Origin of the sequence: Xanthomonas sp. WHRI 10204, from assembly GCF_040202875.1 — a bacterium.
Taxonomy (GTDB): Bacteria; Pseudomonadota; Gammaproteobacteria; order Xanthomonadales; family Xanthomonadaceae; genus Xanthomonas.
This window is the reverse complement of record NZ_JBEGDW010000004.1, coordinates 1-115343: the sequence shown is the minus strand read 5'-3', so window position 1 is coordinate 115343 and position 115343 is coordinate 1. Positions and strand designations below refer to the sequence as shown.

96 protein-coding genes, 1 tRNA gene, 11 other RNA genes and 3 pseudogenes (1 of these 111 running past the window's edge) are annotated in these 115343 nt (G+C 63.7%); 44 read left to right on the top strand and 67 right to left on the bottom strand.

What is annotated here, in order from left to right; genetic code table 11:
- Positions 1–877 carry the 3' portion of a tryptophan--tRNA ligase gene (locus ABQZ00_RS20705; protein ID WP_323538931.1) on the top strand. The gene continues 413 nt to the left of window position 1, outside the view, so 877 of the gene's 1290 nt are visible here — the last part of the coding sequence; the start codon falls outside the window, past its left edge; it ends in the stop codon at positions 875–877.
- A gap of 192 nt (positions 878–1069) precedes the next feature.
- Here ABQZ00_RS20705 and ABQZ00_RS20700 read toward each other — a convergent pair.
- Positions 1070–1145: non-coding RNA, sX9 sRNA (locus tag ABQZ00_RS20700), on the bottom strand.
- A 62-nt stretch (positions 1146–1207) separates the two neighbouring features.
- On the opposite strand from ABQZ00_RS20700, the gene ABQZ00_RS20695 reads away from it, so the two are divergent.
- The 4 genes from ABQZ00_RS20695 to ABQZ00_RS20680 all read left to right on the top strand — a co-directional run bounded on the left by ABQZ00_RS20695 (position 1208) and on the right by ABQZ00_RS20680 (position 4389).
- Positions 1208–2152: an MBL fold metallo-hydrolase gene (locus ABQZ00_RS20695; protein WP_323538930.1), complete on the top strand. Its 945-nt coding sequence runs from the start codon at positions 1208–1210 to the stop codon at positions 2150–2152.
- A gap of 160 nt (positions 2153–2312) precedes the next feature.
- Positions 2313–2388: non-coding RNA, sX9 sRNA (locus ABQZ00_RS20690), on the top strand.
- 122 nt (positions 2389–2510) lie between these two features.
- Positions 2511–4163 (top strand): M28 family metallopeptidase, encoded by a 1653-nt coding sequence (locus ABQZ00_RS20685; protein ID WP_503064311.1) that lies wholly within the window; start codon positions 2511–2513, stop codon positions 4161–4163.
- A gap of 150 nt (positions 4164–4313) precedes the next feature.
- Positions 4314–4389: non-coding RNA, sX9 sRNA (locus tag ABQZ00_RS20680), on the top strand.
- Positions 4390–4419: 30 nt separating this feature from the next.
- Here the strand turns inward: ABQZ00_RS20680 and ABQZ00_RS20675 are convergent.
- A complete protein-coding gene (locus ABQZ00_RS20675) occupies positions 4420–4848 on the bottom strand; it encodes a Rap1a/Tai family immunity protein (protein ID WP_323539061.1) in 429 nt (142 codons plus the stop codon).
- Positions 4849–5180: 332 nt separating this feature from the next.
- On the opposite strand from ABQZ00_RS20675, the gene yedA reads away from it, so the two are divergent.
- On the top strand, positions 5181–6077 hold the full coding sequence (yedA, locus tag ABQZ00_RS20670; RefSeq protein ID WP_115514160.1) for a drug/metabolite exporter YedA: 897 nt from the start codon (positions 5181–5183) through the stop codon (positions 6075–6077).
- Positions 6074–6991 (top strand): EamA family transporter RarD, encoded by a 918-nt coding sequence (rarD, locus tag ABQZ00_RS20665; RefSeq protein WP_311239099.1) that lies wholly within the window; start codon positions 6074–6076, stop codon positions 6989–6991. Before yedA ends, rarD begins: the two co-directional genes overlap by 4 nt.
- Positions 6992–7037: 46 nt before the next feature.
- Here rarD and ABQZ00_RS20660 read toward each other — a convergent pair whose 3' ends face one another.
- The 5 genes from ABQZ00_RS20660 to ABQZ00_RS20640 form a co-directional block, all read right to left on the bottom strand.
- The gene (locus ABQZ00_RS20660) at positions 7038–8153 is read right to left on the bottom strand and encodes an alpha/beta fold hydrolase (protein ID WP_115559849.1); all 1116 of its coding nucleotides are present in this window, start codon (positions 8151–8153) and stop codon (positions 7038–7040) included.
- A gap of 285 nt (positions 8154–8438) precedes the next feature.
- Positions 8439–9764 (bottom strand): ABC transporter permease, encoded by a 1326-nt coding sequence (locus ABQZ00_RS20655; protein WP_323538929.1) that lies wholly within the window; start codon positions 9762–9764, stop codon positions 8439–8441.
- Between the two features lie 7 nt (positions 9765–9771).
- Entirely contained in the window at positions 9772–10932 is a 1161-nt protein-coding gene (locus ABQZ00_RS20650) for an ABC transporter permease (protein WP_323538928.1), read from the bottom strand.
- Positions 10933–10944: 12 nt separating this feature from the next.
- On the bottom strand, positions 10945–11634 hold the full coding sequence (locus ABQZ00_RS20645; RefSeq protein WP_055847251.1) for an ABC transporter ATP-binding protein: 690 nt from the start codon (positions 11632–11634) through the stop codon (positions 10945–10947).
- Positions 11635–12015: 381 nt separating this feature from the next.
- Positions 12016–13260 carry an efflux RND transporter periplasmic adaptor subunit gene (locus ABQZ00_RS20640; protein ID WP_323538927.1) on the bottom strand — a complete coding sequence of 415 codons (1245 nt, stop codon included), beginning with the start codon at positions 13258–13260 and terminating at the stop codon, positions 12016–12018.
- Between the two features lie 435 nt (positions 13261–13695).
- Here ABQZ00_RS20640 and ABQZ00_RS20635 point away from each other — a divergent pair, with 435 nt between their 5' ends.
- The 4 genes from ABQZ00_RS20635 (at position 13696) to ABQZ00_RS20620 (ending at position 16861) form a co-directional block, all read left to right on the top strand.
- Positions 13696–14883, top strand: a complete 1188-nt coding sequence (locus ABQZ00_RS20635) for a sensor histidine kinase (protein WP_323538926.1) — start codon at positions 13696–13698, stop codon at positions 14881–14883.
- A gap of 91 nt (positions 14884–14974) precedes the next feature.
- Positions 14975–15577 carry a response regulator transcription factor gene (locus ABQZ00_RS20630; RefSeq protein ID WP_323538925.1) on the top strand — a complete coding sequence of 201 codons (603 nt, stop codon included), beginning with the start codon at positions 14975–14977 and terminating at the stop codon, positions 15575–15577.
- A 61-nt stretch (positions 15578–15638) separates the two neighbouring features.
- Positions 15639–15714, top strand: a non-coding RNA gene (locus ABQZ00_RS20625) — sX9 sRNA.
- A gap of 358 nt (positions 15715–16072) precedes the next feature.
- Positions 16073–16861 carry a ThuA domain-containing protein gene (locus tag ABQZ00_RS20620; protein ID WP_104614822.1) on the top strand — a complete coding sequence of 263 codons (789 nt, stop codon included), beginning with the start codon at positions 16073–16075 and terminating at the stop codon, positions 16859–16861.
- A 231-nt stretch (positions 16862–17092) separates the two neighbouring features.
- Here ABQZ00_RS20620 and ABQZ00_RS20615 read toward each other — a convergent pair whose 3' ends face one another.
- From ABQZ00_RS20615 to ABQZ00_RS20575, 9 genes are all read right to left on the bottom strand, one after another.
- Positions 17093–17635 (bottom strand): cytochrome b, encoded by a 543-nt coding sequence (locus ABQZ00_RS20615; protein WP_115554825.1) that lies wholly within the window; start codon positions 17633–17635, stop codon positions 17093–17095.
- Positions 17632–18723 carry a catalase family peroxidase gene (locus ABQZ00_RS20610; RefSeq protein ID WP_323538924.1) on the bottom strand — a complete coding sequence of 364 codons (1092 nt, stop codon included), beginning with the start codon at positions 18721–18723 and terminating at the stop codon, positions 17632–17634. Before ABQZ00_RS20610 ends, ABQZ00_RS20615 begins: the two co-directional genes overlap by 4 nt.
- 399 nt (positions 18724–19122) lie before the next feature.
- On the bottom strand, positions 19123–20493 hold the full coding sequence (locus ABQZ00_RS20605) for a leucyl aminopeptidase family protein (protein WP_115554822.1): 1371 nt from the start codon (positions 20491–20493) through the stop codon (positions 19123–19125).
- 38 nt (positions 20494–20531) lie between these two features.
- A complete protein-coding gene (locus tag ABQZ00_RS20600) occupies positions 20532–21269 on the bottom strand; it encodes an HAD family hydrolase (protein ID WP_323538923.1) in 738 nt (245 codons plus the stop codon).
- Positions 21270–21369: 100 nt separating this feature from the next.
- Positions 21370–22476 (bottom strand): AI-2E family transporter, encoded by a 1107-nt coding sequence (locus tag ABQZ00_RS20595; RefSeq protein ID WP_055847280.1) that lies wholly within the window; start codon positions 22474–22476, stop codon positions 21370–21372.
- 169 nt (positions 22477–22645) lie between these two features.
- Positions 22646–23029, bottom strand: coding sequence for a hypothetical protein (locus ABQZ00_RS20590; protein WP_323538922.1), 384 nt, complete (start codon positions 23027–23029; stop codon positions 22646–22648).
- Entirely contained in the window at positions 23026–23511 is a 486-nt protein-coding gene (locus ABQZ00_RS20585; protein ID WP_311239107.1) for a phage holin family protein, read from the bottom strand. Before ABQZ00_RS20585 ends, ABQZ00_RS20590 begins: the two co-directional genes overlap by 4 nt.
- A gap of 3 nt (positions 23512–23514) precedes the next feature.
- Positions 23515–23877: a hypothetical protein gene (locus tag ABQZ00_RS20580; protein WP_055847289.1), complete on the bottom strand. Its 363-nt coding sequence runs from the start codon at positions 23875–23877 to the stop codon at positions 23515–23517.
- 116 nt (positions 23878–23993) lie between these two features.
- Positions 23994–25430, bottom strand: a complete 1437-nt coding sequence (locus ABQZ00_RS20575; RefSeq protein ID WP_055847292.1) for a Do family serine endopeptidase — start codon at positions 25428–25430, stop codon at positions 23994–23996.
- 242 nt (positions 25431–25672) lie between these two features.
- Here ABQZ00_RS20575 and ABQZ00_RS20570 point away from each other — a divergent pair, with 242 nt between their 5' ends.
- Positions 25673–26512: a histidine biosynthesis protein HisIE gene (locus ABQZ00_RS20570; protein ID WP_323538921.1), complete on the top strand. Its 840-nt coding sequence runs from the start codon at positions 25673–25675 to the stop codon at positions 26510–26512.
- A 979-nt stretch (positions 26513–27491) separates the two neighbouring features.
- Here ABQZ00_RS20570 and ABQZ00_RS20565 read toward each other — a convergent pair.
- The 8 genes from ABQZ00_RS20565 to ABQZ00_RS20530 form a co-directional block, all read right to left on the bottom strand.
- Complete coding sequence (locus ABQZ00_RS20565; RefSeq protein WP_323538920.1) at positions 27492–28154, bottom strand: DUF3313 domain-containing protein; 663 nt, start codon at positions 28152–28154, stop codon at positions 27492–27494.
- Between the two features lie 54 nt (positions 28155–28208).
- Positions 28209–28499: a hypothetical protein gene (locus tag ABQZ00_RS20560; protein WP_115563434.1), complete on the bottom strand. Its 291-nt coding sequence runs from the start codon at positions 28497–28499 to the stop codon at positions 28209–28211.
- A 306-nt stretch (positions 28500–28805) separates the two neighbouring features.
- A complete protein-coding gene (locus ABQZ00_RS20555; RefSeq protein ID WP_323538919.1) occupies positions 28806–29996 on the bottom strand; it encodes an ATP-binding protein in 1191 nt (396 codons plus the stop codon).
- Positions 29993–30658 carry a response regulator transcription factor gene (locus tag ABQZ00_RS20550; protein WP_055847304.1) on the bottom strand — a complete coding sequence of 222 codons (666 nt, stop codon included), beginning with the start codon at positions 30656–30658 and terminating at the stop codon, positions 29993–29995. Before ABQZ00_RS20550 ends, ABQZ00_RS20555 begins: the two co-directional genes overlap by 4 nt.
- A 147-nt stretch (positions 30659–30805) precedes the next feature.
- Complete coding sequence (locus tag ABQZ00_RS20545) at positions 30806–31693, bottom strand: TIGR01777 family oxidoreductase (protein ID WP_323538918.1); 888 nt, start codon at positions 31691–31693, stop codon at positions 30806–30808.
- 273 nt (positions 31694–31966) lie between these two features.
- The gene (locus tag ABQZ00_RS20540) at positions 31967–32560 is read right to left on the bottom strand and encodes a DUF4142 domain-containing protein (protein ID WP_323538917.1); all 594 of its coding nucleotides are present in this window, start codon (positions 32558–32560) and stop codon (positions 31967–31969) included.
- Positions 32561–32636: 76 nt separating this feature from the next.
- A complete protein-coding gene (locus tag ABQZ00_RS20535; RefSeq protein WP_055847314.1) occupies positions 32637–32903 on the bottom strand; it encodes a hypothetical protein in 267 nt (88 codons plus the stop codon).
- A gap of 44 nt (positions 32904–32947) precedes the next feature.
- On the bottom strand, positions 32948–33229 hold the full coding sequence (locus tag ABQZ00_RS20530) for a hypothetical protein (protein WP_003486531.1): 282 nt from the start codon (positions 33227–33229) through the stop codon (positions 32948–32950).
- A gap of 409 nt (positions 33230–33638) precedes the next feature.
- Between ABQZ00_RS20530 and ABQZ00_RS20525 the strand changes: the two genes are divergently transcribed.
- The 3 genes from ABQZ00_RS20525 (at position 33639) to ABQZ00_RS20515 (ending at position 35861) form a co-directional block, all read left to right on the top strand.
- The gene (locus ABQZ00_RS20525) at positions 33639–33803 is read left to right on the top strand and encodes a hypothetical protein (protein ID WP_323538916.1); all 165 of its coding nucleotides are present in this window, start codon (positions 33639–33641) and stop codon (positions 33801–33803) included.
- An 88-nt stretch (positions 33804–33891) separates the two neighbouring features.
- Positions 33892–34998: a DUF3182 family protein gene (locus tag ABQZ00_RS20520; protein WP_323538915.1), complete on the top strand. Its 1107-nt coding sequence runs from the start codon at positions 33892–33894 to the stop codon at positions 34996–34998.
- Positions 34998–35861, top strand: coding sequence for an alpha/beta hydrolase family protein (locus ABQZ00_RS20515; RefSeq protein ID WP_055847320.1), 864 nt, complete (start codon positions 34998–35000; stop codon positions 35859–35861). Before ABQZ00_RS20520 ends, ABQZ00_RS20515 begins: the two co-directional genes overlap by 1 nt.
- 235 nt (positions 35862–36096) lie before the next feature.
- Here the strand turns inward: ABQZ00_RS20515 and ABQZ00_RS20510 are convergent, their stop codons facing one another.
- The 4 genes from ABQZ00_RS20510 to ABQZ00_RS20495 all read right to left on the bottom strand — a co-directional run bounded on the left by ABQZ00_RS20510 (position 36097) and on the right by ABQZ00_RS20495 (position 39938).
- Positions 36097–36897, bottom strand: coding sequence for a hypothetical protein (locus ABQZ00_RS20510; protein ID WP_323538914.1), 801 nt, complete (start codon positions 36895–36897; stop codon positions 36097–36099).
- Between the two features lie 217 nt (positions 36898–37114).
- Positions 37115–38338, bottom strand: coding sequence for an RtcB family protein (locus ABQZ00_RS20505; RefSeq protein ID WP_055850204.1), 1224 nt, complete (start codon positions 38336–38338; stop codon positions 37115–37117).
- Between the two features lie 57 nt (positions 38339–38395).
- Positions 38396–39517 (bottom strand): slipin family protein, encoded by a 1122-nt coding sequence (locus tag ABQZ00_RS20500; protein WP_323538913.1) that lies wholly within the window; start codon positions 39515–39517, stop codon positions 38396–38398.
- 354 nt (positions 39518–39871) lie between these two features.
- Positions 39872–39938 (bottom strand) — tRNA-Arg (locus ABQZ00_RS20495).
- A gap of 399 nt (positions 39939–40337) precedes the next feature.
- On the opposite strand from ABQZ00_RS20495, the gene ABQZ00_RS20490 reads away from it, so the two are divergent.
- Positions 40338–40625: a hypothetical protein gene (locus ABQZ00_RS20490; protein ID WP_323538912.1), complete on the top strand. Its 288-nt coding sequence runs from the start codon at positions 40338–40340 to the stop codon at positions 40623–40625.
- A 435-nt stretch (positions 40626–41060) separates the two neighbouring features.
- Here the strand turns inward: ABQZ00_RS20490 and fabR are convergent, their stop codons facing one another.
- Complete coding sequence (gene fabR, locus ABQZ00_RS20485; RefSeq protein ID WP_055847328.1) at positions 41061–41708, bottom strand: HTH-type transcriptional repressor FabR; 648 nt, start codon at positions 41706–41708, stop codon at positions 41061–41063.
- 93 nt (positions 41709–41801) lie between these two features.
- On the opposite strand from fabR, the gene ABQZ00_RS20480 reads away from it, so the two are divergent.
- Entirely contained in the window at positions 41802–42878 is a 1077-nt protein-coding gene (locus tag ABQZ00_RS20480; protein ID WP_323538911.1) for a ferredoxin reductase, read from the top strand.
- Between the two features lie 9 nt (positions 42879–42887).
- Complete coding sequence (locus ABQZ00_RS20475) at positions 42888–44009, top strand: fatty acid desaturase family protein (protein ID WP_323538910.1); 1122 nt, start codon at positions 42888–42890, stop codon at positions 44007–44009.
- A 537-nt stretch (positions 44010–44546) separates the two neighbouring features.
- Here the strand turns inward: ABQZ00_RS20475 and ABQZ00_RS20470 are convergent.
- Complete coding sequence (locus ABQZ00_RS20470) at positions 44547–46139, bottom strand: EAL domain-containing protein (protein WP_323538909.1); 1593 nt, start codon at positions 46137–46139, stop codon at positions 44547–44549.
- Between the two features lie 384 nt (positions 46140–46523).
- On the opposite strand from ABQZ00_RS20470, the gene ABQZ00_RS20465 reads away from it, so the two are divergent.
- The gene (locus ABQZ00_RS20465) at positions 46524–46700 is read left to right on the top strand and encodes a hypothetical protein (RefSeq protein WP_005989247.1); all 177 of its coding nucleotides are present in this window, start codon (positions 46524–46526) and stop codon (positions 46698–46700) included.
- A gap of 197 nt (positions 46701–46897) precedes the next feature.
- Here ABQZ00_RS20465 and ABQZ00_RS20460 read toward each other — a convergent pair.
- Together ABQZ00_RS20460 and ABQZ00_RS20455 are read right to left on the bottom strand one after the other, a co-directional pair.
- Positions 46898–46974, bottom strand: a non-coding RNA gene (locus ABQZ00_RS20460) — sX9 sRNA.
- 296 nt (positions 46975–47270) lie between these two features.
- The gene (locus ABQZ00_RS20455) at positions 47271–47780 is read right to left on the bottom strand and encodes a lipocalin family protein (protein ID WP_323538908.1); all 510 of its coding nucleotides are present in this window, start codon (positions 47778–47780) and stop codon (positions 47271–47273) included.
- Between the two features lie 264 nt (positions 47781–48044).
- Here ABQZ00_RS20455 and ABQZ00_RS20450 point away from each other — a divergent pair.
- Positions 48045–48123: non-coding RNA, sX9 sRNA (locus ABQZ00_RS20450), on the top strand.
- An 8-nt stretch (positions 48124–48131) separates the two neighbouring features.
- Here the strand turns inward: ABQZ00_RS20450 and ABQZ00_RS20445 are convergent.
- Positions 48132–48815 (bottom strand): annotated as a pseudogene (locus tag ABQZ00_RS20445) (ATP-binding protein); the annotation flags it as partial.
- Between the two features lie 185 nt (positions 48816–49000).
- Here ABQZ00_RS20445 and ABQZ00_RS20440 point away from each other — a divergent pair.
- From ABQZ00_RS20440 to ABQZ00_RS20420, 5 genes are all read left to right on the top strand, one after another.
- A complete protein-coding gene (locus ABQZ00_RS20440; protein ID WP_323538907.1) occupies positions 49001–49603 on the top strand; it encodes a TnsA endonuclease N-terminal domain-containing protein in 603 nt (200 codons plus the stop codon).
- Complete coding sequence (locus ABQZ00_RS20435; protein ID WP_323538906.1) at positions 49600–51510, top strand: TnsB C-terminal domain-containing protein; 1911 nt, start codon at positions 49600–49602, stop codon at positions 51508–51510. The genes ABQZ00_RS20440 and ABQZ00_RS20435 overlap by 4 nt, the downstream gene beginning before the upstream one ends.
- The gene (locus ABQZ00_RS20430; protein ID WP_323538905.1) at positions 51507–52394 is read left to right on the top strand and encodes a TniB family NTP-binding protein; all 888 of its coding nucleotides are present in this window, start codon (positions 51507–51509) and stop codon (positions 52392–52394) included. Before ABQZ00_RS20435 ends, ABQZ00_RS20430 begins: the two co-directional genes overlap by 4 nt.
- Positions 52395–52399: 5 nt before the next feature.
- Positions 52400–53428 (top strand): TniQ family protein, encoded by a 1029-nt coding sequence (locus tag ABQZ00_RS20425; RefSeq protein ID WP_323538904.1) that lies wholly within the window; start codon positions 52400–52402, stop codon positions 53426–53428.
- Positions 53429–54003: 575 nt separating this feature from the next.
- A complete protein-coding gene (locus ABQZ00_RS20420) occupies positions 54004–54909 on the top strand; it encodes a hypothetical protein (protein ID WP_323538903.1) in 906 nt (301 codons plus the stop codon).
- A 269-nt stretch (positions 54910–55178) separates the two neighbouring features.
- Here the strand turns inward: ABQZ00_RS20420 and ABQZ00_RS20415 are convergent, their stop codons facing one another.
- The 5 genes from ABQZ00_RS20415 to dndB are packed head-to-tail and all read right to left on the bottom strand — an operon-like array spanning position 55179 to position 61301.
- Positions 55179–56279 (bottom strand): hypothetical protein, encoded by a 1101-nt coding sequence (locus ABQZ00_RS20415; protein ID WP_323539622.1) that lies wholly within the window; start codon positions 56277–56279, stop codon positions 55179–55181.
- 28 nt (positions 56280–56307) lie between these two features.
- Entirely contained in the window at positions 56308–56691 is a 384-nt protein-coding gene (dndE, locus tag ABQZ00_RS20410; protein ID WP_323538901.1) for a DNA sulfur modification protein DndE, read from the bottom strand.
- A complete protein-coding gene (gene dndD / locus ABQZ00_RS20405; protein ID WP_323538900.1) occupies positions 56688–58646 on the bottom strand; it encodes a DNA sulfur modification protein DndD in 1959 nt (652 codons plus the stop codon). The genes dndE and dndD overlap by 4 nt, the downstream gene beginning before the upstream one ends.
- Entirely contained in the window at positions 58643–60169 is a 1527-nt protein-coding gene (gene dndC, locus ABQZ00_RS20400) for a DNA phosphorothioation system sulfurtransferase DndC (RefSeq protein ID WP_323538899.1), read from the bottom strand. The genes dndD and dndC overlap by 4 nt, the downstream gene beginning before the upstream one ends.
- A complete protein-coding gene (gene dndB / locus ABQZ00_RS20395) occupies positions 60162–61301 on the bottom strand; it encodes a DNA sulfur modification protein DndB (RefSeq protein WP_323538898.1) in 1140 nt (379 codons plus the stop codon). Before dndB ends, dndC begins: the two co-directional genes overlap by 8 nt.
- Positions 61302–61362: 61 nt before the next feature.
- Here dndB and ABQZ00_RS20390 point away from each other — a divergent pair, with 61 nt between their 5' ends.
- A complete protein-coding gene (locus tag ABQZ00_RS20390; protein ID WP_323538897.1) occupies positions 61363–62508 on the top strand; it encodes an aminotransferase class V-fold PLP-dependent enzyme in 1146 nt (381 codons plus the stop codon).
- A gap of 41 nt (positions 62509–62549) precedes the next feature.
- Here the strand turns inward: ABQZ00_RS20390 and ABQZ00_RS20385 are convergent, their stop codons facing one another.
- The 8 genes and pseudogenes from ABQZ00_RS20385 to ubiK form a co-directional block, all read right to left on the bottom strand.
- Positions 62550–63782 (bottom strand): hypothetical protein, encoded by a 1233-nt coding sequence (locus ABQZ00_RS20385; RefSeq protein WP_323538896.1) that lies wholly within the window; start codon positions 63780–63782, stop codon positions 62550–62552.
- A gap of 6 nt (positions 63783–63788) precedes the next feature.
- A complete protein-coding gene (locus tag ABQZ00_RS20380; protein WP_323538895.1) occupies positions 63789–65732 on the bottom strand; it encodes a ParB N-terminal domain-containing protein in 1944 nt (647 codons plus the stop codon).
- A 233-nt stretch (positions 65733–65965) separates the two neighbouring features.
- Complete coding sequence (locus tag ABQZ00_RS20375; protein ID WP_323538894.1) at positions 65966–67357, bottom strand: DGQHR domain-containing protein; 1392 nt, start codon at positions 67355–67357, stop codon at positions 65966–65968.
- On the bottom strand, positions 67354–67860 hold the full coding sequence (locus tag ABQZ00_RS20370) for a hypothetical protein (protein WP_323538893.1): 507 nt from the start codon (positions 67858–67860) through the stop codon (positions 67354–67356). The genes ABQZ00_RS20375 and ABQZ00_RS20370 overlap by 4 nt, the downstream gene beginning before the upstream one ends.
- A 138-nt stretch (positions 67861–67998) precedes the next feature.
- The gene (locus ABQZ00_RS20365) at positions 67999–69894 is read right to left on the bottom strand and encodes a hypothetical protein (RefSeq protein WP_323538892.1); all 1896 of its coding nucleotides are present in this window, start codon (positions 69892–69894) and stop codon (positions 67999–68001) included.
- 333 nt (positions 69895–70227) lie between these two features.
- On the bottom strand, positions 70228–70473 hold the full coding sequence (locus ABQZ00_RS20360) for a hypothetical protein (protein WP_323538891.1): 246 nt from the start codon (positions 70471–70473) through the stop codon (positions 70228–70230).
- 706 nt (positions 70474–71179) lie between these two features.
- A pseudogene (locus ABQZ00_RS20355) lies at positions 71180–72043 on the bottom strand (YifB family Mg chelatase-like AAA ATPase); the annotation flags it as partial.
- Between the two features lie 13 nt (positions 72044–72056).
- The gene (gene ubiK, locus ABQZ00_RS20350) at positions 72057–72344 is read right to left on the bottom strand and encodes a ubiquinone biosynthesis accessory factor UbiK (protein WP_055847344.1); all 288 of its coding nucleotides are present in this window, start codon (positions 72342–72344) and stop codon (positions 72057–72059) included.
- Between the two features lie 182 nt (positions 72345–72526).
- Between ubiK and ABQZ00_RS20345 the strand changes: the two genes are divergently transcribed.
- From ABQZ00_RS20345 to ABQZ00_RS20330, 4 genes are all read left to right on the top strand, one after another.
- Positions 72527–72602: non-coding RNA, sX9 sRNA (locus ABQZ00_RS20345), on the top strand.
- Between the two features lie 37 nt (positions 72603–72639).
- Positions 72640–73014 (top strand): P-II family nitrogen regulator, encoded by a 375-nt coding sequence (locus ABQZ00_RS20340; RefSeq protein ID WP_202863455.1) that lies wholly within the window; start codon positions 72640–72642, stop codon positions 73012–73014.
- 764 nt (positions 73015–73778) lie between these two features.
- Entirely contained in the window at positions 73779–75749 is a 1971-nt protein-coding gene (locus tag ABQZ00_RS20335) for a glycoside hydrolase family 84 protein (protein ID WP_323538890.1), read from the top strand.
- Between the two features lie 80 nt (positions 75750–75829).
- Positions 75830–75905: non-coding RNA, sX9 sRNA (locus ABQZ00_RS20330), on the top strand.
- Positions 75906–75916: 11 nt separating this feature from the next.
- Here ABQZ00_RS20330 and ABQZ00_RS20325 read toward each other — a convergent pair.
- On the bottom strand, positions 75917–76573 hold the full coding sequence (locus tag ABQZ00_RS20325) for a phosphotransferase (protein WP_323526238.1): 657 nt from the start codon (positions 76571–76573) through the stop codon (positions 75917–75919).
- 613 nt (positions 76574–77186) lie between these two features.
- On the opposite strand from ABQZ00_RS20325, the gene ABQZ00_RS20320 reads away from it, so the two are divergent.
- Both ABQZ00_RS20320 and ABQZ00_RS20315 read left to right on the top strand, forming a co-directional pair.
- Positions 77187–77999 carry a hypothetical protein gene (locus tag ABQZ00_RS20320; protein ID WP_323539060.1) on the top strand — a complete coding sequence of 271 codons (813 nt, stop codon included), beginning with the start codon at positions 77187–77189 and terminating at the stop codon, positions 77997–77999.
- 190 nt (positions 78000–78189) lie between these two features.
- A complete protein-coding gene (locus ABQZ00_RS20315) occupies positions 78190–78795 on the top strand; it encodes a PH domain-containing protein (RefSeq protein ID WP_115529362.1) in 606 nt (201 codons plus the stop codon).
- Between the two features lie 384 nt (positions 78796–79179).
- Here ABQZ00_RS20315 and speE read toward each other — a convergent pair whose 3' ends face one another.
- The gene (gene speE, locus ABQZ00_RS20310; protein ID WP_115559232.1) at positions 79180–80037 is read right to left on the bottom strand and encodes a polyamine aminopropyltransferase; all 858 of its coding nucleotides are present in this window, start codon (positions 80035–80037) and stop codon (positions 79180–79182) included.
- A gap of 228 nt (positions 80038–80265) precedes the next feature.
- On the opposite strand from speE, the gene speA reads away from it, so the two are divergent.
- From speA to ABQZ00_RS20285, 5 genes are all read left to right on the top strand, one after another.
- A complete protein-coding gene (speA, locus tag ABQZ00_RS20305; RefSeq protein WP_055847359.1) occupies positions 80266–82152 on the top strand; it encodes an arginine decarboxylase in 1887 nt (628 codons plus the stop codon).
- 1102 nt (positions 82153–83254) lie between these two features.
- Complete coding sequence (locus tag ABQZ00_RS20300) at positions 83255–87235, top strand: non-ribosomal peptide synthetase (RefSeq protein WP_323538889.1); 3981 nt, start codon at positions 83255–83257, stop codon at positions 87233–87235.
- Positions 87228–88559: a glycosyltransferase gene (locus ABQZ00_RS20295; RefSeq protein ID WP_323538888.1), complete on the top strand. Its 1332-nt coding sequence runs from the start codon at positions 87228–87230 to the stop codon at positions 88557–88559. Before ABQZ00_RS20300 ends, ABQZ00_RS20295 begins: the two co-directional genes overlap by 8 nt.
- A 137-nt stretch (positions 88560–88696) precedes the next feature.
- A non-coding RNA gene (locus tag ABQZ00_RS20290) (sX9 sRNA) lies at positions 88697–88772 on the top strand.
- Between the two features lie 531 nt (positions 88773–89303).
- Positions 89304–90428, top strand: coding sequence for an acyltransferase family protein (locus tag ABQZ00_RS20285; RefSeq protein ID WP_323538887.1), 1125 nt, complete (start codon positions 89304–89306; stop codon positions 90426–90428).
- A gap of 209 nt (positions 90429–90637) precedes the next feature.
- Here ABQZ00_RS20285 and ABQZ00_RS20280 read toward each other — a convergent pair whose 3' ends face one another.
- From ABQZ00_RS20280 to radC, 6 genes are all read right to left on the bottom strand, one after another.
- Entirely contained in the window at positions 90638–91393 is a 756-nt protein-coding gene (locus ABQZ00_RS20280; RefSeq protein ID WP_323538886.1) for an SDR family NAD(P)-dependent oxidoreductase, read from the bottom strand.
- Between the two features lie 32 nt (positions 91394–91425).
- A non-coding RNA gene (locus ABQZ00_RS20275) (sX9 sRNA) lies at positions 91426–91499 on the bottom strand.
- Between the two features lie 61 nt (positions 91500–91560).
- Entirely contained in the window at positions 91561–92094 is a 534-nt protein-coding gene (locus ABQZ00_RS20270; protein WP_323538885.1) for a hypothetical protein, read from the bottom strand.
- 5 nt (positions 92095–92099) lie between these two features.
- Positions 92100–92978: an SPOR domain-containing protein gene (locus tag ABQZ00_RS20265; protein ID WP_323538884.1), complete on the bottom strand. Its 879-nt coding sequence runs from the start codon at positions 92976–92978 to the stop codon at positions 92100–92102.
- Positions 92979–93151: 173 nt separating this feature from the next.
- The gene (gene argS, locus ABQZ00_RS20260; RefSeq protein ID WP_115529354.1) at positions 93152–94840 is read right to left on the bottom strand and encodes an arginine--tRNA ligase; all 1689 of its coding nucleotides are present in this window, start codon (positions 94838–94840) and stop codon (positions 93152–93154) included.
- An 86-nt stretch (positions 94841–94926) separates the two neighbouring features.
- On the bottom strand, positions 94927–95604 hold the full coding sequence (gene radC, locus ABQZ00_RS20255) for a RadC family protein (protein WP_055847382.1): 678 nt from the start codon (positions 95602–95604) through the stop codon (positions 94927–94929).
- Positions 95605–95700: 96 nt separating this feature from the next.
- Between radC and coaBC the strand changes: the two genes are divergently transcribed.
- Genes coaBC through ABQZ00_RS20240 form a run of 3 tightly spaced genes read left to right on the top strand, consistent with a single transcriptional unit; the run spans position 95701 to position 99791 of the window.
- A complete protein-coding gene (gene coaBC, locus ABQZ00_RS20250) occupies positions 95701–96969 on the top strand; it encodes a bifunctional phosphopantothenoylcysteine decarboxylase/phosphopantothenate--cysteine ligase CoaBC (RefSeq protein WP_115514127.1) in 1269 nt (422 codons plus the stop codon).
- The gene (gene dut / locus ABQZ00_RS20245) at positions 96966–97433 is read left to right on the top strand and encodes a dUTP diphosphatase (protein ID WP_055847387.1); all 468 of its coding nucleotides are present in this window, start codon (positions 96966–96968) and stop codon (positions 97431–97433) included. The genes coaBC and dut overlap by 4 nt, the downstream gene beginning before the upstream one ends.
- A 12-nt stretch (positions 97434–97445) precedes the next feature.
- A complete protein-coding gene (locus tag ABQZ00_RS20240) occupies positions 97446–99791 on the top strand; it encodes a phosphomannomutase/phosphoglucomutase (protein WP_323538883.1) in 2346 nt (781 codons plus the stop codon).
- A gap of 131 nt (positions 99792–99922) precedes the next feature.
- Here ABQZ00_RS20240 and ABQZ00_RS20235 read toward each other — a convergent pair whose 3' ends face one another.
- The 10 genes and pseudogenes from ABQZ00_RS20235 to pyrE all read right to left on the bottom strand — a co-directional run bounded on the left by ABQZ00_RS20235 (position 99923) and on the right by pyrE (position 107352).
- On the bottom strand, positions 99923–100462 hold the full coding sequence (locus ABQZ00_RS20235; protein ID WP_323538882.1) for a hypothetical protein: 540 nt from the start codon (positions 100460–100462) through the stop codon (positions 99923–99925).
- A 233-nt stretch (positions 100463–100695) separates the two neighbouring features.
- Entirely contained in the window at positions 100696–101037 is a 342-nt protein-coding gene (locus tag ABQZ00_RS20230; protein ID WP_055847392.1) for a lipid-A-disaccharide synthase N-terminal domain-containing protein, read from the bottom strand.
- Entirely contained in the window at positions 101037–101759 is a 723-nt protein-coding gene (locus ABQZ00_RS20225) for a glycosyltransferase family 2 protein (protein ID WP_115563215.1), read from the bottom strand. Before ABQZ00_RS20225 ends, ABQZ00_RS20230 begins: the two co-directional genes overlap by 1 nt.
- Positions 101760–102021: 262 nt before the next feature.
- On the bottom strand, positions 102022–102987 hold the full coding sequence (locus tag ABQZ00_RS20220; RefSeq protein WP_323538881.1) for an SDR family NAD(P)-dependent oxidoreductase: 966 nt from the start codon (positions 102985–102987) through the stop codon (positions 102022–102024).
- Between the two features lie 44 nt (positions 102988–103031).
- Positions 103032–103760: a suppressor of fused domain protein gene (locus ABQZ00_RS20215; protein ID WP_323538880.1), complete on the bottom strand. Its 729-nt coding sequence runs from the start codon at positions 103758–103760 to the stop codon at positions 103032–103034.
- An 89-nt stretch (positions 103761–103849) separates the two neighbouring features.
- Positions 103850–104137 (bottom strand): annotated as a pseudogene (locus tag ABQZ00_RS20210) (helix-hairpin-helix domain-containing protein); the annotation flags it as partial.
- A 25-nt stretch (positions 104138–104162) separates the two neighbouring features.
- Entirely contained in the window at positions 104163–105092 is a 930-nt protein-coding gene (locus ABQZ00_RS20205; protein WP_323538879.1) for a ParB/RepB/Spo0J family partition protein, read from the bottom strand.
- Positions 105092–105889: a ParA family protein gene (locus ABQZ00_RS20200; RefSeq protein ID WP_055847409.1), complete on the bottom strand. Its 798-nt coding sequence runs from the start codon at positions 105887–105889 to the stop codon at positions 105092–105094. The genes ABQZ00_RS20205 and ABQZ00_RS20200 overlap by 1 nt, the downstream gene beginning before the upstream one ends.
- 115 nt (positions 105890–106004) lie before the next feature.
- Positions 106005–106670 carry a hypothetical protein gene (locus ABQZ00_RS20195; RefSeq protein ID WP_082473440.1) on the bottom strand — a complete coding sequence of 222 codons (666 nt, stop codon included), beginning with the start codon at positions 106668–106670 and terminating at the stop codon, positions 106005–106007.
- Between the two features lie 22 nt (positions 106671–106692).
- Complete coding sequence (pyrE, locus tag ABQZ00_RS20190) at positions 106693–107352, bottom strand: orotate phosphoribosyltransferase (RefSeq protein WP_055847413.1); 660 nt, start codon at positions 107350–107352, stop codon at positions 106693–106695.
- Between the two features lie 122 nt (positions 107353–107474).
- Between pyrE and ABQZ00_RS20185 the strand changes: the two genes are divergently transcribed.
- From ABQZ00_RS20185 to ABQZ00_RS20175, 3 genes are all read left to right on the top strand, one after another.
- Complete coding sequence (locus ABQZ00_RS20185; protein WP_055847415.1) at positions 107475–108275, top strand: exodeoxyribonuclease III; 801 nt, start codon at positions 107475–107477, stop codon at positions 108273–108275.
- A gap of 256 nt (positions 108276–108531) precedes the next feature.
- Positions 108532–109827: an AmpG family muropeptide MFS transporter gene (locus ABQZ00_RS20180; protein WP_323538878.1), complete on the top strand. Its 1296-nt coding sequence runs from the start codon at positions 108532–108534 to the stop codon at positions 109825–109827.
- 58 nt (positions 109828–109885) lie between these two features.
- A complete protein-coding gene (locus tag ABQZ00_RS20175) occupies positions 109886–110113 on the top strand; it encodes a hypothetical protein (RefSeq protein WP_055847421.1) in 228 nt (75 codons plus the stop codon).
- Between the two features lie 418 nt (positions 110114–110531).
- Here the strand turns inward: ABQZ00_RS20175 and ABQZ00_RS20170 are convergent, their stop codons facing one another.
- From ABQZ00_RS20170 to ABQZ00_RS20160, 3 genes are all read right to left on the bottom strand, one after another.
- The gene (locus ABQZ00_RS20170) at positions 110532–111665 is read right to left on the bottom strand and encodes an anhydro-N-acetylmuramic acid kinase (protein ID WP_323538877.1); all 1134 of its coding nucleotides are present in this window, start codon (positions 111663–111665) and stop codon (positions 110532–110534) included.
- A 147-nt stretch (positions 111666–111812) separates the two neighbouring features.
- Positions 111813–111897: non-coding RNA, sX9 sRNA (locus ABQZ00_RS20165), on the bottom strand.
- Positions 111898–112149: 252 nt separating this feature from the next.
- Complete coding sequence (locus ABQZ00_RS20160) at positions 112150–113568, bottom strand: M23 family metallopeptidase (protein ID WP_115554782.1); 1419 nt, start codon at positions 113566–113568, stop codon at positions 112150–112152.
- A 170-nt stretch (positions 113569–113738) separates the two neighbouring features.
- Here ABQZ00_RS20160 and tyrS point away from each other — a divergent pair, with 170 nt between their 5' ends.
- Positions 113739–114950, top strand: a complete 1212-nt coding sequence (gene tyrS / locus ABQZ00_RS20155) for a tyrosine--tRNA ligase (RefSeq protein ID WP_323538876.1) — start codon at positions 113739–113741, stop codon at positions 114948–114950.
- The last annotated feature ends 393 nt before the right edge of the window (positions 114951–115343 follow it).

Sequence of the window (115343 nt, the reverse complement as noted above, 5' to 3'; positions counted from 1 at the left end):
GCTGATGGCGGCGGACATTTTGATCTTCAACGCACACAAGGTGCCGGTGGGGCGCGATCAGATCCAGCACATCGAAATGGCGCGCGATTTTGCGCAGCGCTTCAATCATGTGTATGGACGCGACTTTTTCACCTTGCCCGATGCGGTGATCGACGAGCAGGTGTCCACCTTGCCGGGCCTGGACGGCCGCAAGATGAGCAAGAGCTACGGCAATACGATTCCGTTGTTCGCCCCGCGCGCGGAACTGCGCAAGCTGGTGTTTTCGATCCTGACCGATTCGCGTGCGCCGGGCGAGGCCAAGGACACGCAGGGCTCGGCGTTGTTTCAGCTGTATCAGGCGTTTGCCACGCCGCAGGAAACGGCCGCTTTTGCGCAGGCATTTGCCGATGGCATCGGCTGGGGCGACGCCAAACAGCAGTTGTTCGAGCGGATCGATCAGGAGATCGCACCGCTGCGCACGCGTTACGAGACGCTGATGGCCGATCCGGCAAAGATCGAAGCGATTCTGCGCGCCGGCGGTGCACGCCTGCGTGCGCGCTATGCCACGCCGCTGCTGGCCGAGCTGCGCAGTGCGGTGGGTCTGCGCGATCTATCCGATCAGGCGGGTCCTGTGGCCGCGCAGGCGGGTGAAAAAATCGCCTTGCCGGTGTTCAAGCAGTACCGCGAGAACGATGGCCAGTTCTATTTCAAGCTAACCGATAGTGCCGGTGCACTGCTGCTGCAGAGCGACGGCTTTGCCTCGCCACGCGATGCGGGCCAGCTGATTGCACGGCTGAAACAGGCCGAGCAGGCCAGCGATCTGCAGCTGCCGGGCGTGCATGCACAGGTCCAAGCCGATGCGATCCTTGCGGCGATGCGGGCGCTGCGCGAGGCGTGATCGATGCGGGCGCGCAAGGCGCGGCAACCGCCTTGCGCGCGTGGGGGACTGCATCGCAGCTGCAATGCCGAGATTCAACATGACGCTTGCGTAGTGCTTGAAGCCATCGTGCCCATGCATCGTTGCCTGGAACCACCGGTACACCGCGCACGCACTGCTTGCGCCTACACTGCGGCTGTCTTCTTTTAAAGCGGCTAAAGACACGTAGCGAGCAGTTGTCAGGTGGGTGTGGACGCCGCGTAGTGATCGAAGCGTACGCGTGGTACATGCCGTAACGAACAACGGCCGCACAGTCGTCTTGTCAGGTGCTCTTATCGCCACGGAATAGGAATGACAGCATTGAACGATCCCAGCATCCACACCATCGATACCGGCTTTGGCGGCGTGCAGTTCGACGCGGCGTATCTGATTGTCGAGGGGCAACGCGGGGCGTTTGTCGATTGCGGGACTTCCCTGTCGGTGCCGCATCTGCTGGCGGCAGTGCAAGCCGCCGGGCTGACGCCGGCGCAGATGGAGTGGCTGATCCTGACCCATGTGCATCTGGATCACGCCGGCGGTGCCGGTGCCTTGCTGCAGCATCTGCCCAATGCGCGTGTGCTGGTGCATCCGCGCGGTGCGCCGCACCTGATCGATCCGGCACGGCTGATTGCCGGTGCTACCGCGGTGTATGGCGAGGCGGAAATGGCGCGCAGTTACGGCGAGATTGTGCCGGTGCCGGCCGAGCGCGTAGTGCAAGCGGTCGATGGCCAAGTTGTGCTGCTGGGCGAACGCGCGCTGCGCACGATCGATACGCCGGGACACGCGCGCCATCATCTATGCGTGTGGGATGCGCGCAGTCGCAGCTGGTTCACCGGCGACACCTTCGGGCTGTCGTATCGCCAGCTCGATAGCGCGCAGGGCGCTTTCATCCTGCCGACCTCTTCGCCGGTGCAATTCGAGCCGGAGGCGATGCTGCAGTCGATCGCGCGGCTGATGGAGACCACGCCGCAGGCGATGTATCTGACCCATTACGGGCGGGTCACATTGCCGGAGCCATTGGCGCAGGCGCTGATCGAGCAGATCCATGCGATGACCGCCATCGCACTGAGCTGCGCACAGCATACGGACCGCCATCGCTGCATGGTGGCGGGGTTGACCGAACTGTATCTGGAGCGCGCCCGCCTGCACGGCTGCCGCCTGGACGACGCGGCGGTGGCACAGCTGCTGGCCACCGATATCGAACTCAACGCGCAGGGCCTGGCGTGTTGGCTGGATCGCGCAACGCGGACCAGTTAGCGCGCCTGAAGCGGCTAACAAAATCTCTAGAACGCTGCATCAATTGCGGCGTGGATGCCGTCAACAATTCGATTAGCTCTCACGCTGACCTACGCCTTGAGAAAGTAAGTCGGAGGACTGTGCTCACCGTCAGGCGGGCGCGGCCGGTGCTCGGTGCGACATGTGCCACGCGTACACCCCGGTTCCTCCGCGCCGTCCACACCCACCTGACGACTGCTCGCGACGTGTTGTTAGCCGCCCTTAGCCAGGCATGCAGTCCATGCAATTGAATGCATTCTCGTGTCGTTGCGCTCCGGTGTTGGCCCACGCTTGTAAACTGTGTGTCATCTATCTGTTGCAAGGCCACGCCGTGAACCCGATGCGCATCCTGTTGTTGTCCGCCTGCCTGTTTGTGGGAGGTGTGGCGCAGGCCGCCAACGATTTGCCGGGTGGCGGCATCGATGCGGAGGCGTTGTCGCGGCACGTGCGCTTGCTGGCATCGGATGAATTCGAAGGCCGTGCGCCGGCGAGCGCGGGCGAGCAGCGCACCGTCGATTACTTGGTCGAGCAGTTCAAGGCCGCCGGCGTGCAGCCGGGTGGCGAGCAGGGCGGTTGGACACAGGCTGTGCCGCTGGTGCGCGCGCAGGTGGAGGGCCCGGTCAGCGCCACGCTGCGTGTGGGCGGCAAGACGCAGACCTTGGTCAACGGCACCGATGTGACCTTGCAGAGCCTGCGGCCGATCGACAAGGTGGCGTTGAAGAATGCGCCGCTGGTGTTCGTCGGTTACGGCATCAGCGCGCCGGAGCGGCAGTGGGACGATTACAAAGGCGTGGACCTGCGCGGCAAGATCGCAGTGGTGCTGATCAACGATGCCGACTTCGACACCGCACAGCCGGGCGCGTTCGACGGCAAGGCGGTCACCTACTACGGCCGCTGGACCTACAAGTACGAAGAAGCCGCGCGCCGCGGCGCCGCCGGTGTGTTGATCGTGCACGAGACCGCGCCGGCCGCGTATGGCTGGGCCACGGTGCAGAGCTCGGGCCTGTCGCCGCTGTTCGATATCGAACGCAGCGATGCCGATGCGCGTGCGCAACACGTGCCGGTGCGTGGCTGGATGCAGCGCAGCTTGGCAGCGTCGTTGTTCACGCAGGCCGGGCTGGATTTCGAACAGGCCAAGCAGCGCGCGCAGCAGCGCGACTTCGCACCTATGGCGCTGGGCGATGCCACGTTGTCGGTGGACTTCAAGCTCAAGCGCGAACGCGTGGTCACGCATAACGTGGTGGCCAAGCTCACCGGCACCCAGCATCCGGACGAGACGGTGATTTTCTCCGCGCACTGGGATGCGTTCGGGATCGGCAAGGCCGATGCCAGCGGCGATACGGTGCGACGCGGTGCGGTGGACAACGCCACCGGGGTGGCCAGCGTGCTGGAACTGGCGCGCGTGTTCGCCGCCGGCCCCAAGCCGCATCGTACGCTGTACTTCATTGCATTGACCGCCGAAGAAAAGGGCTTGCTCGGTGCCAACTACTACGCGGCGCATCCGCTGGCGCCGTTGGACAAGACCGTGGCGGTGCTCAACATGGAGATGTTCAGCCCCGACGGCCCGACACGCGATATCGCCTCGTGGGGCCGTGGCCGCGTGTCGCTGGAAGGCGATCTGGAACAGGCCGCCAAAGCGCGCGATCGCACGTATTCGCCGGACCCGAATCTGGAAGCGGGCTTCTTTTACCGCGCCGATCATTTCGCCTTCGCGCGCATGGGCGTGCCGGCGATCACCGCAGGCCCGGGACTGGACATGCTCAAAGGCGGCGTCAAGGCGGGCAAGGCATTGCGCGATACATACTTCGCCGACTGCTATCACCAGCCCTGCGACCGCTGGACTCCGCAATGGGATGCCACCGGACATGCGGCCGATACCACGCTGGTCTACGACGTAGGCGTGGCGCTGGCCAATGGCCGGCAGTGGCCGAGTTGGCAGGATGGCTCGGAATTCAAGGCCATCCGCGCCAAGAGCGATGCCGCGCGCAAGTAAGGCCTGACGGGTCAAACGCCCGCTGCGGTGTGACCGGGCCGGGCGTTGCATGGCTAGCGATGGCCGTGCGCAGCGCATCCAACCGCTAAGAGCAGCTAACAAAACTACTGTGCAGCCGCCAGGCGGGCGCGGCCGGTGCTCGGAATCGGCATGTACCAGCCGTACACTCCGGTTCCTCCGCGCCGTCCACACCCACCTGACGACTGCTCGCTACGGTTTGTTAGCCGCTCTAAAGCGCGGAGCGTCGGCTGCAGTTTTATTTTTTAGATTTGCCGCAGGGATAGCGCTTGCGCAGCGCTTCGATGATCAGGCCGGGAGCGGCTTCGTCCAGACGCGCATCGGGCAGCGCGGTGATATCGGCGATGATCGGCAGCAGATCCGGCGGGCCGGCCTTGCCCGCCGGCATGCACCATTGCGTGCGATAGCTGGTGCTGGCCACGCCGAGCACGTAGGCGCCGGCGCGGCTGGCCGAGACCATGACCTTGAGTTCGGGCTGGTTGGGTGCGTTGATCTCTGGCGCCAGCGAGCCATCCAGCCCCGCCTCGATCAATTTGCGTCCGCTGAGTTCCCACGGCTCGAGTGTGCGTGCCGCTGCGGTGGTGGAGAGAACGGTCAGGGCGGCCATGGCCAGCCAGGGAAGGCGACGTAGCATCTGCGCTCCGCAATGAGGGGTGAGTTGCACCATAGCGCGCAAGGCGGCGAAGGGCATGCATGTAACGCCTTGGAGCGCCCCGCGCCGCGACTGCGCGACCAGCAGACACGCGCAGCTGGTGCTCCGCATCGGCATGTGTCAGATAGGCGCCAGTTCCTGTGCGCCGTCCATACCCGCATGCAGCCGTCCTTAGGTTGCGGCCAGGCAGACGCAGCCGTGGCGCATCAGCAACATGCCACGCGTGCAGTGGTGTTGGTGTACGCCGTTCACGCGCCTGATGCGTGCCTGCCAGGTGCCGTCAGCCGTTTTTGGGCTTGGGCAGGTGCTCTAGAATGACCGCTTCCGCTGCACTTGGCCCTGGTCCGATGTCTTCCTCTCACGACGCTGCCGCGCCTGCGCGCAGCGGGTTGGTCGCTCTCGCGTTGCTGCTGGTCTATGTGGTCTGGGGCTCGACCTATCTGGCGATCCGGTTTGCGCTGGAAGGCGGCGCGCAGCCGCTGACGATGGTGTCCGGCGCGCGCTTCATCATTGCCGGCAGCGTGCTCTACAGCGTGCTGCGTTGGCGCGGCGTGGCGGCACCGACGCGTGCGCAATGGAAGAACGTGGCCTTGATGGGCGCGGCCTTGTTGCTGCTCGGCAACGGCATGGTGGTGCTGGCAGAGCGCAGCGTGTCTTCGGGCTTGGCGGCCACGTCGGTGGCGTCGGTGCCGCTGTGGATGGCGTTGTTCGGCGCGTTGCGCGGGCAGCATGCCAGCCGTGGCGAATGGCTGGGCATCGTGATCGGATTTCTGGGCGTGGTGTGGCTCAACGCCGGCAGCAGTCTCACCGCAACGCCGGGGGGATTGGTGTTGTTGCTGATCGCGCCGATCGGCTGGGCATTCGGCTCGGTGTGGTCGCGTGGACGCGATCTGCCATCGCCCTTCATGACCGCCGCCGGGCAGATGCTGTGCGGCGGTGTGCTACTGGTGAGCACCGGCCTGCTGATCGGCGAGCGCCCGCAGGCCTGGCCGACGTCGCAGGGACTATTGGCGGTGGCGTACCTGTGCGTGTTCGGCTCGATCGTGGCGTTCACTGCGTACGTGTGGCTGCTGCATCACGTCCGCCCGGCGCTGGCCGGCAGCTATGCCTACGTCAATCCGGTGATTGCGGTGGCGCTGGGGGCGTGGCTGGGGCATGAGCAATTCACCGCGCACGATATCGGCGCGATGGCGGTGATTCTGGGTGGCGTGCTGGTGGTCACCCTGGCCAGGGCACGGCGATGAGTACGCCCGTGCCGGTGCCGGCGGAGGACGCGCGGCGCGGTCTGTTGATTACCGCCTCTGCCTTCGTGATCTGGGGTCTGGTGCCGCTGTATTGGCATCTGCTCAAGGCGGTGCCATCGCTGCAGATCATTGCGCACCGTATCGTGTGGAGCACGGTGCTGGTGGTGGCGTGGCTGGTGGCGACCTCGGGCCTGCGTTGGTGGCGCACGATTGCCGCGCAGCCGCGCGCGTTGTGGATGCTGGCTGGCAGCAGCGTGGCGATCGCGTTCAACTGGGGCCTGTATATCTGGGCGATCAACGCCGGGCATGTGATCGAAGCCAGCCTGGGCTACTTCATCAATCCATTGCTGAGCGTGTTGCTGGGCGTGCTGGTGCTGAAAGAGCGCCTGCGCGGCATCCAGTGGCTGGCCGTGGTGTGCGCCGCAATCGGTGTGCTGTGGTTGACCATCGATGCCGGTGCGCCGCCGTGGATTGCGCTGGGGCTGGCGGTGTCGTTCGGTATGTATGGGCTGCTACGCAAGCTGGTGGCGGTGGATGCGGTCGCCGGCCTGGGCGTGGAAAGCGTGTATCTGTTCGTGCCGGCGCTGCTGCTGGCGGGTTGGGGCGAGCAGGGCCACGGCGGCGCGTTCCTGAGCGGCTGGGATCTGCGCACCGATCTACTGCTGATCTTCGGTGGCGTGGTCACGGCGGTGCCGCTGATCGGGTTTGCGTATGGCGTGCGGCGTATCCCGCTGTCGCTGGTGGGCATCCTGCAATACATCGGGCCGAGCCTGCAGCTGTTGCTGGGCGTGTGGTTCTTCCATGAGCCGTTCGATCAGGGGCGTGCGATTGGATTCGCTGCGATCTGGGCCGGTTTGCTGCTGTTTGTCGGCGACAGCGTGCTGCGCGCGCGGCAGCCGGTGGCGGTGCGCTGAGCGCGTGCCGGCTGCGTCCTGTGCGAAGGACGCAGCGATTGCTCGATCAGCTACTCGGCACCGGCACCGGCAACGCGACCGCCAGCGTGGAGGCCGGCAGTGCCTGCGGAGCGGGGCAGTGGCCGGGGCTCTGTTGAACCTGCGCCAGCCAGTGGTCGATCGGTGCGCCCAGCAGGTCCAGCCGCAGCGGCAGGCTCAGATGATTTTCGCCGCGCAACTCGACGTAATGCGCGCGCGTGCTGGCCAGCGCCAGTGCGCGGCCATGCGCCACCGGAATGTGCTGATCGGCATCGCCATGCAGCAACAACACACAGCTGCGCGTGTCGGCTAGCGCCTGCGCCACATCGACGTGGTCCAGATCCAGCTTGAGCTGGCTGTCGGCGGCGGCGATCACCGCATCGAGATTCTGGTCGGCATAGCGCCAGCGTGCGTACGCCGCCACCGCGTGCCCGCGCCAGCCACTGGGCTGGCTGGTCAGCAAGTGCGGCACCATGTCGCGGATGCCGCGCCCGGCGTTGGCGAAGGATTCCATCGCCACCACGCCGGCCACGCGTGGGCCGAGTTTGTCGGCGGTGAACAGCGCGGTGGCCGCACCATAGGAAATGCCGAACAGATACAGCGGCCCGTGGATTTCGCCGCGCGGCTGCAGTGCGTTGATGACATCGATCACGTCGTCGGACTCGCGCGTGCCGTAGCCCGACGGCCCACCGCCGGAATGGCCGTGGTTGCGCAGATCGATGGTGATCACCCGATAGCCGGCCTGTGCCAATTCCAGCGACCACGGCAGCAGCGAATCGCCATCCATCATCCAGCCGTGCAGCAACACCACGGTGCCGCGTGGCGTCGGTGGCGGCACGCGGGGCACGCTGAAGCTGAAGTCCACATCCAGCGCATGTGCCGGGTCGTTGCGCTGACCCAGGTAGCGGTAGTGCATGGCGTATTGGCCCGGATCGATCGCACGCCAGAAGATCGGCACCGCATCGCGCGTGACCACATGGCCGCTGCGGTTGGGTACCGTGGCGATGGTGGCGGCGATGCGTTCTTCGTCCAGCAACGGCGACACGCCACCGGGCGCGACCAGGCGCTCGCTGAGCGAGGTGGAGGACGAAGAACAGCCGGCCAGCCACAGGCAGGCGCAGGCCAGCAGAAACAGGCGCGTCATAGCGGCACATCGTTGGATCAAACGGCCGAGCAGGCTACGGCCTGCCCGGCTCGCGCATCTACCGCACTGCGGTGACAAAACGATGACAGCCTGCAATACATTCAGTTACTGCAGGCAGCGCTGCGGCGACGGAGGCGGCGACTTCAAATCCCGACGCCCAACCCCAGGCGGTTCAACAACCTCCTGAAACCGGAGAAGCCACGATGCCGCCGCCACCGGCATCGCGCCTTCGCCGTGACCAATCCCCACTCCCAAATCTCAAATCCCGGCACTCCAAAGGACTGCCTACACCTCGCGCAATGCGGTGGTGATCGGCAAGCGCGCCGCGCGCAATGCCGGGAACAGCCCGCCGACCAGGCCAATGCCCAGCGCCCACTTCAACCCGCTCCACAGCAGCTCCGGCGACACCTTGAACTGGAACACCACCTGGCTGAAGTTGTTGCCCAGTGTGGAGACGGTGTAGCCGTTGAACACCGCCCAGGCGATCAACCCGCCGAGCAGCCCGCCCAGCAGCGCCAGCAGCATGGTTTCCAGCATCAGCGCCATGATCACCGGCGTGCCGCGAAACCCGATCGCCCGCATCGTGGCGATCTCACGCGCACGCGTGGCCACCGCCGCATACATGGTGTTGAGCGCACCGAACACCGCGCCCACCGCCATGATCGCGCCGATCACCGTGCCCAGGATGCTGATCAGGCGGTTCAATCCGCCGCCTTGCTTGCCGTAATACGCACGCGTGGTTTCCACATCCAGCTTAAGCCGCGGGTCGGCCGCCATGGCCGTCTTGAACTGATCGAAGCCGGCCTTGCCAGCGGTGCGCACGGTGATCGACTGGTACGCGCGGCGGTTGTAGGTGGTGGCCAGCGTCTGCGCATCGGTCCACATCTCCGAATCGTGCGCATCGCCGGAGGCGAACACGCCCACCACCGTCCATTGCTGGCTGCCCAGGGTGAGCGTCTTGCCCAGCTCCAGGCCGCGGAACTGATTCAACGCACCTTTGCCGACCACCATTTCGCGCAGGCCGGTGGTGAAGCGGCGGCCCTGCACGATCTTGACCTTGTCATGTACGCCCCAGGCCAGCTCGCCCACGCCACGCAATTGCGCATTGACGTCGGTGCCATCGGAGCGCGAAGCGATATTGACCACTTGCGACAATTCCGGCGACACCATCGGGCGCCCGTTGGCATCGGTGGCGATCCCCGGCAGGCTGCCGATCAGCGGCACCAGGTCGCGGGTGATCACCGAGTTGGTCTCCGCCTGCGAGCCGCCACGCAAGACAATGGCGGTGGTGTCGTCGCCGGTGCTGTTGAGCGTGGCCTGGAAGCCCTGGCCCATCGCCAGCATCGCCACCAGCACGCCGACCACGCCGGCAATGCCGACCACGATCACCGAGGTGGAGCCCCAGCGTTGCGGCAAGCTTGCGATGCCGATGCGTGCGGCGGCCAGCGACAGGCGGCCACTGCGCGTGACCACCAACCACACCGCCAGCAGCACCGCGATCGGCAGCAACCACATCCACGGCAGCGCGATCCACAGCCCCAGGCCGACTGCCAGCAGCACGACGGACAACAAGGTGACGCCACGATCTTTCCATTTGCGTTGCATGTGCATGCTCCTGTCAGCGGCCGGCGAGGGCATCGACGATCTTCAAGCGCTGCGCGCGTAACGCCGGCAGCACACCCACCACGATGCCGATGCCGGCCATCAGGCCGAACGCCACCAGCCAGGTCTGCAGCGGCACGGTCTGGGTCGGCATCAGCCCGCCGCTGCGCGCGGATACCGCCGGGATGACCAACGCTGCCAGGCCCATGCCGATCAACCCGCCCAGGCCGATCAACAACACCGATTCGATCATCACCAGGCTCAGCACCGTGCGGTCCTGAAAGCCCAGCGTCTTGAGCGTGGCCAACTCCGGAATGCGCTCGCGTACCGCCTGCGCCATGGTGTTGCCGGTGAGCAGCAACAGGGTGAAAAACACCGCGGCCATGATCGAGGTGACGATCAGCCCGATATCGGCGAATTGCTTGACGAAGGCCTGCTGAAACGCCGATTCGGTTTGCGACTTGGTTTCGTGATCGGAGTTGGCCGACAGCGCATCGATGGCCTGCGCCACGCGCGAGGCCTGGTCGGGGTTGCTCAGGGTCACCGTCAACCAGCTCACCTGATTCTTGATGTAGTCGTTGGATTCGTCGAAGTATTTCCAGTTCATCATCAACTGGCGTTCCTGATTGGCCGCCACGGTGCGATCCTTCATCCGATAGATGCCGACCAGTTGCAACGGCCAATCGTTACTGCCGCCCCGCGGAAAGATAGTGGCTTGCAGCGGGATGGTGTCGCCGATCTTCCAGCCGAATTGCTTGGCCAGGGTTTCGCCGACCACCGCGCCGGTGCGCGTGGTCTGGAAGGCCTTGAGTTGGTCTTTGGGAAGCGCGTATTCGCTGTAGACGTCGAAAAAGTTCGGCGCCACCGAAAAGTTGGGAAAGAAATTCTTCGGGTCGCGATAGATGCCGCCGAACCACATGGCCGAGGTCACATCGCGCACGCCCGGCACGCTGCGCACCTGCGCTTCCAGGCGGATCGGCAGCGATTGGGTGATCGACAAGCGCGAGGCCACCACCAGACGATTCACCCCGCTGACGCTGCCGCCGGAGGAAAACGCCACACGCACCGAATCCAGCATGCCGAACAATAAGAACGCAGCCACCACCGACAACAGCGTCAGCAAGGTCCGTGTCTTGCTGCGAAACAATTGCGCCCACACCAGCGAGAAATACTTCATGGCAGCGCTCCTTTAGAGCGCGAGCGGCGCGTCGGCCAGCTCGCCCTTGTCCAGATGGATGGTGTGCGTGGCGTACTCGGCGGCCTTGGGGTCGTGGGTGACCATCACGATGGTCTTGCCGTGTTCGCGATTGAGTTCCTGCAGCAGGCGCAGGATTTCTTCGGCGTTGTGGCGGTCCAGATCGCCGGTGGGTTCGTCGCAGATCAGAAACGTGGGGTCGGACACGATGGCGCGCGCAATCGCCACGCGCTGCTGCTGGCCGCCAGACAATTCACTGGGCTTGTGGCTGCGTCGCTCCTGCAGGCCCACCAGGGTCAAGGCGATCTCCGCATTGCGTTTGCGCTGCGCGGCATTGAGCGAGGTCAGCAGCAGCGGTAATTCCACATTCTTCTGCGCGGTGAGCATCGGCATCAGGTTGTAGAACTGAAACACGAAGCCGACGTGGTGACTGCGCCAGGTAGCGAGCTGCCCACCGCTCATGCGATCGATGCGCTCGCCCTCGATTTCGATCTCGCCACCGCTGGGGCTGTCCAGCCCGCCGATCAGATTGAGCAAGGTGGTCTTACCCGAGCCGGACGGGCCCATCAACGCGACGAAATCGCCTGCGGCAATTTCCAGATCGATGCCGTGCAGCACCTGCACCTGCTCCGGGCCGCGTTGATAGGTCTTGGTGATGTTGCGCAAGCTGACGAGAGCGGTCATGGCGACTCCTGGCGATGCAATGGGATAAGGAAGCGATGCGGCACAACAACTGCGATTGTGTGAGCGGCGATGCGATGCACGACGACGGTGAAGCGATCAAGCGATCAAGCAACAGCGTGGTGCTGTGCGGTATGCGCGAGGCGAGCCAGCCGGATCGCCGTGTGCCGCACTCGCGCGACTCCCCATGTTTGATGCCGTTTGAGGCCCCCTCAAACAGCACATAACACCTGCTGTAAGCGGATGGGCTGGATCGCCTTCCGCTCTCTAACGACGATGTTTCATTGCAACAAGCCCATCCCGATGCAGCGTGATGCTGGCAACATCGATGCCGCGCGCCGCAAGCGATAACGCGGACCCGCGTTGTGCGTGCCAGGCCAGCCGTTACTGCGCAGCGTCGGCATCTGCTTCGGCCACGGTGTCGCCATCCTTCAAGGTCGCTGGCGGGTTCACCACTACGCTGTCGCCGGCACTCAACCCCGAGACCACCTGGCGATCCTCGCCCATCGTCATGCCGGTGGTGACGGCGCGCTCGCTGACCGCATTGCGCTCGCCGACCACGAAGGCCACGGTGCGCGTGTCGCGTTCCACCAACGCCGCTGCCGGCACGCGCACGCCTTGCGGCTTGGCCGCTTCCTGCGGCTTGGCCTGTTCCAGAAAACTCACCCGTACGCCCATTTCCGGCACGATGCGCGGGTCCTTGACCTTGAGCGCCACCCGCACCTTCACCGTCGCCTTGCCGCGGTCGGCGGTGGGGATGATGGCGATCACTTCGCCGGGAATCTTCCATTCCGGGTAGGCGTTGAGTACCGCTTCCACCGGCATCTGCGGCTGCACCCGGCCGATGTAGGACTCGCCGACTTCCACTTCGATTTCCAGCGATTCCATATCGACGATGGTGCCGATGCCGGTACGGGTGAAGCCACCACCGGCAGACAGTGGCGAGACGATTTCGCCCGGCTGCGCCGCCTTGGCAGTGACCACACCGGCAAACGGTGCGCGCACCACGTTGAAGTCCGAGCGGATGCCGGCAATGGCCAGTTGATCGGAGGCCACCTTCACGTTGCGCTGTGCGTTCTGCAACTGCGCGCGCAATGCGTCGCGTTGCGCGGTGGCTTGTTCGTACTGCGAGCGCGATACCAGTTGTGCACCCACCAGCGATTGCAGGCGCGTGGCATCGGTGTTTGCTACGGCCAGTTGCGCCTGTATGTTATCGACCTGGCTGCGCGCGGCCGACACCTGCGATGCAGACAGTGTGCGCTGCGCATCGGCATCCAACGGGTCCAGCGTGGCCATCACCTGGCCCTGTTCGACGCGCATGCCTTCTTCGATCATCACTTCGCGCACCTTGCCGGTGACCTGCGCCGACACCGTGGCCATGCGCCGCGCCACCACATAGCCCGAGGCGTCCAGCACCGAGGCGCTGCTACTGCCGGCACTGATCGCCACCACCGGCGCGGTCTGCACCTTGATCACCGGTGTGCGGGTGAACCACCACGCGGCCGCAGCCAGCACGATGACAATGACGATGGCGGCGATGATCCAGCCGGTGCGGCGCACGGGCGGCGGCGTGGCAGGACGCTGGCGGTCGATGCGGAGTTGCTTGAGCAGATCGGCGGATGTGTTCATCGATAACCAGGACAGAAGGCTGCGCAGAATGTGACTGCCTGCAGGGCGCGCCGCAAGCTGCCGGAAGTCACCAACTGCAGCGAGGCGACCAACGGTCAGCCGGTGCGGCGCAACTGCAAGGTGCTGCGCAGCATGCGACCAAGGCCGCCGTATCGACCAGTGACAGGTGTCACCTGCACGCCATGACAGGCGCGACTATGCGCATCGGCGGCAAGCGACCACGCTTGCGCCACTGCCTGATTGCCGAAATCCCCATGCGCTGTCTCCGCCAGTCCGACGTCGACGTCCCTGCTGCCGCACCATCACATCGCACACCATCCACCAGCGGCGGCGACCCCCATGCATGAGACCGTTCGTCCGCCGCGACCTGCCACGTGGCGCGTCCAGGCGAACCCGGCAGTGGCAGAATCCGCTCACTCCTACGGATCCATCCCGATGCACCTGAGTCTCCCGGCCTGGCTTCGTCCGGCCGCAAATTCGCAAGTGGCCGCGCGCCTGGCGCAGGGCCAATCGCCGTGGATGGATGCCGTGCACCTGCTGTGGTCGGCCTGGGTGTTTGTGGTGCCGGTGTTTTCTTCGCGCGGGTACGACAGCACCTGGTGGCTGTGCACGTTGCTGTCCTATCCGATCTTCCTGCTGCTGTACGCACGCATGTTGCTGGCACCGCGCGGCACCCTGTACCGCTATGCCTGGGCGATGGGCGTGCTCAGTGCCGCGCTGCTGCCGATATACGCCTCGGGTATCAGCTACTTCGTATTTGCCTGCCTGAGTCTGCGCCCGTCCACGCGGTACGCGTTGTGGCGGCACTTCGCCATGCTGTTGCTGATGAACGCGCTGTACCTGGGCTGGGCGCGTTGGCTCGGGCTGGGCTGGCAGTCGCTGGTGTGGTTGCCGGTGTCGGTGCTGGGCATGGCGGCGGTCGGCGCGGTGTACAGCATCAACGAACGCAAGGACGCGCTGCTGCGGTTATCGCAAGACGAAGTCCGCCGCCTGGCCGCCACCGCCGAACGCGAACGCATCGGCCGCGATCTGCACGACTTGCTGGGCCATACCCTGTCGCTGGTGGCGCTCAAATCCGATCTGGCCGCACGCCTGATCGAGCGCGACCCGCAGGCCGCACGGAGCGAGATCGATGCGGTGGCGCAGATCTCGCGCGACGCACTGGCGCAGGTGCGGCGCGCGGTCACCGGCATCCGCGCCGCCGGGCTGGTGGCCGAGCTGGCATCGGCCAAGGTGTTGCTGGACATGGACGGCATCGCGCTGGAGCACACGTTGGAGGCGCTGCCGCTGCCGCCCGAACACGAAACCGCGTTGGCGCTGGTGGTGCGCGAGGCGGCCACCAACGTGCAACGTCACGCGCAGGCACGGCGGGTGCGGGTGAGCCTGCGTGCACACGGGCAACAGGCGCTGCTGGAAATCACCGACGACGGCCGCGGCGGGGTGATCGTGCCGGGTAACGGCCTGGACGGCATGCGCGCACGCTTGCAGAGCCTGGGCGGTACGTTGGAGGTAGAGGCGTTGCCACGCGGCATGCGCTTGCGCGCCAGCATGCCGTTGCCGCAGCCCGTGCTGGAGCCGGCGAGTCCGCCATTGCCGGTGCCGCTGATGCCGCAATCGCGCTGAGCGCACCCCTGGTTGCCACAGCGCTGCCGTGGCACGCAGTGCGTCAGCACTGCTATGGTGCCCAGCCGTTGCACAGATGCGAGCGCGAGCGATGATCCGGGTGTTGTTGGCGGAAGACCAGGCACTGCTGCGCGGCGCCTTGGTGGCCCTGCTGGGACTGGAAGACGACATCGAGGTGGTCGGCAGCGCCGGCGATGGCGAGGGCGCCTGGCGCGAGCTGCAGCGGCTGCAGCCGGATGTGCTGGTCACCGATATCGAGATGCCCGGGTTGAGCGGCCTGGAACTGGCGCAACGCATCCAGCGCCAGGCGCTGCCGGTGCGGGTGATGATCGTCACCACGTTTGCGCGCCCGGGCTTTTTGCGGCGCGCGCTGGATGCCGGCGTGGCGGGGTATCTGCTCAAGGATGCGCCGGCCGAACAATTGGTCAACGCGCTGCGTCAGGTGCATCGCGGCGGCCGGGTGATCGACCCGCAACTGGCGATGGATGCCTGGGTGGAAGCCGATCCGTTGAGCGAGCGCGAACGCACTGTGCTGCGGCTGGCCGGCGAAGGCCGCTCGGCCAGCGAGATCGCGCAACAGTTGCAGCTCTCGCACGGCACCGTGCGCAATTACCTGTCCGAATGCATCGGCAAGTTGGGCGTGGCCAATCGCATCGAAGCGTATCGACTGGCGCGGCAGAAAGGCTGGTTGTAAGAGCAGCTAACAAAACTACTGTGCAGCCGCCAGGCGGGCGCGGCCGGTGCTCGGAATCGGCATGTACCACCCGTACACTCCGGTTCCTCCGCGCCGTCCACACCCACCTGACGACTGCTCGCTACGTTTTGTTAGCCGCTCTAAGTGCCTGCAGGCGGTGCGGTGTGTGATCGCTACTGACGCGTTTCAGCTTGCGCCAATCGAACGCCGCTGATCACAAAGCGGGCGCGGCCAGGGCGTTCAATCGTCAGAGCTCATGCGAACGGTTGGTGGTTTTACTGCAGCCATGCATGGCCTGCGCACACGTGCGGCATCTTGTAAGCAAGCGCACTGCGACATTGCACGTCGTGCGTGCTTTGCAATCGCTTCGATACGCAACTGCGTGCATCGGCCATGCACTGCGAAGAGATCAGCAGCTATTCCAACTGCGTGCGAAGGCATGCCGTTGCCGCGCAGGTACACTGCGCAGCGATCGTCATCATCGCGAGTAACTGCATGAAATCTGTGTGGCTGTTGGGCTTGCTGCTGATCTGCGCATTCAACGCGTCGGCCGAGCAATTCAAGATTCTGGTGGCGGCCATTCCCAACCAGTATCACCACGATTACATCCCGGTGGCCAAGCCGCAGTTCGAAGCGATGGCACGCAAGCAGTATGTCGAGCTGGTGTGGGCGTGGAATGCCAAGGCCTTCGATGGCGATCTCTCGCAATACGCCGCCATCGTGCTGCTCAATACCCCGGCCACCGATCTGGATCCGGCCCAGCGCGCCAACTTCCAAAAATACGTGCGCAATGGTGGTGGCGTGGTCGCGGTGCACAAGGCGTTTGCGATCAAGCGCGGCGAGTGGGAGTGGTACGACCATCTGATCGGCCGCTCGTTCCGCACCCACCCGTACATGCAAACCGCGATGGTCGATGTGGTGGACGCCAACTTCCCCGCCACCGCCGGCCTGCCCAAGCGCTGGGTGTGGAGCGATGAGTGGTACGAATACGACCCGCCCTACAGCGACGATCTGGTCACGCTACTCACGGTGGATGAAACCAGCTACGACCCCACGCTGATCTGGCCGGGCCAGGTCGCCAAGGGCATGGGCAAACAGCACCCGGTGGCGTGGTATCACCACTTCGAAGGCGGCCGCGTCTTCGCCACCGCCTTGGGCCATCTGGCCGAGGCCTACAACGACCCACGCTATCTGGAGCATCTATACGGCGGCATCTATTGGGCCGCGACCGGCAAGGGCATCCAAGCCTCAGAGCCAGCGGCCAAAACAAAACGCCAGCGTTAAGCACTCACTCCTCTTCCTGCGGGAGAGGAGTGAGAGTAGGGGCAAAATCACTGCAAATGGCGGGGACCAGAAGCTTCGTCCGTACCTTCATGCGCCCCTGCGGGGCAGCCTCTCTCGGCGGGAGAAGGGAGATCAAGCCCCTCTCCCGGCGGGGGAGGGATTGGGGTGAGGGTACGTCCGCGCAGTCAAATCACTCCGTGCAAGACGTCTGCCAACACCCAACCAAACCCATCAACGCGCAGAGCGCTCCCCGCGCGCCATGCTGGAAAACACGCCATCGCGGCGTACCCATGCATGGAACAGCGCTGCGCTCAGATGACCAACGACGGTGGCGAACAACAGATACGCCAACCAGCCATGCGCACTGCGTAGCCACGCGTACAGCGCTGGGTCGTGCGGGACGATCGCCGGCAAGTTCGCGCCGGGCCACAGCACGATCGGATACCCGCCGGCCGAGAGCATCGCCCAGCCGATCAGCGGCATGCCCAGCATCAACGCATACAACAGCCAATGCGAGGCGATCGCGGCGGCCTTCTGCCAGGTAGGCAAATCCGCGGGCAAGGCCGGGGGCCGATGGCGCAGGCGGTTGATCAAGCGCAGCACCGCCAGGATCAGGATCGCGATGCCCAGCGGGCGATGCAGGTCGATCAACCACGGCCGCTGCGTCACCGAGGCCACCATGCCCACGCCGACAAACAACATGGTCAGGATCATCGCGGCCATCAGCCAATGCAGCACGCGCGCGGGCAGGTTGAAGTGTGTGTGGCGGCTCATTGGTGGGCTCCCTGGCCGGTAGCGTCACTGCCCTTGCCGTTGGCGATCTCATGCTCGCGGCGGTTGAACGACTGCGAATACACCGACGAGCGTGCGGCCAGGATCGGGTCGTTGGAGGCGGCAAGGCCCTTGGGCAGAATCAACGGGTCGTAATTCAGGTCGCGGCAGGGGCCGGTGGCTTGCGGTTGCGCATGCTCCAGCGACAGCGTGCCGGCCACGATCTGTTTGCGACTGGCCGGCCAGGGCTGCGAGGGGTCATCCACCGGATCGCCCGGCTCGGCCACGGTCAGCACCAGATCCCAGCGCAGTGAGCCCTGCGCCAGGCGCGCGTCCAGGTCGGTGGCCAAAAAATCGCCATCGGCCTGTTTGCGCTGTTCGGCGCTCAATTCCTTGAACGGCGTATGCGGGCGCATCGACCAACGGATGTAGCGCTCGCGACCATCGCTGGCGATCGCGCGGAATGCGTTGACCCCGTTGTATTGGGTATTGGCCCAGCTGTCCGACCACGGCGCGGTCTTGGCCCACTGCTGAAACTTGGCGGCCTCCGGATACTGCTTGCCGAAGGCAGCCAGTTTTTCCGGGTCCGGTTTGCCGGTGGCCGGGTCCGGCTTGGAGGCCACATTCAAGGCCTGGAAGCCGGCAGGCGTGGCCACCACGAAGAACGGAAAGCTGTTCATGGCGGTGCGCCATTCCTGCCCGTCGTCGCTGCGCAACAACAGCGCCATGCTGCGCACGCGCGCCGCGCCATCGGCACCGTGCGGGTCGCCACCGCCGATCGACATGCGCCCCAGCACCGGCGTGCTGGCCTGGCTGAAGATGCGTGCCGACGACACCCAGGTCGCCTTGCCGCTGGACTGGAATTGTCCGCTCACGCACACGCCCTTGCTATGCGCGCGGCGAAAGCCAGGATGCGGCGGCCCGCTGGATTCGATGGTGTCGGTCATGCGCGCAGCGGTGAGCCGGTCGCCACCGATCCAGCCGGCGGTCCAGGCAAACGCGATGGCGATGCCACCGGCAATCGCGGCAATGCCCAGCAACGGCAGCACGGGGCTGCGCGTGCGCTGGGGCGAGGGAGGTGGCAACGTCATGGCTGGCTCCGATGTGATGCGATGGACGGCGTGTCGACGGTCGTATGGCCAAGCCTCATCGCTGCGGCCGAGCACGTCTGCACAACATCATCCGCAATGGGCTGCCTCCGGCGCGTGATATCTCGTTGCCGCACCGGCTGGCGGCAACCTTCTAATCGCCCATGCGCAGCGGCGGTGCTGGCACTGCATGGCGGTGTCGCTGCCAGCCAGCCGAACAACGGTTCTGCACCGCGCTTGGTGCTGGAGCGGTCCATGGCCGGCGCCGCGCAGTCGGGCGTGCAGCAACCGCAGGTAGCGCGCTACATCACTTGCGACTTGCGACTTGCGACTTCCGACTTCCGACTTCCGACTTCCGGTACGCCGCGCCTGGCGGTAAGCGCCAGGCTCTATCGACGGCTCCTAGCCGCCGTAACGCCCCTGCAGCATCGCAAACGCCGAGCGCAGCGCCAGGGCTTCGCCACCGGCGGGGCGGCCGGGGCGGTCGCTGTCGTTCCAGGCGTAGACGTCCAGGTGCGCCCACTGCTGCCCCGGGGCCACGAAGCGCTCCAGATACAGCGCGGCGGTGACCGCACCGGCCATGCGCGAGCCGGCGTTGGCCATGTCGGCCACGTGGCTGTTGAGATAGCGCAGGTACGGGCGCCACAGCGGCATGCGCCAGACCGGGTCGCGGGTCTGCTCGCCGGCGCTGATCCAGGCCTGCGCCAGCGCATCGTTGTTGGCGAACAAGGCCGGCAGATCCGGGCCCAGCGCGATGCGCGCGGCACCGGTGAGGGTGGCGAAATCCAGGATTAGGTCCGGACGTTGTTCGGTGGCATAACTGAGCGCATCGCACAGCACCAGGCGGCCTTCGGCATCGGTGTTGTCCACTTCCACCGTGACCCCGGCGCGCGTGGTGATGACCTCGCCCGGGCGGAACGCATCCGGGCCGACCGCGTTTTCCACCGCGGCGATCAGCAGCGTCAGCCGCACCGGCAACTGCTGCGCCATGACCAGCCCGGCCAGCGCCAGCGCATGCGCCGCGCCGCCCATGTCCTTTTTCATATTGCGCATGCCATCGGCAGGCTTGAGATCCAGCCCACCGGTGTCGAAGCACACGCCTTTGCCGACCAGCACCAGATGCGGGTGCGCGGCATCGCCCCATTGCAGCTGGATCAGCCGCGGCGCGCGATGCGAGGCGCGGCCGACCGCATGGATGGTGGGGAAGTTCTGTGCCAGCAACGCATCGCCCACGATCGCCTCGACCTGCGCGCCATGCGCCTGCGCCACTGCGCGCGTGGCATCTTCCAGCTGCTGCGGGCCCATGTCTTCGGTCGGCGTATTGACCCAGTCGCGTACCTGCAGGCATGCCGCGATCAGTGCGTGCGTGGCTGCCGAAGGCGTGGCCGCCAACTCGGCCGGCGCACGCGGCACCTTGCGATACCGCGTAAAGCGATAGGCGCCCAGCCCCCACCCCAGATGCAGCAGTGCCAGTTCGGCATCGCTCAGGCTGTTGGCCAGCGTCCAGCGGCTGGCCGGCGGCAGCGCCATCGGTGCGTGCGCGTAGGCATAGGCATCGGCGCGGTCGCCCACGCCCACGATCGCGCCGGCCAGCCCTTGCTCGCCGGGCAGCAACAACACGCTACCCGGGGCGGCATCGAACCGCTGCGCCTGTGCCCAGGACAACACTCGCGTGGGCTGCTCGGCGCACCAGCGCGCAAAGCCCTCGCGGTCGAGCACATACAGCGGCAACGCGGCGGCGGCGGGATCGGTAAAACCGGTGAGGTGCGACATGGACATCCTTCAATGGCGGTGTGCGCCGTCGGTTGAACTCAGGCGGGAATGCAGATGCCGTCGCGCGCGGCGCCCGGGTGCGGTTGCTGCGCGTCCAGCCAGTCGGCCAGCCCGGTCATGCTGTCGAACTCCAGGTCTGGCTGCTGGGTTGGATGCGACCACTCCGCGCCGTCGCGATTGATCCAGCAGGCACGCAGGCCGGCATCCAGCGCGCCCAGCACGTCCATGCGCACGTGGTCGCCTACATGCAGCACCTGTGCGGGCGGCACGTCCAGACGCGCGCATGCAGCCAGAAAGATGCTGGCCTCCGGCTTGGCGCTGCCGTGTTCACGCGAGCCCAGCTGAAACGCGAAGTGGTGCATCAGGCCGATGCGCTGCAGATCGGCATTGCCGTTGCTGAGCGCGGCCACCGGCACATGCACGGCGATGCGTGCCAGTGCGTCCAGCGCATCCGGATAGCATTCCACCTGGTTGCGCGCGGCATAGAACACTTCGTAGGCTGGTTCCACCAGCGTCAGATCGCCGCCGCTTTCGCGCAAGGCCATTTCCAGCGTCAACCTACGCAGCGCACTGAGGTCGTGATGCAGCTGCGGGTTGTCGGCAAAGCTGCGCTCACGCAGCTCGCGCATCGCCTCCACCGGAAACCGCTCGGCGGTGACCGGGCTGTGCTCGCGCATCCAGTCGTACAGCACTTGATCGATGCGCGCACCGATCGGTGCGAAGGGCCACAACGTGTCGTCGAGGTCGAGAGTGATGGCGCTGATATGGAAGCTCATCGCAAGATTTTACGGTCTTGCGTCGGGATTGGGGAATCGGGAATGGCAAGGGCAGGAGCTGCGCTCTACCCATTCCCCACTCCCGATTCCCGATTCCCGGCTACTCAAGCAGCCGTGCCCAGCGCTGCATTCCTTCCACCCGGCTCAGCACCATCTTGATGCAGACCAGCAGCGGCACCGCGAGCAGCAGGCCCACCATGCCCCACAGCCAGCCAAACAGCATCAGCGCCAGGATCAGCATCAGCGGCGAGATCGCCATGCGCCGGCCCAGCACGATCGGGGTGACCACCTGGCCTTCGATGGTATGCAGCGCCAGATACAGGATCGCCGGCAGCATCGCCGACAAGGGGGTGCGGAATTCCACAAAGCCCATCAACAGCATCAGCATGACGCCGATCAGCGGGCCGACGTAAGGCGCGAAATTCAGCAGCGCCACCACCGTGCCCCAGAGCAAGGCCTCGGGCAGCGGAATTTGCAGCACGTACAAAATGCCTGCAAAAACCAGCCCGACCAGCGTATTGATCACGCTGATGGTGAGCACATACCGCGAAACCTCACGCTCGATGTCCAGCATGATCTCGGTGGTGAAGCGCTGTTGCTGTCGATTGGGCAACAACGCAATCGCGTGCCGTTGCAGGCTTTCGCCATAGACCATAAAAAAGAACGTCAGCAGCACCACGGCCAGCACCGAGGCGGCCAGCTTGGGTGTGCGCACCAGCGCCTTGTACGGGTCGTCCATCTGCGTGCGCACGATCTGCACACCGCGCTGGCCTTCGCCACCGGCGGCGCGTGCAAAGTTTTCCGCAGCCTGGTTGGCCTGCATCACCGGCTTGGTGAAATCGCGCACATCGCGTGCGATCTGGCGCATCTGGCGCGGCGCCTGCTGCACCCATTCGGCGGCAGGCCCAGCCAATTGCGCCGCCAACGTGACGGTGCCGGCCAGGCCCAGGCAGAGCACCAGCAAGGCACCGAGAAAGCGTGGGATATACAGCTTGCGCAGTCCGCGCAGGATGGGGTTGCCGATCAGTGCGAAGAATGCCGCCAGCATGACTGGCAGGATGATCGTCTGCGCCGCCCATAAGGTGTAACCGACGGCAAGTGTTGCCAGCACTACCAACGAGGCCGGTGCGCGCGGACGCGGTGCCGGAGGCGGCGGAAGCGGATCTGCCGGAATGGCAGCATCCAAAGACTCAACGGAGATAGACATGCGCGCCCTGGCAGCAGACTGGCGTGCTGCCAGCGATGGGCCATTATCGGCACAACGCGTCAACGGCGCGCACAGGGCCTGTGCGTGCGGTGTCAGTGCCCTTGCAGGCGGCTGCCGGTCTCGACCATGCGCGGTGACGGCGCATGAGCGCCGCAGACAACCTCAAACATCAGGCGGCGCGCTCGGGGGGCACCTGTACCACGGTGACGGTCGGTTCGGCCGCCACTTCTTCGGCATTGTCGGCGGCACGTTCGGCCTGTTCGGAGGCTTCCTGGGCACGGTGGGCCGTGAACAAGGCAGAGATCGTGCTGACCATCTGCAGAATCTTGGGAATGCCGCCCAGCTTGCCGGCGATGCTGCCCAGCGCGGCCTGCGGCTCGTTGCGGCCGGTCACAAAGCCCAGCCCGAAGCCGATCATCATGATGCGTGCCGGCGACCAGCCCGCACGCCAGGTCTGGCGCAGTTCGCCCCAGTGCGTGCGCGTCTCCTGCGCGCGCCCTTCCACTAAAATTTCGGCGCGTTCCACGCGCTGACACAAGGTGCCGAACTTCATGACTTGCCTCCACTGGCAGGCGCTGCGGCCGTGTCGTCATCGCTGGAATCGTCGAAGATGCCTAGCTTGACCAACTGACGCCGCGTTGCATTCATGCCGGTGTGATCGAAGTAGAAGAACACCCGCCATGCCGCGATCCCGGTGACCAGAAGACTGGCCAATGCAGTAAAGAACATCGCCTGAAACCACGACAACCCGGCGCGCTGCAGCAAGGCGATGATGGCGCCTGCCAGCAACAGCCACGACGAAGCGCCGAAGACCACTGCCACGCATGCCCACGCCAGGCCACGCCCGAATGCACTGCGTGCCAGTTTTAGGTCGGCCGAGACCAGCCGGCGCAAGGCGCGGCTGGTCTCGTGGGCCGAGCCCAGCGTTGCGCGGCCGGCAGCGCCGACCGCGCGTACGCTTTCGTCCAGTCCCGGCGTCTCCGGACGCGCGTCTGGCGCGCCGGAACCGGCAGCTGTAGAAGCCTGATCGACCACGACTTAGTTATCGTTGCTACGCGCAAGCTTGGCGATGACCCAGCCAGCGGCAAACGCAACGCCGAATGCGGCCAGCGGACGCTCGCGGATCAGGTCGGTGGCGCTGTCGAGCAGGTCGTTGCCCTTGGCAACCAGCACGTCCATCTGCTCCTTGGCAGCGGCGCCGCCAAATTCCGCAGCCGCCATGCCGGACAGCGCGGTGTCGGACAACTCGGCCTTGACGTTGGCACGGCCGAGCTTGAGCTCGTCGCCCGCAGCGCTGGTGGCGCCCTTGACGGCTTCACCGGCGGCGCTGGCGGCCGACTTCAGGTGGGTGCCGGCGTCGCTCAGGTTTTCCTTCAGCTGATCGGTATTGGTGGGGCTCATGCGATATCTCCTTCGGTCATTGATGGCAGCCGCCACTCACGTGCGGTCGTGCAGTAGCAATAGCATCGGGGGGGTGTAGGAGGCGTTAGTGGGAGCCGCGTGCAGTGCACAGTGCGTCAACGCATGAGCGCGTCGTACTGCGCGTTGCCACGCAGGATGCGCACCACCAGTTGCTGCGGTTTGCGCTGGAAATTGGCACGCCAGCTGGCCAGGTCCGCAAATTCGCCCACACTGCTGGCCACGATCACATCGCCGGAAACCAGGCCGTTGGCCGCGGCGCGCCCGCCACGTTTGACCTCGCTGACCATGACTCCGGTAATGCCGGACTGACGCAGCGACTCGGGCAGGTCCACAAAGGTGGCGCCGCTCAACCGTGGGTCCAGCATGTCGCCGGTGACTGCGCGGTCCTGCTCCTTCAAGGTGGCCTTGAGCTTGAGCGGCTTGCCGTCGCGACGGATGTCCAACGTCACCGCACTGCCAACCGCCTGCAGACCTTCGTAGTTGTGCAGCGCCTCGGCGCTGTCCACGCGTTGATCGTTGGCAGCCACGACCACGTCGCCCGGCTGCACGCCGGCTGCGGCCGCCGCAGCGCCTGGCAACACGCGTGTCACCAGCGCACCGCGCAGCGAATCCACGCCCAGGCCCTGCAGCATCTGCTGGGTAAGGTTCTGGGTTTCCAGGCCGAGCGTGCCGCGCACCACCACGCCCTTGGTCACCAGTTGCTCGACCACGTTGCGCGCGAGGTTGGAGGGAATCGCCAGACCCAGGCCGATATTGCCGGCCATGCTGCCCTGCGGATTGAAGCTGGCGGTGTTGATGCCGACCAGCTGGCCTTGCAGATTGACCAGCGCACCGCCGGAATTACCAGGATTGATCGAGGCATCGGTCTGGATGAAGTTCTGATAGCCGAGCCCGCGAATACCGCTACGTCCCACCGCCGACACGATGCCGGAGGTGACGGTCTGGGTGAAGCCAAACGGGTTGCCGATCGCCACCACAAAATCGCCCACGCGCAGCTGATTGCTGTCGGCCAGTTTGATGTCGGTAAGGTTGTCGGCCTTGATGCGGATCAGCGCGATGTCGGTGTCTGCATCGGAGCCGATGAAGTCGGCCTTGACCGTGCGCCCGTCACCGAGCGTCACCTGCACGTCGTCGGCATTTTCGATGACGTGATGGTTGGTCAGCACATACCCTTTTTGCGCATCGATGATCACGCCGGAGCCGAGCGATTCGTTGATGCGGTCCTGCGGAACCTGCGGGAACAACCGGCGCAGGATCGGGTCGTTGAAGAAGGGGTTGCGCACGCGCACCACCTGCTTGGTGTTGACGCTGACCACCGCCGGCATCGCCTGCTGCAGCATCGGTGCCAGCGAAGGCACCGGTTGCCCGGCAACCGCGGCCGGTAGCGCAGCAGCGGCCGGCAGGGTGAAGTTGGTAGCGCCGGCCGGCGCGGCGTCGGCGCGATTGTCCAGCCACGCGTTGATACCGGTGGCGGCAAAACCACCGAAGGCGGCGGCCAGGGAAAGCGTCAGCAAGGTGGGAAGCGGTCGCATGGAACGGATTCCGGGTTACGCGGTGGAAAGGGAATAAGGTGTCTGGCTACGTAAATCAAGCTGAACGAGAGTGCCAGCCAGCAATTTAACTGCCGGTGAAAGCGCCGCGCATGCCTTGCCGCCATTGCGTTGACAGCCCGTCGAGCCGAGCGTAGCGTCCGCTTGTTCCGATGCCTGTTCAGCATACGCATGCCATCGCGCATCGCCCGCATTTATCGAACTGATGCCCTTAAGGAGGGTCTATGAGCAACGGCAATGGTGTAACCGCAACCCTGTCCGACGCCGTCGACAGCGTCAAGAGCACCGCAACTGAGCTGACCGACACCATCGCCAGCACCACCAGCGAGGCGGTGACCAACGTGCAGGAAGCGGCTGGGGTGGCAGTGGCGGAGGTCAAGACGCGCGTCGCCAAGGCCCGCAAGGCGGTGGTCAAGGCCGAAAAGAACGTGGTCGGCAAGGCTGGCGAGGCGGCCAGTGCGGTCAAGCGCAGCGTGGCCAAGACCAAGCGCTCGCTCACCGCGACCAAGGACGCTGCAAAAGACAAGCTGACGGCGACCAAGGATGCGGCCAAGCAGAAGCTGCTCTCCACCAAAGATGCGGCCAAGCAAAAGCTGACATCGACCAAAGATGCCGCCAAGCAGAAGTTGAGCAGCACCAGCGCCGCGGCCAAGAAAAAGATCTCCGATACCAAGGCCAACACCAAGCAGAAGCTGGAAACCGCCAAGGCCAACGCCAAGGCCGAAGCGGCGGCGCTGAGCGCCAAGACCGCCGCAAAGAGCGCGGCACGCAAGACCGCCGTGGCAACGGTGAGCGCGCGCACGGCCGCGAAGAAGGCCGCGGCCAAATCGGCGTCGCTGAAGAAGTCGGTCGCCAAAGGCATCGCCAAGAAAGCGCCGCTCGCCAAGCAGGCCGCAACGAAGCAAGCCGCAGTGAAAAAGGCCCCGTTGAAGAAGGCCGTGACCAAGACCGCATTGAAGAAGGCGGCCAAGGTCACCAAAACGCCTGCAACGCGCGCAGTGGCCAAGACCACCGCAGCCCGCAAGGCCGTCGGCAAGAAGGCCGTCAAGCGCGTCACGCGCTGACGGTTGAGGGCGTCATGCATGGCGCCGCTCGTGCTGGAAGCGCGGATGTGCGCTACACGTTGAGATATACGTAGACGTTGAGACGTATTGAGAGAGGCCGGCGCTGCCGTACAGCGTCGGCCTTTTTCATGCGTTTGCGTTGCTCCAGCTGCGTGGTGCTCCAACTGCACGATGCTGTGCACGTACCCTCATCCGCCCCTTCGGGGCACCTTCTCCCGGTGGGAGAAGGGACGTGCGCTTGAGCCCTCTCCTGCGGGAGAGGGGTTGGGGTGAGGGTACGCAGCGAAGTGGTCAAGGTGTTTCGACTGTAGCTTGCGTTGTTCCAGCTGCGTGTTGTTCCAACTGCACGAGGCTGCGCACGTACCCTCATCCGCCCCTGTGGGGCACCTTCTCTCGGTGGGAGAAGGGACGTGCGCTTGAGCCCCTCTCCTGCGGGAGAGGGGTTGGGGTGAGGGTGGGCAGCGAAGCACTCCAGATGCTTCGACTGCAGCTTGCGTTGCTCCGGCTGCGTGTTGTTCCAACTGCACGAGGCTGCGCACGTACCCTCATCCGCCCCTTCGGGGCACCTTCTCCCGGTGGGAGAAGGGAACTGCGCTTGAGCCCCTCTCCTGCGGGAGAGGGGTGAGGGTACGCAGCGAAGCGCTCCAGGTGTTTCGACTGCAGCTCGTGTTGTTCCAGCTGCGTGTTGCTCCAACTGCACGAGGCTGCGCACGCACCCTCATCCGCCCCTGCGGGGCACCTTCTCCCGGTGGGAGAAGGGACGTGCGCTTGAGCCCTCTCCTGCGGGAGAGGGGTTGGGGTGAGGGTACGCAGCGAAGTGGTCAAGGTGTTTCGACTGTAGCTTGCGTTGTTCCAGCTGCGTGTTGCTCTAACTGCGTGTTGCTTCCAACTGCACGAGGCTGCGCACGTACCCTCATCCGCCCCTGTGGGGCACCTTCTCCCGGTGGGAGAAGGGGACTGCGTAGGCTTCGTCTCGCACCTACTCGATCCCGTCAATCAACTGCTCGGCGCCCTTGCGAATGCCGGCCTTCGCCGCGTCATACGCGCCCAGGCTGGCCTTGATGTTCATTGCGCTGGGATATTGCTTCTCGACATACGCGGCGAGCAGGCGATCGCTTTGCACATCGAAAATTTCCACCGCATAGCTGACCGAGCCGGAGAACGCGCCCTCGTTGCCGCGTGCAGCCTGCACGGCGTTATACGAACCGCCGCCCAGATCCACCTTCATGATGGTACCCAGTACGCGCTTGCTGGGCTTGGCGCCGGTCAGAGTGATGCGGATGCGCAAGGTGTCGCGATCGGCCGTCGTCGTCGGGCGCCAGCGCCGCGCGATTGCGTTGCCGAATTCCTGCTGCATGACGTCGGCCAACATGCGCTTGTCCTGCTCTGGCACGTTGTCGAACTGCGCATCCGGTCCGCGGTAAACGGCGACCGGCTCAACGATGGCTGCGCGGTAGTGCGTCCACTCCACGTCGCTGTGATACGCATACGGCATACGGTCGCCGCGGCTGCCGTCGTGCGGGCGTAAGTAACTCGACGAAGGCAATTGGCTATATGGCATGGGACGGGTGCTGGCGCAGCCGACCAGGGTGATGCCGACAATGGCAAGCGTGCAGCAACGGGCGAAGGAATGAACGGACATGAAAACGGCCTATAAGGGATTTAAACGATGGGGCAACAGCACGTGCGCGCATGCTCAATGCAGCAGACAACGCAGCAGCGCCAGTGCAAAGGCCGCGCCCGCGGAAGTGAACAACACGCTGCGTGTGGCTCGACGTTGCAGACGGCGTATCTGGCGCGCGCTGCGGATATCCGGCAACGCGCACCAGATGTCGCGGTTGCGCGTGCCGGTGCGGCCGCAGCGAAATTCCGTCGCCGGGACCAACGCAGTGGTAGACGCGATCACGCTGTCATTGGCTGCGGTTTGCATGGCCAATTGCGACAGCACGGTTGGAGCGCGTGGGGTGGAGCGGGTCGAGCGAATCATCACCATGCATCCTGGATGCGTGCGGTGAGTGCAGGCTAGGCAGGCAGGTTTAGAAAGTTATTGGACGCGAACAGGACGCCGCTGCCATCGCGCCTGACCTTCTGGCGCGATCACCAAAACCAGTGCGCGCCCACCAGATGGGCGCGGTGATCTACAACCGGCGATGGCGTTGTGTGCTGCGTCCGCCAGTGCTGTTTTGCTGGCTCGATCCCGATCATCTCGCGCACGGAATCGGCAAGGACCAAGCGTCCATCCCGCTTTCGATACGCCGCCCACACTCGCGCGATGGCCGCCTGCCAGGTTGTTTCAGCTGCTCTTGGCCGTCGGCGCGCCATCGCCGGCAAACACCGTGCGGACACACAGGCCGCGTCCTTCGTTGCCTTCGCAGGTTTCGATCGTCGCGCCATGCAGGCGCGCAATGCCAGCCACCAACGACAGCCCGATCCCGCTGCCCTGTACTTCGCTGCCCGGCACACGATAAAAGCGCTCGAAAATGGACGCATGTGCGGACTCCGGCACACCCGGGCCGTCGTCGCTCACCTGCACGAACGGGTGCAGCACATCGGCACGCAGGCAGTAGCCGCAACTGACTTCCACCGTGCCGCAACTGCGCCCGTAGCGGATGGCGTTGTCGACCAGATTGCGGATCAGGATGCCCACCGCATCCACATCGCAACGCACCAGACACGGCGATGCCTCCACATGCAGATTGATCTGGCGCGCGTCGGCCTGCACGCTGAATTCGTCCAGTACATGCGAAATCAATTCGCCCATCTCCACTTGGTGATAGGCAGCCGAACTGATGCCGGCATCCAGTCGTGCCAGATCCAGCAACTGCTCGGCCAGGCGGTTGCTGCGGCGCGCGGTCTCCAGCAGCTGACGCAGCGCGGCGTCCTTGGCCTCCAGTGTGGGCGCACGCAGGGCGACTTCTGCATAGGCGTGCAGCGCCGACAGTGGCGTGCGCAACTCGTGTGCGGCATCGGCTACGAAGTCGCGCTCGGCCTGCACCGCTTTTTCGACACGTTCCAACAGGGTGTTGAAGGAAGCGATCAGTGGGCGGATTTCATCGGGTACCTGATCCAGCGGCACCGGTTCGGTTTCAAGCCCGGTGCGCTGTGCGATGGCGCACGAAATGCTGCGTAACGGTCGCAGCGAGGTACGCACCGCCCACCACACCAACAGGCCAAGAATGCCCAGCTGCAGGGTGTTGAGCACCATCGCAAGCAGGGTCTGCTTGAAGCTCATGCGCGAGGACGCATTGCCGAGCGGGGTGTCGATGTCCGCGTCGTTGGATGCCGTTGCGGGTGTATCGAAGTGGTGCTGCAGCGCATCGGGCAAGGTGCTGACCAAGCGGTCGCCGAGCAGATTGAGTTCCTGCTCGACCACGCTGTGATGGCCCTGGGTGACCAGCGCAATCAGAATCCATAGCGACGTCGACCAGCTCAGCAGAACGATGGCGGTCAGCGCCGCCAGCATGCGCGCCTGCAAGGATTTCATTCGGGCGCCTTGCCGACCATATAGCCCTGGCCGTAGACGGTGGAAATCAGCTGGTCGCCCAGTTTGCGCCGCAACTGATGCACATACACCGCAATCATGTTGCTGCCGCCTTCCGACGGGCCGCCATACACGCCTTCTTCCAGCTGATCCTTGGTGACCACGCGTCCGGCACGTTCCATCAATGCCAGCAGCAAGCGATATTCATGCGCGCTCAACGCTACCCAGGTACCGGCACGGGTGACCTTGCGGCTGCTCGGATCCACGCAGACATCGCCCTGGTTGAGCACCGGCACCACCCGGCCCTGGCTGCGGCGGGTGATCGCGCGCAGCCGCGCCATCAGCTCGTCGAACTGGAAGGGCTTGACCAGGTAATCGTCGGCGCCGGCATCCAGCCCGCGGATGCGGTCGGTGAGCTGGCCGCGCGCGGTCAAGGCAATCACCGGGGTGGCGTCGTAGTGGCTGCGCATGAAGCGGATCACCGTCAGCCCGGATTCGCCGGGCAGGCCGATATCCAGCAGCACCGCGGTGTAGCGGTGATCCACCAGTGCGGTCTTGGCCGCGTTGGCGCTGCCGACATGGTCGATGGTCCAGCTCTGCTGGCGTACGCCGTCGCAGATGGCATTGGCCAACATGGTGTCGTCTTCGACAAGGAGCAGGTGCATATAGGGTCCGCCGGGTATCGGGCAATCCGAGATCCGCAGCACTGTCGAAGATGCGCGTTAGGGAAATATTAGTGCATGCCCCATCCGGCGCGGTTGCGTACCCGATGAGCGGCCGGCACGCCTGGGGCGCTTGGGCTGGCGGTTAGCTCAGCGCTGCAGGATCGCGCGCAGCGCCGGCTCCAGTTGCGGGTACTGGAAGCGGAATCCGGCGTCGAGCGCGCGCTGCGGCAGCACGCGCTGGCTGATCAGAAGCAGGTCGGCCATTTCGCCGAAGCCCAGCCGCAGCAGCCCGGCCGGCAGCGCCAGCAGCGCCGGGCGGTGCAGCACCTTGGCCAGGGTGCGCGCGAACTCGGCATTGCTGACCGGGTTGGGCGCGGTGGCGTTGTAGGCGCCGGGCTGGCCGTGCTGCAGCAGCCAGGCCAGCAGCGCCACCATGTCGGCACGGTGGATCCAGCTCATCCAGTGCCGGCCATTGCCAAACGGCCCGCCGCCGCCCAGCTGAAACGCCGGCAGCATGCGTGCCAGCGCACCGCCATCGCGGTCCAGCACGATGCCGGTACGCACCCAGCTCACGCGAGGGCCGAGCGTGCCGATGCGGGCGGCTTCGGCTTCCCAGTCGCGGCACAGCACCGCCGAAAAGTCGTCGCCCGCGGCATCTGCTTCGGTCAACACCGTGTCGCCGCGCTCGCCGTAATAGCCCACCGCCGAACCGGAGATCAGCACTGACGGCCGCTGCTCGGGTGCCTGCTGTGCCATCCAGTCGTGCAGTTGACGGGTGATGCCCAGCCGCGACTCGCGAAAGCGTTGCTTGCGCGCATCGGTCCAGCGGCCGGCGGCCAGCGGTTCGCCGGCCAGGTTGATGACGGCCTCGGCCTGCACCCCGTCCAGCGTGTCGACAGCGGTCACGCCGGGCAGGGTGCGGCTGGCGCGACGGGTGTCGCGCGTCAGCACGCTGACCTGATGGCCGGCGTGCAGCAGCGCGGGGCACAAAGCCTGGCCGATGAAGCCGGTGCCGCCGGTGATGAGCAAGCGCATGGGAGGTTCCTGGGGCCGAGTCGATGCGGCACCATAGGCCAGGGCAGACCGAAGCGAAGTGAAGCTGGCACGCGGAGCGCTGGGAATCTTGCCGATGCTGTGGCCGATGTCTTGGTGCAGCTGGATCGGGACGGTGGCGTGGATGCGGGCGTCTGCAGTCGCGGCTGGCGTGTCGAGCAAGGCGACGCAGCAGCGCGCTCGATGCACTGCTGCGTCGCCAAACGCAAACGCGCCGGACAGGCCGGCGCGTTGCAGGGTGCAAGGGCGGTGCGCTTACCTCGACGACGATACCGCGTGGGCACGTTCGAAGTGCGCCGACACCACACGACGGGTCTCTTCCAGGTGCTGCTTGACCGGTGCGCTTTCTGCGGCGGGCAGTAGTTCGGAATCGATGATCTTGATGGTGTCGCCATGGTCGATGACCATGGTGCGCATGAAGGCGTTGCGATACGCATCCTTGCCGTCCGGCAGGGTCAACGTCTTGGACAATGCTTCTACGGCGGCTTTGCCCTTGGCGTGCAGCGCGTCCGCACGCGGGCTGTCCTTGGCGCCCAGCGCTTTGGTCTTCTCGAGGTTGGCTTCGTGGTCGTGCAACATCTGCTGGGCGAATTCGCCGGTGGCGCCGCCCAGGTCTTGCTCGATGGCCTGCTTGGCCAGCGCAATCTCGTTCTCATCGATCGCAGCCAGCACGCCCAGCGCGCCGCCATCGCCCTTGGCCAGTTCGGTGGCCCCGCTCCCGCTCACCGGCGCGGCGGTGGGTTCCGGCGACACTGCCGGTGCAGTGCGCGAGGTATCGCCGCCGGGGCGATCGCAGGCGGTAAGGGTCAGCATGGCCAGCAACGATGCAGCAACAGAAGTGGATTTCATGAATGTCTCGGGCTGAGTCGGCAGTGCCGACGATAAAATGTAAAGGAGCCGCTGCGCGGCTCCGGTAGTGCGTTGGTCAGGCCCACTGCGGCTGGGCGAGCGGTGTCATGCCCAGGGGTCTGATCGGTGTGCGGATTGCGTCCTGCGCGGTGCGGCATTGCCGCGCCATGCGCGTCGTGCGCTCGCGAATCATGGCGTGTTCGCTGATAGGCGCGCTGCCCAACAGGCTGGCCACATGGAAGCCAAGGATTTCCTCCGCGCGGTCGCCTTGGTCGCTGATGATGTGCGGTACCAACCGCTCCAATCGTTCCAGCTCCTGCTGCACTTGATACGGGGTTTTCATGACGATCTCCAATGAATAACGGGTCTTGCGTATTACGTGCGTGCTCAACTGTTGCGCGCGCCCAGGCGCTGCCAGCAGTCGGTTGCCAACTGTTCGTAGTTGGACTGCGTACTGGATGAAATGAAGTGATGCTCAAGACGGTCGCGAAACAAACGCAGACGTTCCTGATCGCTTGAACGCGGTGCCTGCAGATAAATATCGCAGGCCATTTTCACCACCGGTGACAATTCGCTGAACTTGCCTGCGCCCAGATTTCCTTGGGCGTGCCGCGCCTGCCAATGCGCGATTTCGGCTTGTACATCGATGACGGATGGGTCTCTGCTCATGACTTGGGGCGTTCCGGGATTAAACAAACTTGACGTGCAGAGTAACTGCGGGTATGTCAACGAATGATCATCGAACGCAACCATTGCCTGCGATTTCAACGAGCGACGCTTAATTGGTCAGCTTGTTTTCGCCTCTCTACACGCGTTGCATGCACAGGCATCGGTGCGATGTATGCCGCTTGCCAAGACGCCAGCGTTGCGCGCTGATCGGCCACACACAATTGGTTGGCGGCAGCGCAGCGATGCGCACTGTGTCAGTTGCTACCGTAATGGCGCGTTCAATGCGCCTGCTTTTGGTGCAAAAACAGGCGTGCGGTGCCGCATTTTACGGAAGATTCTGAACCGCTCCACACCTGTGTAACGTCTGATCCGTAAGGTAGGCGATGACGTAATGGAGAGAGCAGACAGGATGCAGGAGAGTGAAAGCAGTCGTGGGAAGTCGCGCCATGCCAGTGGTACACCAGAAGCGCGCGTGTGGTGGCATGCCTTATTGGAACTGCGCGGTGGGCGAATGGCCATCAGTTTGATCGTGGTGGTGCTGATCGTGGTAGGCCTCTACCTGGCCTTGAAATAAGCGCAGACGCGTACCTGCAACATCGCACTGCGCCCCTCGGCTGCAACGAGGCTGGCGCCGGGATGCGGCTTTGCCGCAAGGGGATGTGATGGTAGATCCGTCATATGAGTGGGTGCGTGGATACACCACGCGCATGGTGTCTGCCGATGGACACGAGCGCGCCACGCATGCCTGGGTGTGCAGCGAAATTGCACGCCTGCTGGGCGCACATGATGGCGGTCTGTCCGATGTTGCGATGATCGATGAGGGTATCGGGCACCGCACCTTGCACGTGCCCGACGATACCTTGACCACCGAACAGGCCCGCGCATTGGGAATTCACGATGCGGGCGGCTTGCTGGGCGGCATTGTGCCGCACGCGTTTATCGCTACCAAGGTCATCGGCCATCCATTGATCAGCGAGACGGCAGCGCGAATCGATGGCTGGAATCAGGCGCTGGCGACCGCGCTGGTGTCGGCCACCTTGCCTGGCTATACGGTGTTTTCTCGGGACGATGCGCTGCATGCGCTGGACCTGTTGCTGGCCGACGGCGGGGTGCGGCTGAAACTGCCCACCGGCGTGGGTGGGAGTGGGCAATGGCGCGTTGCCGACACCGCCGAATTGGTGCGGGCGCTGGACAGTCTGCCAGCGGATTACCTGCGCACCCATGGCGCTGTGCTCGAGCGCAATATCCTGCAGCCGCTGACGCATAGCGTAGGCGAATTGTGCGTGGCAGGAATCCAGATCGCGTATTACGGCACGCAATGCAGCGTGCGCAATGCACAAGGCGATGAGGTCTACGGTGGATCGTCGCTGCACGTGCATCGCGGCTCGCTGGAAGCGCTGCTGGCCACTGCATTGCCGCCGTTGCAGCGGCGCGTTGTGGAACAGGCATGCCGCTACGATCGCTACATCACGAATGCCATTGCCGGCCTGCACATTTCGCGGCGCAATTACGATGTGGTCAGTGGCGAAGATGCGCATGCCATGCCGGTCTGCGGCGTGCTGGAGCAATCCTGGCGGATTGGTGGTGCGACGCCGGCCGAGCTGGCGGCGATCGCCTGTTTCCAGCAGCAGGCCGGCCTGCACTGGGTGCACGCATCCACGCACGAACTCTACGAGGGCGAACCACCGGCCGATGCGCAGGTGTATTACCGTGCAACCCAGCCCGGCGCCGGTCCGCGCTATAAATATCGAAGGGTCTCAACCGACTGATGGAAGCCAAACTTTCCAGCATCGACATTGCGGTCGATCACGACGCGCTCAGCGGTACCTTGCTCACGCCCACCGGCATTCCTGCGGTGCTGTTCGTCCATGGCTGGGGCGGTAGCCAGCATCACAGCCTGGTGCGCGCGCGCGAGGCGGTGGGCCTGGGCTGCATCTGCCTGACCTTCGATCTACGCGGTCACGAAGGCCATGCCTCGATGCGGCAGACCGTGACCCGCGCGCAGAACCTGCAGGACATCATCGCCGCCTACGATCAGCTGGCGGGGCTTCCGTATGTGGATCAACAGTCGATCGCCGTGGTCGGCCTGAGTTATGGCGGCTACCTGTCGGCGCTGCTGACGCGCGAGCGCCCGGTGGAGTGGCTGGCGTTGCGCTCGCCCGCGCTGTACAAGGACGCGCATTGGGACCAGCCCAAGGTCAGCCTCAATGCCGATCCGGATCTGACCGCGTACCGCCAACGTGCCCTGACACCCGACGACAACATCGCGCTGGCGGCCTGCGCTGCGTATACCGGCGATGTATTGCTGGTCGAAGCCGAGAACGACGTCATCGTGCCGCATCCGGTGCTGCGCAACTATGCCGATGCCTTCGTCAATGCGCGTTCGCTGACCGCGCGCGTGATTGCCGGCGCCGACCATGCGTTGAGCGTCAAGGAGCATCAGCAGGAATACACCCGCGCGCTGATCGATTGGTTGACCGAAATGGTAGTGGGCCGCCGGATTGCCCTGGCCAAGGAAGTGGTGGCTGCACGCAAGCAACTGCTCAAGCAGCAGGGCGACGCAGCGTCAACGGGGCAGGACGCGCTAGCGTTTCGCGGCGATATCCGGGCGGTGGAAAACACGTCCGGTTGATCAGCCGCGCGTTTGCGTCGCCGTGCAGGCACACGTGGTGCAGCATGTTGCGCGGCCATCCCGACCATGCGGAACGCGCAAGGCGTCGTGATGCCGCAAGAGGCTACGAAGGCGCTGCAGGTTATGGCCCGCCGCAACCCACACAAACAAACGGGCCCTCGCGGGCCCGTCTGGTCAACTGCGGATCACCGGCGTTTAGCGCGGCCAATGCGCCACGGTCTAAACGAGCTACGGATTACACGCGTGGATCGGTCGGGTTGCGACGTGCCGCATCGCCATGCTGGTCCGAATCGAATGCCTCACGCACAGCGTGCTTGGCTTTTTCCCAGGTCAAACGCGAGTCGGCCTTGAAGCGGTCCCAGCCATCGCCCAGGTCGCGTTCCAGATGGTCGTCCCACTGGCGGCCGGCATGCTGTTGACGCGCCTGCATGCCATAGCGGTAAGCGGGACGATAGTCATCATACGAGTACTCGTTGTCGCGGTAGCTGGCGCTGTCGAAACGGCCGGCATAATGCGTGTCGCCATCGCGATACACGGTGTGGGTGCGATCGGCGCGATCCCACGCGTCGCGTGCGGCCAGACGTGCGTCATCCCATTCCAGGCGCGATTCGCCACGATGACGCGGCCACTCGCCCGCCAACGTGGCTTCGGTTTCTTCCCAGGTGCTGGTGGGGCGCGTCTCGCGTGCCTGCAGGCCGAAGCCATACACGGTGGCGTAGTCGCGGTCGTAGTCGGTGCCTTCTTTGTAGTACGGGCGGTTTTGGTGCTCCTGGCGCCAGTATTCGGTTTCTACGGTCGGGTCGAGGCGCTCGGCCACGCCCTTGCCGGCAGCTGCGCCTGCTACGACGCCGGCAGCCGCGCCGATTAACGTGCCCAGCGGACCAAACACCGTGCCTGCCAGTGCGCCTGCCGCCGCACCGCCAGCGATGCCGCCCACACCCACACCAACCGGATGCGAGCCCGGGGCACCGGAGATCGGGTCGCGGTTCAAATCCTGTGCGTCTGCTTTGCGTTCCTGCTTGTCGAGATTGCTCATGCCGCCTCCGGTTACCTGATGGATGCAGCCTGCGAAGACAGGCCGCGAACGTGGCGCAACCATGGCGGCGCAAGAGTGAAACGCTTGTGCTTTGATGTGAGTGCCATCGCGACATGACTGAACTGTGCATTCGCATTTGCGGATGAGGTCGCAGACAGCTTGCAACCGCGACATCGCTAAAAACATGACGCAAGAGGGCCACGACTGCGGCCCTCGGTTATCCCTTGATGCACACCACCTGGCGCAGCGTGTGCAGCACCTCGACAAGATCTTGCTGCGCTGCCATCACCGCCTCGATCGACTTGTATGCCGCTGGCGATTCGTCGATCACCGCCGCATCCTTGCGGCATTCCACATGCGCAGTCGCCTCGCGGTGCTGAGCCAGAGTGATCTGTGCACGCGCTGCGGTTCGGCTCATCACCCGTCCCGCACCGTGGCTGCAGCTATGGAAGCTCTCTGCGTTGCCCAACCCGCGCACGATGTAGCTGCGCGTGCCCATGCTGCCGGGAATGATGCCCAGCTCGCCGGTACGTGCGCTCACCGCGCCCTTACGGGTGATCAGCAATTCCTCGCCATGGTGCGTCTCCTTCTGGACATAGTTGTGGTGGCAGTTGACCGCTAGCTTCTCCAGCTGGAACTTCGGCAGGCGGTGACGCATCTCCGCCAACACCCGCGCCATCATCGCTTCACGATTCTCGCGTGCGTAATCCTGTGCCCACGACACCGCTTCCACGTACTCATCGAACAACGGCTCGCCCTGCATGAAGAAGGCCAGGTCCTTGTCGGGCAGATGAAAGCCCAACACGCGGTGTGCCAGTTGCTCACGCGCCCGCTCGATGAAGTAGGTGCCGATCAGGTTGCCGGTGCCACGCGAGCCGCTGTGCAACATCACCCACACCGCGTCGGTCTCGTCCAGACAGAGTTCGATGAAGTGGTTGCCGCCGCCCAGCGTGCCGATCTGGCACGCCAGCTTGTCGGTGCGGATGCGCTTGTGCTGCTGCTTGATCGCTTCCAGGCGCTGCACCAGCCCCGACTGCGCGATCCGCGTGTCGATGCTGTCGGGCAGGTTGCGATGCTCGCCGCCACGGCCGTTGCCGACCGGCACGCTACGCTCGATGCTGGAGCGCAGTTGCGCCAGGTTGTCCGGCAGGTCGCTGGCACGCAGGGTGGTGCGCACCGCCGCCATGCCGCAGCCGATATCCACGCCAACCGCGGCCGGGATGATGGCGCCGCGGGTCGGGATCACCGAGCCCACGGTTGCGCCCTTGCCCAGGTGCACGTCGGGCATCACCGCCACCCACGGCCCGACGAACGGGACGGCGGCGATATTGCGCAACTGCGCATGCGCCTGTTCTTCCAGCGGCACGCCGCGCACCCAGCCCTTGATCGGGGTGGTGCTGCCTTCGGCATGCAGCCATTCGAAATGTTGTGAAGTACTCATGCTGTTCATTCCTTTGCGCGGGTGTACGGCCAATCCTTTCGCCGCACACCCGCTTGATTATCTGAGCGTCACCAACTGCTTCAGCACGCCATCCAGGCCGCCGAACACGGTGAGCTTGTCGATCTTTTCGGTGACCTTTTCCAGCGCCTCCAGCTCCTTCAATCGCATCAGCACCGGGCTGTCTTCGATCAGCTTGGCGGTGTTGAGCAGCGAGCGGGTGGCATTGGCCTCCTCGCGCCTGCGGATCACATTGGCTTGCGCCTGCTTTTCCGCCTGCACGACCGCATTGAGGATCTCGCGCATCTCACCGGGCAGGATCACGTCCTTGACCCCAACGCCGAGCACGTCGATGCCGAAACCGCCCACGCTGCCACGCACGTAGCCGAAGATATCCGCGTCCAGCGATGCCTTGTCGCCCAGCAATTCGTCCAGCGTCTTGGCCGCAACCGCGCGGCGCAACCCGTACTGCAATTCCCGGTACAGATAGTCGCCCGCCTTGGCCACACGCGTCCGCATTGCCACCGCATCGGTGACGCGCATGCTCGCTGCCAGATTGACCCGCAACGACACCTTGTCGCGCGTCAGCAATTCCTGGCCGGAGACCTCCACCGATTGCACACGCAGGTCGATCACCTCGGTGGCCACGTTCTTTTGGAAATTCCAGAACGCGTACGCACCGGGGCCGAAGGGTGCCATCAGCCTGCCGTCGACGAACACCAGCCCTTGCGACTCGGCGGGCACGTCCATGCACACGGCCACGCGCGACACGGTGCCGAGCTGACGCAGGCGCCGCTGCACATCGCCCGGCACCTGCAGGCCGTCGCCCAACGGCAAGCTCTGCACCTCGACGGTGGCGCCGCCGCGCCAATACAGCGCGCGGGTGCCCGGTGCCAGGACCTGGTCGAGCTTGCCGTTGCGGATCAGCAGGCCCACTTGCGCGGTGCCGATGTCCGCCAGCACGAAGTGCTGCGGCAATGCGGCGCCCAGCGTGTCGATCAGCATGTCGGCATCGCGGCCGACCTCGTCGCCACTGTGAATGTGGTGCACGCTGACTTCGCTACGGCTCAGCGGGTCGAACAGGCGGTAGACACCGGGCACGAGCACGCGCTCGAACCGACGATTCCGATACACCAGGCCGCGCTCGCCGTCGCCGATCACGACCCTCTTGGTCCAGAACATGACACTTCTCCTTGGGTTGGCTCTGGTGGTCCGATCCGTAGGTATTGCCGTTTTGCCGCCCGGATCGGACTGATGGCCAAACGTGTGCCGATGCAACGCGGCGTTGGAAGGTGGAAACGCCGGTGACGGCGGCCGTGCGGGGCACGCTGCGCTGTTGGCGCCTGCCGATGCGTTGCCGCAGCTGCGCGATGGTTTGCGAAGGCAGGGCTGTGCGCAGGGTGACGTGTCCAGGGCAAGTGCCCGGCGACGTCGCCGCTGCTGTGTGCATTCACGCGATGCATTGCTTGAATGCACGCAGCATGGGCGTTTCCGTAAAGGGACTTGCGTCCCCGAGATGACCGGAAAGGTCATTGCTTGGAGCGGGAGTCGAACCCGCGACAGACAGATTAGAAATCTGTTGCTCTACCCTCTGAGCTATCCAGTGGTGGGTAATGCGGAATTGAACCGCGCCTGCCGATAGTGCCGCCGCTCGACCACGAGCCAATACCCAAAACGAGAAACACCAGAAAGATGATCGGTATACGCCACGGCACAGCCGCGCGCACCAGCTGGAATAAACTCCAGTCCGCTGACGATCTTTCGCACTGTTTCCGATGGCCGTTTTATTCAAACGGTCATTCAGTTGGTGCATGACCACACACCACCCGTGCCCGAAACCTGGGCACAGCGCTATCGCGCCTCGTGGCAATCCAACATCCCTGTTGTCGGGCAGTCCGTGCCCGGGTTTCAACTGCGGTCATCCACAGGTTCACGACGAACGCACAACGAAAAACGCCCCCGGATGCAGCATCCGAGGGCGTTCGCGTGCCTCGGAGATCGGGTGACCGATCTCCTTGAATCAGGACATCAGCCGATGATGGTGCGCACGTCCTGTTTGGCCGTGCACGCAAACGATGCCGCGCGAAGCGCGCCGGGCAGTCGATTGCGTTCGATGAAATGGCTGGTGTGCATGAGCGTAGGTCAGGTCCGGGTGCAGGCAGTGCTGCGTAGGGCGCGAACATTACCTGCAGGTTTTTGGATATGCAAGCACTTTATGAAAATAATTGATTATGTTTTTCTTCGGGCGTTAGGAATGTGGCGATTGAAAGGGCAGATCCGCGATGGATAATGCCGGGTCGATTGGATAATGATCGACACACGTTGCGCAGGGACTGTCGATGTGCGGTTGTGCAGACAAGGGGTATCCCATTACACGGATGCGGTCGGGCATGCAGTTGCACTCGTGGCCGATGGTGCGCGGTTAGTGGCGTCTGGGAATGTGCGGTCGCAACCATGATGTAAGGCAGTTGCCGCTGCCGACCTCGTGCCAGTCGCGCGCCTGCCGCGCACAACAGCGCGTCCGGTCATTCACTACGAAAGGCGCAACCTGGGCGCCGGCAGCAGGCTGCCGTACCAAGTGTGCGCGGCGAGTAAAACGACGGAGCTCAGCGCCAGATGAACGCGATTGGTGCGTCAAGCGGCGTGCGCCACGTATCCGCGGCGGTGATGAGTACGCCGTCGACACCTGATCTGACCACTGCGCGCGACGTGCAGTGAGCCGCGCTCAGCCGCCGTGCGTGCCCAGCGTGCGCGCGCCGGTCAGGATCATGCGCAGCATCTGCGAGATCTGTTCGATCAGTTCCGGGTCTTTTTCCGGTGGCGAGTCCATCGCCACCGCGCCCATCGCAAAGACCAGGCGGGTGATCGCTTTGGACACCAGCGCCGGCGCATGCAACTTGGCGTTATCGGCGGCGGCCAGGCGGATCAGGTCCACGCGCAATTCGTCTTCGAAGTAGGTCAGCTCGCGCTCCACCGCCTGCTTGAAGGCGTCCGAGCCCACCGCGCCTTCGCGCAGCAGCACGTGCAGCAGCTTGTCGTCGGCGCGCAATTGCTCCATGAACGCTTCCACGGACACGCGGATGACGCTGCGGTCGGTGGAGGTGGCGCGCTGGCGCGCCTGTCCGATGATGGTGCGCAGCGAGCGCCCGGCCAGATCGATCAAGGACACCGCGAGCTCATCCATATCGCGGAACTGGCGGTAGAAGCTGTTTGGCGCAATGCCGGCTTCGCGTGCCACTTCGCGCAGGCTCAGCGTGGACAGGCTGCGGTGCGGGCCAATCAGCGACAGCGCCGCGGCAATCAGGTCCTCGCGTGAAATCGCCGGCTTGCGTGACGGCGGCGCGTCGTGGGAAGGCAGGGCGATGGAGGTCATGAGGCAGCAGCCGGGCGTGGGGATGAATCATAGCCCCTCTGGTCGATATACAACTGTATACACGCGTGTGCATGCATGCGTATAGTGCTACCTATGAGCCTGGCACCCACTCCCAAGAGCAAGTCCCCGCTGCCTACACGGCTGGCGCGCCGGCTGGTGTCGCCACAGCTGTTCGATTTCTGGGCAACCCGGATCAATCCGCTGTGGACGCTGGATCGGCCCATGGCCCGTCTGGTCGAACGCAACCCCGCCAGCCGCGACACGGTGACCTTGGTGTTTCAGGCCAATGGCCACTGGCAGGGCCTGCAGGCCGGCCAGCACGTCAGCGTGGGTGTGGAGATCGACGGCCGCCGTCTGCTGCGCAGCTACAGCCCCACCGTGCTGGCCGACGGCCGCCTGGCGATCACCGTCAAGGCGATCGAAGGCGGGCAGGTGAGCCGTTATCTGGCGCACGATGCGGCGCTGGGCACGGTGGTGTCGCTGGACCCGGCCTTTGGCGACATGCTGCTGCCGGCCGCGCCCACTCCGCTGTTGCTGCTGGCCGCAGGCTCGGGCATCACCCCGATGCGCGCGCTGCTGCGTGCGGCCGCGCAGGCTGGCATGCCGGTGGATGTGGACCTGCTGTACTGGGTGCGTCAGCGCGATGAAGCCTGCTTTCTGGACGAATTCGAGGCGCTGGCCGCCGCGCATCCGCGTCTGCGCGTGCAGGTGCTTACCACCCGCGAGGGTGCGGCGCCGGCGGCGCGCGTGGACAGCTATCCGTTGGAGCAGATCGCCGATCTGTCCGCACGTCACGTCATGGCCTGCGGCCCGGGCGGATTTGTGCAGGCGGCGCGTGCACGGTTGGAAGGTCAGGTAGCGGCGTTTCAGGCCGAAGCCTTCAGCGTGCCGACGCTGGACGACGGCGAAACCGGCGACGTCCAGGTCCAGCTGTCACGCAGCGGCCGTACGCTCACCCTGCCGCGCGGCCAGTCGCTGCTGGAAGGGTTGGAAGCGCAAGGCCTGCGCCCGAAACACGGCTGCCGCATGGGCATCTGCAACAGCTGCGCCTGCGCGCGTCAGTCCGGCACCACGCGTCACCTGTTGACCGGTGAGCGCAGCAACGAACCCACCGCACAGGTGCGCCTGTGCATCAGTGCCCCGAGCACTGACCTGATCCTGGATCTGTAAGGAATCTTCATGAGCCGAGTTCATAACCGTGCCCTGTCCGCCGCCGAACTGCAGTCGTTTGGCGACGAACTCGATGCCATCCGCGTCCGCGTGCAGCGGCAGGTGGGCGCCGCCGATGCGCGCTACATCCGTCGCATCGTGGCCGCCGTGCGCTGGACCGGCGTGGCCGGCCGCGCGCTGCTGTTTTTGGGCGCGTTCGTGCACAGCGTGCTGATTCCGGCCTGGATCGCCGGCGTGGTGCTGCTGACGCTGTCCAAGATCCTGGAGAACATGGAGCTGGGCCACAACGTCATGCACGGCCAGTACGACTGGATGGGCGACCCGCAGCTCAACGGCAACACCTACGAGTGGGACATCGTTGCCACCGGCGACAACTGGCGTAAGACGCACAACTTCAAGCACCACACCTATACCAACGTGCGCGGCATGGATGACGACATCGGCTACGGCCTGCTGCGCATCTTCCCCGAGCAGCGCTGGCGCCCGTTCTACCTGGTGCAGCCGTTCATTGCGGTGGTGTTTGCGCTGCTGTTCGAATGGGGCGTGGCCATCCAGGACCTGCGCCTGGGCCGCTGGTTCGCGGGCAAGATGAAGGCCGCCGAATTGCGCGCGTCGTTCCTGCCGGTGGGCCGCAAGATCGGCCGCCAGATGCTCAAGGACTACATCGTGTTCCCGCTGCTGGCCGGCCCGTTCTTCCTGACCGTGCTGCTGGGCAATCTGGCGGCCAACATGCTGCGCAGCATCTGGACCTTCGTGATCATTTTCTGCGGCCACTTTACCGCCGATGCGGAAGTGTTCCCGAAGGAATCGATCCGTAACGAGTCGCGCGGCCATTGGTATCTGCGCCAGTTACGCGGCTCGTCGAATCTGACCGGCGGCAAGCTGATGAACGTGCTGTCGGGCAATCTGAGTCACCAGATCGAACACCATTTCTATCCGGACCTGCCGGCCAATCGTTATGCACAGATTGCGGTCGAGGTGAAGCAGATCTGCGCGCGCTATGGGCAGCACTACAACACCGGCTCGCTGCCACGTCAGTTTGGCCAGGTAATGTGGCGGATCGTGCGGCATGCCTTCCCGAGCCGGCCCAAGCCGGTGCGCCAACGCAGCGCTGCGCTGCAAAGCGCTTGAGTGATACGAGAAAGGCCGCCACTGGCGGCCTTTTTTTGATGTGGGTCAATCGCCGCGACGGCAAGTACTGCGGCAAGACGCGGTGGGTGAGCGCAGCGCTTACGCGTCTGCATGCGGCCCACGCGTGTGGTCGGCGTTGGCAAGCGATGCACCCGGATCCAGTGCACGGGTGAGGGTGGCTGAGCGACAGCACAGTGATTGCGATCGCCACTTCGACAGCAGGCCAGGTTATGCGTTAGCGCTGCGGGCACGTATCTGCGCACGCGCGTCATTGGCTATGCGAGCGATGGACATCGCTCCGGTGTACTGACGAGGTAGGCCCAGCGACAGCACCGAGGTTGCGAGCGTCACTTCGACACCAGGCCACATCGTGAGTGATTGCAGCGGTTGCAGGATTTCAGCCCGATGACGGTGATGAGCCTGAGCGTCCCAGTCGTGCCAGCCGAGGCCAAGAAGCACGATAGTGCAGCCTAGATCCTGCGTGTGGTCTTCAAGGCATCGAAGCGGCTTGCCGGGTGCCTTGAGGGCAGTGGTTGCCTATTTGAAACCGTGTGCCGCAACGCTGCGCGCCTGCGCGTGATACGCGATGAAGCCGGTGGCCGGCAGCGCGCGCGAGAACAGCCAGCCCTGCGCAAGATCCACGCCGTGTGCGCGCAGGTAATCCAGTTGCTCCTGGCGCTCCACGCCTTCGGCAATCGTACGTAGCTGCAACGTCTTGGCCATTTCGATGATGTGCGCGGTCACCGAACTGGTGGCCGAGTGGGTGCCGATGGTGTCCACGAACGACTTGTCGATCTTCAACGCATCCAGTGGCAGGCCTTGCAGATACTGCAGGCTCGAATAGCCGGTGCCGAAGTCGTCGATCGACACCGTATGGCCGGCACCGCGTAGATGGGTGATGGTGGTGCGCGCCGCATCGATGTCCATCAGGCTGCGCTCGGTCGCCTCCACCCACAATTGTCCGCTGTTCACACCCGTGCCTTGCAGGGCTTGCGCCAGTACCGACTGCACACGGCCGCTCTTGATGTCGCCGGCTGAGACGTTGATGGCCACATGCAGCGCGGGATCGGCGGCCAGGGTGGGGCCGAGGTCGCGGATGACTTCGGCCACTACCAGATCGGTGATCGGCAGGATCAGGCCGCTCTCTTCTGCCAATGGAATGAACGCATCCGGCGGCACCAGCACGCCGTCCGGCTGTTGCCAGCGCACCAGCGCCTCGGCACCGACGCAACGGCCGTCGTCGAGCGCAATGATGGGCTGGTAGTGCACGATGAATTCGCCGCGCTGCACCGCAATCTCCAACCGTGCCAGCGGCGACAAGCGGCGTCGTGAAACCCACAGCACCAGGCCGACCAGCAGCACCGCCAGCGCGATGCCGGCCGGCACCACCTGCAGCCGTGCGGCGGCCAGCGGCCCGCGCAGATAGGCGGCAGGCTCGGTGACCACCGCGGCCCAGTCGCCGCGCCGGTCGCGGCCGGACAGCACCTGCGCGTCGGCGATGCTGCGGATGTCGGTGTCGGTGTCGGTGTCGGTGGCGTCGAGTGGCGTCACCAGCAACTGTTCGGCGGCGGTGCCGGTGCTGCTGAGAAGGTGCCCGTCGGGCGTGCCGATCGCCAGCTGCAGGCCGGGCGGGATGTTGATGTCGGTCAGCGTGTTCGGGTTGATCAGGACGTTGTAGTCGCCAAGCTGCAGTGCCATCAAGGGATGCTGCGGATTGGCCAGCGGCAACAGCCGGGTGGTCACCGCGATGCCGCGCTTGACCACGAAGTCCGGGCTGGTCTGCGGGATGCTGTCGGGCAGCTGCCCCCATGAGGTACAGCGCAAGCGGCGTTGCTGGAAATGTCCCAGTTCGACGATGTAGTGGTTGGTCAGCACCAGCGCGCGCATCTGCGCCAGATGCGCGGGCGAGCAGGACGGCATCCGTGAGGTGGCCATGCTCAGCAAGGCACCATGCGCTTCGTCGAAGGCGGTTTCGGTACGCCGGATCGACAGCGCTGCCAGCTGGCTGAGTCTGCTTTCTTCGCGCGACAACGCCAGCCGCCACGCCAGGTAGTAGGACAGGCCGATCGGAAGCGTTGCGCACAGCAGCACCAGTAGCACGGTCAGACTGATGATGCGTTGACGCTTCACGTCACCACCCGCATCGGCATGGGGGCCAGCTCATGCGCGCGGCCTCGTGTAACCGGCGCGGTGGACCATGATATGCGCGTACGCCAAGGCTGGATTACCGCGCGCCGTAGCGCGCCGTACCGGCGTGATGTGGACCACAGATATGGACGGATGAGGCTGCACGTCGCGAATGTACGACACACGCGTGCATTGCGCGCGTCCGTCGAGCGAAGTCGACGTGATTTTTCTGCCGCCAGGTGGATGTGCGCTGCGGCAGTTGCCACAGCCATTGGATTCACGCGCCTGCACGCAGGTGCGCGTTAGGGTCGGTACGTCTGCGCTCGCCAACGCGGGCTGCGGGACCACCCGGTCCCCTGCAAGGCGCTCTCACTGGAGGAATCACCCATGACAACGCAGAAAGAACGCGTCGGCGGCACCGATGCGGTACCGATCTTCAAGATGCACGAAACCACGCGCGATGGCGAACTGGTCAAGTACGTGGTCGGCGACACCGGCGTGGCCTTCGACAGCCTGGAAGGCGCGCAGGCTGCCGCCAAGGATCTGGGCACGCTCAACGGCTGAGTAGGACCGTTGAGTGCGACGGTTGATGACAACGGGCGACCTGGTCACCCCCGCAATCGCCGCAGTCGAAGCGGCCGGAGCGGAGAAGCGGCGCAGCTTAGTGCGGCGCGGTTTCCATGCTCCGGCCGTTGTTGTATGGGGTTGAGTTTCCGGGTCTGTTTGCAGCGGAGTGCTCGATCGCAGTGGCGCTTTGGATCAGCTAACAACCCGTGGCGAGCAGTCGTCAGTTGGGTATGGATGGCGCGCTCAGAATCGGAGTGGACGACTGGTCCGTGCCGCACCGTGCACCCGCCGCGCCTGCCTGATGGCGGCGCAGTCGTTTTGTTAGCCGCCCTCAGTTAGCAATGCTGCCGGCAGCTTGCACCGATGCCTGGCTTGTGGGCCCGATGCAGGACGACTTCGTTAACAACACGTCGCGCTCAGCGCGTATGGGCGAGCTGTGGCCATGTGGTGCATGACGCGCGCTGATCAGCGGCGTACTGGGAGTCGAGGACCAGCCGCATCTTGCGGAGTGCATGCCCAGGCCGCGGCTGACTTGCGCCGCGCACTGACAGTGATCGCCACGCACCCTCAGGGAAGCGGTTGCTCGGTCAGCCGCCCGGTGTGCGGGGTGTGGATCAGTGGCGCCAGGTCGAACCCCTGTTCGCGCGCATGTGCCAGGTAGGCCTGGGCGATGTTTTCGTCCAGCTGCGGCAGGCGCGCCAGCAGCCACAGATAGTTGCGATCAGGGCTGCCCACCAATGCGGCGGTGTATTCCGCATCGACCCGCATCACCCAGTAATCGCCCTTGGTGAAGGGAATCCAGCGCAGGCCTTCGGGCAGGAAAGTCACTTCGAGCCGGGCATTTGTCGCGTCGATGGCGCGCGCCTGACCGACCGCTTCCTCCAACGCGCCGGCCGCGGTCAGGCAGCGGTTCTGCACGCGCACAGTGCCATCGTCTTGCAGCGAATAGTGCGCCGACACATCGGTACAGTCCGCATCCTCGAAGCGGATCGGCAACCTGGCGATCTCGTACCAGGTGCCGAGATAGCGGTTCAGATCCAGCGACGCAACGGTGATCAGTTCGGGAAATCGGCTCATGACAGCCTCTGCGCAAGGGGATGGCAGACGTTGTACGTGCATGGCCATGAAGTGGATGTTGGGACGCGCAGACCGGCTGCCAGGTGCTGGCCATCGTTTGTGCTGCCACTGCCGGTGCCTGTTTGTCGTCGACGTCGTGCATAAGCTGTTGGTTGCTTCCGCCCGGTGGCGCGCGATCGACCGTTGTCGGCGCAGCCAGACAAGCGCGGCTCACAACACTACTGTGCGACCACTATGTGGGCGTGGCCGGCGCTCTGGTGCGACATGGGCCACTCGTCTACTTGTGGTTCTGGAGTGCGCCGTCCACACCCGCCTTACGACTGCTCGCTACATTTTGTGCGCCGCGCCGCGCTACGCCGCGCTGGCGGCAGTCAGTGCGCGATCCAGCTTGCGATAGCCGATCGCTTCGGTCAGGTGGCGTGTGGCAATGGTGGCGCTGTCGTCCAGATCGGCAATGGTGCGCGCCACGCGCAGGATGCGATGCATCGAGCGCGCGGACAGCTGCAGATGCTCGATCGCACGTTCCAGCAGCAGTTGGTCGTCGTTGTGCAGCCGGCAATGGCGATCGGTGTCCGGCTGATCGAGTTGCGCATTGGGCAGCGCGCTGCGTGCGAGCTGGCGCTGCCGCGCGGCAACCACACGCGCACGCACGCTGGCGCTGTCTTCGCCCAGGTTGCCGCTGCGCAATGCCTGTGGCGGCAACCGCGGCACGTCGACATGCAGGTCGATGCGGTCCAGCAGCGGCCCGGAGATGCGGCTGCGATAGCGGCGGATGCTGTCGCTGCTGCAGCGGCACCGCCCGCTGCCATCGCCGGCCCACCCGCAAGGACATGGGTTCATCGCCGCCACCAGTTGAAACCGTGCTGGGAAATCCACGCTACGCGCTGCCCGCGAGATCGTGACCAGACCCGATTCCAACGGCTCGCGCAGCACCTCCAGCGTCTGTCGTTGCCACTCTGGAAGTTCATCCAGAAACAGCACACCGTTATGGGCCAGCGAGATCTCTCCGGGGCGCGGATGCGTGCCGCTGTGAATTCCATTTAATTAAGCGATTCAATGTATTGCAAACCAACGCTCTGACGAGGATGATTCCAGCAAATGGCACGACCCAGTTACTGCAATAGAGGCGACTGCCTCTGGGATGCTATCTAATGGCGCGACTGAGTTCTGACACCCCTGTACGTGAGCTCCGGACAAGCCGGAGAAGCCTTACCGGGCGCGTGACTCTCGGCGATGGGGGTGTCGCCAATTTTGAGTCTTCGCTAGAGCGCGATTGGCTGCTGGCGCTCGACTTCGACCCCCGTGTGCGAGCTATCCAGGTCCAGCCCTTCTCTCTCCATTACCAGCATCAGGGAGCGACGCGCCGCTACACGCCGGACGTGCGAGCTGACTACAGCCTCGCATCGGGTACCGCCACCTTGGTGTACGAGGTGAAGCCTCACGGAGAACTGCAGGCAAACTGGTCGGTATACCGCCCGCGGTTCAAGGCTGCCGTCAGGTACTGCCGGGGTCAAGGCTGGCGCTTCAAGGTTGTGACAGAGCGGCACATCAGAACGGCGCTGCTGGATAACGCCAGGTTCCTGCGCCGCTATCGACTACTGCCCGAGCAGGATCTTTATGTGCAGCAGCTCCTGTACACGCTGCGGGCACTGGGCATGACCACGCCACAGGCGCTCCTGGCAGCGGCCTATTGGGCCGAAGAATCGCGCATGGCGGCGCTGCCAATGCTGTGGAAGCTCATTGCAACCCGCCGACTCGGTACGGATCTCCAAATGCCGCTCACGATGAGCGCGCCCATTTGGTTGCCGGGGAGCGGCGCATGAGTGGTATTTCCAAAGCGTTCTTCTGCGCCGTGCCCGGCCAGCTGGTCGCATATGGTGATCGACGCTTTCGCATAACCCATCTGCTGTCCGTCGACAGCGTGCTTGCAGTCGATATAGAAAGCCACCAGAGCCAGCGCCTGCGGGTTGAGTCCATCACGCCGCTCGCGCCGGAAGTAGCAAGCGAATCCCGGACTGAGATCGAGCGCGACTTAGCGCAGTACAGCAAAGATGAGTGGGCAGAAGCCCAGCGGCGTTTCGCTGCGATCAAACCATTGCTCGTAGATCCGCTACGCACGCGCGCCATGGTCGAGAAGCTCGCTGAGAAAGAGCGCATTCACACGTCGACCTTGTATAAGTGGTTGAAGCTTTACCAGACGGCAGGGCATGTCTCGGCGCTAGTTCCGGAGAAGCGCGGTCGCAAGAGCGGCACGCTGTTGCTCCGCGATGAGCAGGAAAAGGTGATCGGCTCTGCCATTGAAGATGTGTATCTGAGCAAGCAGCGTCACAACAAACAGGACGTTGTAGATGAGGTGATCCGACGTTGCCGTTTGTCCAAGATTGAGGCGCCCAGCGCGAACACCATCCGAAGCCGCATCGCCGCTGTGGAACCTGCGCAGGCATTACGCCGCCGCGGGTTTCGAGACATCGCGCGTAATCGCTACGAGGCAATCCAGGGTGCCTTTCCGGGTGCAACCCACCCGCTTGCCGTCGTCCAGATCGATCATACCGAGGCGGACGTTATTCTCGTGGATGAGGTACATCGCCAACCCATCGGGCGCCCCTGGATGACGCTGGCAATCGATGTGTACAGTCGCATGGTTGCAGGTATTTACGTAACCTTCGAGAAGCCAGCGGCGATTTCTGTAGGCATGTGCCTGGCGCAGGCGATCTGCCCCAAACGGGAATACATGGCCGAGCTCAGTGTTGGCGGTGAATGGCCAGTGTGGGGCACGATGAGTGTGGTCCATAGCGATAACGGCAAGGAGTTTCGAGGCCAGATGCTCAAGCGGGCCTGCGAGGAGTACGGCATGGACCTGCAATGGCGTCCGGTCACGCTCCCGCACTTCGGCGGTCACATTGAGCGGCTAATGGGCACTATGGCCAACCAGCTCCGCAAGCTGCCGGGCGCAACCTTCTCCAACCCCCAACAGCGCCGTGGCTATGACTCCGAAGCTATGGCGGCACTGACGCTCAAGGAGTTCGAGAACCATCTGGTCGACTTCATCGTCAACGTTTATCACCAGCGCGTGCATTCCGAGCTCGGAATGTCGCCCAAGACCAAGTGGAGCCTAGGCATCCTGGGCGATGCTAACTCCACGGGCACCGGCATGTTCCCGATTCCGGAAGATCCGTTGCGGATCCATTTGGACTTCATGCCGTTCTTCCATCGTTCCGTGCAGCAGTACGGAATCCAGATCGACAACATCAGTTACTACGATCCAGTTTTGGATCCGTACGTCAGCGCCGTGGATCCAGACAATGCTAAGGCCAAGCGCGAATTCTTGATCCGACGCGATCCGCGGGACATCAGTAAGGTGTACTTCCTGGATCCCAAGGACGGCCGTTATACGGCACTGCCTTACCGCAACATTGGCTATCCGGCGATGAGTGCCTGGGAGCTGAGAGAAGTCCAGGCGCGATTGAAAGCCGAAGGCCGTCGTGGTGTGGATGAGAACCTGATCTTCGAGGCCTTGGAGCGCATGCGCTCCAAGGTCGCCGAGGCTAAACAGAAGAGCAAGGCAGCCAGGCGACAGGCCACCCGGAACCCCGCCACTGCCAATCATCACTTCCCAAAGCCTATGGCGTCCTCTTCAGTGTCGTATCTGCCGGCGCCAACGTCCACGATCGAGCCAGATCCGTTCGATGAACCCATCAGGCCCTTCGATGAGGTTTCGCTCGTCCGATGACGCGATATAGCCACCTCAGCCCTGCCGTTGCGCAGGCCCTGGAGCTGCCCAAGTCCGAGCGGATCACGTTCTGCCAAACTGATCGCTGGATCGGCTATACCAGAGCCACGCAGGTCCTGGATCAGCTGGACCAACTGCTGACTTATCCGCGCAGCCTGAGGATGCCGAACCTGCTGGTGGTCGGACGTAGCGGCAACGGCAAAAGCTCGATCATCGAACACTTCACCAACCGGCATCCCGTGCAGATGACGGAGTCAGGTTCACCTATCGCACCCATCCTGCGCATGGAGATGCCGGAGACGCCGGACGAGACGGAATTCTGGTCGACGCTTCTATGGTCACTGGCGATCTCGCATCGCGAGAAGGATCCGGCCTCTATCAAGAAGCGACAGGCTAAGTCTGTCTTGCAATATGCCGGCGTGCGCCTTCTGGTGATTGACGAGTTCAACAATCTTACAAACGCGGGCAAAGCCGCTGGCGATCTGCTGGCCGCCATCAAGGGACTTAGTAACGAGTTGAAGATATCGATCGTCGCAGCCGGCACCCAGGCGGCGATCAATGCACTGAACTCCGATCCACAGATGAAGTCGCGCTTCGAGCCCACGGCGTTGGATCGTTGGAAGCTTAACAGTGAGTATCTGCGTTTCCTGGCCAGCTACGAGCAATTGCTGCCGCTCGCCGAGCCCTCGCAACTAGCGAGTCGAGAGCTGGCGCCCAAGCTCTACGGCATGGCAGGTGACACGATTGGCGGTACGGTGAAGTTGCTCAAGGCTGCATCGGCGCACGCCATCAGTACCGGAGTTGAGCGCATCACGTCGAATGTCTTGGATGATCTAGGCTGGACGCGTCTAGGCGACTGGGATGCGGTCGCGCGCGTGGTGTGATTTAGATGCATTGGCCGCTGCCACTGGAACCGCATGAAGATGAGCTGCTGAGCTCGTTCCTAGTAAGGTCTGCACACCGTCATGGTTTGTCGCCCTACCGCTTCTGCGCATTTCACTTTCCGGATGCTTCGGTCTGGAATCGCGACATTGATTATTCTGCATCGGACGCGCTGCTTGCGGCGATCGCAGTCAAGGCAGGGCTAACGCCCGCGCGCGTGATGCAGATGAAGCTGCGCAGTGTGGAGGACATGCCGGAAAAGGGTTTGGCACGCGGATCGGCACCTTGGATCAATAGGGTCGGTATCTATCATCGCCTGCGGCGACGCTGGGGTTTGCAGTATTGTCCCGATTGCTTGGCAGAGCAGCCTGTCCTCTACCGAGCTTGGCGTATGTCTTGCATTGTGGTGTGCAGCCGACACCGGCGGCTTCTCCAGGACGCTTGTCCACACTGCGATGCGCCGTTAGCCATCCACCGGCAACTGCTCTCAGCGCAGTTGTGTCACCACTGCAGCCGCGTGCTGGGTAGAACGCCAGAGGAGCCAAATATGTCGATTGACACGGTGCTTCTAGCGCAGTCCTATTTTCAGCGTGTCCTGCAAAGTGGCACTGCGGAGATTGGTGGTCGGTCTGTCTGTAGTGAGGAGTTGTTTCAGGGCGCTCGGGTACTGGCCAGCCTTCTGGCGCCTGCCTGGCTTCCGCAAGATCCTGCCGAACATTACCGCCCGTCGCTGGAGCAAGCCCGTGTACAGGCCCGGGCCTGCATCGTGCTGCGCGTTGCCAAAGTGTTGGCCCTCTGGCCGATCAGATTTAGGCAGACCGCTAGTGAGCAACATTTGACGCAGAGAAGCTTCGCACGCAGATCGTTGCCGGATTGGTTGAAGTCAGCGGTAGACGAGCTGCCTGCAGGACGGACACGCCATGCTCTGCCTAGAAAACACCACTCGCTGCGAGCCAAATTGGAACAGGATCGGCGTCGTAACGCGGATTGGCGATCCGCGCGCGCAGCGCTGCTGTGGCACGCCGCGAGCAAATGAGCATCGACTCCAAAGGGCAGCGATACTGCGATGAGTGCGGCCGCGCCATTATCAAGGCCCATCGTCTCCACAAGGGGGCGGACTATTGCTCGTCGTGCTATCCCCGAGTTTTTATTCCTCTGCCGTGTGCTCGATGCGCGCGGCAGACGCGAACCCATCGACACGCTGCCGTCGAGCCCATCTGTCGGCCCTGCGATAGGGAGACCCGCAAGTGCCTTCGTTGTGAGCGTCCGGTGCGACAAAAGGCAGCGCGCTTGGTGGACGGGCGGCCTGTGTGTGCTTCATGCGCGCCTTACTTCCGGCAGCCCGAACCTTGCACGTGGTGTGGCGTGGAGAGCGTCCACCTATCCCGGGCGCCGCGCCTTGGGATCGAGGACAAGATCTGCGATGCCTGCCGTAACAAGCTGACCCATCGAAGCTGTGGAACCTGCCGGCGTTATCGACCGGTTGCCGGCCTGCTGCCTGACGGTAAGCCCCACTGCGATGCGTGCATGCCTGGGGACGAGCAGGTCCACGCATGCCCGGGATGCGGATCGATACTGCCAGGTGGCGGTCAAGGCCGGTGCACCGCGTGTTTGAACCGGGAGCGCATCGAGCGTGATGCCGCAGTCCAAGTTATGGCGCTGGAGCGGGATTGGTCACGAGCGGCGTATCTGGGCTTTGGTCAGTGGCTGCTTGGGGCGCAACCCGACAAGCCGCATCTGACCAAGGTCTTTGCCGGCCATTTTTCCTTCTTCGCCCGTCTGGATGCTTCGGTCGCCGGTCCGTGCAAGCTGAGAGGCAACGGCTTGCTAGAAATGTTCAGCGTCGCTGAGCTGCGAAAGCATGTCCTGCCGGTGCGCTTCCTTGGCGCGCACGCCGGTGTCGACTTGGATGAGGCTGCCAAGGTCGAGCAGGTCGAGCGAGGTCGGATCACTGAGAAGCTTCTCGCGATACGGCGTGCGCCCTATGCCACAGTACTGAAGCGCTATGTCCGCTGGCTGGACGACAAGGGGACGCCGACCCGCACGATTCGCCTTTACCTGACCGCGGCAAGCCAGCTATGCAAAATAGAAGGGCTTGGCGAGAGCGGCCAATGTAGCAACGTCCAGCTGCAGCACTTCCTGCGCCGGCATCCGGGCGCGCGGGCAAGCCTGTTCCGTTGGCTTACCTTTGGTCGGACAGTCTTGGGCTGGGAGGTCATCATGCCGCAGCGCACCTCCAGTAAGGATCGGCCGCCCCGGACCGTGCGGGATCTTTCGGTGCTCGTGGGTAAGATCGAGAAGGTCGGTTTGGAGCAGGCTCCATTGGAACTCTTGCACCGAGTTATCGCAAAGACATTTGGCTTCACCGTTAAACGTCTCATTGCTCGCCAGTGGCATCTACTCGAGAAAGACGAACAAGTTCATCTGTCTGATGGGTACGAAAGTATTCGCGTCCCGGAACCCATGCGGCATCTGGTAAAAGCATGGTCAAGCCGAATGGACGCAGCCTCCGGTTAATTAAGCCAGCGCCGCGACTTTAGGCGCTGACAACGGTGTAGTACGTCTAGCTCGTGGAAGTCAGTAGTCTATCTATCCAGAAGCTGGTTTAAGCGCCGCTGTGGATTATATGACTTCGCGCATACTCTGCATGCGGAGCTGAAACGCATTGGTCATATAAAAGCGTTCATCACAGACTGCGTTAGAGATAACACGTAGTGCAGTAAAAAATTTTAAAGACCGCAGGCCAATAGCAAGGGCGATCGCAGTCTAAACACAGTCGCTATGCTCTAGATTTTCTGTAGTGAAATGTCGACACGCTGTGCAGAGCTATCAACGCGCTGACTATCAATTGGTTCTAAGAAGTCAGGAGGTGAAAGGGGATGCTGTTCGATGACAAACCGCACGATATTATTCGTCAAACCAGCGCGCAGTAGCGCGTGGAAGTCGTTTATAGTCGCCAATGGCTGGTCGCGGCGTAACACGTGACGCCAGTTCAACCCCTGATTTACGTTTGACTCCCAGTGTAGAAGATTGACTAATGCCCTATAAGCGGGCTGCGCACCATGGCTACCAGCTGTCGCATGAAGATGGATGTGCGTATCGGAATGCTCCTGTACCTCATCCAGCTCTGCGGTCACAAAAAGCTGAAATACGCCTTGATCGAGATCGTAGTACTTCAGTCCCTTACCTGTGGTGAAGTACATTTCGTCGACCACGGTGTGCCATTGCTGGATCGAATGATCATCGCAGCCCACGGTTTCAATTAGCCGTTCTTTCTTAACGCTGATGTGAAAGCCCGCAAGCTCCTCTAATACATACATCACGTCACCCGCCAGTACACCTAGCAGGTTTTCTTTGATCGCATCGGTAAAGGTGATGGTGTAGTTCTTGTTCGCTTGCTTCAAATGGCGAGCTTCGAACAGTACCCACAAACTTCGATAGCGCCACGCGATAAGCAACGGCATGCCCACTAAACTGGCATAGTTTTGAAGCTTTTTGAGATAGTCAGGCTTGAAGTAGAGTCTATTGTCTGACTTAGACTTCACCTCGATAAGTAAGGGCGTTATATTAGTCTGTGACGAAAACCGGGCGAGCAAATCGGGGACTTGGTATATCTGTTTGGACGCCGATGGCACCTGAAGTTGATCGAGCTTGTGTAGTAGCTCGCAGCGACCCAGCCAAGTGCACAAAACAGAAAACTCGTCCTCGGCAGTCAAGCCGATGTCTAATCTGCGCACTCGGTTAGCTACTTCGGTCGCCGAGGCCTCTTTGCCAAGTTCGGCAAGAGCCTCTTGGATCAGGCGGGCGAGCTCATGGTCACTAACAGCCGGTTCAGTTTTTTCCTTACTTGTCATTGTCTCTTCTTGAGAAGGCTTTTCGAATGGCATGAGAGCTGAAGGCTCTGTCTCCTAGTCGCTAATTGTCAGGTCGCAAGGTGAGTTCACACAGATCGCTGATCGTTAACTGCTTATCGCTTCCCGCCAAGAGTTCAATTCCCCGATGCACGTGCCGACGCAACAGCATACTGAGCTGTTTGGGATCGGTACCGCTACCGTCAAGGGCAGCGCGTTGCTGGAGCAGCGCCAAATAGACATTCCCCCATTCACCAGTGAGTACCTTCCAGCTCAGTTCGACATTGCTGTCTGCTATTAGCCGTGAGCCCCCGACAGAGCGGGGATCGGCTAGTGATACGCACAACGCCCAACGGCACAGCGCGTTCCAATGTTTGATGCCTGTAGACCGACGCAGCTTGACCAGCTGATCCTTGCTGCGTTCTGATAGCCGCAATGTGTCAATCATGCGCTGACTCCGGTAAGAATGTGAGCTGTTCGCCGCAACTCCGACCGCCCTTCGGTCGTGACATGTTCGATGTGATAAGTGGCACCAGTGGCCTCCGCGAGGTCTGTCCGTACGGACTCATCAAGTTCGGTGTCGGTAGCGAGAAGAACGACTTGGTGGGACGCTCGGACGAAGAATCGCTGTACTAAGCTGCTGCGATGGATCGAATCGAGGCGACCAAGAGGCGTATCAATGACGAGTGGCAACGGCCGTCCGCTGGCGCGGAGGATTGCCCAGATGGTGGAGATTGCTAGCAGCTGACGCTCGCCGGCCGACAGACGGTCTGCTGGCAAGAGCGTGCCATTTCCATCAACCAAGCTCATTGACAAAGTCTTTGGATCCACCCGTATGGTATCTACCATGCCAGCCTTGTGATGGAGCAGGGCAAAGCACTCGCTGACAAGATCACCCAATCGCTTTGCATGACGCTGGAGCATCGCGGCTCGGAAAGTATCCAAGGTGCCTCGCAATTCGTCCGATCGCGTCGAAATGAGGCCGGCCTCCCGACGTGCCTGTTCGTCACGCACGCTTCTTTCGAGCGTAGCTTGATAGCGCGACGAAGCCTCCTCGCGAATGCGGCGGGCCTGTGCCAGTTGCTGATCGCATGTAGCAAGCGTTGCTTCAGCAGCGGACTGCTCTACCACTGCACTCTGCCATACTTGGTGCGGAGCACTTGCATCATTCTTGTCTGGTAAGCGCTCCAGTTCTCGATCGATCTGATCAAGCCGTTCGACCGCCTCGCGCGTACCAAACAGGCTAGCCTGCAGGGTTGCCTCAATGCTAGGTAGCTGGGATACCGCTTCAGTAACCTGGGGGGGAGCAGCAGTTAAGGATAATTGCCTCAGACGCGTCTCTCGATCCTGGGCCAATAGCGCAGCCACCTGCTTGGCAAGCTTCGCATCACTGACCAGCGGGCTTAGCTGGTGTACGAGCCAAGCGTCTCGGGACTGGAGCTCATCTAGTGCACGGGCCGATCCTACCAGCGGATCGTTCTGACCGAACCGTTGCAGCGCACCTTTAACCAGAAGGAGTGGGGCAAGCCCGTAGGCGTGCTCACGAAGTTGGCGGCCTTGCCCCTGCCAGTGTGCCTCGGCGGCGTCGCGTTGCGCGAGTAGCCGCTGCCGCTGTGCGTCGGGTGCCCCGCCGGCTGTCTGCAAAGCCTCGGTAGCAGAGTTAAGCTCCCGCTTAGACCTTTCTGCTCGATTGACCAGCCCTCCACGCTGGAGGACGAGTTCCTGGACGCGGATATCTGCCAGTTCGGCCGCCTCGCGCAAGGGTGCGATGGATGCTTTCTCGCCGTCACCTAACGCCCTCTCCTTCCGGCGGCGCTCAAGGATTTTTAGGTCGTCAGTTAGTTGATCGACCAGGTCGAGTCCGAGCAGTGTGCGCACCGCGTTTTGCAGGACCTGTTGTGACTGGGCGGGATCGGCCAGTGCTGCGAGCTGCTCGCCGTCGAAGAAGCAAAACAGCGAAAGCTGCGCAGGTAGCCACTGTTCGATGGTGTCGGCCCAGGTGTCGGATAGGACCGCATCGACAATTCCGTCCAAGCTAACCGACAAATCTTCGCTAATAGTGCCTGGGTCGGAAAAGTCCCAGCTCCTGCACACCAGGTAGGTATGCATTACACCCTCGGTACGTACCTGTAGTTCAATTTCGACCAATGCAACTTCAGAGGCCGGAGTGCCTCGATGGATGAAGTCCTTCAGATGTCTCTCGTACCCGCGGCCATTGGAGAAAGACGGAGACCGCCGTCCATAAAGGCCAATGCGCAGAGATTCCAGCAGGGTAGTTTTGCCGCTTCCATTGAGGGCGAGCACGGCAGTGATGGGCTTGGTCTTGGAAGGGCCGGCTAATTCCAGGGTGTGACGCCCACGGTATACGCCCACATTCTGGACGGTGACAGATTTCAAAATCATGTAGCTTCAATCTCGGAGACACTAATTAGGGTCAGCTCAAGGCGACGGGAATCTAGATCCGGCTTGCCGGCCAGGGCCTCGACCTCGTTTTGCAGAGACAGCTTGTAAGAGGTTGCCTGTTCGGCATCTTCGTGTAGTCCGCGCAGCAAAGTGCGCTCCAGAGCGGGGAATAAACCTTGGCGGCGTGTCATTGCGCGATGCCGGCGCTCGGTGGACAGTAGGTCGCGAATCGTCTCGTAACGGATCAGGTCATCGCCGCATGCTTGGCGAAGCAAGTCCAGATCATCAGCCGAGAAGCACTCGTTTTCGTCCAGGGCCGGCTCCGGAAAGGCTGTGCCGGTTGCTTCGAAATAGACCTGAGGCAGTACATCCTCAATCTCATGCTTGTCGACCACCCAGATGCGGCGAATCTCAGCCAGCTCGCCGTGAGTAATGAGCTCGATGTCACGTACCTCCTCGGGGCCATTCTGTCGCAACCATTGCTGGACCTGTAGAACCCGGCTCAGCCAGTATCGGCGAGACTTCTGTGTGTAGGGCCCAGGAATGTTGCGTCCGTTGAATAGCTGGACAGACCCGTTCATGCGACGAAAGTCGCGTAGAGGACGGTCATCTTTGACGTCCAGTTCATTGCGTAACGACAGGAGAGGGAGCATCCACTCCTTCTCCTGATCGTTCTGAATCATCGCCTGCATCGATTTGTCCTGTTCGACCATGGTGCATACCCAGCATCCAAAACGGCTGCTGCCGCAACTCGGAGTGCTTTCGTCAACAACCAGGGGGCATTCACCGTCAGCTGAGGCCCCTTGATAAAGGGTCAGTAAGTCACGGTTGCGGTAGCCCCACGGGTTGGCGACCTGCATCAGGTAAGTCCACACGTCGTCGTTGGTCCAGTCCTCAACCGGGCTGTAGACAAGCGAGTTCGGCAGATTGGCGTTGGGACTCAGTCGATCGCGAACGCGGCCGCGCTCGTGACGCTCCATGGACTTGGCACGCGCCACGCTTTCGTGCTTGCGGATGCCCAGAACCAAAATAGCTTCGCCCTGCTCACGGATCACATCGGTAATGAAGGTGTTAGACGGCTTGATCTTCAGGCGGTCAGTGCACCAGCGGAACTTCGGTCGCGGCGCAGGGTAGCCCTTGCCGATCAAATTGACCCAGAAGGTGTTGGCCACATCTGGGGTAAGACGGCGAGGTTGGAAGGGCATACCGGTAGCAGTGGCCACCTTCTGCATCTGCTCCAAGGACTTGGACACCCAGGCAGCGACGACTGGATTCTCAACCAGAGTATCTGTGCTGATTACAAAAACCGGCTTGGTGCGTTGTTCGACAGGAAGCTGCGAGATCGCTCGCCAGACCAGCTGTAAGGTCGCTGTTGAGTCCTTTCCGCCGCTGTAGCCCAGCACCCACGGAACCGTGTCGCTGGTGTACAGCTCGCGGATTTCATCGCTCAGCGCCTGCAAAGAAGAGGCCATGCCTGCCTCGGCGAAGGCGGACGTTGGTTTGGTTGAGTTTGGCTTAGCCATGGACATGGGTTCCTACGAGTGCAGCTTCCAGGTTCGCCTCGTCCGAAGACAACTTAACTCCTAGTGCCGTTTTGATGGCATTGGTAACCAATGCCACTTGGGTGCCTGACTTGCTGACCTTGCCGCCGAGCATGGCTCTCCCTTCCCAGAGAGCCCCATTTGCACGTGACCAGTCGATGCCCTGCAGGCCTTTGAGGCGCTTTTTCCAGTCTCGCGGATGCTGGCCGATTAGGCTGGCACCGGCTCGAGCAATAGCGTGCAGGACCAGGGCGTGTGAATGCAGTTGGTGCTGACGCACCATGGAAGAGCTGAGCTCGCCTGTGGAGACCTGCTGCCAAGCGGGGAACTGCTCGGCCACCACGGTCCAGAACTCGGCCAGCCGCGCCGCCGACACCTCATCGTTGCCTACGCGCAATGCCGGCATGACACTCATCGATGCCTGATAGAGGGCGCTAAGGGTGAAGAGCTTGCGCGAACGCTTGGCAAGCGTGCTCTTTTCCATCTCCGTCAGCGGATGGAACATCGGATCGCTGATGATCCACTGCTTGACCGCACGCCCGGAGTAGTCGCGTTGGTCATAGAGCACCCCAAGTGAAGTCGATGGCCGGATGGCGTGCCGATTCAGGTCGGCAAACATCTGCTGGCACCGTGCCAGTCCCACATCTACGAAGAACACCACAGCAATACTCTCATCCGCTAACTCGGAATTTTCGCGAATCGCAGTCTCAATAGCTGCGCGGCGGTGCTGTCCATCATTGATGACAAAGCGCGCATCCATTGCCACGTGTAGGCTGCCCAGCAGCCCCAGCTCCTGGCCGGTGGCGGGCGTAAACTCTGCAAAGCCGTCAATAGAGGCGGTCAGGGCAGAGAACGTGTAGTCAGCGCGATTGTCTAGAAGATAGCGGGCAATCTCGGGCACGCGCGCCTTGTTGAGGACTCGTTGAGCCCGCAACTCCGGTACCAGCTCTTCTTCGTTAAACAGGAAAATCTTGGGGATCAGGCGCAGCGGGCACATGGAGACGTAGTACTCCCGGCCCGCCTGGACGCCACGAATCGCCGGGAAGGTATAGCCGAAAGCAGAGGACGGCTGGCTTTTTCGAGGGGGCAGTTTGGCGGTGGGGGCCTTGGTCATAAATGGCTCTTGTATGTGGGCTGTATGTTATTCTACTGACATACAAGGTCAACTGAAAAATATGAGTACGTATCTGGACTGCAACGCGTCCTCGCCGATCGAGCCCGTGGTGCTGGAGCTGGTCGTGGATTGGCTGGGGCGGCCGGGCAATGCCGCCAGCCGGACCCATGAATACGGAGTGGAGGCTCAGCGCGCTGTGCAGCTTGCCCGGGATCAGGTGGCCGCCGTGATCGGCTGTCAGCGCAGTGAGGTCATCTTTACCAGTGGGGCGACCGAGGCCAATAACCTGGCCCTCCTCGGGCTCTATGAGGAGGGTCTGCGCACCGGGCGCAAGCACGTGGTGACTACGGCCATAGAACATAAGGCAGTGCTGGAACCTATCCGCTGGCTTGAAGAGCGTGGGTTCGTTGCTACCTATTTATCGCCGGATGTTGGCGGGCAGATTTGTGCCGCCCAGGTGCTCGCAGCGGTTCGTCCTGATACGTTGCTGGTGTCGGTCATGCACGCCAACAACGAGACTGGAGTGGTCCTGCCCATCGCGGCAATCGCTGACGGCCTAGCCGGCTGCGAGACGTACCTACACACCGATGCTGCGCAGGGCTTTGGCAAGGATCTGCCGGCTCTGCAACACCCGCGATTGGACCTTATCTCGATAAGCGGCCACAAAATCTACGCGCCACAGGGCATTGGTGCGCTAATCGCCCGACGCCGGCAATGGAAGCGCCCACCGCTCGCACCGCTGGCGTACGGCGGCGGTCATGAGCAGGGACTGCGCCCGGGCACATTGCCGGTAGCGCTGATCGCTGGATTGGGTTTGGCCGCCGAAATGGCCGTTAGCGACCAAGTGCGTAGACGGCAGATCAACCTACGCTATCGAGCGCAGGCCAAAGAGGCACTTGGCGAACTTGATGCCCAATATCCCTTCGAATCGGGACCAACACTTCCACATGTCCTATCCCTACGTATCCCCGGGATAGATTCTGAGGCGTTGATGCTGGCTCTCCGCGGCACGGCAGCCCTCTCCAATGGCTCGGCATGCAACTCGCAAGCCTATGAGGCGAGCCACGTCCTGGCTGCCACCGGTATGCGGGAGCCTGACCTAGATGAAATGATCCGCATCAGCTGGAGCCATCTGACTCCAAGCGTTGACTGGGCTCAGTTCGTCCTGGCGCTCTCGCCGCTTGCGCATCCGCGGAAAAACGCCTGAACACTGACTAGCTACAACCAGCGTAAGCTATCAAATAGCGCCTACAGGCCGAGTTCGGCAACTAACTCCTCAGGTGTACTGACTGAAAACCCAGACCTGAGCTCCTTGAACGGATCGATTAGGTCAGCTATTTGTACGGGAAACGGGCGCTTCAGGACAGTCAAACAATCTCTCCAATCTTTACCGCCTAGCGCAGGTAACGTAGAACGCACCACTGACAACAGATCTTTGGCGTCGTCCGGCTTTGGGGCAGACATGTGATGGGTGTAGACCAACAAGTTGCGCCAAGAGTTAAGCGACTCAAACTCCTTTTCTTTCCCCTTGAGCGCAGTCGAATCAGCGGCAAGGAGCTCAAGCAGAAGCGCCGAGTAGGTCAGTGACTCGTTGCTGCTACGCAGCCTCGGGCCACTCTTGTTTGTGTAGACGAGCATTTTGTTGGAATCGCAAAGTGAGGCCATCATCCATTCAGCTGCTCTGTGCAGACACATCAACGCAAGAACGTAGCGCCCCTGATCCATATGCAGATCGAAACTAAATGTTAGAAACGCAGAGGCTATGCGAAAAGCGCTACCTTCCGAGCGAATCACGCCGCCAGAGTATGCAGCGTTCCCGCCCAGGTGGAGTTTGAGCACCTCCCCCCTCAGTCCGTCTAACCAAGAGCGAACCTCCTTGAACGCTTCACCATGAGTCCCGGTAACAGTAGTTCTGAAAAGCTCAGATGTTCTAAAAATGGATGAGCCGAGCGAAGGGCTGTTTTTCCACCAATTTTTATTGCTCGAGTCATGGGTGTCATGCACAAAGAATCCCGGCTGGCTCCATTCGCTGAGTAGGCCTTGTCCGAAATTTTCAGTGAAAGCCGCCATCATTCTAAAAGACGCCGCTGTCGACGCAGGGATGGATGGCGATCGCTGCTGTGCATCGAGCAAAGCGGCGCTCGCGTTAGCGACTAAAGCGCCGTCGAACCTCCGCAGCCCGATCTGCATTGCAGCTAGCGCATCAGCGATGGCGCGCACCGTAGGATCTACCGCTTCCAACGATCTGAATAGAATCGGCGCTTTGAATGGATCGGCTTCACAGGCCTGCTGGCACCCGGTGACACAAGCCAGCAGGCTGATTAGCGCTACGTATGGCCGTGCGGCCGGCCGTACAACCACTACGCGCTCGACCAAGGGCCATTGTTTGCACGAAATATGCAGCCCGGCCGTTTCCTTATCCTCCACGCCAATCAGCACAGTGCTGCGGTCTGGTGTTGCACTGTCCGCTGTCCATAACACGCGAGATTACTCCACCGGTTGCAGATTCACTGTCTGTTCTTCAAGTTTATTGGCGAAATGCATAAGTGCTTCGTCAAATCGATCGCCAGCCATTTTGGCAATCTCTCTATCAAAATCATCGGGATTTGTCTGACGAATCGCGCGGAGATTGCCAGCTACCGCTTCTCCAAAAAAATCGGCCAAATTTCGCCGGACCTCCCGGACGGTCTCGGTCTTTAGCACCGCTGTGTATCGCAGGGCCGCCTCCAATCCAACTTGATAGATGCGAGCTGCAAAGGCCGCTCGCTGATTTACGGCAATCGAATCACCAAGCTGACCAATCAAAACGTCCCGCACGTCGCGTCTCACCAAAGTGGACAGCTGGATGTCTGTCCACGCGTCACGTGTCCATGCAGCACCAAAATTGATGTTCCCGTTCTTCCATAGGACGCGGCGTGCATAGGGCTGCTCTTCACCTAGATAATTAGCCCCGGGACCTGTCACGAAGGCATCCAATGCAGCAACGGTTGCCTTGGCCGAATCGATGGCATCAACTCGATGAGCGTCCATTTCAAGATGAAGAGCGAGCCAAGTCCTCAGGTATCCCTGCTGGAATGCATGACGTCCGAAAACCGCGTCAGCGTGCGGCATCAATGTGTCGTTCTTGAATGCCGCCCATGCCGCAGGCGCGAACTCGTTGGTCATCTGTTTTTCGTTATAGACATATCGACTCAGATACGCCTGAAGCGCCAGACTTCCTGCATCATCCTTGTCAGCGCGCTGCGAGAGATGGAGCCACGCCCTTTCCAAACGAGACTCAATGTCCTTGTATGGGCGCAAATCCCGCAGCAGATGATCTAGTGCCGGGGTGAGGTACTTGTCAATCTGCTCTTCCACCAAGGGGCGGACACGCAGCGGCGGCGAGTCGTTACGCATCCCGCTGGGGTCGTAATCTGGATCCAAGTTTTCGAGCTGGCCCTCAATGTCCGCCAAGTGCAGCATCGCAGGCGCAATCTTGGGCGAATCGAATAGGTGGCGTTCCAAGACGCTGGCGATGACGGACACTGTCGAAATAGAGAAAGGGCGCTGACGCTGATCCGTACTCTGGTTCTCGCGAGTGTTCCATTCGAGCAAGTGCAAGCGGCTCCAGCCGCCATTGGCTTCCATGCGCTTCCAATGGTTGGCGAGCGATCGAACTGCGGCCGCAGCGTTACTGTTGTCATCGAGCAATAGAAGGAAGTGACCACTCACGCGTTGGGGCTCGGTGTTAACTCGAACAAATATCTCTCGAAGATCCTTTACGATCTCCTCGTCACTCTCCAGTGTTGCGCCTGGCATCCAGACAACACAGACCGGCTGCTCGATGTTTGCCACTATGTGTCTCGTATCGGCCTTTCCATGCAAATGCGTAAGAGCCCGGAGACGATGTTGGCCGTCGAGCACAATCAACTTCGTCCTTCGGGTATTTACTCCAAGAAGCGCGGCGTAGTCGAAGAACTGATAAGCCTGCTCACAATGCATGATATTGCGACCACCCTCGTCGGCCTCTGCCGTAAAAAGGTCAATATGGAATCCGTCGCCATCGAATACGGTGCTGAGGGTGCCTTCGCTCTCTGGCTTTTGATCAACGCACGAGTACTTGCTCTTGAGCTGATCGTTCTCATCCATCACCGCAAGGCAGATCAGCAATGGTGGGAAAAAGATGGGCTTGTTCTGGCCCAGCTTGAGGTAACCATCGGCGATGCGCTGGACTCGGCTATAGTCGATATCGCGCTGAATCAGCTCTGCAAAGTCAAGTGATGCAATATCGAAAACCTCGGCGGCAACCTTGAGGCCTGCCACTTGACCGATCCGCATGGTCGTTGAGAGGTAGTGCAGCGCATGACTGGAGTCCGTCCTAAAGCGACCGAACGAGCCGCGAAGCTTCAAATCAAAGATGTCTACCTTCTTGCGGCCAGGAATCGTTGCCATCCTTGTTTACCTTGGTTAATTACTATCGCTGACATAGTGCCTGATACGCTACCCGTTGACCATATCAATCCCGCATCTTTTCTAGTCTTCTTACTGCCACCGGGCTGGGTCATCTCGCACGGCGTGTACCGCGCCGGGGCGTAGGGGGCTGAGAGGGCAGGGAAAACTACTGCACGAGACCGTCTCCTCGTGCCAGCGACAACCCGTGCCGACGTTGCTTGCCTGATGGCTGGCTATTCTAGCTTGGCCGGCAACGCTGCGCCGGGCTTGTTGAGTGCAGCGGCGTAGCGCGCCTTCAATGCGATAGAGTTTCCGTCATTCAGTCCAAGCATGTGACTGAGTACGTCGCGTGCAAGCGCCTTCTGCTTGGCATTAATCAACCCTCTATCTGCGTCCCAGATCACCCCTTTGTAGGGAGCCTTGGAAATATCTGTAGGAATTACAGCAACTGCCTTGACGGCATTTGCAAGAGAGACATTGTGCTTGGTCATGTACTCGGTGACCAAATCGGCCACGATCAGTAGGCCTATTGGACGGAAAAGGATGTGCCCTCCTTTCTCGTTACGATACTTTGCTACAGGATTTTCCGCGTTGGAGGTGAAGGCATCCTTTACCGGCGGGAAATACTTGGCAAGCGCGGTAAAAAAAGTGAGGGAGTATTTGTAGTAACCCTCTAACACCTCATCGCTTGGGCGGAAGAAGCGCAACGTTCTGTCGCTTTTCTGTTTGGTATGATGAAGCAAAAGTAAGCGAAGAACGTTATAAAGATTGGTGATGGTCGTCAAACACTCGGTGTCACTAGAGGGAACATTGCTCGAGGAAATGACTGCGATCCGGGGGTCCTTGAACCAAGCGTGTTCCTCAACCAGGCGACGAGAGATAATCGCCATCGCATCATCTTCGTCTAGAGCGATGATGTCACGCTTCTTGACAGGTTTGGCGGTCTTGTTGAGCGTTGTGAATAGACGTCGCGTACGTTGTCGTTTGTTTTTCTCATCGTGGCCGATTAGGATCACGGGAAGCTGCTCGCCTTCAAAGTCGGCCTGCTCTCTAATCGCTTCTCGGATACCCGCCAATCGGTGCTGACCATCCACTGCAAATATTTTCTCTTTTCCGGAGAGCGCTAGGAAACCCATTGCGTCCCTTGAGTCCTCATCAAGCGAATTGACAATCTCTGGGTTTGATGTGGAGTGGAAGTTACCAACATCCATCCATTGGGGCTCACCGCCATACGTGGCGAGAACCATCGCACTGAAAAAGCGATCTTTTGTATTCGTTAGATAGTTGGCGATATGCTTGGCACGTGGACCTTCAAGGCTGCGCTGGATCAGTCTGGACAACGCCTTGTCTGTATGAATCTCCTCAGCATAGTTGACGCGATCGGCGATGTCTTTGACCGACATCAAGCAGGTGTAGTAGACCCAATCGCCGAAATTTCCCCTAAGGGACGGCAAAATTAGCTGAGCTTGTCTCGAAGCTTTGCGTTTTGCGACGACTGCCTCCGCGCTGCCTACTGTCGTGAGCGAAGTGTCTGTCACTTTACTCGCGGCCTTGCGTGCCACCTTTCGAGGAGAGCTGGCGGTCTTGGATGATTTGGTAGCTTTAGTGGTCTTGGACACAGTCATAGCGCAGCAGCCTTCCGTGGCATGGAGATAGTGGCATTGATATCTGCAAGATTCGCGGGAGGAATAATCGCATTCAAGAAGGCTGATTCGATCGTCTTCAAGTTAACTCCAGTGTCGAGCTCAACAAAGTTGAAGTAGAGGTCCTCTTTCCATTTTTGCAGCATGTAACGGACTTTGGGTCGCTTCCATGCCGGTGATCTTTGGTCGTAGATGTAATTTCCGTAGCGCTTGCGGAGGGTGTGAGCAGACCTATGCCCTGCGATGCCCATGTACCAGATATAGCCATGAATGGGCAGCTCGTTCTCATCTACCTGGAGAGTGAAGATGTAGATTCCACGTACGTCAGGGACGTTGTTTACGTTGCCCTTTTCAAATTTCACCCGCTTCCATGTCAAACCATAGTTGGTTTTGAACGTCTTCCAACTGTCGAAGTCCATGAAGACAGACTCCACCTCAGCCTTGAAGCGCTTTGTTGCCTCAACCAGGTCAAATTTGTATTTCACTGAGAATTCCTTCATCCATGCTGTCACCAATCTTCGGACCCTTCACGGCGTCCTTCGTTGCACCTCACATTGACCCCAGCCTAGCAGTCAGTGACCTCCGTAGTTCTTGATTCCGAACGACATGACGAGAACTTGAAGCTATCCTGCCCACTTCATCAGAAAGCGCCGCAGCGAATTGGGGTCGATCTCCGAATTGTGATCACCCTTGTAGTGGTGTTTGTAGCACTGCGCAGCGTCCGATCCGATTTCATGTGCGGCCGCGATCATTGCCTGCCTGAGGTTGCGACCCTCGGCGCGGGCTATCGATTCGACTAAATGCGACACAGCGATTTGTTCGTTTATACCTGTGCTGGCGACAAGGGGAGAGAGTACGCCCCCTTCTGTCGCTCTAGTTTCGATCTCGAACCAGTAGCCCACGTAGGTTCCGATCTCGATGCACACGACCAGGACACATCGAGGCTTGCCTGGGCTGCGTTCGGAGCCTGTTCCTCTTGCGCGTTCGAGCATGCGCCAACCCGTACTGGGCCATCGACCGGTGCGCCGCGCTGTCTCGTCCAGGAAGTTCCAACAGCTAAGGCCACCGCACTGGGCTAGCTGCGAAGAGATCACTGGCTGAAAGACGGTATAGCGCTGCAGGTCGCCTGAGCTGCGCAGCACCTCTAAAGCATCGAGTAGATAGCGGAAGCGATTGACAGGATCGCGCACCAGCACCTTGTGATGAGCCGGGGCGGCATTGCAATCCTTGTGTGTGCGCTCGCCGCCGGATGCGGCATCTGGCGGTGGTGGAGCAGGACGAACGTTGCCGTCGCTGTACAGCTGGCTCCGATCTTTGGTGAGCTTCTCCGGTTCCTCACCGTCCAGCCACGAGAAGGTGTCTTCTAGGGTGAATGCATCGCCCTGCGCTGCCGAGGCGTCGACCGCGCTTGTCGTGACTAGCTCATCACCCGCCGGTTTCGCGCGCACTTGGCCCGCATAAGGCCTGTTGCCCTCTGCGGGCATTTGCTCTTTGCCTTTATCCCCGCTGTTCAAGCGCCCCGCCTTGATCGGTGGCGTGTAGCTGGGCCAACTGCTTCCCAGGATCGAGGTCACCAGAAACGACTGCTTGTGCACCACCGGCTTGCGGCCTCCTTCCTTGCGGCCCAGACGCGGCGGCAGCATGAAACCCTTGACTTGCAATCGCAGCGGCTTGCTATCGGCCCGGAACGGGATTTGCGCACTGGCGAACCAGTGCCCATGTACGCTCCCGTGCCGATCAGACAGCATCCCGGTGTAGATCGATTCGGCGCGGGCAGCTGCATAGTCATCGAAGTACAGCAGCGCCGCCAGGCGCGCAAAGTCGTTGTCCACGTTCGTTTGCAAGATGACATGCCACGCCCCTGTGACTGGATCGATTTTGGTCTCCAGCCCAGACTTTAGCTGGCCCTCGTAGACGATCCTGCTTCTGGTCTGCGCCCAAGGACCGCTAGTGAAGGCGTTAGCCAGCTCGCGCTGTATCGCGTAGAACCTTTGAAAGATCAGTGCTCTTGGGATGACGTACTCGATGCCGAGCGCATCGACAAAAACCAGGCAACGTGAGGCGCCAAATTCCGTCTGGATACCGCCGAATTCTCGAGAGAGCAGTTGCTTGTAGGGATAAGTCCATCCCGCAGGCGCCGGGAGTTCTTCCCCGATCCTGACCTCATGGCAAGACAGCTCGGCATCGGCCAGGGTGAGTGTCGCCTGGCGGGTGGGCAGTTCGCCGACAAAGTGCTGGCCCTGGTACACGCGGCCGATGGCCAGATGGGGTAACAGGCCTGCATGCACGGCCACGGAGGTGTAGTGCGCTTGCCCAGCGTCGCTCCGGTCCAGCGGAAGCAGGGCAACAGCGCTCTCGCGCGTGAGTCGATTCAGGTCGCTGTGGCGCTGAAACGGAAGTCGTTGCAGCCGGACGGTGACCGAGGTCGAGCGGGTCGTCAGGTGCGGGAGCGTGAACTTGTCCACCCATTTGACGAGCCGGTAGCCGTCGTCTTTGGGAAACTCCTCAATGATTGGCATGGAGCAGCAGGAGTGAGGCCTTAGTTACCCTAAACATAACTCAGTCGCGAATTAGGTTGGAGACTTGGGGTGATGCTTCCGATGCTAACTTCTCGTGGGGTACGTGGTGCAGCGGCACGTCGGCGCCGCGCTAGCGCATACGCGCAAGACAGCTTTAGCGTGCTGATCGCAAGCAGAGACGGCGGAGTCACCGCGTGTCGCGCCGTCGTTGGCGCCGACCTGGTTAGCTTGTAGCCGTCTTCTTTTCTTGGCAGGTGGTCGATAAATTCCTGTTGATCAGAATCGTTTAACTAAAAACCCGGCCGAAGCCGGGTTCTTTCCACTAGAGGATCATCAGGCAACCTTCCTGACGATCTGACTCACTCGCCCCCGGCTGAGCTCGTAGATCTTGGCGATATCCTTTTGTGCAGCTCCTTGGCTCACTGCAGCCTTGATCTCCAGATCACGAAGCCGCTGATCGGTCTTCTTGTTCCGTGAATGGGCTACGGCATGAATCACGCCAACTTGCTGTTGCAGGCCTTTCACTTTGCGCTCAAGTTCCTTGATGCGGTAGGCCTGGTCGTCTGTCTTGTTTCCCATGCTATTGTTCCTTCTTAAGGGTTATGTCGAGTGCGGCACTGGTGAACTTCTTGGCGGAAGACCAGTACCGGTTTAGACCTTACCCTTTTTTTTCGCCAAAAGCAAAAAGTTTAATGGAAGTTTAGTTTTTCTACAAAAAAGCTCTATAGAACAATTAGATGCTGAGCTTAGATGGTGTCCATTGAACTTAATTAACGGCCTGGGCCGGCCGTGGCGGTTGTCTGACACGTAAGTTCCTAGGGTGGCTAGCCAAAGTGTCAAGCCTAAGGCGGAGGTGCGGGTGCGAGGCCCGCAGTTACTGTGGCAGAGCTCTAGAGCTAGGCCACCAGCGACGCCTGCCTCCGTTTGCTTGCTCCGCAAAAATTCGGTGTTCAAGCGACGCTGCTGAGGCGAAGTCTCTTCCCGCTGTGCTGAAGCCGGGACTGCATACGACGGAAGGGGCAGCTCCTGCAGATATCAGAATGCCGGCTTCGAGCAGCACAACTGGGCGTTAGGCTGCCTGCAATCATTGTCGTTGGTTAGCTGCTACGGGTCGGCGAGGCCCTCGGGCAGTTGAATGGTCTTTGGCTTGGTTGCACTGAACTTTGCCGATTCACACACATTCCGCGCGCACGTCCAAGGGCCGTGCCGGGGCTGTGAGTCCTAGCTGCCCGGCTCGCTTGACGCAGTCCAGGCAGTCTCTTTAATGGCTGGAAAGTCGCGTAATTGGCTGGAATTCACAGCCGCCGCCGACCAGTGCGACGGCGCTGGCGGTGTGATGAGGAGCGCGGTAGGGGCGCTGCCGCCAGCGGGCAAGGTCCAGTCCGCGGCCGCTGATGGAGGTAATTGCGGCAGTCTCCAGGGCTTCGGCTTCGCTGGCTTCCGGCAGCAGGCCGGGCAGGCGCGAGGCGAGCAGGGTCTTGCCGCATCCGGGGCTGCCGACCAGTAGCAGGTGATGGCCACCGGCTGCGGCGATCTCCAGTGCGCGGCGTGCGTGCGGTTGGCCACGCACGTCGGCCATGTCGGGCAGGGCACGTGCACCAACCGCTGCCACCGCCAGTTCGGCAGCAGGCGCCTGCTGGGTGCCATTGAGGGCGGCGCAGACTTCCAGCAACGTGCGTGCGGTGAAAGCCTGGACGTGACCGGCAATGGCGGCTTCGGCGCCATTGGCCAGCGGCACGATGAGCCGTCGCCCGGCCTGCGCGGCGGCCAGTGCGGCCGGCAGCACGCCATCGACGCCACGCAACTCGCCGGTCAGCGCGAGCTCGCCGATGAATTCGTAATCGGCCAGCGCCTGCCGGTCGATCTGCCCGCTGGCAGCCAGGATGCCGAGCGCGATCGGCAGATCGAAGCGGCCGCCGTCCTTGGGCAAATCCGCTGGCGCCAGATTGATGGTGATGCGCCGTGCCGGGAATTCGAACTGTGCGCACAGCAAGGCGGCACGCACGCGTTCGCGTGATTCGCGCACCGCCGCCTCGGGCAGGCCCACGATCTGGGTGGAAGGAAGGCCGCCGGAGAGATGCACTTCCACCCGAACCTCAGGCGCGTGCACCCCTACGCGGGCACGGCTGTGCACCAGCGCCAGACTCATGGTGGAGGGCTCGTCAGGGGGTGTCGGAGGAACCGGGTGCCGCACTGGGCGATGCGCCCGGTGCGCGCGCTTCCAGTGCGGCGACGGCCTGCTCCAGTGCGTCGAGTTTTTCGCGCGTGCGCAGCAGTACCGCGCGTTGCACATCGAATTCTTCGCGGGTGACCAGGTCGAGTTTGCCAAGGCCGGCCTGCAATGCGCCCTTGAAGGTGCTCTGCAATTCTTCGCGCGATTGGCGCAGGCCCGGCGGCACCAGGTCGCTGAGGCGGCGGGCGAGGTCGTCGAGCTGATTGAAATCGATCATGGTGTTCTCCGCAGGTCCGTAGGAAGCCTAGTGCAGGCCGGGACACACGGGACATCGGCAAGGCAGTCGGCAGGCAGTAAGGATAGTCCCATTCGGTTGTGGGCCGCGGTGACGGCGGCTAAGAGCAGCGAACAAAACAACTGTGCTCACCGCCAGGCGGGTGCGCCGGTGCTCGGTGCGGCATGGACCACCCGTACACTCCGGTTCGTCCGCGCCGTCCACACCCACCTGACGACTGCTCGCTACGTTTTGTTAGCCGCTCTAAGCATGGGTGAGTGTTGCAGCCGTCCACGGTATGCTGCGCGCCCGTCATGCCCTGGGATCTGCATCAATGAAAATGATCATGGCCATCGTCAAACCGTTCAAGCTCGACGATGTGCGCGAAGCACTCGCCGGCTGCGGCGTGGCGGGCATCACGGTGACCGAGGTCAAGGGCTTCGGGCGGCAGAAGGGCCACACCGAGCTGTATCGCGGCGCCGAGTACGTGGTCGATTTCCTGCCCAAGGTGAAGATCGAAGTGGCGGTGACCGACGACCAGGCCGAGCGTGTGGTCGAAGCCATCGTGGCCGCCGCCGGTACCGGCAAGATCGGCGACGGCAAAGTCTTTGTGTACGACCTCGGCACCGTGGTGCGTATCCGCACTGGCGAGCTGGATAGCGACGCGCTGTAAGGTCTGCCGCGTGCCGCGCTGCGGTGTGGCGGAGCCTCTGCTGCGTGCTGAAAGATGCTCACGGCATTGACCCGCGTACCAGGAGTTTTTCAACGCTGACAGCGGATGCGCCGATCGATTGATGCGCTGGGCAAGGCCGTGTTGCAGGCACAACGGAATGGCTGCAATGCGCCTGTCACTGACGTAGCGGCGGCGTCCGCCGCATGCTGAAAGTGCTGGCGCTGTCGACGCGCGCATCAGGACTTCCACGACGCCTACACCACACGCGCCGATCGGATGATGCACGCGGCGATGACGCGTTAGGGGCAACCGGAACGGTGGGGATAATTGCCCTGCGCCTGTCACGGTGGACCGCATGCGAACCTGACCGCACGACCGCTACATCTGATGTGCTACGGACTCAGGTCGGTTCGGGCGCCAGCGTGGCGTCTTGGCAGCTCTCGTCATGGCCCGCGCGCGCTGGTGGAGCGTCGAGTACGCCCATGCTTCATCTGGCGATACAGCCCGTCTCGCCGTCGCTTCCGGTGGGCTCGCTGCTACCGCAACCGTGGTCCTGACGAAACCAATCGCCCCGCTTTTCATACCATTTCAATACCGCAGCTCATGGCCGGCGCGCCTAGTTCCTTTCGGTCCGGACGGCGCATTCGCTGATAACAATCGCGGCCAAAACCAGACTCAACCCCCCAAGACCAAGCCACGCTTGTCGCCACGCAGCGACTTGCCTACTCTAGGCCGTAATACCATTCCAATACCGGAGTTCGGACATGAAGCGACGCAACAGGAAGTCGGGCTTGCGCCTGCTCTCGGTCTTGGTGGCAGTGGGACTGGCCGCCCCTGCGCTGGCCGAGCCGGTCACTCAGCCGGCACTGTTTCCGACCCCGGTATCGATCGTGCTGGATGGGCAGACGATCAGCTTGGGCCGGTCGGTGGTGCTGGTCGTCGCGCCGGGCGCGGACCCGGCCTCGGTCGCGTTGGTGCGTCGCCTGCTCGGGTCGGCCGGCGTCAGCAAGATCGCCACCGCATCGCGCCTGCCAACCACGCTCGATCGCCCGCATATCGTCATTGGCACCGGCGAGGCGGCGGTGGTGCGCGATGCACTGACGCGCAGCAAGGCCACGCAGGACACCCATACCGAAGGCTATACGTTGACCAGCGTTGCGCTGGGCGGCGGCAGCCTGATCACGCTGGCTGGCCACGACAGCGATGGCCTGTTCCATGCCGTGCAGACGTTGCGTCAGTTGCTCGAGCGGCCGGCCATCCCGGCGCTGGTCATCCAGGATTACCCGGCCATGCCGATCCGCGGCACGATCGAAGGTTTTTACGGTGCGCCGTGGTCGATGGCCGACCGCAGCAAGCACATCGATTTTCTGGCGCGCACCAAGGCCAACACCTACATCTACAGCCCCAAGGACGACCCGTACGCGCGCGACCGTTGGCGCGATCCGTACCCCAAAGCGACCTTGAAGGCGCTGGGCACGTTGGCGGCCACCGCCAAGCGCAACCATGTCGATTTCGTCTATGCGATTTCGCCCGGGCCAAGTGTGTGTTTTTCCGATCCGGCCGATGCCAAGGCGTTGCTGCGCAAGTTCGATGCGTTCCGCGCGCTGGGCGTGCGCAGCTTCTATGTGGCGTTGGACGATATCGAATACACCAAGTGGAACTGCGAGCGCGACAAGACCACCTTCGGCGAGTCCGGTGCGCAGGCGGCGGGCATCGCGCAGTCGCATCTGCTCAATCTGGTGCAGGCCGATCTGGTCGCCCGCCACGCTGCTGCGTCGGAGCTGATCATGGTGCCCACCGAGTATTTCGACGCCAAGGAAAGCCCGTACAAGGAGGCGCTTCGCAAGCATCTGGACCCAAAGATCGTGGTGCAGTGGACCGGTACCGACGTGGTGCCGCCGGCCATTTCCATCCCCGATGCGCGTGCGGCGACCAAGGCATTCGGGCGCAAGACGTTGCTGTGGGATAACTACCCGGTCAACGATTTCGAAACCTCCGCCGGGCGCTTGCTGATGGCGCCATATGCGCGCCGCGAGGCCGGGCTGTCGGCCGAGTTGTCCGGCATCGTCTCCAACCCGATGAACCAGGAAGTGCCCAGCCGCGTCGCGGTGATGGGGCTGACTGCGTTCGCCTGGAACGACAAAGGCTACGACGCGCAGCGCACCTGGCATGCGGCGGCGCGCGATCTGGCCGGTGGCGATGCGCGCGTGACGGCGGCATTGCTGACCTTCTTCGACACCCAGCATCTGGCACCCACCTTCGGCAGCCAGCCGTGGCAGGAGCAGGCGCCGCGTCTGAAGGCCGTGCTCGACCAGGTGCGCGAGGCGATCGCACTGGGCGATGCCACGGCGCGCAGTCAGGCCATTGCAACGCTGGCGCGCACCGCCGACGACATCGCCGCCGCGCCGCAGATCATTCGCGACGGCGTGGCCGACAAGGGCTTTGCCCAACAATCGCGCCCCTGGCTCGACGCGATGGAAAGCTGGGGCCGCGCGCTGCAGCAGACCGCGGCCGGCCTGGATGCCGCCAATCGCGGCGATACCGCAGCGCCGGCGTTGTTTGCCGATGCCGCTGCAGTGGCCGCCAAGGCCGCGGCCGTCCCCTCGATTCCCGGCGCCACGCGCTTCGGCGGGCCGGTCAAGATTGCCGATGGGGTGCTCGACCGCTTCGTGGCAGACGCACCGACGCTGATCGCCTACAAGGTGCCAGCCGGATCGGCAGCGGTAGAGCACTGACGGCGCTGCGGGCGGTTCAGGGCAGCCAGCAACACGACGGTGCTCACCGCCAGGCGGACGTGGCCGCTGCGCGGTGCGGCATATGCCACTTGGATACTCCGGTTACTCCGCGCTGTCCGCACCCAGCTGACGACTGCTCGCCAGGTTTTGTGAGCCGCTCTTAGGTATTACGTGTCGCGTTTGAGGCGGCGATACAGCCGCTTCCAGCCGCCGCGCAGGCCACGCACCCAGCCCGGCTCGGCGCTGCGTGCGGCCTCGTCGGCGGTGGGTGGGATCCCGGCCAGGCGCTGGCGCATCTTCTGGAAATTGGCCACGTCGCTGCGTTGCAGCTGCCGTGCCACCGTGCCGCGCCGCAGCCAGCGCGGGAACCGCCACGCCGAGGTGAAATCGATCAACACCGGCACCCCGGCACTGACCATCACGTTGGTGCCGTGCAGATCGTTGTGGGTGATGCCGAATGCATGCAGGCGACGCAGCGCCTGCTGCAATTGCTGGAAAACCTCCTGGCCCACCACCGCACTGGCGCTGAGCGTGTCGCCGGGAATGAACTCCATGCCCAGCGCCAGGCCGCCCAACGTACCGAGCAGGGCCGGGGCATGCCGCCAGCCGTGCAGGCGGCGCAGCATGCGTGCTTCATGGCGCACCATCAGCCGGGCGATGGGTGCCAGCAGCGTGCGGCGATAACGGCCGTAGTCCTTGACCACGGCCAGTTGTCCGTCCAGATGGGTGCGGTAGACGTTGGGCTCGAGCAGCCGTGTGCCCTGTTTGAGCAACACGGGAGTGACGACCTGCAGGCTGGACACATCCAGCGGTTGGTAATGCATGACAGTTCTCCGGACCCTGGCGGCGCGGAGGTGTCACGCGTGACGCAGGTCCAAGGGGATCACAAGGGATCGGGACCACGCAATTTTAGAACTTGCGAGTATTGAAATTACATTTGTTTAACAAATGTAATGTTCCGAACATGGAACGCCCTTTCAATTCAGTCGGTTGAAGCCCTCAGGTCCTTCCAAAATCACTGGGCTGCCGGGCGCTGCGGAAGCGCCACGCCGCGGCTGCCGGCACGTGCGACACAGCCGCCGCTTCGCCATCCGCGCGAGACCGGGACGGGAGGTGGCGATCGGTTGGCGGGGTTATCGGTATGGGTTTGGAACACGTCGAAGCCGCACTCCGACGGACCGTCTGTCGACGCGCGTCTCAGCGCTTCTTGACAGGCAATGAGACTCCAGACACTGTGCGCGCTGCGGTCAGGGGGCTGCATCACGCGCGCGTCGCGCACATCCACGCCGATGTGCCACGGCCGGTGCCTTGGGCAGTGCAGTGATGCGGGGACGCTCCCGGAAAGATGACGGCAACTGCGCCACTTCCAGACGCCGTCGGGTCCGCCTACGTGCGCACGGATGCGGGAACGAGGGAGGACCACTCATGGGGAATGCGATGAAAAAGACTGCAACACTGCTGTTGGCCTGCACGGCACTTGGCGTCACGGCACAGGCCTCGGCGCAATCGTTGTCGCGCGGCTGGGATAGCTACCGGCAACAGCAAACGCAACCGCAGGCAGGCACGCAGGGCGCCCCCGCGCCGGCAGCGCCGCCGTCGCGTCTGTCGCAAGCCGTCAACGGCGGCGCGCCCACCGCCGTCGGTGGAAGCGGAAGCGCAAATGTGGCCGACGAGACTGGCGGATTTGCCACCGTCACGACGCAGACGCCTGCGGTGGATGCGCCGCCTGCACCGGCCTATGTGCCGCCAATGCCGCGCGAAGAGGATCAACGTCTGAAGAGCGGCGTTTTTCTGGGCGTGCAGGGCGGTCAGGGCAAAGTGTACGAAGGCATCGACCAAGACATGCTCGGCTTCAACGCAGGCTATCGTTGGAGGGCGGGTTCGGCGACGCTGGTCGGCATTGAGGCGGCAGTTGGGAAGCTGGCCCGTATCAGTGATCACGACGGCGCCTACGTCCCTAGCGTTGAGTTCGGAAGTCTGGGCGCCATGGCACGTTTCAACTTTGGCGACAGTCCACTGTTCGCCGTGGTGCGCCTAGGCTACTGGTCGGCCAACTCCAATGGCGAATCCAATGAACGGGTTTCCGGCGGGTATGCCGGTGCCGGATTAGGCGTAGATATTGGCCGGCATGCGAGTTTGAGCGTGCTCTATACGAACTATCTTTATGCCAACGACTACTACGATTCCGACGAAGACATCACCATCAATCGCGCCGACGTGTTCAACGTCGGCGCCGAAGTCCGCTTCTAGTTGAAGTGGATGCTCGCAGAAGGGCGGATGGCAACATTCGCCCTTCTGCATTCAGATGCGGCATTCCAGTAGCGTTGTCTGGACACGGCTCGCACGCGTACCTCACCTGGCCAGCCTGCGTTGCAGAGGCGTCCATGCAGCTTGCTGTAGTGTCGTGCGCAACGGGGTGATCAGCCGGTGGTGAGAGCAGATGAACGCAGTGGCGCAGTTGTTGACAGACGAACAGGACCCGGTAGCCGCCGGCAAGATCCTGCCCAAGGTGACCGAGTTGCTGACCGCAGACGAGCAGGTCGCCTATCTCGGGATCCAGAAAAAAATGGTGATGAATCTGTCGCCCGATGCGGTGGTGCTGACCAACCGTCGATTCATCGTGGTGCGACCAACCCTGTTCGGCATGACGTTCCAGGATTTCCCGTGGCGCGATGTCCAGGATGTGCACCTGAGCGAGCAAATGCTGGGCGCCACCATCACCTGCCGCACCGTGCAAGGCCGTATCGCGGCAATCGACAGCCTGCCCAAGCGGCAGGCGCGACGCATCTACGCCTACGCCCAGCAGGTGGAAGAGGTGGCCTACGAAAAACGTCAGCAGCTGGAAATCGAAAAACTGCGCGTGGCGGCCGGTGGCGTGGTGGTGCATGCGCCTCCAGCGCACATGCAAGCGTCCCCGGCAGCGCAACCGCCGGCGATGGACGACCCGGTGCAGGTGCTGGGCAAGTTGAAGCAATTGCTGGATGCCGGGCTGGTCACCCAGCAGGAATTCGATGCCAAGAAGGCCGAGGTATTGGCGCGGCTATGAGCTGCGTGCTCTGCGCGCACGCTTGAGCGGATACGCGAGGCCGCCTGTGTAGGCCTAGAAGCGGCTGATAGAAAGTAGCCGGCGTGATGTGGAGACGGGACGGCATACTCGGAATCGGCCTGGACGCACGGCAGAGACCGATTGCGCGCGGCGAACGCGCCGGCCTGTCGGTGAGCGCAGCAGTGTTGTCATCCGCGCTTCGTCGCCCAGCTGCGCTGGCGCAATGCAGTGCGCTCAACCGTCGTTGCAACGGGTGCCTCATCGCAACGAAATTCCCACCAGCGCAACCAGGTGTGGCAGCGCCGTCATCGAAGTAATGGCTGCGGATCGTGTGATCAACCACCACCGCGAGCGCAGTGCGGCGCTCGTGGTGGTCGGACTGCCTTACTCGCCCAGCGCCTTGGCCACGAACGGCGGTGAAACCAGCACGCCGGTATGCAGGTGGGCGGTGTAATACAGCGTGTCGAAGCCCTTGGCCTGCGCATCGGCCTGGCGGAAGGCGAAGTCGGCCTTGGGCTGCTTGCTGGCCATGGTCACGCTCCACCAGCCGGTGGGGTAGCACGGCTGCGGGAACGGCAGGGTCTTGAACGACTGGAAGCCGGCCTTGCCCATTTCGGTGCGCATTTCGTTGATCAGGTCCAGCAGCGCCAGCGGCGATTCGGACTGCTGCACCAGGATGCCGTCGTCCTTCAGCGCCTTGAAGCAGCTGTCGTAGAACGCCTTGTTGAACAGGCCTTCGGCCGGGCCCACCGGGTCGGTGGAGTCGACGATCACGATGTCCACGCTGCCGGCCGGGCAATTGGCCATGTAGGCCACGCCGTCGTCGAACAACAGCTCGGCGCGTGCGTCGTGGTTGGAGTCGCACAATTCGGGAAAATACTTCTCCGACATGCGTGTGACCTGCTCATCGATATCGCACTGGGTAGCGCTTTCCACGCCCGGGTGCTTGAGCACCTCGCGCAGCGTGCCGCAGTCGCCGCCGCCGATGATCACCACGCGCTTGGGCGCGGCGTGGGTGAACAACGCCGGGTGGCTGATCATCTCGTGATAGAAGAAATTGTCGCGGGTGGTGAGCATCACCGCGCCGTCGATGAGCATCAGCTTGCCCCAATCGGTGGTCTGGTAGATCTCGATCTTCTGGAACGGGGACTGCACCTCGTCCAGCTTGCCGCTGATGCGAAAACCAATCGCCGAGCCGGTCGGCTGGAAGTGTTCGATGTACCAGTTGTCGTTGGCGCTCATGCAAAGTCCTAAAAGAAGGGGCTGTCCCTGCTCCCACCGGGAGAAGGTGGCGCAAAGCGCCGGATGAGGGGAGGGCGCAGCCGCGTGCAGCCAAACTGCACGGTGGCCGACCCCGCAGACCACCCCGCTCCAGCAGGAGAGGGGCGTGAAGTCGGCGCGGATTGTAACGGACCGTCTGCATGTCAGGCGTTACAATTCACGCCCTTTTGCCCCTGCCGAGACAACGAAATGAGCGATTGGTCCCTCGACCAAGCCCGCAAGACCTACTCGATCCCGCACTGGGCCGATGGGTATTTCGATGTGAACGCCGCCGGACACATCGTGGTCACGCCTACCGTCGACGGCCCATCGGTGTCGCTGCCCGAAGTGGTGGATGCCGCCCGCGCGGCTGGTGCCAAGCTGCCGCTGCTGGTGCGCTTCCCCGACATCCTGGGCCAGCGCCTGGGCAAGCTGCAGGCGGCCTTTGCGCAGGCGCAAGCGGAGTGGGACTACGCCGGCGGCTACACGGCCGTGTACCCGATCAAGGTCAACCAGCACCGCGGCGTGGCCGGTACCCTGGCCAGCCATCACGGCGACGGCTTCGGACTGGAAGCGGGCAGCAAGCCGGAGCTGATGGCGGTGCTGGCGCTGTCGCGTCCGGGCGGGCTGATCGTCTGCAACGGCTACAAGGATCGCGAATACATCCGCCTGGCGCTGATCGGGCGCAAGCTCGGCCTGCAGACCTTCATCGTCATCGAAAAGCCCTCCGAGCTGAAGCTGGTGCTGGAAGAGGCGCGCGCGCTGGACGTCAAGCCGGGCCTTGGCGTGCGCATGCGGCTGGCGTCGCTGGGCGCGGGCAAGTGGCAGAACAGCGGGGGCGACAAGGCCAAGTTCGGGTTGTCGCCGCGTCAGGTGCTGGACCTGTGGAAGACGCTGCGCGACACCGAGTACGCCGACAGCCTGCAGCTGCTGCACTTCCATATGGGCTCGCAGATTTCCAACGTGCGCGACATCGCCAACGGCATGCGCGAGGCCACGCGGTATTTCGTGGAACTGTCGCGGCTGGGCGCCAAGATCAGCCATGTGGATGTCGGCGGCGGTTTGGGCATCGACTACGAAGGCACGCGTTCGCGCAGCTATTGTTCGATCAATTACGGCCTGCATTCGTATGCCAGCAATATCGTGCAGCCGCTGGCCAGCGCTTGCGAAGAACACGGCCTGACCCCACCGCGCATCGTCACCGAATGCGGCCGCGCAATGACCGCGCACCATGCGGTGCTGATCGCCAATGTGTCCGAAGTGGAGCAGGCCCAGGAAGGCCGCGTGCCGGATGCGCACGACGACGAGCCGGCGGCGATTCGCCACCTGCGCGAGATCCATGACGAGCTCGATGTGCGCCCGGCGGTGGAACTGTTCCAGGAAGCCCAGCATTTCCACGCCGAAGGCTTGAGCGCCTACGCACTGGGCCAGATCGACCTGACCCACCGCGCACGTATCGACGACCTGTTCTACGCCATCGCGCATGGCGTGCGGGCGCGACTGAGTTTCGATGAAAAGAGCCACCGCCCGGTGCTGGATGAGCTCAACGAGCGTCTGGTAGACAAGTACTTCGTCAACTTCAGCGTGTTCGAGTCGATCCCGGACGTGTGGGCGATCGATCAGGTGTTTCCGATCGTGCCGATCGAACGCTTGAACGAGGCGCCGCAGCGGCGCGGCATCATCGCCGACATGACCTGCGACTCCGACGGCATGGTCAAGACCTATGTCGAGAACGAAAGTCTGGACAGCTCGATGCCGCTGCATGCGTTGAATCCGGGCGAGAGCTACCGCATTGGGTTTTTTCTGGTCGGTGCCTATCAGGAAATACTGGGTGATATCCATAACCTATTTGGCGATACCGATGCGGTGGAAGTGGCCGTGGACGGCGATGGCTATCGCATCGTGCAGCAGCGTCGCGGTGATACCACCGATGTGATGCTGGATTACGTGGGGTATCAGCTGGAGACGCTGCGCGCGACCTATGCCGAACGCATCGCTGCAGCGCAACTGCCGCCCGCGCGCGCACAGGAACTGCACGACGCGCTGGAGGCCGGCCTGACCGGCTATACCTATCTGTCCGACGAACCGTTGGGCTGATGCATGGCGCGCGCTGCGGGCCTGTACCGCAGCGCGCCGATCCTGTTTTCAAGCACTCTGCTTCACGCGCTGCCACCGCAGAAGTGCACGCAGCGCGCTCGCCCGCGGCACTGTCCAACGGCGCAATGCTGCGACCGGCATCCGCCGCGTCGCACGTGATCTTCACCGCATAGCCGGCCGCCAGGCAGCTGTCCTGGCTGTTTTGATGGCGACTAGGCGTAAGCCCGTACCAGGCAAGCTCAGCCGCACCATGGGCTGCGCTCTGCGTAGTGCCACATCAGCAAAACGCAGCGACGCTGCATGCCGATGACAAGCAGACGACGCTTGCGTGATCGTGCGACCACCGGCAGCGTTGCTGCAGAAAACACCGTGTTTTATGCAGTGATTTGCACAATATGCAGGCGCATCAACGCTGGCATGCGCACTGGTCTTATGCGTTGCGATCCTTAGATGTGGCGCGAACGCCGCATCCCATCCTTCGTTGCGCTCAAGTGATCTGCACGTCATGCGCCGCCGTTGCAGCTGGCGCGTGTTGCCAAATACCCGCTGTTTTACGCAGTGATTCGCACGAAATGCAGGCGTATCAACGCTGGTGCGCGCACTGGTCTTATGCGCGGTGCTCGCTGCGAGTAACTCGATAAGCGCAGCGTCTGTTCGCTGCCGGGCGCAGAGCGTTTGCGCATTGGGTGCTTTATTCGCGGTGTTTTCTTCCAATGCGGATCGTTGTCGCATCGCATTTGCCTGCCGCTATGCATCCAGAACACTAGTTGAAATCACACTTCGGTTAAAAATTTTTGCACATCACACGCAATTCGTGATTTTTGCACGGTTCTGCCCGCGAACGAATTGTTAGTGTTCGTTTAACTTGTCGGGATACAAGTTGCTCTAATCAGACATCTGCACGTCGAAGTTTCGATTGTGCCTGTCGCCTCGTTGTGCGTGCCCATTGTGCGTTTCCACCGTGTATTGCCGGCATCTGCCGACAGTCGATGGTGCTTTCTATCTTGCGTTTTATTACTTAGGTGCTGATCCGGCGTCACTGTGACCGCAACGCGGCCAGGGTCCGCCGGGCGACCGCGCGCCACACAAAAGGATGCTTGCAATGCACGCCGATGTCGCCCCACTGTTTCCCTTGACCAGAGCGCAACGCGGCCTGTGGGTGGCCAGCAAGTTGCATACCGACAACACCTTGATGCTGTCGGAAGCACTGGAAATGTTTGGTCCGCTGGACCCTGCGCTATTGATCCGCGCCACCCTGCAGCTGGCGCGCGAGTTCGATACGCTGCGGCTGTGCATCGTGGAACACGATGGCGTGCCGCAGCAGGTGATCCTGCCCGAGTACACCGCGCCGGTTCCTTACTTCAACGTCAGCGAAGATCCCGCGCCGCGCAATGCCGCCGAGCACTGGGTGGACGAACAAATCCGTCAACCGGAAGACCTGGAGCATGGGCCGTTGTGGCATTGCGCGGTGTTTCGGCTCGGCGAAGATCATCATATGTGGGTGCAGTGCGTCAGCCATCTGGTGATGGACGGCTATTGCGCATCGATCATGATGCAGCGCATGTCGGTGCTATATAACGCGTACGCCGCAGAGCTGGAGCCGGAACCTGCGCAGTACGGCAGCGCGTTGGCGCTGGTGGAGATGGAGCAGCAGTACCGCGCATCCGACCGCTTCCAGCGCGATCGCGAGTACTGGATGCAGCAGCTGGCCGATCTGCCGCCGCCGGCAACCCTGGCGCGCCCGGGCAATCATCTGTCTACCGGGCTGTTGCGCGGCACCGGGCAGTTTTCGCCGCAGCAGGTGGTGCGTCTGCGCGCGATGGGTAAGCACTACGGCGCCAGCTTGCCGCAGATGCTGATCTCGCTGATCGCCGCCTATTACTACCGCTGCACCGGTGCCGAAGATCTGGTGCTGGCGATGCCGGTGACCGGCCGCATCAATGCGCGCTACCGGCAGACCCCCGGGCTGGTGGCCAATGTGATTTCGCTGCGTCTGAAGATGGACCCGCAGCAGCCGATCCATGCGTTGTTTGCGCAGGTCGCGTCGGTGGTCAGGCATGCCTTGCGGCATCAGCAATATCGCTTCGAGGATGTACGTCGCGACATCGGCATGTTCGGCATCGACCAGAAGTTCGCACGCCTTGCCGTCAATATCGAAGCCTTCGATTACGCCCTGCGGTTTGGCGAGGCGTATGCGATACCGCATAACCTGTGCAACGGCCCGGCCGACGATCTGACCATCTTCTGCTACGAGCGTGGCGACGGCGCGGCCCTGCGCTTCGATCTGGACGCCAATCCGGCGTTGTACGACAGCGACGAGCTGGCCGAACACTGCCGCCGTCTGACCCATCTGGCCGATGCCGTGCTGGCAAACCCGGAATGCGCGCTGGGCGAGGTGGACGTGCTGGGCGATGAAGAGCGCCACCGTTTGCTGCACACCTGGAATCACACCGCCGCGCCGTTGCCGGAAGCTGCCACGTTGTTGCACGGCATGTTGCAGCGTGCCGAGATGATGCCTGCGGCCGTTGTCGTGCAATACGACAACCGCACGCTGGATTACGCCACGCTGTGCGAGCTCGCCTCGCGGATCGCTGCGCAGTGGGTGGCCGATGGGGTGCGCCCCGGCGATGTGGTTGCGGTCGCATTGCCGCGCAGCGAGCATCTGCTGGTGGCCCTGCTGGCCATCATGTGGAGCGGCGCGGCCTATCTGCCGCTGGATCCGGAAAGCCCGGCGGCGCGCAATCGGCAGATGCTCAACGATTCCGGCGCCATTGCGCTGGTCTGCGAGCCGGCATTGTGCGAGCGCTATCTGCTCGGCGGCATGGTGTGGCTGGACCCGCGCCCGGCGCATTTGCCAGCGGCGATCGCCCCGATGGCGACCCCGGATGGGACAGCCTATGTGCTGTACACCTCCGGCTCCACCGGCACGCCCAAGGGCGTGGAGATCAGCCATCGCAACCTGTTCAATTTCCTGCATGCGATGGAACACGAGCTGGCGTTGCGTCCGCGCGACCGCGTGCTGGCGGTCACCACCATCACCTTCGATATCTCCGGGCTGGAGCTGTATCTGCCGTTGCTGGTGGGTGCCCGCGTGGTCATCGCACCGGCCGGCATCAGTCACGACCCACGCGGTCTGTCGCGCCTGATTGCCCACGAGCAGATCAGTCTGGTGCAGGCCACGCCGTCGCTGTGGCGCATCCTGCTTGCCAATCAGGATCTGTCGCTGGATCGCATCCATGCGCTGGTCGGTGGTGAGGCCTTGGTGCCCGAGTTGGCGACGCAATTGCTGAGCCGGGTGGGGCGCCTGACCCAGTTGTACGGACCAACCGAAACCACCATCTGGTCGACCATCATGCCGCTGCAGTTGGCCGATGCCACCGCACCGCCGATCGGCAGGCCGCTGCTCAATACGCGCGTTTACGTGCTGGATGCGCAGCGGCAACCCTTGCCGACCGGTGCGGTCGGTGAGCTCTATATCGGGGGCGCGGGCGTGGCCAAGGGCTATCGCGGCAAGCGCCAACTCACCAGCGAGCGCTTCCTGCGCGACCCGTTCGCCAACGACGGCAGCAGCATGTACCGCACCGGCGACCGCGTGCGTCAGCGCCGTGACGGCCTGCTGGAATTCATCGGTCGCGCAGATGCGCAACTGAAGATCCGCGGTCACCGCGTGGAGCCGGCGGAAATCGAGAATGCGCTGCTGCTGCATGCGCAGGTGGCACAGGTAGCGGTGGTTGCGCACAGCGATGGCGACAACGCCGTACAGCTGCTCGCCTACGTCGTGGGCAAGCATGGCAACACGCCGTCGAGCGAATTGCTGCGCGCCCATTTGCAGCAGCGTTTGCCGGCGGCGATGATTCCGAGCCTGTGGATGCCATTGCCGGTGTTGCCGCTGACAGCCAATGGCAAGCTGGATCGCCGCGCACTGCCTGCACCGGGCGCGTTGCCCAAGCTTGCGCATGTGGCGCCGCGCGACGCACTCGAGCAGCAGCTTGCAGCCCTGTTGCAGGAAGTGCTGGGCATCGAGGTGGTGGGGGTGGACGATAACTTCTTCGAGCTCGGTGGCGACTCGCTGCGTGCGGCAGAAATGGCGGCACGTTTCCCGCAACTGTTCGGCGTCGACCTGCCCTTGGGCGCGCTGTTCCATGCGCCGACGATTGCCGGTCTGTCCGAAGTGATCAAACGCAGCGCGCAGACAACGAACGACCCGCTGAGCGTGCTGTTGCCGCTGCGTGCCGGCAGCGCGGGTGCCACGCCGTTGTTCTGCATCCATCCGGTCATCGGCCTGGGCTGGTCGTATCTCACCTTGCTTGGCCAGCTCGATCCGCAGTGGCCGGTGTACGTGTTGCAGTCGCCGAGATTGAGCGACCCGCAGCATCGTTCGGAAAGCATCGAAGCGATCGCCCGCGACTACCTGGCGCGTCTGCGCAGCGTGCAGCCGCATGGCCCGTACCGCTTGTTGGGCTGGTCGTTGGGCGGCTTGATCGCGCACGCCATCGCCGCCGAGCTGCACGACCTTGGGGAACAGGTCGAACTGCTGGCGATGCTCGACAGCTATCCGCACCTGGAGCAGGCCGCTGCCTTGCCCGAAGCGGAAAACGTGCGCGCATCGGTGCATGCGCTGGGGCTGACACTGGCGCACGACCAAGCGATGCCGACCACGGTGGCGCAGCTGGCCAGCCTGTTGTGCGATCACTACGGACTGAACGATGTACCGGCGGTGCGTCAATTGCTGGAGCAACGCCCCACGCTGCTGGACGACCTGGGCGCAGTGACCCAGCATCACCTGCATCTGGCGCGACGCCACCGTCCCCGCGTATTGAATCAGGATGTGCTGTTTGTCGAAGCAGCCGTGCGGATGAGCTCCGGTGGGGACGATGCGCAGTGGGTGGATTACCGGCCGCAGGCATGGCGCCCCTTTGTGGGCACGCTGCACCTGCACGCCCTGGACAGCGACCACCACTCGATGCTGTCGGCCGCGCACTCGGCAACGCTGTGTGCACTGCTGCACGATGCCAGCGCACAGGTGTCGCATCGCAATACTCGCATCGCCAGTGCCAACGACGGGGTGACCGAATATGCCTGAGTCTCTTGCATCCGCTGCAGCCAACCGCCCGATCGTGATCGCCACCCTGGGCACGCACGGCGATGTGCGCCCGATCATCGCGCTGGGACGCGGTTTGCAGCAGCGCGGTTACACGGTGCGGGTACTGACCAGTAGCAACTTCGAAGCGCTGATTCGTGCCAACGGTCTGGAGTTTTTCCCGCTCAGCGGCGACCACCAGAAATTGCTGCAAGGCAACCCAGATGTCGCAGAAATGCGCGGCGGCTGGCGTGGCATCTGGGGCACCTTGCGCGCGCAGCTGCTGAGCTGGGCGCCCGATTGGGCAGCGCAGGGCAGCGCGGCGTGCGCCGATGCCGGCTTGATCCTGGGCGTCGGCAGCGCAAGTTTTCTGGCCCATAGCCTGGGTCAGGCCTTTGGGCTGCCGGTGTGCTTCGCGCAACTGCAACCGCTCACCGCCTCGCGCCATCTGCCGTTGATGATGATGCCCAATGTGCGTCTGCCCGGGCGGGTGAATGTAGCCCTGCACCACGCGGTGCGGTTTGCCGGCTGGCAATTCATGCGCCCGGCGCTCAACGACATCGTGCGTCCGGCGCTGGGGCTGCCGGCGTATCCGTGGCGCGGTCCGGACCGCACCGCGATACGTGTGATCTACGGCTACAGCGCGCAGCTGTGCCCACGTCCGCCGGACTGGCCGCAACGCGCGCAGATCTGCGGATTCTGGCAACTGCCGCAGCCGCAGTGGCAACCGCCGGCCGCGTTGCAGGCGTTTCTGCAGGCCGGGCCGCCACCGCTGTATATCGGCTTCGGTAGCATGCCCAGCAGCGATGCGATGCAGCTGACCGCCACGGTCAAGGCTGCCGTGCGCCTGACCGGTCAACGCGCATTGCTGGCCAGTGGCTGGGGCGGGCTGGCGGCGACCGACACCGCGGCTGCGGATGACGCCGAGCGCTTCTTCCATCTGGAACAGGCGCCGCACGATTGGTTGTTTCCTCGCGTGACGGCGGCCGTGCATCACGGCGGCGCCGGCACCACCGGCGCGGCGCTGACGGCGGGGATTCCGTCGGTGGTGTTGCCGTTCGGCTACGACCAACCGTTCTGGGCGTATTGCATGGCCGGCCGTGGCGTGGCGCCGCCAGCGCTGGCGCGTGTCGGCTTGCAGCCGGAGACGCTGGCCGAGGCCCTGCGCCAGGCCAGCACGCCGACCATGCGCGCGGCGGCACGCGCGCTGGGCCAGCGCATTCGCGACGAAGACGGCGTGCGCAACGCGGTCGATCAACTGGAAGCCTGGGGGCTGTTGAACGCGGCAGCGCCGGTGACACGGATTGCGCAGGCGGCGATGGCCTGAGGCCGAGAGTGCTGCATCGGCGTCAAGCCTTGCATCGTGCTCGCCGACAGGGGAGCACGATGCGACAGCAGGATAAGCGCGGCGAACAAACCAATTGGGTTCGCCGTCAGGCGGGCACGGCGTGTCCTCGTTGCGGCATGTGCCACTCGCACACGCTGGTTTTGAGCGCACCGTGCACATCGCCTGACGATTGCTCGCTATGTGTCGTTAGCCGCTCCACATCGCCGGCGTGATGCAACTGGGTGGCAGGCAGTGCGTTGAACGCAAGGCTGCCATCGGCCCGTGTCGGCCGCAGCGGCCAACCACATCGCTGCCGCATGGCGATGCGCCTCTCGCCAAGCCGCGCAAGTGCAGCAACACGCATGGCGATGCGCCTCTCGCCAAGCCGCGCAAGTGCAGCAACACGCATGGCGATGCGCCTCTCGCCAAGCCGTGCAAGTGCAGCGACACGCCGTGACGTCAGCGCAACGTTGCCAACCGCACCGATCGCGCGCTACCACGCGGTTGTGTCTGTGTCCGTTGGTCGCAGCGATCGCCTGCCGTTGAGTGCGGTGTCTGTCACCTGACTGCCGCGATGCACTTGCATGCCCATGCTTGCCTCCGGTGCGTGAGGCAGCATCTCTTGTGTTGTCACCTTCGGTCCTGCCTACCCGCAGCGCCGCCGGCTACGCACACCTTGCGCAACCTACGCATGGGTGTGTGTCATGCGGCACAATCGGTCCTCCCTGATTGCTGATCGCCCACATGCGCTATCCCGCCCTGGACCTGTTGCGTGGTATCGCCATCGTCTGGGTGATGCTGTTCCACGCATTTGTGGTCGGTGGCTTGGGGCCGGACTGGGCGTGGCTGTCGCGCTATGGCTGGATGGGGGTGGACCTGTTCTTCGTGCTCAGCGGGTTCCTGATCGGTAGCCAGGTGCTGACACCCTTGGCGCGCGGGCAGCGGCTGGACTTCAAGGATTTTTATCTGCGGCGCGCGTTTCGTATCCTGCCGGCGTTTGCGGTGGTGTTGCTGGTGTACATCGCGTGGCCCGGTGTGCGCGAAGCGCCCGGGCTGGCGCCATGGTGGATGTTCGCCACCTTCACCTTGAATCTATTCGTCGATTACGGCCAGCAGGCGGCGTTTTCGCATGCCTGGTCGTTGTGCGTGGAAGAGCATTTCTATCTGGTGTTTCCGCTGCTGGCCACGCTGTTGTTGCGGCGTCCGTCGGCTGGGCGGTTCATCGCGTTATGCGTGGCCGTGGTGGTGGCCGGCATCGCGTTGCGTACCAGCGTGTGGCTGCACAACACGGCGCTGGATCAGGTGGGCGGCGGTCAGCAGCGCAATTGGTTTGTCGAAGATCTCTACTACCCCACCTGGAACCGTCTCGACGGCCTGCTGGCCGGCGTGGTGCTCGCGGTGCTCAAGGTATTTCGTCCGCAGGTCTGGCAACGCTTGCAGCAGCGCGGCAACACGTGGTTGCTTGCCGGCGTTGTGGTCATGGCGCTGGCACTGTGGTTGTTCCGCGAGCGCACCGGCCTGATCGGCAATGCGCTGGGCTGGCCGGTGCTCTCGTTCGGGCTGGCATTGCTGGTGCTGGCAGGCACTGCCAATAGCGCGTTTGGCCGGTTGCGGGTGCCCGGCGCGGCATGGCTGGCGGCGATTTCCTACAGCCTGTATCTGACCCACAAGGCGATGTTCCATGTGACCCAGACCTGGTTCGGCGCGGCATTGGAGGGCCGTGGCGTGCTGGCATTTGCGGTGTATGGCGCGGTGGCGCTGCTGGCGGGCGCGTTGCTGCACTACAGCGTGGAGCGCCCCTTCCTGCGGCTGCGTGGCGTGTTGCTACGCAGCCGTGCGGGATCGCGCGGCATGGCCGAGTCGGCGTAGCGCGGTTTGCGGAATCGTTGAACAGCATCGTTGAACAGAGAAGCCGCGCAGTGCGCGGCTGTCGAGGATCGCTTGTGTCTGCAGTAGACCAGCAGCGCGCGCTTGGGGGGCGCTCACCACGCGCGACGCGGGCTGGATCCTTCGCTGCCACACCGCGGATGTGGCAGCGCATCTTCACTGCGCGTCCTCTCAGGCGCAGCGTCGCTTCCTCACTGCGCGTCGCGCGCCACCTGAAATCCTGCGAACGATTGCGTCACCGGCATGATTTCCAGCCGGTTGATATTCAAGTGCGCCGGCAAGCTGGCGACGTAGAAGATCTGCTCGGCGATGTCCTCGGCCGTCATTGGGGTGGCGCCGCGGTACAGCGTGTCCGAGGCGGCCTGGTTGCCGCCGGTGCGCACCAGGGTGAACTCGGTTTCGGCCATGCCCGGTTCGATCGAGGTGACGCGTACGCCGGTGCCGTGCAGGTCCGCGCGTAAGCCCAACGAAAACTGCTGCACAAACGCCTTGGTGCCGCCGTAGACGTTGCCGCCGGTGTACGGGTAGGTCGCCGCGACCGAGGCGATGTTGATGATGGCGCCACGACGCGCGATCAGCGCCGGCAGCAGGCGGTGAGTGAGGGTGACCAGCGCGGTGACATTGGTGTCGATCATCTGCTGCCACTGCGCAAGATCCGCCTGCTGCGCGGGCGCGGTGCCCAGTGCCAGGCCGGCGTTGTTGACCAGCACGTCGATATCGGCGAATGCAGACGGCAGCGCGTCGATGGCGGACGACAAGGCCTGTGCATCGCGCATGTCGAACGCGGCGGTGTGCACCTGGCCGGCGGGCAGTTCGGCCGCCAGTGCGTCCAGGCGGTCGGCACGCCGGCCGGTGGCGATGACCTTCCAGCCGGCGGCGGCAAAGCGACGCACCGCGGCGCTGCCGAATCCGGAGGTGGCACCAGTGATCAGGACGGTCTTGGACATGGGAACTCCAGGGGATGGGGGATGCTTAAAGCGGCTAGAAAATAGCGAGCGCTGGCCAGGTGGATGTGGGCGGCGCGCTTGGAACCAAAGTGTACGAGTTGTCCATGCCACACCGGCAACCTGCCGCACCCGCCTGGCGGTGAGCGCAGTGGTTGTGTCAGCCGCGCTTAGGGCACAGGAACCGGGCGTGCGGCTGCGGCATGGCGTGCGCGCAGCATGTCTGCGGTGAGCGGTTCGCGGGCGACCACATGCCCTCGGCGCAGCCGCAGCGACACATAGCCGGCGGGCGCGTCGGACGTGGCGTTCTCCGCAGCCGGTAGCGCGGCGATCAGTTCGCCATCCACCCACACCGCCGGTACCGGCGCGCGCTGGCCGGGAAACAGCACCGACAGCGGCAGCTCCGGCGGCGCCTCGGCGCAAGCACCGAGCACCACGCGATCGAGCACCAGCTGCTCTGCGTCCACGCGCCAGAACGCCTGATAGCCACGCCAGTTGGCGCTGCAGCCGCCCAGCGAACTGCCCGCCTGTGCGACGAAGCGCTTCCAGGTAGCGGGGTCGTCCAGCTGCCCGGACAGGGGCTCTGCCAGCAGCAGTGCCTGCTGGCCATCGATCTGGATGTGGTCGGGAATCTGCTCGGTGGCCTGCGCCGTGCCGATCAGTGCAAGCAGTCCGAACAACGCGCTGGCGATGCGGCGCATCACTGCGGTTACTGCGCCTTGATCGCGATGGCAGGCAATCCGCTGCCAGTGAGCTTCTGCTTGGCTTCGGCCAATTCGCTTGCGGTGCCGTAGGGCCCCATGCGCACACGGTAGACCGTCTTGCCGCTGATGTCGGCCGATTCCACACGCGCGGCCAGGCCCATCATCGCCAGCTTGGCCTTGGTCGACTCGGCGTCACCGGAAGCACCGAACGAGCCGGCCTGCAGGATGTAACGGGTGTTGTCGGTGGCGGCCGGTGCTGTTGGCGTCGTTGCTGCCGTGGCCGCAGGCTTCGGTGCCGCAGCGGCCGGCGTGGTGAGTGCCGCGGTGCTGGCCGGTGCTGGCGTTGCCGCTGGACGTGTCTGGGCGGCTTCCGGCAACGGCTTGGGCGCGCTGGCGGTCGTTTCTTTCAAGGGCATCGGCACGCTGGCTGCGGGTACGGCCGACGCGACGCTGGCTGCTGCACCCGGCGCCGGCGCGATGGGCTTGCCTTCCAGCGCAGCACGCGCACGTGCGGCTTCTTCGGCGCGCGCACTGGCAGCCAGCTCGGCGTCGGACATCTGCACTTCCTTGCCGGGCAGCAAGGTGTAGAAGTCGTACTGGGTCTGCGCATCGCCCGGCTTGGGCTGCGGCTTGGGCGCTTGCGTGCTGGGCTTGGGCAACTCGGCCGGCGTATCGGTGTCTGCATCGGCCACCGGTTCGGGCTGTGCATCCGGATTGGCGCGGGGACCCACACGCAGGAAGCCGTCGCCGTCCTTCTTGAACAGGTTGGGTGCGGCCAGGAAGATCACTGCCGCAATCGCGGCGCCCGCCACCAACCACACCCAACCGGGGGTGCCATTGCTGGTGTTGCGTCGTGCCTGGCTCTTACCGCGTCGTGCTGCCATCTACCACTTCTCCGAATCGTGTCGTTGCGGGCGGTGCGCCCGGCTTGGTGCGGCGATCGCTGCCGCTGCGTCTGCCGCGTGCGGTGCAACGGATGCGCGGGCGATGGTGGATACCGCTGCTCACTGCTCAGGCAGGCGTGCGCCTCACGCCTGCCTGGCGACTTTCCAGTGGCTTACATCTTTTCCGGGGCGCTGACACCGAGCAATTCCAGGCCGTTGGCAAGCACCTGCTGGGTGGCGACGGCGAGGGTGAGTTTTGCGTCGCGCTCTGCGGCATCGTCCACCAGCAGTTTGGTGTTGTGATACCACGTGTGGAAGGCATGCGCCAATTCACGCAGGTACTGCGCGATCTGGTACGGCTCCAGTGCCTGGCCGGCGATTTCCACCACTTCCGGATAGCGCGACAGCTCCAGCATCACGTTGAGCGAATGCTCGTCGTCCAGCCGGGCGAGCTGTGCAAACCCATTGGCCTGCTCGTACTTGAAGCCTTTCTCTTGCGCCTGGCGCAGCACGCTGCACACCCGTGCGTGTGCGTACTGCACATAGAACACCGGGTTGTCGTTGCTCTGCGCGCGCGCCAGATCGATATCGAAGGTGAGCTGCGAATCGGGCTTGCGCGCGATCAGGAACCAACGCACCGCATCGGCACTGGTTTCTTCGATCAGGTCGCGCAGGGTGACGTAGCTGCCGGCACGCTTGGAGAGCTTCACTTCTTCGCCGCCGCGCATCACCGTGACCATCTGGTGCAGCACGTATTCCGGCCAGCCCTGCGGGATGCCCAGCTCCATCGCCTGCAGGCCGGCGCGCACGCGCGTCAGCGAGCCGTGGTGGTCGGCGCCCAGCTCGGTGATCGCGCGCTCATAGCCGCGCTGCCACTTGGTCAGGTGATAGGCCACGTCCGGCACGAAATACGTATAGGTGCCATCGGACTTGCGCATCACGCGGTCCTTGTCGTCGCCGAAGTCGGTGGACTTCAACCACAGCGCGCCGCCTTCCTCGTAGGTATGGCCGGAGGCGATCAGTTTCCGCACCGCTTCTTCGACCTTGCCGTCCTTGTACAGCGAGCTTTCCAGGAAATAGATATCGAAGTCGACACGGAACGCGGCCAGGTCGTGGTTCTGCTCGTTGCGCAGATAGGCCACCGCAAAGCGACGGATCGATTCAAGATCGGCCGGGTCCTTGGTGCCGCTGACCAGATGACCTTCCAGGTCGACGCTGTCGCCGGCCAGATAGGCAGTGGCCACATCGGCGATGTAGTCGCCGCGGTAGCCGTTTTCCGGCCAGCCGGCGCTGTCGGGGGTGAGCCCCTGCGCGCGTGCCTGCACCGACAGCGCCAGATTCTCGATCTGCACGCCGGCATCGTTGTAGTAAAACTCGCGCTTGACGTTCCAGCCGTTGGCATCGAGCACGCGCGCCAGGCTGTCGCCGATCGCCGCGGCGCGGCCATGGCCGACATGCAGCGGGCCGGTCGGATTGGCCGAGACGTATTCCACGCCCACCGAGCGGCCGTTGCCGGCCAGCCCGCGACCGTAGTCGTGGCCCTGCTTGATCACATGCGCCACTTCACGCTGATACGCGGTGGGCGCCAGATGGAAATTGATGAAGCCGGGGCCTGCGATCTCGACCTTGGCGACGTCTTCGCTGGCCGGCAAGGCGGCGACCAGCGCCTGCGCCAGGGCGCGCGGGTTGCTGCGCGCGGCCTTGGCCAGCAGCATCGCGGCATTGGTGGCGAAGTCGCCGTGCTCGCGTGTCTTGGGCCGCTCGACCACAAAATCCGGCGGCAGGGTGTCGGCGGGCAAGGTGCCGTTGGCGCGCAAGGCTTCGATGCCTTGGCCGATCAGTGCGCGGAGTAGGGCTTTCACGTGGGATCTGCTTGGAACCAAACCAGCGATTTTACCCGACCGCGCGGCACACGGTCCGGCCGATGGTTCAGGTCGGCGCGGCGGTCTCATTCCAGCCAGCCGCGCTCGGCTAGCGAGACCGGGCGGCCATCGCCGATCACGAAGTGGTCGAGCAGGCGGATGTCCACCAGCTCCAGGCCCTGCAGCAGACGCTGGGTGACCGCGCGATCGGCCTCGGACGGCTCCGGATTGCCGGACGGATGGTTGTGCCCGACGATCACCGCCGCAGCGTTGTGCAGCAGCGCCCGCCGCACCACTTCGCGCGGATGGATGTCTGCGCCGTCGATGGTGCCGGTGAACAGCTCCTCGAAGGCGATCGCGCGATGGCGGTTGTCCAGAAACAGCACCGCGAACACTTCGTAGGCCCGCGCGCGCAGCCGCTGCGAGAAATAGCGGCCCACGCTGGGCGGGTCGCTCAGGGCCTCGCCACGCTCCAGTTCGCTCATCAGGTGACGATGCGCCAGTTCCATGGCGGCCCTGAGCTTGCACGCCGAGGCCGGCCCCAGCCCAGGCAGGCGCGCCAGGGCCTTGGCCGGGCGATCCAGCAACAGGCGCAGCGGGCCGTGGCGGTGCAGCAGATCGCGCGCGGTCTGGACCGCATCCTGGCCGCGCAGCCCGGAGCCGACAAAGATCGCCAGCAGCTCCGCATCGGAGAGGGCAGGAGCCCCGCGCGCCAGAAGTTTCTCGCGCGGGCGTTCGTTGGTGGGCCAGTCGTGTATGTGCATATGGCGAGATTGCCGGTGCTCATCGCCGACGCCCATCAGGCCAAGCAGGGGCATCGGCTAATCTAGTTGTCCTTGTAACCGTAGGACGACCCCGACGTGATCGGCTCCACTCAGGCCCGCCCCCTGGACGGACAGCGTTTGCTGCTGTGCGTCGGCGGAGGCATTGCCGCTTACAAATCGCTCGAACTGGTCCGTCGCCTGCGCGACGCCGGCGCACAGGTGCAGGTCGCCATGACCAGCGGCGCGCAACAATTCGTGACCCCGCTGAGCTTCCAGGCGCTGTCCGGGCAACCGACCCGCACCACGCTATGGGACAGCGCCGCCGAGCAGGCGATGGGGCATATCGAACTGGCCCGCTGGGCCGACCGGGTGATCGTGGCGCCGGCCACCGCCGATCTGCTCGCGCGCCTGGCGCACGGGCTGGCCGACGACCTGGTCACCACGCTGTGCCTGGCCACGACCGCGCCGCTGACCGTGGCCCCGGCGATGAACCACCGCATGTGGCTGCACCCGGCGACCCAGGCCAACATCGCGACCCTGCGCGCGCGTGGCGTGGCGGTGGTCGGCCCCGACGACGGCCCGCTGGCCGAAGGCGAGTCCGGTCCCGGCCGCCTGGCCGAGCCGGCGGCGATCATTGCCGCGCTGGCCGCCACTGCCACTGCACCTGCCGCCGATGCATCGCCAGGCACTGCCGCGCCCGCCTTCGTGCCCAGCAGCGCCGAACTGGACGGCCTGCGCATCGTCATCAGCGCCGGCCCGACCTTCGAAGACCTGGACCCGGTGCGCTACGTCGGCAACCGCAGCAGCGGCAAGATGGGCTACGCGCTGGCCGCCGCCGCTGCGCGCCAGGGCGCCGAGGTGGTGCTGGTCAGCGGGCCGGTGCACCAGGTCACGCCGGTCGGCGTGCAGCGCATCGACGTGCGCTCGGCTGCGCAGATGCGCGATGCGGTACTGGGTGCGTTCCCGGCCGACATCTACATCGGCGCCGCTGCGGTCGCCGACTACACGCCCAAGCGCGTGGTTGCGCAGAAGATCAAGAAGACCGGCGAAACGCTGACCCTGGAACTGGTGCGCACCCCGGACATCCTGTCGGAGGTTGCCGCGCAGACCGGCGCGCTCAAGCTGGTGGTCGGGTTTGCGGCCGAAACGCACGACGTTGAGCACTACGCGCGTGGCAAGCTGGCAGCCAAGCGGCTGGATCTGATCATCGCCAATCAGGTGGGGATCGTCGGCGGCGGCTTCGAAAGCGACAACAATGCCGCCACCGCCTATTGGCAGGGCGGCGAGCGCGCGTTTCCCACTAGCAGCAAGACCGAACTGGCCGACCAACTGCTGGCCCTGATCGCGGAGAGATTGCAGGCATGAGCCACCCGACCCACTCCTTGCAGGTGAAGTTGCTCGACCCGCGCTTCGGCGATGTCTGGCCGCTGCCGGCCTACGCCACCGAAGCCAGCGCCGGCATGGACCTGCGCGCCGCGCTGGAAGCGCCGATGACGCTGGAACCGGGCGATGCGGCGTTGATTCCCAGCGGTATCGCGATCCATTTGGCCGACCCGCAGGTGTGCGCGGTGATCCTGCCGCGCTCCGGGCTGGGCCACCGCCACGGCATCGTGCTGGGTAACGGCACCGGGCTCATCGATGCAGACTACCAGGGCCCGCTGCTGATCAGCACCTGGAATCGCGGCCGCGAGGCCTTCACCATCGAGCCGGGCGACCGGATTGCGCAATTGGTGATCCTTCCGATCGTGCGCGTAGGCTTGCAAGTGGTGGATACTTTCGTGGACAGCGCGCGGGGAGCGGGTGGATTCGGCCACACCGGCGTGCGCTGACGGGGGAGTCTCATGAGCAAGGCGAACGAGCGCAGGCAGGGGATGTCGAGCGTGCGTACGAGTGGTCCGGTGTTGGGAGGCATGTTGTTGCTGCTGGCCGCCTGGTTCGGTTGGAGCAGCTACGCGCAATGGCGTGAGGATGCGGCCGCCCAGAACCTGGCACAGGCACGCGACCGCGCCGTGCAGGACGTCGGCAAGGCGATGGCGGCGCAGGCCACCCAGCTCGATGCCGTGCTCAAGCAGCCGCCGGTGGCCAGTGCGTTGGCCAATGGGGACGCACTGGCGGCCGCCTCGGCGATTCGCGAGCGCTTCAAGGGCGCCGAGGACGTGCAGGTGCTGCCTGGCGATCTGGCGGCGGCCTATGCCAACCCCAAGGATTTCGGCTATGCGCGGCTGAGTCTGCTCGAATCGGCGTTGGTGGCCGCCCGTGCGCAGGTGCATGTGGTGCGCGATGCCAAGCAGGTGCGTCTGGGTGTAGCCGCCGCGGTGCGTCTGGGTGCACAGCCCGCGGTGGCCTATGCGCGGCTGCCGGTGCTGCGCCTGACCGGCCCGCTGGATGCGATCGCGGTGCCCGGCAGCGCCTACCTGGCGTTGCGCCAGGGCAGCTACAACGTGGCCCAGCAGGGCGACGTGAGCTTGGCCGATGCGGCCGAAACACTGGCAAAACCGCTCGGCTCCAGCGGCCTGCGTGTGGCTGCTGCAGTCCCGCAAAGCGATAGCGGGCCACTGGGCCTGGGCGCGCTTGGCTGCGCCATCGTCGCCGCGTTGCTGGTCATCGTCGCGGTGTTGCTGGTGCTGGCCAGCCGTGGTCGGGTGGCGCTGCCGCGTCGCCGCGTTGCCGGCGAGTCGGCCACCGACGAACCGACCTTCAGTCAAAGCCTGCAACACGACGCTAGCCTTGCCAGCGACGTGCGCGTGCTGGACGAGGCGCCTGCGCCTGCGCCGCCGCCGCTGGTACCGGCGGTGCAGATCGCCAGCGAGATGTTCCGCGCCTACGACATCCGCGGCGTGGTCGGTAAAGACCTCAATCCCGGCGTTGCCGCGTTGATCGGCCAATCCATCGGCAGCGTGATGCAGGCGCAGGGGCTGCGCGATGTGGTGGTGGGGCGCGACGGGCGTCTGTCCGGACCGGAGCTGACCAATGGCCTGATCGAAGGTCTGCGGCGTGCCGGCTGCAACGTGACCGACATCGGCCTGGCACCCACGCCGGTGGTGTATTTCGGCGCCTATGAACTGCGCGCCGGCAGCTGCGTGGCGGTCACTGGCAGCCACAATCCGCCCGACTACAACGGCTTCAAGATCGTGATCGGCGGCGAGACGCTGTCTGGCGCCGCGATCGCCGAGCTGCATCAGCGCATCAACGAAGGCCGCCTGCATACCGCAGCCACGCCGGGTGAGCTGGAACAGCGCGACATCAGCGATGCCTACATCCAGCGCATCGCCGACGACGTGCAGCTGGACCGCCCGATCAAGGTGGTGGTGGATGCCGGCAACGGCGCGGCCGGCGAGATTGCGCCGCGTCTGCTGGAAGCCATCGGTGCCGAGGTCGTGCCGCTGTATTGCGATATCGACGGCACTTTCCCCAATCATCATCCCGACCCGAGCGAGCCGCACAACCTCGACGATCTGGTGAAGATGGTGCAGCGCTTCGATGCGGACATCGGCGTGGCCTTCGATGGCGATGCCGACCGTCTGGGTGTGGTCACCAAGGAAGGCAAGGTGGTCTTCCCCGACCGCCTGCTGATGCTGTTCTCCGCCGACGTGCTGCAGCGCAACCCCGGCGCCCTGGTCATCTACGACGTGAAGTGCACCGGCAAGCTGTCGGACTACGTGCTGCGCAACGGCGGCAGCCCGCTGATGTGGAAGACCGGGCATTCGCTGATCAAATCCAAGATGCGCGAAACCGATGCCGAACTGGCCGGTGAGATGAGCGGGCATTTCTTCTTCAAGGAACGCTGGTACGGCTTCGACGACGGCATCTATGCCGCTGCGCGCTTGCTGGAAATCCTGGCCCAGCGCGAGGAAACCCCCTCCGAGGTGCTGGATGCCTTGCCGGAAAGCGTGTCCACACCGGAGATCAAGGTGCCGGTGGAAGGCGATGCGCATGCGCTGGTGGCGCGCTTTGTCGAGAGAGCGCAAGCCGGGGAAGAGTCGCCGTTCGAATCGGCGCGTTTGTCGACGATCGACGGCCTGCGTGCGGATTTTGTCGATGGCTGGGGCCTGGTGCGTGCGTCCAACACCACGCCGATTCTGGTGCTGCGTTTTGAAGCCGACACCGACGCTGCATTGGAGCGCATCCGAGCGCTGTTCCGCAGCCAATTGCAGGCATTGCTGCCCGAGCAACCGCTGGGGTTCTGAGCCGCGCACGCTGAGGTAAGTGCGCCCACCGCGTGGGCCGCGCTCACGGCCAGCTGGGTTGCCTGATGCGCGGCAGAACAGCCGCGCATCGACTCGGCGCTTGCCGACGGATGTCGAGCGAGCATGCACGGTCACGTTCTTGTGCCGCCCACGCTTGCCAGACGCGCGGCGGCGGCGTCCGGTGCAGGTTGCCGTGCCGCAGCCCGCGCATCGGGCAACAGCCACACCGCGTCCCAGTACGGGTACGCGCCGATCCGCTCGGCCAGGCCGGCACGTAACGGCAGGGCGACCAGGCTGCGGGCGAATTGCCGACAATCGACCTGCAACGCCAGCGCGCTCGCCTCCATCTCCGGTTGCCAGACCGTGCCGCCGCGCCCGCGCACACGATTGACCGCTTCGCCGGCGGCCTGCCGTGCAGCAGTCGCTGCGTGCAGCACGGTGGTTTTATCTGGCGCCTGCAGCAAGGCGCACCACATCTCTGGCAGCAACACCCAACACAGCACCTGCGCACCAAGCCAGCTGCGTGGCATCGCCAGGATGGCGGCCGCTGCACGCGCGCAGCGCCAGTCCGCAAACAACGGCACGTGCTGATGCGTGTGCAGACGCACGTGCCAATGCGGTGTGGCAGGGGTGGACACGGCAAACGGGCGATGGAGCAGGGCGCTGGGCATGACCACAGCGTGCCCACGGCCTCAGCGCAGCGACATCGGCCGCCGGCGCGGTCTCAGGTCAGTCAATCGCGTATCGCCATGTCCGGACAAACGCATCGATTGTCGGCGCCGCTGCGGTCACAGCCGGTCGCACAGAACCAACAGCATCACTTGCAACGACAACAACATCCACTCAACACGCTAGCCGCTAGCCAAATCCCAAATCCCAAATCCCAAATCCCAAATCCCAGCCCTCAATGCTCCGCCCGATCCCGCTTCCAGCCGCGATGCTTCACATCCAGATACAGGCTGTAGAACGCGGTAAACGCCGGGAACATGTTCTGTAGCACGCCCACCGAATCCTGCTTGGCCGAGAACACGAAGTAGCTCAGCGTCATCAGGCTGCCGACCACGCTCATGTACCAGAACATCCGCGGAATCACCGGCTTGCCGGCACGCTTGGAGGCGACGAACTGCACCAGCCAGCGCCCGCCGAACATCAGCGCGCCCACATAGCCGATCAACTTCCAGCCGGTGACGTGGATGCCGGTCCAGTACAGCCAGGTCAGCTGCTGGTCGAGAAAGGTCGGTTCCATCAACGCTCCTCCGCCACGGTGCGCTTGCTGCGGGTGATCAGCCACGCCACGCCGCGCAGATCGCGGATGCCGACCAGCGCGCGATTGAGATTGTTGTACTTGGACACGCCGGCGGTGCGATGGCGGTGGTTGACCGGCACGCTCACCGTGCGCCAACCGGCGCGCTGCATCAGTGCCGGCAGGTAGCGGTGCATGTGGTCGAAGTAGGGCAGGTCCAGAAACGCCTCGCGCTCGAACAATTTGATGCCGCAGCCGGTGTCGGGCGTGTTGTCCTGCAGCATGCGCGAGCGGATCGCATTCGCCCACTTGCTGGCCCAGCGCTTGGACCCGGAATCCTGCCGGTTGACCCGCCAGCCGGCGAACAATTTGACCTGCGGCTCGGCCTGGCTACGCGCGATCAACAGCTTGGGGATGTCGGCCGGGTCGTTCTGGCCGTCGCCATCGAGCGTGGCGATCCAGCTGGCGCGCGCGGCCTTGACCCCGCTGCGCACTGCGGTGCTCTGCCCGCTCTGGGTGACGTGGTGCAGCACCCGCAGTTCCGGTGTGGTGGTCTTCAGGCCTTGCAGCACCGCCAGGGTGTCGTCGCGCGAATGGTCGTCGACGTAGACGATCTCGAAGGCCACCAGGCCGCGCAAGGCGACGACGATTTCGCCGATCAGGGCTGCGACGTTATCGCGCTCATTGAACACCGGGACGACGACGGAAAGCTGAGGTTGGCTCATGGATTCGTGGTGGCCCGATGATGGCTGAGCAAAAAAGATCGCGCATTGTGCCCTGACCGTCTGAGCCAGGCATGAAGCTAAGGCGCGTTATGTGCAGTGGAGCGCGCGCAAAACGGCCTGTAGCGTTCGGCGCAAGCGATCAACGCGGCTATCGAACGGCGCAAGCCTGCGCCAGTCGGCGGGCCCCCAGGACTCACCACATCGTAGTGTACGAACACACGCAGGACGCGTGCTGCCTGAGTGCCACGCGGCTGCGATGGGCTCAGGCACGCTCGCCGAAGTAGCTGCGGCACCACTCCACCACCTGCGGCAAGCCGCGCTCCACCGGGGTGGCCGGATCGAAGCCGAACGCGGCCTGCGCGCGCTGCGTGTCGGCCATGGTGCGGATCATGTCGCCTGGTTGCATCGGCTTGTAGACCTTTTCGGCCGGGCGGCCCGCGGCCTGGGCGATCACGTCGATGAAATACTCCAGTTCCACCGGGGTGTGGTTGCCCAGGTTGAACACCCGGTGCGGGATCGCCTCGCCGCTGGGGGTGTCCAGCGCGCCCAGCACGCCGGCCACGATATCGGCCACGAAGGTGAAGTCGCGCTGCATCTTGCCGTGGTTGAACACCTCGATCGGGCGTCCGGCCAGCACCGCGCGGCTGAAGATCAGCGGCGCCATGTCCGGCCGGCCCCACGGGCCATACACGGTGAAAAAGCGCAGCCCGGTGGCGCGCAAGCCGTACAGCTGCGCATAGGTGTAGCCCATCAATTCGTTGGCCGCCTTGGTGGCCGCGTACAACGAACGCGGCTGGTCCACGCGCTGGTCTTCGGAAAACGGCGGGGTGGCCGAATCGCCGTAGACCGAGCTGCTGGACGCATACACCAGGTGCTGCACACCGCGGTGCCGGCATAGCTCGAGCATGTTGACGAAGCCGACCAGGTTGCTGTCGACATAGGCAGCCGGGTTTTCCAGCGAGTACCTCACCCCGGCTTGCGCGGCCAGATGCACCACGCGGGTGGGCTGGATCTCGTCGAACAGCGCCGCCAGGCCCTCGCGGTCGGTCAGGTCCAGCGTGCGGATGTCGATCTGCGGGCACAACGCCGCCACCCGGTCGCGCTTGAGCTGCGGGTCGTAGTAGCTGTTGTAGTTGTCCAGGCCCACCACGTTCTCGCCACGCGCAGCCAGTGCGCGGCAGGTGTAGGCGCCGATGAAACCGGCGGCGCCGGTGACGAGGATGGTCATGGCAGTGGTCCTGAAAACATCAAAGGGAGGCGAGGAAGCAGCGCTCAGAACAGCCCGAAAAAGCGCTTCTTCGCTACATTGCGGCGGCGCAGGTCGATGTTGTCCTGAATCTTGCTGGCATCGAAGCGGTCCAGCAGTGCATCGCTGCCCCGGCTCAGCTTCAAGGCCATTTCTTCCGGATACAACGGCACCGCCGTCATGAAGGCGATGGTTTTGTCGGCATCGATGCGCAGATGGGCGAACTCTGGCGGCGCGCTCAGCGGCGGCAGCACGATCGCGCCGTCAAAGGAGACGCCCGGCGCATACGGCTCGGCCGGGTTGCCATTGGGAACGGTATGGCCAAACCCCAACCAGGTGTCGAACTTGTGCGGCAGCCGCGCCAGGTTCTTGAGCAGGCGGATCGGCCAGTAATGGCGCTCGTCGTCGAAGTCGCGCTGGTCCATCGGCCAGTCGGCCGGCAGGCTCAGCATCAGCTCCATGTAGCGCGGCGCCTCCACTCCGTCGGGCAGCGTCATCGGCAGATCGCTCATGCCCGAGGTCACCAGGCGCAGGGACGATGAGTGCGCATTGGGCGGCACGATGTGCACGTCCAGATGCACGGTGTCGGAGAGGATTTCATGAAATACGTTCGCAATCGGCCCGAGGTGCTGCTCGATATGCGCGCTGATCTGCTCGATGCTTTCTTCGCCGCGTGCCGGCTCGAAGTCCTTGGCCTGCGCGTGATGCAGGATCGGGCTGCCGGACGGGTTGATCGTCGCGTCGGCGTGGCTCATGGGCGGTGTTTGCCGTCGCTGCTGCTGCCGGTTCCGGTATTGGCGACACGGCGCGCCGGCAGCGGTGCAGTGGCTGGCGCCTCTGCGCGCTCGGCTGCCAACGTTGCCTTGCGCTCGGCGCTGAAGTCCCACCAATTGCGTGCCGGCTCGCCCTGCATGAAGCGCACCAGCGACAGGAACACATCGATCACGCACGGGTCATGGGTGACGCCGGTGCGCAGGCAGAGCTGGGCGTACATGTCGTAGGCATCGCGGCCGTGCAGCTGCGCCGGCATGCGGATGCCGATCCGCTGCAGATCCTTTTCGCAGGCCGGCCCGACGTTGGGCAAGTCGGTCAGGCGCAGCAGATGCGCGCGGTCCACTTTGGCGGGATGCATCGCTAATTCTCCTGCGCTGGCTGCATCACCCCTTGCGGGTGCGCAAGCGTTCCAGCACGCCTTCCAGGGTATCCAGGTCGGTGTAATGGATCACCAGCTTGCCCTTGCCGCCGCGGCCGTGATTGAACACCACCTTGGTGCCCAGCGATTCGGACAGCTCGGTCTGCAGCGACGCGATATCGGCCTGCGGCGCAGCGGTGACTGGCTTGCCCTTGCGCAGCGAGCCCGGCACCTTGCCGGCGGCGAACTGCTGCGCGCGGTGTTCGACCTCGCGCACCGACCAACCCTGGTCGGCCGCTTCCTGCGCCAGCTTGCTGGCCAGTTCCGGCGCCAGGGTGAGCAGCGCACGCGCATGGCCCATTTCCAGACGGCGGGTTTCCAGCAGCACCCGGATCGCCACCGGCAATTCCAGCAGCCGCAGCAGGTTGGACACCGACGCACGCGAGCGGCCCACCGCTTCGGCGGCCTCGGCATGGGTCAGCGAAAATTCGTCGATCAACCGCTGCAGCGCCTGCGCTTCTTCCAGCGGGTTGAGGTCTTCGCGCTGGATGTTCTCGATCAGCGCCATCGCGATGACGGTGCGGTCGTCCAGCTCGCGCACCACCACCGGCACTTCGCTCAGCCCGGCCAGCTGCGAGGCGCGCCAGCGGCGTTCGCCGGCCACGATCTCGAACTGCGCCGGCCCCAACGCGCGCGCCACGATCGGCTGGATCACGCCCTGCGCCTTGATCGACTCCGCCAGCTCGGCCAGCTTGACCTCGTCCATCTCACGGCGCGGCTGGTACTTGCCCGGCTGCAGTTGTCCCACCGGCAACTGGCGCAGGGTGTCGCCCGGCTGCAGCGCGTCTTTGCTGGTTGCGCCAGGTGCCGCTGCCGCTGCTGCGCCCTTCGGTCCCAACAGCGCTTCCAGGCCACGGCCCAGACCGCGCTTCTTTGCCAGGGGCGGCTTGCTCATCAGACGGTCTCCACGGGCCGGACGGCCTTGTTGCGGTCGTTCTGGCGGCGCACGATTTCGCCGGCCAGCCCCAGGTACGCCACGCCACCGCGCGAGGTGCGGTCGTAACCGAGGATGCTTTGACCATGGCTGGGCGCCTCGGCCAGGCGCACGTTGCGCGGCACGATGGTGCGGAACACCTTGTCGCCAAAATGCTCGGTCAGCTCGGCCGACACCGCATTGGCCAGGTTGTTGCGGATATCGAACATCGTGCGCAGCACGCCTTCGATTTCCAGCGCCGGGTTGAGGTTGGCACGCAGCGCTTCGATGGTTTCCAGCAGCGCGGTCAACCCTTCCAGTGCGTAGTACTCGCACTGCATCGGCACGATGATCGAGTCGGCCGCGGTCAGCGCATTGAGCGTCAGCAGCGACAGCGCCGGCGGGCAGTCGATCAGGATGAAGTCATACTCGTCGCGGATCGGTGCCAGTGCGCGCTTGAGCCGCTGCTCGCGCTCGCCCTGATCCATCAGCTGGATCTCGGCGGCGGTCAGATCGATGTTGCCCGGCAGCAGGTCGAAGCCTTCCGGCGCGGTCACCCGGATCTCGGCAGCGGTGTTCTCGCCCAGTAGCAGATCGCAGGTGGAGGCGGCCACATCGCGCTTGTCGATGCCGCTGCCCATGGTGGCGTTGCCCTGCGAGTCCAGATCCACCAGCAACACACGCTTGGGCGCGCGCGCCAGGCCGGCCGCCAGATTGACTGCCGTCGTGGTCTTGCCGACGCCGCCTTTCTGGTTGGCAATGGCGATGATCCGGGCCATGCGGGAGAGCCTCGTGGGCAAGGAGTAAGACCGGCCATTATGCGGGCAGGGCGTCGGATCGGGAAATGCCGCCCGCAGCGGCGCAGCGGGCGAGCGGGAATGCCGCCTGTGCGGTTCAGCCGGTGGGCGCGGTGGCGCCGGGCGGTTCCTTCATGGCGCGGTAGCGCTGAAGGATGTCGGCAATTTCGCCGTCCAGCGCGGTGCGCTGCTGCTCGAAGCTGGTCTGCAGCCGCAACTGCGCCATCAGTTCGCGATGGCGTTGCTGGATGTCGCCGGCCAGCTTGTCGGCCACTGCCTGGCCGGCCAGCTCGCGGTCGCCGGCGGCACGCAACATGCTGACCAGGCCCTCGCGCAGGCTGGTGACATTGAAGCGTGCGGTGTGGATGTTGTTGTCCACGATGGCGATGCGCTCGTTGAACACCCGGCGCAGGTCGTCCTCGCTCTGATACGACATCAGCATGGCCTGGTCGGTGCGCTGGCGCATCTGCTCGGCGGCCAGGTCAGCCTGGCGTTGTTGCTCATTGGCCGCAGCGGCAGCGCGCTCGTCGCTGCTCATCGCCCGCTGTACCTCAGCGCTGCGCATGCCGCTTTTGACATTGAACTCGTCGCGCGCCTGATTCACCGCCTCCGGTGGCAGCGTATCGCTGCACACCCGCGCGCCGTTCTGGTTCCAGCAGTACAACTTCTTGGCGGCCGGCTTGTCCTGCGCAGCAACCGGCACGGCCATGACAGCCACGGTCACGGCAGCGAGTAACGCCAAACGTCTGTGTTTCGGCATCATCGCAGCCCCCTGTCGCCTGCCGTCAGCCTGTGGTGTCGGTTCCGTAGCGGCCACGATAGGCCAGCAGCGGTTCCCGGTAGCCGACAAGGTCGGCGTTTCCTGCCGCAAAAGCAAGCAGATCGGCCAGGTTGGCCACCGCGATCACCGGGATGCCGGCCTCGGCCGCCACCGCTTGCGCCGCCGAACGGCGGTCCTGCTCGGAGGCGATCTCCTGCCGGTCCAGCGCCACCACGATGCCGGACGGCGTACCGCCAGCGGCGCGAATGATGCCCAGCGCCTCGCGGATCGCGGTGCCGGCGGTGATCACGTCATCGACAATCAGCACCTTGCGCCCGGCCAGCGGCGCGCCGATCAGGGTGCCGCCCTCGCCATGATCCTTGGCTTCCTTGCGGTTGAACGCCAGCGGCAGATCGCGCCCGCGCCCGGCATAGGCACAGGCCAGCGCGGTGGCCAGCGGGATGCCCTTGTAGGCGGGGCCGAACAGCAGGTCGAACTCCACCCCGGCCGCATCGATCGCATCGGCATAGCACTGCGCCAGCTGCGCGGTCTTGACCCCGGAATCGAAGCGCCCGGCGTTGAAGAAGTACGGGCTGAGCCGCCCGGACTTGAGCGTGAACTCGCCAAAGCGCAGGGCATCGGCGCCCAGGGCCAGCTGCAGGAAACGGGTGCGGTGGTCGGTCATTGGACGGGAATGGGGAATAGGGAATGGAGAATCGTAAAGCCTACCCCAGCCGCACAAGGAAGGCTGCCGGTGCGCGATGCGTTTACCATTCCCTATTCCCGACTCCCCATTCCCGGCCCCCAATGCGCATCATCAGTTTCAACGCCAACGGCCTGCGCTCGGCCGCCAGCAAAGGTTTCTTCGAGTGGTTCGCCACCCAGGACGCGGACGTGCTGTGCATCCAGGAAACCAAGGCGCAGGAGCATCAGCTGACCGGGCCGGAATTCCTGCCCGCTGGCTACAAGGCCTGGTTTCGCGATGCCAGCACCAAGAAGGGCTACAGCGGCGTGGCGATCTACGCTAAGCGCGCGCCCGACGAAGTGCGCACCGCGCTGGGCTGGCCGGAGTTCGACGAAGAAGGCCGCTATATCGAAGCGCGCTTCGGCAATCTGAGTGTCGTGTCCTTCTATATCCCGTCCGGGTCTTCCGGCGAGCTGCGCCAGGGCTACAAGTTCCAGGTGATGGAATGGCTGCGGCCGATCCTGGACGAGTGGCTGGCCAGTGGTCGCCAGTACGTGCTGTGCGGCGACTGGAACATCGTGCGCTCGGCGCTGGACATCAAGAACTGGAAGTCCAACCAGAAAAATTCCGGCTGCCTGCCGCCCGAGCGCGATTGGCTCAATGGCCTGTGCGCCGACGCGGCAAGCGAAGCCAGCGCCGCCGACGGCCGTGGCTGGGTCGACAGCTACCGCGTCCTGCATCCGCAGGGCGAGGACTACACCTGGTGGAGCAATCGCGGCGCGGCGCGCGCCAACAATGTCGGTTGGCGCATCGACTACCAGCTGGTCACCCCCGGCCTGCGCGACGCACTGCAGGCCTGCGCGATCTATCGTGAGCAGCGCTTTTCCGATCACGCGCCGTATATCGTGGATTACGCGCAGTGAGTGAGCGCGTGCAGCCGGCCGGCGCTGCGACCGGTAAGGATGGACGGACGATTGGTTCAGTGCCTGCAACCAACAGAGACATGGCTGCGATGAGGACCAGCATGTGGATAGCACGTCGCTGCTGGGGTCCGGTCTGTGCAGGTATTGCGCATCCCCTCTGGACCGGCCTGCTCGCCTCCGGGAGCTCGGCCTGCGCGCCGGCCGCTGACAATCCACCGGCCGTATCGCTCGCCAACCGCTTCCACCGGCTGCACGCATGACCAAGCCCGCGCCAAAATACAAAGGGCTGCGCGGCATCCGGCAGGCATTCGCCACCCCATCGGCGGCGACCATGGCGCTGCTGGGTTTCGGCAGCGGGCTGCCATTCCTGCTGATCGCCTCGCAGACGCTGTCGACCCGGCTGCGCGATGTCGGCCTGGACCTGGGCAGCATCGGCCTGATCAGCCTGGCCAGCTTCTTCTATCTGCTCAAATTCCTGTGGGCGCCGCTGATCGACCGCTACGCGTTTCCGCTGACCGCCTTCCTGGGCCGTCGCCGGTCCTGGCTGCTGGTCGCGCAGATCGGCGTGACCATCGGCCTGGTCGCACTGGCGTTTTCGCGGCCGGACCTGAGCGTCACCGGGCTGGTGAGCTGGGTGCTGTTCGCCTCGTTCTGGGGCGCCACCCAGGATTCGGTTGTGGATGCCTATCGCATCGAGATCGCCCCGGAGACCGCACAGGCTGCGTTGGCCGCGACCTACACGCTGGGGTATCGCGTCGGCTTGATCCTGGGCGGCGCGGGTGCGCTGTACATGGCCGAATACCTCGACTGGACCTGGGCCTACCTGGGCATGTCGGCGTTGATGGTGCTGCCGATCATCACCACCCTGGTATGCCGTGAGCCGGACCGCCCCGAAGCCACGGTGGTACGCCGCGTCGACGTTGCGGGTGCGTTCTGGCAGCCCATCGCCAGCTTCTTTTCCAGCAATGGCCTGGCGCTGGGGATTGTGCTGCTGCTATTCGTCGGCCTGTACAAGTTCCCTGACCAGGTGATCGGCGTGATGGCCGGCCCGTTCTATCTGGACTCCGGCTATACCAAGGCCGACATTGCCACCGTCTCCAAGCTGTTCGGTGTCTGGATCGGCATTGCCGGTGCCTTCGCCGGTGGTGCCGCAGTGGCGGCGTTCGGCTTTCGCCGCATGTTGCTGGTGGCCGCGCTGGGAGTGGCGCTGTCCAATCTGGCCTTCCTGCTGATGGCGCACAACCCGGGCAAGCTGTGGGCGTTCTACGCCGCGCTCAGTGCCGACAACCTGTTCCAGGGCTTTGCTGCCACCGTGCTGGTGGCCTTCATGTCGTCGCTGACCGATCGCAACTTCACTGCCACCCAGTACGCACTGCTGGTGTCGCTGGCCAATCTGCCGGGCAAGTTCGCCGGCGGCGTGTCCGGATTCCTGGTCCAGGCCACCTCATACAGCACCTTCTTCATCCTCAGCGCGCTCACCGTGATTCCCACCCTGGCGCTGCTGGCCTGGCTATGGCCGCGCTTGCTGGCACACGACCGGCGGCAGGATTGAAACGTCCGCCAAGGTTGCCGATGATGCCGGCGGGGCAATCCATCGCACGAGGAAGGGCATGACCGATCTGGTGTTGCGTGATATCGATCCGGTGCTGGTAGACCGCATCCGCCGCATTTCCGTCGCACGCGGCTGGACCCAGCACCAGACCGTCATGCATCTGCTCGAACAAGGCCTGTTCGCCAGCGAGTTCGAAGTCACCGGTGGCCTGCAGCACCCGGAAGTCGATGCCCTGGCCGAAGCCATCGCTGCGCTCAAGGCACTGCCGGCCGGCAACACGCCTTAAGAACGGCTGACAGAACCGGCGCGAACAGTCGTCGGGTGGGTGCCGAACGCCTGCTCAGAATCGCAGTTGCGAGTGGTAAGCCAGGCTTGCTAGCACTGCACGCGCCCGCCTGGGGGTTCGCGCAGTTGTCTTGTTAGCCGCTCTCCGCGGTCACTCTCTACCTGCGCGCCTTGCAAGGTGTTCGTCGTAGAGCTTCAGCTCAATCGATGCATCCAGTTGCGCAGGCCAAGCCAGTCGTTATGTATGCAGCGGCTATGGATTACTGAACATGCATCACTCGCTAAGCGCTACGGCTCGATAGTGGCCGGCAAGCTTGCGTGTTTTTCAGAACCACCGCGCTGCGCTGGCCTTGGCAACCTGGCGCGTGGCGTCAGCGCGGGCCCCTGGCTTAGGGCGTCAGCGTTGGTCGTGTGGCGATTCACGCCGGATAGATCGCCCCCAGCAGTCGCGGCCCCGCAGCCCCGGTGACCGAAGGCAGATTTGCCGGGCGCCCGGCCAGCAACTCGGCCGCCAGCCATGCAAATCCCATCGCCTCGAGATAATCCGGGTCCAGCCCGTGTCGCGCGCTGGATTCCACCACCACACCCGGCAGCCGCGCCGCCAGCCGTGCCATCAGCACCGGATTGCGCACGCCGCCGCCGCACACCAGCACGCGGCGGGTCTGCGGCTGCAGGCGCAGCAAGGCATCGGCCACGGTAGAGGCAGTGAGCTCGAGCAAGGTCGCCTGCACATCGGCGGCCTGCAGCGTCGCGCTGCCCATCGCCTGCTGTACCCAGGCCAGATGGAAATGTTCGCGCCCAGTGCTCTTGGGCGGCGCCAGCGCAAACCACGGGTCGGCCAGCAACGCCTGCAGCAACGACGCATCCACACTGCCACTGGCAGCAAACGCACCCTCGGCGTCGAACGCCGTGCCGCGATGGTGCAGGCACCAGCTATCCAGCAACGCATTGGCCGGGCCGGTGTCGAAGCCCAGCACCGTGCCGTCGCGCGGAATCAAGGTCAGGTTGCCGATCCCGCCCAGATTGAGCACGGCGCGGTCTTCATCGCCAGCCCCCAGCATCGCCAGATGAAACGCCGGCATCAGCGGCGCGCCCTGGCCCCCGGCGGCCACATCGCGGCGGCGGAAGTCTGCCGCCGTGGTGATCCCGGTGTGCTCGGCAATCCGGCTCGCATCGCCGATCTGCCAGGTAAAGGCCGGGTCGCCGGTCGGCCGATGGCGAATGGTCTGCCCATGCGAGCCGATTGCGCGGATGTGCTGTCGCGCGATGCCACAGGTGTCGATCAATTGATTGGCCGCGTCCGCGAAGGCCAGGCCTACCTGCGCATCCAGCTGGCCCAGCGCATCGATGGCGATGGTCTCGGCGCCCTGGCCCAGCGCCACCAACGTCTCGCGCAGCTGCGGTGCCCACGGCACTGTCATGCCTGCCACCAGTTCGCAACGGCAGTGGCGGTCATCGGCAAACCGCACCAGCGCAGCATCGATGCCATCGGCGCTGGTGCCCGACATCAGGCCCAGATACAGCGGGGAGTTTTCGTGTTCCAGAACAGTCATGCCAGAGCCAATTGCGCAGCGGTCACCCAGCTTGTGCAGCTCAGGGAGGTCAGTCAACTGGCCTGGCGATGGGCTGGCCCGGAAGGGCGGTGACCCTTACAAGCGAAGGCCACCAGTCGCCGGGAATTCACGCGTCCATCTAAGAGCGGCGAACAAAGCGTCGCGAGCAATCGTCAGGTGGGGATGGACGACGCGGAAAAACCGGAGTGTACGAGGGTGAGCTGCTGCACCTAGCACCGTCCGCGCCCGTCTGTTGGCTGCAACGTAGCTTTGTCAGCTGCTGTCAATGCGCCGCTAACGTCTTCACCGCTTCTGCTGATTGCAACAGTTTGCTGACGTGCTGGTCGGCGCGGACACGCGTGCCGACCATGGACACTGCCAAGAGCGCCCCGCAGATCTCAAGCGAACTCGCGCAACTGCAGTCGCTCGGCACGGCGGTGCGCGGACCAGTGCGATCCGCACCGATTAATGCCCGCCGCGTTCCTCAGCCGCGCGACTTGCTCTTGGCGGGTTTGTTGGCATCGGCATAGATCATCTTTTCCATGCCTTCGATGCGCGCCATGGCCGGTGCGGTCTGTGCACGGAAGGCGGCCAGTTCGGCGCCCTGCAGCGGCTCCGGCGGCGGCATCGTCACCGACATCGGGTTGCGCTGCTGCCCGGCGACGCGGAATTCGTAATGCAGATGCGGGCCGGTGGCCAGGCCGGTCATGCCGACATAGCCAATCACCGTGCCCTGATTGATGCGCTGGCCGGCCTTGACCTTGCCGAAGCGCGACATGTGCCCGTACAGCGTGCTGTAGTTCTTGCCGTGATCCAGGATCACGACATTGCCGTAGCCGCGCTGGGTGCCGACGAACACCACCCGCGCATCGCCGGCCGCCATGATCGGCGTGCCCGACGCGGCCGCGTAATCCACACCTTTATGCATGCGCATCGTGCCCAGCACCGGATGCTTGCGCGCACCGAAGGTGGAGCTGATGCGGCTATACGCCACCGGCATGCGGATAAAGCTCTTCTTCAACGGCCGGCCGGTGATGTCGTAATACTCGGCCGGCTTGCCGGCGCGCTCGAAGCGGAATCCGGTGTAGGTCTTGCCGCCGGTGGTGAAGGTCGCCGCCAGGATGTCGCCGGTGTTGATCCGCTCGCCCTCGCGCCAGGTTTCATCCATCACCACGCTGAAACGGTCGCCCGGCTGCAGATCCTTGTCGAAGTCGATGTCGTACTTGAAGATCTCGTCGGTCATGATCGCCACCGCAGCTGGCGACAGCCCGGACTTGCCGGCCGAGGCGGACAGCGAACTGCTGATCTCACCGCTGGCCACCACGGTGCGCGTGGTCGTCGCGCGTTCGGTCACCTTTTCGCGCACGCTGTCGCCCAACAGGCGCAATTCCACCCGATGGCTGTCGTCGCGATCAAAGCGCAATGCTCGTAACTCACCCGGCGTCGGCAGATCGAACGCAATCTCGGTCCCCGGGCGCAGCTTGGTCAGCGCCTCCTTGGTACCCGGATGCGCCAGCACCTGATACATCACCGCGGTCGGGATTCCCAACTCACCGAACAACGTGCTCAGCGTCTGTCCCGACTTGACCTGCAGGATTTCCCACTCGGTGCTCGGCGCCAGCTGCTTGCGGCTAGGCACCAGCGGAGGCAATGGCAATGCCAGCGTGGAATGGCTGGAGAGCGGGGTGTCGATGGCATTGGAGAAACCCGGCACGATCGTCGCGACCATCGCGCCGATGGTCGCGAACAGGCTGGCGTGGATCCAGTGACGGCGGGTCCAACGGTCGTTGAATGCGGCCGGGAGGTGCTGCTTGAGCTTGCGATGCAGTGCAGTGTCGTGGAGGACGTGGAGGCGTTCTTGAAAGCGCCGCTTGCGTGCACGGCCCTGCTCTGAGTTCTGCATCGTTGGATTTCCTCGCTGGCTCGAAGTGCGAGCCCAATCGCCGGTACCATAGACAGCCTGTAACAGCGCGTCAAACCATTGAGCCTGTTCATTATTTTCACTTGGCGCGAAATTAACTCGCGTTTAACATCATTCACGTTGTTGACGGCAAACGCCGCTGGAGTCTGTGGTTGGCCACTATCGAAGAATCCCTCGCACTCATCGGCCGTGGCGCCGACGAGATTCTCAAGCTCGATCAGCTTGAAGCCCGCCTGACGTCGGGCGTCCCTCTGCGGGTGAAGGCCGGCTTCGACCCCACAGCGCCGGATCTGCACCTGGGCCACACCGTGTTGCTCAACAAGATGCGGCAATTTCAGGAGCTGGGGCATCAGGTCATTTTTTTGATCGGCGACTTCACCGGCATGATCGGCGACCCGAGCGGCAAGAACGTCACCCGTAAGCCGCTCAGTCGCGACGATGTGCTGGCCAATGCCCGCACCTATGAAGAGCAGGTCTTCAAGATCCTGGACCGCGAGCGCACCGAAGTACGCTTTAACTCGGAGTGGTTCGGCCAGATGAGCGCCGCCGACATGATCAAGCTGTCCGCCCAGCACACCGTGGCGCGCATGCTCGAACGCGACGATTTCGCCAAGCGCTTCGCCGGCCAGCAGCCGATCGCCATCCATGAGTTCCTCTATCCATTGGTGCAAGGCTACGACTCGGTGGCGTTGAAGGCCGACGTCGAACTGGGCGGCACCGATCAGAAGTTCAACCTGTTGATGGGCCGTGGTCTGCAGGAGCATTACGGCCAGGCGCCGCAGGTCGTGCTGACCATGCCGTTGCTCGAAGGGCTGGACGGCGTCGCCAAGATGTCCAAGTCGTTGGGCAACTACATCGGTATCAATGAGCCGGCGATCGATATCGTCACCAAGACCATGAAGATCGGCGACGAGCTGACCTGGCGCTGGATCGATCTGTTGTCCTTCGACATCGGCGTGGCCGAGGCGGCACGCCTGAAAGAGCAGGTCGCTTCCGGTGAATTGCACCCGCGCGATGTCAAATTGCGTCTGGCCCGCGAACTGACGACGCGTTTCCACGATGCAGCGATAGCCGAGCAGGCCATCGCGGGCTGGCACGCCGTAGTGACGGGGCAGGGCGACACCAGTCTGCTGCCGCTGCAGGATGTCGTGGTCCCGGCGGAAGGACTGCGGATCGCCAGCCTGCTGACGGCTGCCGGGCTTACGCCGAGCAACTCAGAGGCCAATCGCAAGCTCAAGGAGCGCGCGGTCAAGATCGACGGCGAGGTGATCGAGGATGCCGGCCGCGTCTTCGGCCCAGGATTCGAAGCCGTCATCCAGGTGGGCAAGCGCAATTTCGCCAGGGTGTTGCTGGTCGCTGCGTGAGCCGGCGGCAGCGTTGCTGCACAGCCGCAACATTGGGTCGCTGTCGCACCACTCTATATAAGTGAGTCGCGACCCATGAGTTGCCCTTCAACGTGTCCTGCGAGACCAAACGAGTGCCAGCGCAAGCATTTGGCAATCCCGTGAAATTTTTTTCACAAAAGGCTTCCCAAAATTGTTTCGTAGGCATATAGTTCGCCTCCCCCGACGCAACGGACTCCGCAAACGCGGAACCAGAGCGAAAGGGTTCGAAAATCCCCTGAAATTAGGGTGTTGACGAAACGGAAAAGCCGGCTATGATGGGCGGCTCGCTACACGAAAAGACGCTACGGCGGGTTGAAGTGCAGCGGCGACAACTTCCTCTTCACGAGGGGTTGACGGAGATGAAAAGCCTGC

Coding starts and splice junctions, on each gene's coding strand:
- ABQZ00_RS20650 (WP_323538928.1), bottom strand. CDS start 10,932: ATGAAGTATTTCTCGCTGGTGTGGGCGCAATTGTTTCGCAGCAAGACA.
- ABQZ00_RS20180 (WP_323538878.1), top strand. CDS start 108,532: ATGACCAAGCCCGCGCCAAAATACAAAGGGCTGCGCGGCATCCGGCAG.
- ABQZ00_RS20605 (WP_115554822.1), bottom strand. CDS start 20,493: ATGTCGCACCTCACCGGTTTTACCGATCCCGCCGCCGCCGCGTTGCCG.
- ABQZ00_RS20340 (WP_202863455.1), top strand. CDS start 72,640: ATGCTGCGCGCCCGTCATGCCCTGGGATCTGCATCAATGAAAATGATC.
- ABQZ00_RS20595 (WP_055847280.1), bottom strand. CDS start 22,476: ATGTCTATCTCCGTTGAGTCTTTGGATGCTGCCATTCCGGCAGATCCG.
- ABQZ00_RS20525 (WP_323538916.1), top strand. CDS start 33,639: ATGCAGGAGAGTGAAAGCAGTCGTGGGAAGTCGCGCCATGCCAGTGGT.
- ABQZ00_RS20695 (WP_323538930.1), top strand. CDS start 1,208: ATGACAGCATTGAACGATCCCAGCATCCACACCATCGATACCGGCTTT.
- ABQZ00_RS20230 (WP_055847392.1), bottom strand. CDS start 101,037: ATGGAACCGACCTTTCTCGACCAGCAGCTGACCTGGCTGTACTGGACC.
- ABQZ00_RS20435 (WP_323538906.1), top strand. CDS start 49,600: ATGAGTGGTATTTCCAAAGCGTTCTTCTGCGCCGTGCCCGGCCAGCTG.
- ABQZ00_RS20315 (WP_115529362.1), top strand. CDS start 78,190: ATGAACGCAGTGGCGCAGTTGTTGACAGACGAACAGGACCCGGTAGCC.
- ABQZ00_RS20195 (WP_082473440.1), bottom strand. CDS start 106,670: ATGATGCCGAAACACAGACGTTTGGCGTTACTCGCTGCCGTGACCGTG.
- ABQZ00_RS20295 (WP_323538888.1), top strand. CDS start 87,228: ATGCCTGAGTCTCTTGCATCCGCTGCAGCCAACCGCCCGATCGTGATC.
- ABQZ00_RS20590 (WP_323538922.1), bottom strand. CDS start 23,029: ATGAAGTTCGGCACCTTGTGTCAGCGCGTGGAACGCGCCGAAATTTTA.
- ABQZ00_RS20320 (WP_323539060.1), top strand. CDS start 77,187: ATGAAAAAGACTGCAACACTGCTGTTGGCCTGCACGGCACTTGGCGTC.
- ABQZ00_RS20360 (WP_323538891.1), bottom strand. CDS start 70,473: ATGGGAAACAAGACAGACGACCAGGCCTACCGCATCAAGGAACTTGAG.
- ABQZ00_RS20175 (WP_055847421.1), top strand. CDS start 109,886: ATGACCGATCTGGTGTTGCGTGATATCGATCCGGTGCTGGTAGACCGC.
- ABQZ00_RS20545 (WP_323538918.1), bottom strand. CDS start 31,693: ATGCGCTTGCTCATCACCGGCGGCACCGGCTTCATCGGCCAGGCTTTG.
- ABQZ00_RS20560 (WP_115563434.1), bottom strand. CDS start 28,499: ATGATTCGCTCGACCCGCTCCACCCCACGCGCTCCAACCGTGCTGTCG.
- ABQZ00_RS20660 (WP_115559849.1), bottom strand. CDS start 8,153: ATGACGCGCCTGTTTCTGCTGGCCTGCGCCTGCCTGTGGCTGGCCGGC.
- ABQZ00_RS20280 (WP_323538886.1), bottom strand. CDS start 91,393: ATGTCCAAGACCGTCCTGATCACTGGTGCCACCTCCGGATTCGGCAGC.
- ABQZ00_RS20530 (WP_003486531.1), bottom strand. CDS start 33,229: ATGAGCAGAGACCCATCCGTCATCGATGTACAAGCCGAAATCGCGCAT.
- ABQZ00_RS20455 (WP_323538908.1), bottom strand. CDS start 47,780: ATGAGCCGATTTCCCGAACTGATCACCGTTGCGTCGCTGGATCTGAAC.
- ABQZ00_RS20630 (WP_323538925.1), top strand. CDS start 14,975: ATGATCCGGGTGTTGTTGGCGGAAGACCAGGCACTGCTGCGCGGCGCC.
- ABQZ00_RS20415 (WP_323539622.1), bottom strand. CDS start 56,279: ATGCCATTCGAAAAGCCTTCTCAAGAAGAGACAATGACAAGTAAGGAA.
- ABQZ00_RS20465 (WP_005989247.1), top strand. CDS start 46,524: ATGACAACGCAGAAAGAACGCGTCGGCGGCACCGATGCGGTACCGATC.
- ABQZ00_RS20575 (WP_055847292.1), bottom strand. CDS start 25,430: ATGCGACCGCTTCCCACCTTGCTGACGCTTTCCCTGGCCGCCGCCTTC.
- ABQZ00_RS20365 (WP_323538892.1), bottom strand. CDS start 69,894: ATGCCAATCATTGAGGAGTTTCCCAAAGACGACGGCTACCGGCTCGTC.
- ABQZ00_RS20515 (WP_055847320.1), top strand. CDS start 34,998: ATGGAAGCCAAACTTTCCAGCATCGACATTGCGGTCGATCACGACGCG.
- ABQZ00_RS20610 (WP_323538924.1), bottom strand. CDS start 18,723: ATGACGTTGCCACCTCCCTCGCCCCAGCGCACGCGCAGCCCCGTGCTG.
- ABQZ00_RS20505 (WP_055850204.1), bottom strand. CDS start 38,338: ATGAGTACTTCACAACATTTCGAATGGCTGCATGCCGAAGGCAGCACC.
- ABQZ00_RS20220 (WP_323538881.1), bottom strand. CDS start 102,987: ATGACCATCCTCGTCACCGGCGCCGCCGGTTTCATCGGCGCCTACACC.
- dndE (WP_323538901.1), bottom strand. CDS start 56,691: ATGATTGACACATTGCGGCTATCAGAACGCAGCAAGGATCAGCTGGTC.
- ABQZ00_RS20160 (WP_115554782.1), bottom strand. CDS start 113,568: ATGCAGAACTCAGAGCAGGGCCGTGCACGCAAGCGGCGCTTTCAAGAA.
- ABQZ00_RS20335 (WP_323538890.1), top strand. CDS start 73,779: ATGAAGCGACGCAACAGGAAGTCGGGCTTGCGCCTGCTCTCGGTCTTG.
- ABQZ00_RS20430 (WP_323538905.1), top strand. CDS start 51,507: ATGACGCGATATAGCCACCTCAGCCCTGCCGTTGCGCAGGCCCTGGAG.
- ABQZ00_RS20225 (WP_115563215.1), bottom strand. CDS start 101,759: ATGAGCCAACCTCAGCTTTCCGTCGTCGTCCCGGTGTTCAATGAGCGC.
- ABQZ00_RS20500 (WP_323538913.1), bottom strand. CDS start 39,517: ATGTTCTGGACCAAGAGGGTCGTGATCGGCGACGGCGAGCGCGGCCTG.
- ABQZ00_RS20645 (WP_055847251.1), bottom strand. CDS start 11,634: ATGACCGCTCTCGTCAGCTTGCGCAACATCACCAAGACCTATCAACGC.
- ABQZ00_RS20620 (WP_104614822.1), top strand. CDS start 16,073: ATGAAATCTGTGTGGCTGTTGGGCTTGCTGCTGATCTGCGCATTCAAC.
- ABQZ00_RS20550 (WP_055847304.1), bottom strand. CDS start 30,658: ATGCACCTGCTCCTTGTCGAAGACGACACCATGTTGGCCAATGCCATC.
- ABQZ00_RS20425 (WP_323538904.1), top strand. CDS start 52,400: ATGCATTGGCCGCTGCCACTGGAACCGCATGAAGATGAGCTGCTGAGC.
- rarD (WP_311239099.1), top strand. CDS start 6,074: ATGAGTACGCCCGTGCCGGTGCCGGCGGAGGACGCGCGGCGCGGTCTG.
- ABQZ00_RS20570 (WP_323538921.1), top strand. CDS start 25,673: ATGAGCAACGGCAATGGTGTAACCGCAACCCTGTCCGACGCCGTCGAC.
- ABQZ00_RS20685 (WP_503064311.1), top strand. CDS start 2,511: ATGCGCATCCTGTTGTTGTCCGCCTGCCTGTTTGTGGGAGGTGTGGCG.
- ABQZ00_RS20205 (WP_323538879.1), bottom strand. CDS start 105,092: ATGAGCAAGCCGCCCCTGGCAAAGAAGCGCGGTCTGGGCCGTGGCCTG.
- ABQZ00_RS20375 (WP_323538894.1), bottom strand. CDS start 67,357: ATGACTGTGTCCAAGACCACTAAAGCTACCAAATCATCCAAGACCGCC.
- ABQZ00_RS20480 (WP_323538911.1), top strand. CDS start 41,802: ATGAGCCTGGCACCCACTCCCAAGAGCAAGTCCCCGCTGCCTACACGG.
- ABQZ00_RS20520 (WP_323538915.1), top strand. CDS start 33,892: ATGGTAGATCCGTCATATGAGTGGGTGCGTGGATACACCACGCGCATG.
- dndC (WP_323538899.1), bottom strand. CDS start 60,169: ATGGCTAAGCCAAACTCAACCAAACCAACGTCCGCCTTCGCCGAGGCA.
- ABQZ00_RS20635 (WP_323538926.1), top strand. CDS start 13,696: ATGCACCTGAGTCTCCCGGCCTGGCTTCGTCCGGCCGCAAATTCGCAA.
- yedA (WP_115514160.1), top strand. CDS start 5,181: ATGTCTTCCTCTCACGACGCTGCCGCGCCTGCGCGCAGCGGGTTGGTC.
- ABQZ00_RS20600 (WP_323538923.1), bottom strand. CDS start 21,269: ATGAGCTTCCATATCAGCGCCATCACTCTCGACCTCGACGACACGTTG.
- ABQZ00_RS20555 (WP_323538919.1), bottom strand. CDS start 29,996: ATGAAATCCTTGCAGGCGCGCATGCTGGCGGCGCTGACCGCCATCGTT.
- ABQZ00_RS20235 (WP_323538882.1), bottom strand. CDS start 100,462: ATGCCCAGCGCCCTGCTCCATCGCCCGTTTGCCGTGTCCACCCCTGCC.
- dndB (WP_323538898.1), bottom strand. CDS start 61,301: ATGACCAAGGCCCCCACCGCCAAACTGCCCCCTCGAAAAAGCCAGCCG.
- ABQZ00_RS20565 (WP_323538920.1), bottom strand. CDS start 28,154: ATGTCCGTTCATTCCTTCGCCCGTTGCTGCACGCTTGCCATTGTCGGC.
- fabR (WP_055847328.1), bottom strand. CDS start 41,708: ATGACCTCCATCGCCCTGCCTTCCCACGACGCGCCGCCGTCACGCAAG.
- speE (WP_115559232.1), bottom strand. CDS start 80,037: ATGAGCGCCAACGACAACTGGTACATCGAACACTTCCAGCCGACCGGC.
- ABQZ00_RS20240 (WP_323538883.1), top strand. CDS start 97,446: ATGAGCAAGGCGAACGAGCGCAGGCAGGGGATGTCGAGCGTGCGTACG.
- ABQZ00_RS20540 (WP_323538917.1), bottom strand. CDS start 32,560: ATGAAATCCACTTCTGTTGCTGCATCGTTGCTGGCCATGCTGACCCTT.
- speA (WP_055847359.1), top strand. CDS start 80,266: ATGAGCGATTGGTCCCTCGACCAAGCCCGCAAGACCTACTCGATCCCG.
- ABQZ00_RS20510 (WP_323538914.1), bottom strand. CDS start 36,897: ATGAGCAATCTCGACAAGCAGGAACGCAAAGCAGACGCACAGGATTTG.
- dut (WP_055847387.1), top strand. CDS start 96,966: ATGAGCCACCCGACCCACTCCTTGCAGGTGAAGTTGCTCGACCCGCGC.
- ubiK (WP_055847344.1), bottom strand. CDS start 72,344: ATGATCGATTTCAATCAGCTCGACGACCTCGCCCGCCGCCTCAGCGAC.
- ABQZ00_RS20325 (WP_323526238.1), bottom strand. CDS start 76,573: ATGCATTACCAACCGCTGGATGTGTCCAGCCTGCAGGTCGTCACTCCC.
- dndD (WP_323538900.1), bottom strand. CDS start 58,646: ATGATTTTGAAATCTGTCACCGTCCAGAATGTGGGCGTATACCGTGGG.
- ABQZ00_RS20215 (WP_323538880.1), bottom strand. CDS start 103,760: ATGAGCCACGCCGACGCGACGATCAACCCGTCCGGCAGCCCGATCCTG.
- ABQZ00_RS20615 (WP_115554825.1), bottom strand. CDS start 17,635: ATGAGCCGCCACACACACTTCAACCTGCCCGCGCGCGTGCTGCATTGG.
- ABQZ00_RS20655 (WP_323538929.1), bottom strand. CDS start 9,764: ATGCACATGCAACGCAAATGGAAAGATCGTGGCGTCACCTTGTTGTCC.
- ABQZ00_RS20285 (WP_323538887.1), top strand. CDS start 89,304: ATGCGCTATCCCGCCCTGGACCTGTTGCGTGGTATCGCCATCGTCTGG.
- ABQZ00_RS20170 (WP_323538877.1), bottom strand. CDS start 111,665: ATGACTGTTCTGGAACACGAAAACTCCCCGCTGTATCTGGGCCTGATG.
- ABQZ00_RS20300 (WP_323538889.1), top strand. CDS start 83,255: ATGCACGCCGATGTCGCCCCACTGTTTCCCTTGACCAGAGCGCAACGC.
- ABQZ00_RS20640 (WP_323538927.1), bottom strand. CDS start 13,260: ATGAACACATCCGCCGATCTGCTCAAGCAACTCCGCATCGACCGCCAG.
- ABQZ00_RS20535 (WP_055847314.1), bottom strand. CDS start 32,903: ATGAAAACCCCGTATCAAGTGCAGCAGGAGCTGGAACGATTGGAGCGG.
- ABQZ00_RS20675 (WP_323539061.1), bottom strand. CDS start 4,848: ATGGTGCAACTCACCCCTCATTGCGGAGCGCAGATGCTACGTCGCCTT.
- ABQZ00_RS20185 (WP_055847415.1), top strand. CDS start 107,475: ATGCGCATCATCAGTTTCAACGCCAACGGCCTGCGCTCGGCCGCCAGC.
- ABQZ00_RS20580 (WP_055847289.1), bottom strand. CDS start 23,877: ATGAGCCCCACCAATACCGATCAGCTGAAGGAAAACCTGAGCGACGCC.
- radC (WP_055847382.1), bottom strand. CDS start 95,604: ATGCACATACACGACTGGCCCACCAACGAACGCCCGCGCGAGAAACTT.
- ABQZ00_RS20390 (WP_323538897.1), top strand. CDS start 61,363: ATGAGTACGTATCTGGACTGCAACGCGTCCTCGCCGATCGAGCCCGTG.
- pyrE (WP_055847413.1), bottom strand. CDS start 107,352: ATGACCGACCACCGCACCCGTTTCCTGCAGCTGGCCCTGGGCGCCGAT.
- ABQZ00_RS20380 (WP_323538895.1), bottom strand. CDS start 65,732: ATGGCAACGATTCCTGGCCGCAAGAAGGTAGACATCTTTGATTTGAAG.
- ABQZ00_RS20265 (WP_323538884.1), bottom strand. CDS start 92,978: ATGGCAGCACGACGCGGTAAGAGCCAGGCACGACGCAACACCAGCAAT.
- ABQZ00_RS20200 (WP_055847409.1), bottom strand. CDS start 105,889: ATGGCCCGGATCATCGCCATTGCCAACCAGAAAGGCGGCGTCGGCAAG.
- ABQZ00_RS20475 (WP_323538910.1), top strand. CDS start 42,888: ATGAGCCGAGTTCATAACCGTGCCCTGTCCGCCGCCGAACTGCAGTCG.